This is a genomic window from Vreelandella janggokensis (assembly GCF_031451615.1).
GTDB lineage: Bacteria > Pseudomonadota > Gammaproteobacteria > Pseudomonadales > Halomonadaceae > Vreelandella > Vreelandella janggokensis.
Genome location: NZ_JARWAJ010000007.1, coordinates 52738 through 167221 on the forward strand (window position 1 = coordinate 52738; position 114484 = coordinate 167221).

General features: G+C 58.7%; 109 protein-coding genes and 1 tRNA gene (2 of these 110 running past the window's edge). 72 read left to right on the plus strand and 38 right to left on the minus strand.

Features of this window, described 5'->3' with window-relative positions:
• On the plus strand, window positions 1–244 hold the 3' portion of the coding sequence (locus tag QC816_RS16535) for a hypothetical protein (protein WP_309783480.1). Its footprint begins 92 nt before the window's first position; 244 of the gene's 336 nt are visible here — the last part of the coding sequence; the start codon falls outside the window, past its left edge; it ends in the stop codon at window positions 242–244.
• On the opposite strand, the gene QC816_RS16540 is transcribed toward QC816_RS16535, so the two are convergent.
• From QC816_RS16540 to QC816_RS16560, 5 genes are all read right to left on the minus strand, one after another.
• Window positions 231–428, minus strand: coding sequence for a hypothetical protein (locus QC816_RS16540; protein ID WP_309783482.1), 198 nt, complete (start codon window positions 426–428; stop codon window positions 231–233). The two genes, QC816_RS16535 and QC816_RS16540, sit on opposite strands and share 14 nt — an antisense overlap.
• 314 nt (window positions 429–742) lie before the next feature.
• Window positions 743–973, minus strand: coding sequence for a DUF1654 domain-containing protein (locus QC816_RS16545; RefSeq protein ID WP_309783484.1), 231 nt, complete (start codon window positions 971–973; stop codon window positions 743–745).
• Between the two features lie 432 nt (window positions 974–1405).
• A complete protein-coding gene (locus tag QC816_RS16550) occupies window positions 1406–2542 on the minus strand; it encodes a lipocalin-like domain-containing protein (protein WP_309783486.1) in 1137 nt (378 codons plus the stop codon).
• On the minus strand, window positions 2539–5076 hold the full coding sequence (locus QC816_RS16555; RefSeq protein ID WP_309783487.1) for an ABC transporter permease: 2538 nt from the start codon (window positions 5074–5076) through the stop codon (window positions 2539–2541). The genes QC816_RS16550 and QC816_RS16555 overlap by 4 nt, the downstream gene beginning before the upstream one ends.
• Window positions 5073–5738, minus strand: a complete 666-nt coding sequence (locus tag QC816_RS16560) for an ABC transporter ATP-binding protein (RefSeq protein WP_085919055.1) — start codon at window positions 5736–5738, stop codon at window positions 5073–5075. The genes QC816_RS16555 and QC816_RS16560 overlap by 4 nt, the downstream gene beginning before the upstream one ends.
• 333 nt (window positions 5739–6071) lie before the next feature.
• Here QC816_RS16560 and thpD point away from each other — a divergent pair, with 333 nt between their 5' ends.
• A complete protein-coding gene (gene thpD / locus QC816_RS16565) occupies window positions 6072–7067 on the plus strand; it encodes an ectoine hydroxylase (protein WP_309783488.1) in 996 nt (331 codons plus the stop codon).
• A gap of 96 nt (window positions 7068–7163) precedes the next feature.
• Window positions 7164–7829, plus strand: coding sequence for a fumarylacetoacetate hydrolase family protein (locus tag QC816_RS16570; RefSeq protein ID WP_085919053.1), 666 nt, complete (start codon window positions 7164–7166; stop codon window positions 7827–7829).
• 69 nt (window positions 7830–7898) lie between these two features.
• On the opposite strand, the gene speA is transcribed toward QC816_RS16570, so the two are convergent.
• A complete protein-coding gene (gene speA, locus QC816_RS16575; protein ID WP_085919052.1) occupies window positions 7899–9815 on the minus strand; it encodes a biosynthetic arginine decarboxylase in 1917 nt (638 codons plus the stop codon).
• Window positions 9812–10771: a homoserine kinase gene (locus tag QC816_RS16580; protein ID WP_199284554.1), complete on the minus strand. Its 960-nt coding sequence runs from the start codon at window positions 10769–10771 to the stop codon at window positions 9812–9814. Before QC816_RS16580 ends, speA begins: the two co-directional genes overlap by 4 nt.
• A 172-nt stretch (window positions 10772–10943) precedes the next feature.
• Between QC816_RS16580 and polA the strand changes: the two genes are divergently transcribed.
• Window positions 10944–13712, plus strand: coding sequence for a DNA polymerase I (gene polA / locus QC816_RS16585; protein WP_309783491.1), 2769 nt, complete (start codon window positions 10944–10946; stop codon window positions 13710–13712).
• 39 nt (window positions 13713–13751) lie between these two features.
• Here polA and QC816_RS16590 read toward each other — a convergent pair whose 3' ends face one another.
• Window positions 13752–14633 (minus strand): LysR family transcriptional regulator, encoded by an 882-nt coding sequence (locus tag QC816_RS16590; RefSeq protein WP_309783493.1) that lies wholly within the window; start codon window positions 14631–14633, stop codon window positions 13752–13754.
• 109 nt (window positions 14634–14742) lie between these two features.
• Between QC816_RS16590 and QC816_RS16595 the strand changes: the two genes are divergently transcribed.
• Both QC816_RS16595 and QC816_RS16600 read left to right on the plus strand, forming a co-directional pair.
• Window positions 14743–15624, plus strand: a complete 882-nt coding sequence (locus QC816_RS16595) for a HalD/BesD family halogenase (RefSeq protein ID WP_309783496.1) — start codon at window positions 14743–14745, stop codon at window positions 15622–15624.
• Window positions 15625–15676: 52 nt separating this feature from the next.
• Entirely contained in the window at window positions 15677–16960 is a 1284-nt protein-coding gene (locus QC816_RS16600) for a M24 family metallopeptidase (RefSeq protein ID WP_199284570.1), read from the plus strand.
• A gap of 36 nt (window positions 16961–16996) precedes the next feature.
• Here the strand turns inward: QC816_RS16600 and QC816_RS16605 are convergent, their stop codons facing one another.
• The 6 genes from QC816_RS16605 to QC816_RS16630 form a co-directional block, all read right to left on the minus strand.
• Window positions 16997–17839: a nitrilase-related carbon-nitrogen hydrolase gene (locus QC816_RS16605; protein ID WP_309783498.1), complete on the minus strand. Its 843-nt coding sequence runs from the start codon at window positions 17837–17839 to the stop codon at window positions 16997–16999.
• Between the two features lie 86 nt (window positions 17840–17925).
• The gene (locus QC816_RS16610; RefSeq protein ID WP_085919025.1) at window positions 17926–18807 is read right to left on the minus strand and encodes a glycine betaine ABC transporter substrate-binding protein; all 882 of its coding nucleotides are present in this window, start codon (window positions 18805–18807) and stop codon (window positions 17926–17928) included.
• A gap of 45 nt (window positions 18808–18852) precedes the next feature.
• Window positions 18853–19584: an ABC transporter permease gene (locus QC816_RS16615; RefSeq protein ID WP_085919024.1), complete on the minus strand. Its 732-nt coding sequence runs from the start codon at window positions 19582–19584 to the stop codon at window positions 18853–18855.
• A 2-nt stretch (window positions 19585–19586) separates the two neighbouring features.
• Window positions 19587–20747, minus strand: coding sequence for an ABC transporter ATP-binding protein (locus QC816_RS16620; RefSeq protein WP_085919023.1), 1161 nt, complete (start codon window positions 20745–20747; stop codon window positions 19587–19589).
• A gap of 42 nt (window positions 20748–20789) precedes the next feature.
• A complete protein-coding gene (locus tag QC816_RS16625) occupies window positions 20790–21455 on the minus strand; it encodes an ABC transporter permease (protein ID WP_085919022.1) in 666 nt (221 codons plus the stop codon).
• A gap of 466 nt (window positions 21456–21921) precedes the next feature.
• Window positions 21922–21998: transfer RNA gene (locus tag QC816_RS16630), tRNA-Met, on the minus strand.
• Window positions 21999–22271: 273 nt separating this feature from the next.
• On the opposite strand from QC816_RS16630, the gene phbB reads away from it, so the two are divergent.
• Complete coding sequence (gene phbB, locus QC816_RS16635; RefSeq protein ID WP_085918288.1) at window positions 22272–23018, plus strand: acetoacetyl-CoA reductase; 747 nt, start codon at window positions 22272–22274, stop codon at window positions 23016–23018.
• 67 nt (window positions 23019–23085) lie between these two features.
• Here phbB and QC816_RS16640 read toward each other — a convergent pair whose 3' ends face one another.
• The gene (locus QC816_RS16640) at window positions 23086–25890 is read right to left on the minus strand and encodes a DUF349 domain-containing protein (protein WP_309783502.1); all 2805 of its coding nucleotides are present in this window, start codon (window positions 25888–25890) and stop codon (window positions 23086–23088) included.
• Between the two features lie 189 nt (window positions 25891–26079).
• Here QC816_RS16640 and minC point away from each other — a divergent pair, with 189 nt between their 5' ends.
• From minC to sbcB, 4 genes are all read left to right on the plus strand, one after another.
• Complete coding sequence (gene minC, locus QC816_RS16645) at window positions 26080–26853, plus strand: septum site-determining protein MinC (RefSeq protein ID WP_085918290.1); 774 nt, start codon at window positions 26080–26082, stop codon at window positions 26851–26853.
• 134 nt (window positions 26854–26987) lie between these two features.
• Window positions 26988–27806 carry a septum site-determining protein MinD gene (minD, locus tag QC816_RS16650; protein WP_066319322.1) on the plus strand — a complete coding sequence of 273 codons (819 nt, stop codon included), beginning with the start codon at window positions 26988–26990 and terminating at the stop codon, window positions 27804–27806.
• On the plus strand, window positions 27803–28054 hold the full coding sequence (minE, locus tag QC816_RS16655; protein WP_027337743.1) for a cell division topological specificity factor MinE: 252 nt from the start codon (window positions 27803–27805) through the stop codon (window positions 28052–28054). Before minD ends, minE begins: the two co-directional genes overlap by 4 nt.
• Window positions 28055–28162: 108 nt before the next feature.
• The gene (sbcB, locus tag QC816_RS16660; RefSeq protein ID WP_309783505.1) at window positions 28163–29656 is read left to right on the plus strand and encodes an exodeoxyribonuclease I; all 1494 of its coding nucleotides are present in this window, start codon (window positions 28163–28165) and stop codon (window positions 29654–29656) included.
• 31 nt (window positions 29657–29687) lie between these two features.
• Here sbcB and QC816_RS16665 read toward each other — a convergent pair whose 3' ends face one another.
• Both QC816_RS16665 and QC816_RS16670 read right to left on the minus strand, forming a co-directional pair.
• A complete protein-coding gene (locus tag QC816_RS16665; RefSeq protein WP_422823752.1) occupies window positions 29688–32480 on the minus strand; it encodes an insulinase family protein in 2793 nt (930 codons plus the stop codon).
• Between the two features lie 80 nt (window positions 32481–32560).
• Complete coding sequence (locus tag QC816_RS16670) at window positions 32561–33238, minus strand: SOS response-associated peptidase (protein WP_085918292.1); 678 nt, start codon at window positions 33236–33238, stop codon at window positions 32561–32563.
• A gap of 178 nt (window positions 33239–33416) precedes the next feature.
• Between QC816_RS16670 and QC816_RS16675 the strand changes: the two genes are divergently transcribed.
• Window positions 33417–34031 carry a TetR/AcrR family transcriptional regulator gene (locus QC816_RS16675; protein WP_085918293.1) on the plus strand — a complete coding sequence of 205 codons (615 nt, stop codon included), beginning with the start codon at window positions 33417–33419 and terminating at the stop codon, window positions 34029–34031.
• Window positions 34031–34693, plus strand: a complete 663-nt coding sequence (locus QC816_RS16680; protein ID WP_199284576.1) for a 1-acyl-sn-glycerol-3-phosphate acyltransferase — start codon at window positions 34031–34033, stop codon at window positions 34691–34693. The genes QC816_RS16675 and QC816_RS16680 overlap by 1 nt, the downstream gene beginning before the upstream one ends.
• A gap of 17 nt (window positions 34694–34710) precedes the next feature.
• On the opposite strand, the gene QC816_RS16685 is transcribed toward QC816_RS16680, so the two are convergent.
• Together QC816_RS16685 and QC816_RS16690 are read right to left on the minus strand one after the other, a co-directional pair.
• Window positions 34711–35988, minus strand: coding sequence for an HlyC/CorC family transporter (locus tag QC816_RS16685; protein ID WP_085918295.1), 1278 nt, complete (start codon window positions 35986–35988; stop codon window positions 34711–34713).
• Between the two features lie 82 nt (window positions 35989–36070).
• On the minus strand, window positions 36071–36868 hold the full coding sequence (locus tag QC816_RS16690; RefSeq protein WP_085918296.1) for a cytochrome C assembly family protein: 798 nt from the start codon (window positions 36866–36868) through the stop codon (window positions 36071–36073).
• Between the two features lie 204 nt (window positions 36869–37072).
• On the opposite strand from QC816_RS16690, the gene ffh reads away from it, so the two are divergent.
• The 11 genes from ffh (at window position 37073) to QC816_RS16745 (ending at window position 47909) form a co-directional block, all read left to right on the plus strand.
• Window positions 37073–38494 (plus strand): signal recognition particle protein, encoded by a 1422-nt coding sequence (gene ffh / locus QC816_RS16695; protein WP_309783512.1) that lies wholly within the window; start codon window positions 37073–37075, stop codon window positions 38492–38494.
• 215 nt (window positions 38495–38709) lie between these two features.
• Window positions 38710–38958 carry a 30S ribosomal protein S16 gene (rpsP, locus tag QC816_RS16700; RefSeq protein ID WP_007111767.1) on the plus strand — a complete coding sequence of 83 codons (249 nt, stop codon included), beginning with the start codon at window positions 38710–38712 and terminating at the stop codon, window positions 38956–38958.
• A gap of 45 nt (window positions 38959–39003) precedes the next feature.
• The gene (gene rimM / locus QC816_RS16705; protein WP_027337752.1) at window positions 39004–39549 is read left to right on the plus strand and encodes a ribosome maturation factor RimM; all 546 of its coding nucleotides are present in this window, start codon (window positions 39004–39006) and stop codon (window positions 39547–39549) included.
• 47 nt (window positions 39550–39596) lie between these two features.
• Window positions 39597–40394, plus strand: coding sequence for a tRNA (guanosine(37)-N1)-methyltransferase TrmD (gene trmD / locus QC816_RS16710; RefSeq protein WP_309783660.1), 798 nt, complete (start codon window positions 39597–39599; stop codon window positions 40392–40394).
• Between the two features lie 118 nt (window positions 40395–40512).
• A complete protein-coding gene (rplS, locus tag QC816_RS16715) occupies window positions 40513–40869 on the plus strand; it encodes a 50S ribosomal protein L19 (RefSeq protein ID WP_027337753.1) in 357 nt (118 codons plus the stop codon).
• A gap of 112 nt (window positions 40870–40981) precedes the next feature.
• The gene (xerD, locus tag QC816_RS16720) at window positions 40982–41863 is read left to right on the plus strand and encodes a site-specific tyrosine recombinase XerD (RefSeq protein ID WP_309783517.1); all 882 of its coding nucleotides are present in this window, start codon (window positions 40982–40984) and stop codon (window positions 41861–41863) included.
• A gap of 5 nt (window positions 41864–41868) precedes the next feature.
• Complete coding sequence (locus tag QC816_RS16725) at window positions 41869–42645, plus strand: DsbC family protein (RefSeq protein WP_309783519.1); 777 nt, start codon at window positions 41869–41871, stop codon at window positions 42643–42645.
• Between the two features lie 61 nt (window positions 42646–42706).
• Window positions 42707–44023, plus strand: coding sequence for a homoserine dehydrogenase (locus QC816_RS16730; protein WP_230447249.1), 1317 nt, complete (start codon window positions 42707–42709; stop codon window positions 44021–44023).
• A gap of 8 nt (window positions 44024–44031) precedes the next feature.
• Window positions 44032–45420 carry a threonine synthase gene (gene thrC, locus QC816_RS16735; RefSeq protein WP_085918302.1) on the plus strand — a complete coding sequence of 463 codons (1389 nt, stop codon included), beginning with the start codon at window positions 44032–44034 and terminating at the stop codon, window positions 45418–45420.
• A gap of 5 nt (window positions 45421–45425) precedes the next feature.
• Window positions 45426–47249, plus strand: a complete 1824-nt coding sequence (locus QC816_RS16740) for a single-stranded-DNA-specific exonuclease RecJ (RefSeq protein WP_309783521.1) — start codon at window positions 45426–45428, stop codon at window positions 47247–47249.
• 42 nt (window positions 47250–47291) lie between these two features.
• Complete coding sequence (locus QC816_RS16745; RefSeq protein WP_268902278.1) at window positions 47292–47909, plus strand: YitT family protein; 618 nt, start codon at window positions 47292–47294, stop codon at window positions 47907–47909.
• A 74-nt stretch (window positions 47910–47983) separates the two neighbouring features.
• Here the strand turns inward: QC816_RS16745 and QC816_RS16750 are convergent, their stop codons facing one another.
• On the minus strand, window positions 47984–50500 hold the full coding sequence (locus QC816_RS16750; RefSeq protein WP_309783524.1) for a heavy metal translocating P-type ATPase: 2517 nt from the start codon (window positions 50498–50500) through the stop codon (window positions 47984–47986).
• Window positions 50497–50916, minus strand: a complete 420-nt coding sequence (locus QC816_RS16755; RefSeq protein ID WP_264824592.1) for a MerR family transcriptional regulator — start codon at window positions 50914–50916, stop codon at window positions 50497–50499. Before QC816_RS16755 ends, QC816_RS16750 begins: the two co-directional genes overlap by 4 nt.
• 266 nt (window positions 50917–51182) lie before the next feature.
• On the opposite strand from QC816_RS16755, the gene QC816_RS16760 reads away from it, so the two are divergent.
• The 8 genes from QC816_RS16760 to rimI all read left to right on the plus strand — a co-directional run bounded on the left by QC816_RS16760 (window position 51183) and on the right by rimI (window position 58897).
• Window positions 51183–52502 (plus strand): OmpP1/FadL family transporter, encoded by a 1320-nt coding sequence (locus QC816_RS16760; protein ID WP_309783527.1) that lies wholly within the window; start codon window positions 51183–51185, stop codon window positions 52500–52502.
• Between the two features lie 166 nt (window positions 52503–52668).
• Window positions 52669–53767, plus strand: a protein-coding gene (gene prfB / locus QC816_RS16765; RefSeq protein ID WP_139839357.1) for a peptide chain release factor 2 whose coding sequence is annotated in 2 segments (ribosomal slippage) — window positions 52669–52743 and window positions 52745–53767 — 1098 coding nt in all. Because the reading frame shifts where the segments join, the coding sequence is not laid out codon by codon here.
• Between the two features lie 32 nt (window positions 53768–53799).
• Window positions 53800–55311: a lysine--tRNA ligase gene (lysS, locus tag QC816_RS16770; protein ID WP_085918308.1), complete on the plus strand. Its 1512-nt coding sequence runs from the start codon at window positions 53800–53802 to the stop codon at window positions 55309–55311.
• Between the two features lie 91 nt (window positions 55312–55402).
• Window positions 55403–55789, plus strand: coding sequence for a hypothetical protein (locus QC816_RS16775; RefSeq protein ID WP_085918309.1), 387 nt, complete (start codon window positions 55403–55405; stop codon window positions 55787–55789).
• 88 nt (window positions 55790–55877) lie between these two features.
• Window positions 55878–57281, plus strand: a complete 1404-nt coding sequence (locus tag QC816_RS16780) for an MFS transporter (protein WP_309783531.1) — start codon at window positions 55878–55880, stop codon at window positions 57279–57281.
• 41 nt (window positions 57282–57322) lie between these two features.
• Window positions 57323–57631 carry a BolA family protein gene (locus QC816_RS16785; RefSeq protein WP_085918311.1) on the plus strand — a complete coding sequence of 103 codons (309 nt, stop codon included), beginning with the start codon at window positions 57323–57325 and terminating at the stop codon, window positions 57629–57631.
• A complete protein-coding gene (locus QC816_RS16790) occupies window positions 57628–58458 on the plus strand; it encodes a hypothetical protein (protein WP_085918312.1) in 831 nt (276 codons plus the stop codon). Before QC816_RS16785 ends, QC816_RS16790 begins: the two co-directional genes overlap by 4 nt.
• A complete protein-coding gene (gene rimI, locus QC816_RS16795) occupies window positions 58448–58897 on the plus strand; it encodes a ribosomal protein S18-alanine N-acetyltransferase (protein ID WP_309783534.1) in 450 nt (149 codons plus the stop codon). Before QC816_RS16790 ends, rimI begins: the two co-directional genes overlap by 11 nt.
• Window positions 58898–58904: 7 nt before the next feature.
• On the opposite strand, the gene zapB is transcribed toward rimI, so the two are convergent.
• Both zapB and rsmD read right to left on the minus strand, forming a co-directional pair.
• Window positions 58905–59087: a cell division protein ZapB gene (gene zapB / locus QC816_RS16800; protein WP_085918314.1), complete on the minus strand. Its 183-nt coding sequence runs from the start codon at window positions 59085–59087 to the stop codon at window positions 58905–58907.
• A gap of 103 nt (window positions 59088–59190) precedes the next feature.
• Window positions 59191–59799 (minus strand): 16S rRNA (guanine(966)-N(2))-methyltransferase RsmD, encoded by a 609-nt coding sequence (gene rsmD / locus QC816_RS16805; protein ID WP_309783535.1) that lies wholly within the window; start codon window positions 59797–59799, stop codon window positions 59191–59193.
• A gap of 91 nt (window positions 59800–59890) precedes the next feature.
• Here rsmD and ftsY point away from each other — a divergent pair, with 91 nt between their 5' ends.
• The 4 genes from ftsY to rpoH all read left to right on the plus strand — a co-directional run bounded on the left by ftsY (window position 59891) and on the right by rpoH (window position 63839).
• On the plus strand, window positions 59891–61165 hold the full coding sequence (gene ftsY, locus QC816_RS16810) for a signal recognition particle-docking protein FtsY (protein ID WP_309783537.1): 1275 nt from the start codon (window positions 59891–59893) through the stop codon (window positions 61163–61165).
• The gene (gene ftsE, locus QC816_RS16815) at window positions 61162–61830 is read left to right on the plus strand and encodes a cell division ATP-binding protein FtsE (protein ID WP_085918316.1); all 669 of its coding nucleotides are present in this window, start codon (window positions 61162–61164) and stop codon (window positions 61828–61830) included. The genes ftsY and ftsE overlap by 4 nt, the downstream gene beginning before the upstream one ends.
• Window positions 61827–62867 carry a permease-like cell division protein FtsX gene (gene ftsX, locus QC816_RS16820; RefSeq protein ID WP_085918317.1) on the plus strand — a complete coding sequence of 347 codons (1041 nt, stop codon included), beginning with the start codon at window positions 61827–61829 and terminating at the stop codon, window positions 62865–62867. The genes ftsE and ftsX overlap by 4 nt, the downstream gene beginning before the upstream one ends.
• Before the next feature lie 105 nt (window positions 62868–62972).
• Window positions 62973–63839 (plus strand): RNA polymerase sigma factor RpoH, encoded by an 867-nt coding sequence (gene rpoH, locus QC816_RS16825; RefSeq protein WP_085918318.1) that lies wholly within the window; start codon window positions 62973–62975, stop codon window positions 63837–63839.
• A gap of 91 nt (window positions 63840–63930) precedes the next feature.
• On the opposite strand, the gene slmA is transcribed toward rpoH, so the two are convergent.
• The 5 genes from slmA to coaBC form a co-directional block, all read right to left on the minus strand.
• A complete protein-coding gene (gene slmA / locus QC816_RS16830; protein WP_085918319.1) occupies window positions 63931–64539 on the minus strand; it encodes a nucleoid occlusion factor SlmA in 609 nt (202 codons plus the stop codon).
• Window positions 64540–64559: 20 nt separating this feature from the next.
• The gene (gene argB, locus QC816_RS16835; RefSeq protein ID WP_085918320.1) at window positions 64560–65459 is read right to left on the minus strand and encodes an acetylglutamate kinase; all 900 of its coding nucleotides are present in this window, start codon (window positions 65457–65459) and stop codon (window positions 64560–64562) included.
• A 115-nt stretch (window positions 65460–65574) separates the two neighbouring features.
• Complete coding sequence (locus QC816_RS16840) at window positions 65575–66963, minus strand: phosphomannomutase/phosphoglucomutase (RefSeq protein ID WP_253024379.1); 1389 nt, start codon at window positions 66961–66963, stop codon at window positions 65575–65577.
• A gap of 32 nt (window positions 66964–66995) precedes the next feature.
• Window positions 66996–67454 (minus strand): dUTP diphosphatase, encoded by a 459-nt coding sequence (dut, locus tag QC816_RS16845; protein ID WP_085918322.1) that lies wholly within the window; start codon window positions 67452–67454, stop codon window positions 66996–66998.
• Window positions 67451–68728, minus strand: a complete 1278-nt coding sequence (gene coaBC, locus QC816_RS16850) for a bifunctional phosphopantothenoylcysteine decarboxylase/phosphopantothenate--cysteine ligase CoaBC (RefSeq protein WP_309783542.1) — start codon at window positions 68726–68728, stop codon at window positions 67451–67453. The genes dut and coaBC overlap by 4 nt, the downstream gene beginning before the upstream one ends.
• A 116-nt stretch (window positions 68729–68844) precedes the next feature.
• On the opposite strand from coaBC, the gene radC reads away from it, so the two are divergent.
• From radC to ald, 7 genes are all read left to right on the plus strand, one after another.
• Window positions 68845–69519, plus strand: coding sequence for a RadC family protein (radC, locus tag QC816_RS16855; protein ID WP_085918324.1), 675 nt, complete (start codon window positions 68845–68847; stop codon window positions 69517–69519).
• Between the two features lie 252 nt (window positions 69520–69771).
• The gene (gene rpmB, locus QC816_RS16860) at window positions 69772–70008 is read left to right on the plus strand and encodes a 50S ribosomal protein L28 (protein ID WP_066319413.1); all 237 of its coding nucleotides are present in this window, start codon (window positions 69772–69774) and stop codon (window positions 70006–70008) included.
• 50 nt (window positions 70009–70058) lie between these two features.
• On the plus strand, window positions 70059–70214 hold the full coding sequence (gene rpmG / locus QC816_RS16865; protein ID WP_027337782.1) for a 50S ribosomal protein L33: 156 nt from the start codon (window positions 70059–70061) through the stop codon (window positions 70212–70214).
• Window positions 70215–70369: 155 nt separating this feature from the next.
• Window positions 70370–71197, plus strand: coding sequence for a bifunctional DNA-formamidopyrimidine glycosylase/DNA-(apurinic or apyrimidinic site) lyase (gene mutM, locus QC816_RS16870; protein ID WP_309783545.1), 828 nt, complete (start codon window positions 70370–70372; stop codon window positions 71195–71197).
• 130 nt (window positions 71198–71327) lie between these two features.
• Window positions 71328–72518: a class I SAM-dependent rRNA methyltransferase gene (locus QC816_RS16875; protein ID WP_309783547.1), complete on the plus strand. Its 1191-nt coding sequence runs from the start codon at window positions 71328–71330 to the stop codon at window positions 72516–72518.
• Window positions 72519–72550: 32 nt separating this feature from the next.
• On the plus strand, window positions 72551–72985 hold the full coding sequence (locus QC816_RS16880; RefSeq protein ID WP_309783549.1) for an acyl-CoA thioesterase: 435 nt from the start codon (window positions 72551–72553) through the stop codon (window positions 72983–72985).
• A gap of 166 nt (window positions 72986–73151) precedes the next feature.
• Complete coding sequence (gene ald, locus QC816_RS16885) at window positions 73152–74270, plus strand: alanine dehydrogenase (RefSeq protein WP_309783551.1); 1119 nt, start codon at window positions 73152–73154, stop codon at window positions 74268–74270.
• Window positions 74271–74295: 25 nt separating this feature from the next.
• On the opposite strand, the gene QC816_RS16890 is transcribed toward ald, so the two are convergent.
• Window positions 74296–74544 carry a SlyX family protein gene (locus QC816_RS16890; protein WP_264824577.1) on the minus strand — a complete coding sequence of 83 codons (249 nt, stop codon included), beginning with the start codon at window positions 74542–74544 and terminating at the stop codon, window positions 74296–74298.
• Between the two features lie 111 nt (window positions 74545–74655).
• Between QC816_RS16890 and QC816_RS16895 the strand changes: the two genes are divergently transcribed.
• Complete coding sequence (locus tag QC816_RS16895; protein ID WP_085918330.1) at window positions 74656–75192, plus strand: cold-shock protein; 537 nt, start codon at window positions 74656–74658, stop codon at window positions 75190–75192.
• A 77-nt stretch (window positions 75193–75269) separates the two neighbouring features.
• On the opposite strand, the gene QC816_RS16900 is transcribed toward QC816_RS16895, so the two are convergent.
• From QC816_RS16900 to map, 7 genes are all read right to left on the minus strand, one after another.
• Window positions 75270–75656 carry a hypothetical protein gene (locus tag QC816_RS16900; RefSeq protein ID WP_309783553.1) on the minus strand — a complete coding sequence of 129 codons (387 nt, stop codon included), beginning with the start codon at window positions 75654–75656 and terminating at the stop codon, window positions 75270–75272.
• Window positions 75656–76828 carry a succinyl-diaminopimelate desuccinylase gene (gene dapE, locus QC816_RS16905; protein WP_085918332.1) on the minus strand — a complete coding sequence of 391 codons (1173 nt, stop codon included), beginning with the start codon at window positions 76826–76828 and terminating at the stop codon, window positions 75656–75658. Before dapE ends, QC816_RS16900 begins: the two co-directional genes overlap by 1 nt.
• Window positions 76815–77840 (minus strand): 2,3,4,5-tetrahydropyridine-2,6-dicarboxylate N-succinyltransferase, encoded by a 1026-nt coding sequence (dapD, locus tag QC816_RS16910; protein ID WP_085918333.1) that lies wholly within the window; start codon window positions 77838–77840, stop codon window positions 76815–76817. Before dapD ends, dapE begins: the two co-directional genes overlap by 14 nt.
• A gap of 30 nt (window positions 77841–77870) precedes the next feature.
• A complete protein-coding gene (locus tag QC816_RS16915; protein WP_085918334.1) occupies window positions 77871–78209 on the minus strand; it encodes a Spx/MgsR family RNA polymerase-binding regulatory protein in 339 nt (112 codons plus the stop codon).
• Window positions 78210–78250: 41 nt separating this feature from the next.
• Window positions 78251–79447: a succinyldiaminopimelate transaminase gene (gene dapC / locus QC816_RS16920; RefSeq protein ID WP_309783662.1), complete on the minus strand. Its 1197-nt coding sequence runs from the start codon at window positions 79445–79447 to the stop codon at window positions 78251–78253.
• 112 nt (window positions 79448–79559) lie between these two features.
• Window positions 79560–82235 (minus strand): [protein-PII] uridylyltransferase, encoded by a 2676-nt coding sequence (locus QC816_RS16925; protein WP_309783556.1) that lies wholly within the window; start codon window positions 82233–82235, stop codon window positions 79560–79562.
• Entirely contained in the window at window positions 82235–83026 is a 792-nt protein-coding gene (map, locus tag QC816_RS16930; RefSeq protein ID WP_309783558.1) for a type I methionyl aminopeptidase, read from the minus strand. The genes QC816_RS16925 and map overlap by 1 nt, the downstream gene beginning before the upstream one ends.
• 351 nt (window positions 83027–83377) lie before the next feature.
• Between map and rpsB the strand changes: the two genes are divergently transcribed.
• From rpsB to tilS, 18 genes are all read left to right on the plus strand, one after another.
• Complete coding sequence (gene rpsB / locus QC816_RS16935) at window positions 83378–84133, plus strand: 30S ribosomal protein S2 (RefSeq protein WP_085918338.1); 756 nt, start codon at window positions 83378–83380, stop codon at window positions 84131–84133.
• Window positions 84134–84356: 223 nt separating this feature from the next.
• Window positions 84357–85226, plus strand: a complete 870-nt coding sequence (gene tsf / locus QC816_RS16940; RefSeq protein WP_085918339.1) for a translation elongation factor Ts — start codon at window positions 84357–84359, stop codon at window positions 85224–85226.
• Between the two features lie 123 nt (window positions 85227–85349).
• A complete protein-coding gene (pyrH, locus tag QC816_RS16945; protein WP_085918340.1) occupies window positions 85350–86138 on the plus strand; it encodes a UMP kinase in 789 nt (262 codons plus the stop codon).
• Window positions 86131–86688 (plus strand): ribosome recycling factor, encoded by a 558-nt coding sequence (frr, locus tag QC816_RS16950; protein ID WP_085918341.1) that lies wholly within the window; start codon window positions 86131–86133, stop codon window positions 86686–86688. Before pyrH ends, frr begins: the two co-directional genes overlap by 8 nt.
• 90 nt (window positions 86689–86778) lie before the next feature.
• On the plus strand, window positions 86779–87570 hold the full coding sequence (uppS, locus tag QC816_RS16955; protein WP_085918342.1) for a polyprenyl diphosphate synthase: 792 nt from the start codon (window positions 86779–86781) through the stop codon (window positions 87568–87570).
• The gene (locus tag QC816_RS16960) at window positions 87563–88369 is read left to right on the plus strand and encodes a phosphatidate cytidylyltransferase (RefSeq protein ID WP_085918343.1); all 807 of its coding nucleotides are present in this window, start codon (window positions 87563–87565) and stop codon (window positions 88367–88369) included. The genes uppS and QC816_RS16960 overlap by 8 nt, the downstream gene beginning before the upstream one ends.
• Complete coding sequence (gene ispC, locus QC816_RS16965) at window positions 88366–89562, plus strand: 1-deoxy-D-xylulose-5-phosphate reductoisomerase (RefSeq protein ID WP_309783566.1); 1197 nt, start codon at window positions 88366–88368, stop codon at window positions 89560–89562. Before QC816_RS16960 ends, ispC begins: the two co-directional genes overlap by 4 nt.
• Before the next feature lie 37 nt (window positions 89563–89599).
• On the plus strand, window positions 89600–90958 hold the full coding sequence (gene rseP / locus QC816_RS16970; RefSeq protein WP_309783567.1) for a sigma E protease regulator RseP: 1359 nt from the start codon (window positions 89600–89602) through the stop codon (window positions 90956–90958).
• Between the two features lie 100 nt (window positions 90959–91058).
• The gene (gene bamA / locus QC816_RS16975; protein ID WP_422823751.1) at window positions 91059–93401 is read left to right on the plus strand and encodes an outer membrane protein assembly factor BamA; all 2343 of its coding nucleotides are present in this window, start codon (window positions 91059–91061) and stop codon (window positions 93399–93401) included.
• A 53-nt stretch (window positions 93402–93454) separates the two neighbouring features.
• Window positions 93455–93961 carry an OmpH/Skp family outer membrane protein gene (locus QC816_RS16980; RefSeq protein WP_085918346.1) on the plus strand — a complete coding sequence of 169 codons (507 nt, stop codon included), beginning with the start codon at window positions 93455–93457 and terminating at the stop codon, window positions 93959–93961.
• A gap of 54 nt (window positions 93962–94015) precedes the next feature.
• Window positions 94016–95056 (plus strand): UDP-3-O-(3-hydroxymyristoyl)glucosamine N-acyltransferase, encoded by a 1041-nt coding sequence (lpxD, locus tag QC816_RS16985; RefSeq protein WP_085918347.1) that lies wholly within the window; start codon window positions 94016–94018, stop codon window positions 95054–95056.
• Window positions 95057–95186: 130 nt separating this feature from the next.
• A complete protein-coding gene (gene fabZ, locus QC816_RS16990) occupies window positions 95187–95630 on the plus strand; it encodes a 3-hydroxyacyl-ACP dehydratase FabZ (RefSeq protein ID WP_085918348.1) in 444 nt (147 codons plus the stop codon).
• Window positions 95627–96394, plus strand: coding sequence for an acyl-ACP--UDP-N-acetylglucosamine O-acyltransferase (gene lpxA, locus QC816_RS16995; RefSeq protein WP_199284595.1), 768 nt, complete (start codon window positions 95627–95629; stop codon window positions 96392–96394). Before fabZ ends, lpxA begins: the two co-directional genes overlap by 4 nt.
• A gap of 12 nt (window positions 96395–96406) precedes the next feature.
• Window positions 96407–97591: a lipid-A-disaccharide synthase gene (lpxB, locus tag QC816_RS17000; protein ID WP_264824573.1), complete on the plus strand. Its 1185-nt coding sequence runs from the start codon at window positions 96407–96409 to the stop codon at window positions 97589–97591.
• On the plus strand, window positions 97581–98198 hold the full coding sequence (rnhB, locus tag QC816_RS17005) for a ribonuclease HII (RefSeq protein ID WP_309783571.1): 618 nt from the start codon (window positions 97581–97583) through the stop codon (window positions 98196–98198). Before lpxB ends, rnhB begins: the two co-directional genes overlap by 11 nt.
• A 36-nt stretch (window positions 98199–98234) precedes the next feature.
• Window positions 98235–101738 (plus strand): DNA polymerase III subunit alpha, encoded by a 3504-nt coding sequence (gene dnaE / locus QC816_RS17010; protein ID WP_085918352.1) that lies wholly within the window; start codon window positions 98235–98237, stop codon window positions 101736–101738.
• A gap of 99 nt (window positions 101739–101837) precedes the next feature.
• Window positions 101838–102794: an acetyl-CoA carboxylase carboxyl transferase subunit alpha gene (accA, locus tag QC816_RS17015; RefSeq protein ID WP_085918353.1), complete on the plus strand. Its 957-nt coding sequence runs from the start codon at window positions 101838–101840 to the stop codon at window positions 102792–102794.
• Window positions 102775–104040: a tRNA lysidine(34) synthetase TilS gene (tilS, locus tag QC816_RS17020; RefSeq protein WP_309783573.1), complete on the plus strand. Its 1266-nt coding sequence runs from the start codon at window positions 102775–102777 to the stop codon at window positions 104038–104040. The genes accA and tilS overlap by 20 nt, the downstream gene beginning before the upstream one ends.
• Here the strand turns inward: tilS and ppx are convergent.
• Window positions 104027–105583, minus strand: coding sequence for an exopolyphosphatase (gene ppx / locus QC816_RS17025; protein WP_264824570.1), 1557 nt, complete (start codon window positions 105581–105583; stop codon window positions 104027–104029). The two genes, tilS and ppx, sit on opposite strands and share 14 nt — an antisense overlap.
• A gap of 483 nt (window positions 105584–106066) precedes the next feature.
• Between ppx and rho the strand changes: the two genes are divergently transcribed.
• The 8 genes from rho to QC816_RS17065 all read left to right on the plus strand — a co-directional run bounded on the left by rho (window position 106067) and on the right by QC816_RS17065 (window position 112615).
• Window positions 106067–107326, plus strand: coding sequence for a transcription termination factor Rho (rho, locus tag QC816_RS17030; protein WP_066322024.1), 1260 nt, complete (start codon window positions 106067–106069; stop codon window positions 107324–107326).
• A gap of 50 nt (window positions 107327–107376) precedes the next feature.
• Window positions 107377–108879, plus strand: coding sequence for a 4-hydroxy-3-polyprenylbenzoate decarboxylase (ubiD, locus tag QC816_RS17035; RefSeq protein WP_085918356.1), 1503 nt, complete (start codon window positions 107377–107379; stop codon window positions 108877–108879).
• Between the two features lie 37 nt (window positions 108880–108916).
• Complete coding sequence (locus QC816_RS17040; protein WP_309783575.1) at window positions 108917–109657, plus strand: FAD-binding oxidoreductase; 741 nt, start codon at window positions 108917–108919, stop codon at window positions 109655–109657.
• A gap of 102 nt (window positions 109658–109759) precedes the next feature.
• The gene (locus tag QC816_RS17045; RefSeq protein ID WP_267905860.1) at window positions 109760–109885 is read left to right on the plus strand and encodes a hypothetical protein; all 126 of its coding nucleotides are present in this window, start codon (window positions 109760–109762) and stop codon (window positions 109883–109885) included.
• A gap of 132 nt (window positions 109886–110017) precedes the next feature.
• Window positions 110018–110191 (plus strand): hypothetical protein, encoded by a 174-nt coding sequence (locus tag QC816_RS17050; RefSeq protein WP_176243656.1) that lies wholly within the window; start codon window positions 110018–110020, stop codon window positions 110189–110191.
• 4 nt (window positions 110192–110195) lie between these two features.
• Window positions 110196–111263, plus strand: a complete 1068-nt coding sequence (locus QC816_RS17055) for a 3-deoxy-7-phosphoheptulonate synthase (RefSeq protein ID WP_309783580.1) — start codon at window positions 110196–110198, stop codon at window positions 111261–111263.
• Between the two features lie 83 nt (window positions 111264–111346).
• Window positions 111347–111847 carry a DUF3087 family protein gene (locus tag QC816_RS17060; RefSeq protein ID WP_085918359.1) on the plus strand — a complete coding sequence of 167 codons (501 nt, stop codon included), beginning with the start codon at window positions 111347–111349 and terminating at the stop codon, window positions 111845–111847.
• 33 nt (window positions 111848–111880) lie between these two features.
• Entirely contained in the window at window positions 111881–112615 is a 735-nt protein-coding gene (locus QC816_RS17065; RefSeq protein ID WP_085918360.1) for an MliC family protein, read from the plus strand.
• Here the strand turns inward: QC816_RS17065 and QC816_RS17070 are convergent.
• On the minus strand, window positions 112612–113700 hold the full coding sequence (locus tag QC816_RS17070) for a metal-dependent hydrolase (protein WP_309783583.1): 1089 nt from the start codon (window positions 113698–113700) through the stop codon (window positions 112612–112614). The genes QC816_RS17065 and QC816_RS17070 overlap by 4 nt on opposite strands.
• Window positions 113701–113895: 195 nt before the next feature.
• Between QC816_RS17070 and gloA the strand changes: the two genes are divergently transcribed.
• Window positions 113896–114336: a lactoylglutathione lyase gene (gene gloA, locus QC816_RS17075; protein WP_085918362.1), complete on the plus strand. Its 441-nt coding sequence runs from the start codon at window positions 113896–113898 to the stop codon at window positions 114334–114336.
• A gap of 23 nt (window positions 114337–114359) precedes the next feature.
• Window positions 114360–114484 carry the beginning of an META domain-containing protein gene (locus QC816_RS17080; RefSeq protein ID WP_309783585.1) on the plus strand. It continues 337 nt past the right edge of the window, so 125 of the gene's 462 nt are visible here — the first part of the coding sequence; the start codon lies at window positions 114360–114362; the stop codon falls past the right edge of the window.

A 114484-nucleotide genomic window follows, 5' to 3' on the forward strand; every position in this document is an offset into this window, starting at 1 on the left:
TTGCGACAACATCGCCAGATTCGGGGGTGATTTCAGCAATATTACTTATAATGGCTGTATAGATATGGAGCAGTCTGCCTACAACAACTTAAAAAACCGTTGGGGTGACGTCCCGACTGGCATCCGCAGTGAGTGTATGAACATTGCCACTTTTGGCGGCACTGGGGACTACATGACGCTTCAGGGCTGCATTGATATGGAAACCAGTGCTGCGAACAACCAGAGCGAGTTTAGCTTCGATTGATATGCGTGCCCGGTTTGCTCAGCCGGGCATCAACCCGCCAGCCTTCGTGATCGATCTCTACCAGGTCGCCGCATCCCTCACAAAGCTCCCAGAATGTCTCTCCTGGCTTACAGCCTCCTGCCGTGTGCTCGGCTTCAATCTCGCCTAAATATTTCAGTGCGCACTGCCTGCAGAACTCTGCCATAACGCTTCCTTTGTATCGTTAATCTTGATTCCAGGGGCGGCAAATGAAGCCCATCTGACCACCAGGATGTTTGGCTGGTCGCCATACGCCCTCGCTGATCAAGTCAGTTCGACCCAGTATGTAGGTCAGTGAGCCAGGTGTCAGCATGTCTCGGCTATCAAGCTCTGAGTGGTGGCATCGGCCAGAGTAAAGCTTGCCTTTGTAGATTACATGAAACTCAAAGACGCATGCTGGAGGCGATCGACGCCTCAGGCTAATCCAGCCCTGCTGCTCGAGGCGCTTCCGCCACTTCGTTGCTTTATAGCACCGGCTCATCACATAGCTTCGGCAGGGTTCCAGCGAACGCGCACATGCTCCGCTGTGTCATCGAGCGGGGTGATGTCGGCATTCTCGATGGTCCCCAGGTCGTCAAGCATCCGCGCCCAGTCGTCAGCGTTATCGTCCTCTTGCCGTTGGATTTCAGCGCAGTTTTCTGCCTGGGCCTTTGGGCTATTGATGACGCGCTTCACTCGCTCGACCAATTGCTGATAGCTCTTATCAGACATGGTGACTCCTTTAATTAACTGATTATATGTACAGTAATTTAGGGCGAGTATAGGCAGGGCGAAGGCGGGGTGTCTACCCGTGCTTTCATTGCTTCTAGCTGGTCAAAAAATGATCAGAAAGGCCGATAACAATGCGTACCAACAAGTGCTAAATAGTTGATTAGGCAGGGTATAAGGTTGGCGATATGCGTAACAGGATTTTAGATAAGCGTATGATAATACTACCCGAGCTTACCTGACTTGTAATCAGTAGGTCCCGGGTTCGACTCCTGGTGTCGGCACCACTAAAAGTGGTTTAGAAACAGCACGTTAAAGAATTTTAAAAGGCCGCCTTCCAGGGCGGCTTTTTTGTGGGTGTCTACAAAGTGTCCACAGCGTAGACATTGCCAATGGGGTGGCTTGGCGGCTTGTTTCATCCGCCCGTTGGTTTGATCAATACCCGGTCATCTCCAAATAGCCGACACCAACATTTTCCTGCGTTTCTGCCTGGCGAACCACGACATCGCCTTCCCAGTAGGGTACCGAAGTGGGCATCCAGCGATTGGGGTGGCGTGCCTCTACGATAAGTTGTAACCCAGCATCGGGCAGCGTGAGCGACCAGCGCGTAGGGATGTCTCGGTTGGCTACGGTCTGGGTTTCCAGCGGCGTCAGCGTGACGCGGTCGGCGCCGATGAGCTGGGTCTGCCCATCCACCGAGATTAAATGGGCAAAGACATAGTCGCCCCCGGCTTCGCCGCCGCCTCTTAACCGATAGGCCATCAGCTTACGCCCATCGTCCAGATGCAGCGAAAACCAGTCCCAGCCGGTTTGTTCCGGGGTGAGCAGTTGGCTGCTCCATTCGCGGTCCAGCCAGCCTTGGCCGCTGACCTGGCGGGTTTCACCGTTGAGCGTGACACGGCCGGTGATGCTTAGGAACGGCTGGCTGTAGTAGCGCGACCCCTGGCCCTCGACGGTTTTCGCATTAAACCCATTCTCTCCGTGCCAGATCAATGGGCCTTGAGCGCTGAGGTTAAGCGTGTAACCAGAACGCTCAGCACCCTCACCGCTGTAGGCCTGTAGGGTAAAATCCTCAAAGTTGGCGTCTGACGGGCTTTCGAGTGACCAGTCATCAATCCAGGCCTGAAACGGCGCCGCTTGGACGCCCGCTTGCCCATTGGTGTGTTCACTGTGGCTGCGCGCAAAGCGCTCGGCGGCAACGTGCGTTTCTCCCCGGGAAATCCCCAGGTGCGCCATCCACACCTGGTCGGCTGCCCATGGCGACGGCTCAGGGCGCTCGTCAGGGGGTGTCAGCGCCTGGCGAAAAAGCGTCCATTGAAGACCGAGCGGCTCGCCCTTGTCGTCTTCAAGGTTGGCGGTCAGGTACCACCATTCGATGCGGTAGTCGGGGTGCGACCCGTGATCCTGGGGGAAGCTCAATGGCGTGGACGCATCCGCCTGAGCAAATTCCTCCGCGTTTTCACCCAGACCCGCAAACCCCTGGGGCGCCGCATCGGAAGGGGATTCCTGGCAGCCGATGAGGGTGGCACATGCCATCGCCACGAGCGCAGTCGATAACCGGAAATAATTCATGTGGCCCCCTGGTTTAGCATCGCCTGGGGAGAGGTACGCCACAGCTGAATTGATGGCAGGGCGGCGGCGGCCAAGGCCACGCCCAACGCGGTGATCAGCGTGATGAGTATGTCCCATGGGAAAAGGTAGAGCGGTAGCCGCCAGCCAAATGCCGCAACGTTGATGATTGCCACGAGCGTCCAGGTGATGGCAATGCCCAGCGGAATCGCCACCACCCCGGTAAACAGTGCCAGCCCGCCGAGTTGAAAAAGCGGCAGGAAGGTCAGCGTTTTGCGCGGCACGCCGAGTGCCCATAGCGAAGCCAGCTGGCGCCGTCGTTCTCGCGCCTGGGCCAGCAACGTGGCGAGCAGCGCTAATGCCGCCACGCCCAGGGTGAGACCGTTCAATGCGCGGGTGATGGTAAAGGTGCGTTCGAAAATTTGCGTCGCCAGCCGTTTGATTTCCTGTTGATCGACCATCGCCTCCGTGGATACGTCAAAGCGATCAGTCATTGCCTGTCGCAATGCCTGGCGGTCGGCGCGGTCGTTGACCACCAGCCCTATCGAGGCAACTTCGCCGCCGAAGCGCTGAATCAGCACTTCGGTGGGTACCAGGATCTGCTGGCGTGGGTTGCCGTAGTCAGGGTAAACCGCGGCAATCTCAAATGGCCTCGCCCCTTGCGGGGTATCCAGCGTGACCGCGTCACCCGGTACGAGTTGTTGTGCCACGGCCATCTGCTCGTTGATAAACACGCTATTCGCCGATAACGCTGCCCATGCAGTGGGTCTTCCTTCGGTTGTATCAAGCAGCGGCCAGCGGTCGGTGATGGTGGGTGCAGGGGTAATGCCGAACAGCGCAATGCGCTTGCGGGTACCCTGTTCTTGTGCGTCGTCCATCGCCAGCAGGTCGACGCTGCCGCGAGCGGTGGGCAGTGTTTCAGCAACGTCAGGTCGCGCATCGAGCCAATCCAGCATGGGTGCCAAGGTCGATGGCGAGGCATTGACATATAACGGGGCGGCCAACCGTTGGTCCAGCCAGTCCAGGAAGGTAAGGCGAAAGCCACCGACCATGCTGCTGACGCCCAGGTTGGTGGCAAGCGCAATCAGCAACGCCATCATGGCCAGGGAAAGTCGCGGCAGCTGTAGCTGAATATCGGCGACCGCCCAGTGGGCAAGCGGGTGACGGCGGAGCCATCGCTGCAGGAGATGGAGCACCCCATTTATCAGCGGCGGCAGGCATAGCGCGCTGCTCAGCAGTAGCGCGGCAACAAACCCAAAGCTTATCTGCACACCCTGGCCGGGCGGCAGTAGACTAAGCCACAGTACTAACCCCAAGGCGAGAACGGCCACCGCGGCGGCACCCAGTGTCATGCGTTTTAGCTGGCGCTGGTAGGCTAGTCGCCATGCCTGGGATTGGCCCAGTGCCAACACATTGAGGCGAGCCGCCCGCCAAAGCACACCGCTGCCCGCCAGCAGCAGGCCGCCGAAGGTAATCGCCAGGCTGCCCACCCAGTAGTGCCACGGCAGCACCAGGCTGCGATTGACGTCGGCTTGATAAAGTGACGACAGCGTCGTGGCGACATCAGGGAGTAGCTGGCCTGCCAGCCAAATGCCGCTGGCGAGCCCAAGCGCTGCGCCCAGGACGCCGAATACCAGCAATTCAAGCAGAATGGCCATGACGAGCGTGGCGGCGGGGACGCCCAGGGCGCGCAGCGTTCTTAGTGTGGTGAGGCGCTGTTCCATGGCAAGCCCCAGTGCGGCCTGGACGATAAACAGGCCGACGACTAATGACAGCAGTGCCAGGGCGGTGAGGTTGAGATGGAAGCTTTCGGTGAGCTGCTCTGGGGATGCCAGTGTAGCGGCGCGGGTGAGCCGATAGCCTTCGGGCGCTGTGGATAGGGCACCCGGGGCGGTGACCAGTTGGCTCAAGGTGTTATCGCGGTCCAGCAAGAGGGCGGCTGCGGCGATCTCCATCACCAGGGTGTTCGGCGGAAGGTCGGTGCGCAGCGCCAGTGGCGGAAGGCGCTGGCCGCTATCTTCAATACTATCTCCAGCTCTGTCTCCAGCTCTGTCTCCAGCACTATCGACAGCAGGTGTCATGCCTGGCGCCTGCTGTCGAGAAAGCCCCAGCAAGTCGAGCGTGTCGGGAGCGAGCCGGGTTTGCCAGGGTGGCGTGATAAAGGCCGTTAACGCGGCACCGCTGGCGCCCAGCGTGTTGCTGCTTGGCAAGGTGAGCGGCTCAATGCCGACGATGGTCAGGCGTTCCCCATCGATTTCCAGGGTGCCTTCCAGCATCGGAGAGACGGGGAAGCCTTCTCGACGCAGTCTCAGGTAGTCCTCGCGGGTGAGTGGTTGGCCATCGCGCCGCGACAGCTCGTCAAGGTTGGCACTGAACAGTGCATTGGCACGGGCATAGCTGTCCTTGGCGGTGGCGTTAACGGCCTGGACGCTGCTCCACAGGGCGCTTGCGACCCACAGACCCAGCAATAGCATGGCTAGCTGCCCTGGATGGCGCCGGTAGTGGGCCAGTAATGTCGCCAGCACGCGCAGGATCATGAAGCGTTATCCTCCAGGCGCCCCAGGTGGAGGTGTACCAGGCGGTCGAGCGGTGCCGCGACGCGAGCGCTGTGCGTCACCATCAATAACGCACAGTGCGTCTCTTTCACCAGATCGAGCAATAGCCCGAGGACCGTATCCGCGCTTTGCTCGTCCAGGTTGCCGGTGGGCTCATCCGCTAGCAACAGGCGGGGACGAGCGGCCAGCGCGCGACCAATCGCCAGACGCTGCTGTTGGCCACCCGACAGCTGCTCGGGATAGTAGGTCTCGCGACCGGAAAGCCCCAGACGCGCCATCAGGTGGGCAGTCCATTCTGCGTCCTCGCGGCCCGCCAGGCGCGCCTGGAGTCGCAGGTTATCGATGACGCTCAGGCTGGGCACCAGATGGAACTGCTGAAACACGAGCCCCAGCGACTGGCGACGCAGTCTGGCGCGAGCAGGCTCATCCAGGGAGGAGAGCGCATGACCGTCAATGCAGATCTCGCCGTCACTGGGCAGATCCAGGCCTGCCGCCAAATGCAGCAGCGTGGATTTGCCACTGCCCGATTCGCCCATCAAGGCCAGGCTATCGCCCTGTTGGAGCGTCAGGTTGATACCGTTGAGGACTGGCAATGTCCCCTGCGGGGTGCTGAAGGTTTTGTGTACCTGATGCAGGACCAGCATGGGGTCTCCTGTTGCCCGCAAAACGATGGGTTATAAAGTATACAGATATTTTACTTGTAGTTTATATGGTATCGATTTTGTAATGGATAGGCTGAAAACTACCGGTGCGTGTGGGGGTGGTAGGTACTGTCTTGAATGGGCTGAATCGGACTGTATACACTGTAAGACCTTCCCTGGATGTACAGGCGCAAAAGAGTGAATTTTTTTCACGTAACCCATGTTATGGGGTGCGCATGTACGACTTGCAGGGAAGCTGAGGTTGTCTACCTTGTGCACTGCAAGATGAGTTACCTGAAACTGATCTGAAATTTAATCATACAAGGAGTGGATTAGATGACAGTCAGCAACACACCTCTCAATGTTGTTAACACACACAAGCAATATAGCGAAATGACAGACATGCCGTCTGCTCAGTTTTCGATGGTCAAGGATCCCTATCCATCGCGGCTGGCTAACGCCCCAGCGTCACTCTGGCAACCGCGCCAGGAGTCAGTGGTGAAAGGTCGGCACTTGTCTGGCCCTCTCAGCCAGGCGCAACTCGACGAGTTCGAACGCAAAGGGTTTCTGTTTATCCCTGACCTGATCGTCGGTTCAGAGCTTGATGAGCTGCGTCGGGAGTTGCGGGCACTAATGAATCATGATGCCTATCGGGATAAACCGTATAGCGTTACCGAGCCGGAAAGTCAGGAGATCCGTTCGCTGTTTGCCGTGCATCTTCTCTCGCAGCGCATGGGTGAGCTCGCCCAGGATGAGCGCCTGGCGGGGGCTGCGCGGCAACTGATCGGCGCCGAGCCCTATGTGCATCAGTCGCGCATCAATTATAAGCCTGGGTTTGCCGGCAAAGGTTTCAACTGGCACTCCGACTTTGAAACCTGGCACGCTGAAGACGGGATGCCCAACATGCATGCCGTGAGCGCCTCACTGATTCTGACAGAAAACCACGAATTTAATGGCCCTTTGATGTTGATCCCAGGGTCGCACAAGAAATTCGTGCCGTGTCTGGGGGAAACGCCAGGAGACAACTACAAAAGCTCACTTAAAGCGCAGGAAGTTGGCGTGCCAAGCAAAGAAGCACTGACGGAACTGGTCGCCGAGCATGGTATTGAGGCGCCCAAGGGTCAGGCAGGTGGCCTGTTGCTGTTTGACTGCAACACGCTGCATGCTTCCAATGCCAACCTGTCGCCAGATCCGCGCAGCAACGTTTTTTTTGTGTTTAACCGTCCGGATAACCGTTGCCGCGAGCCTTATGCAGCACCAGCATCGCGTCCTGGCTTTCTTGCCCACGAACCTGATGACGACGTCCAGTCGTTAACAGCGCCATCCCGGTAAATTAACCCGGTAACCACTCAGGTGTGGAACAATCGCATGGCTGGGGTAGACTGGTGCGCTTGCTACTGTGCGTGCATCATAAGGAGTCACCCCATCATGCGTTTTGTTCCCCAATTTACCGATGGTCAAGCGTTTCCCTACGAGCTGGGCAAGGTTGTGTGTGTTGGGCGCAACTATGCTGACCACGCTAAAGAGCTGGATAATCCGGTTCCCACCCAGCCACTGCTGTTTATCAAACCGGCGACCAGCGTCGTGGATATTCAGCAGCCGTTGTCACCTCCCTTTCAACGTGGCGATGTTCACTACGAGACTGAACTGGCCCTGTTAGTCGGCAAAACCATCAGTGATGCGACGCCGGATGAAGCCAGTGCAGCGATTGTCGGGCTGGGGCTGGCGCTTGATTTAACGCTGCGCGATGTTCAAACCGAACTGAAAGACAAAGGACATCCCTGGGAGGTTGCCAAGGCATTTGACGGTGCCTGCCCGCTGTCGCCGTTTCTACCATTGAGCCGCGAACCAAATTGGAACGCGCTGTCCTTCAAGCTGGAGATTGACGGTGAAGAACGCCAGCACGGTGAGGGGGCGGACATGATTTTCACCATCCCTACCCTGGTCGCAGAGATGAGCCGTCATTTCACCCTGGAAGCAGGAGACGTCATTTTAACCGGGACGCCCTCGGGAGTGGGTGAGCTGCCACGTGGCGCCACGCTGCACATGACGCTGACCGGTGGTTTGGATATTACCACCAGCGTGGTTGAGTGAGCCGCTGACAGTAAAAGGCCACCGACAGCGTCGGTGGCCTTAGTTTTGACAAAGGCGGGTAAGCCAACGCTATTCCAGGTAGGTGTAGCCTTCCAATCCGTCGCTCAAGCTGGCGGCAAAACGTGCCTGCTCGCTGGCGGAAAAACCACTGGTAGCCAACTGTTCAGTGAGCTTTTGCTTCAATACCCGGGCATCGAAGTTCACGTAGGCGAGCACCTCCGCCACCGTATCCCCGGCCTGAGCATTGGACAGCTGCCACTCACCGTCGGGGCCCAGAGCCGCATCCACTGAGTCGGTATCGCCGAAAAGGTTGTGCAAGTCACCGAGAATTTCCTGATAAGCCCCCACCAGGAAAAAGCCCAGCCAGCGCTCATCCTCGGTTGCCCACTCAGGAATCGGCAAGGTGCTTTCAACGCCCTGGCCGTCCACATAGCTATCGATGCGGCCATCGGAGTCGCAGGTGATGTCCTGGATAATCGCTCGACGCGTCGGAGGTTGATCCAGCCCGCTTAACGGCAGTACCGGGAAAATCTGCTCGATGCCCCAGACATCGGGCACTGACTGGAACAGCGAGAAGTTGACGAAGAGCTTGTCGGCCAGCTTCTCCGCGAGCTCATCCATGATGTCGCGATGCGCCCGGTTGCGCGTATCCAGTTGGCTGCGCAGTCTTGCGCACGCGGCCATATACAGGCGCTCGCCTTCGGCGCGGGCATTGATATCGCTGAGCCCCAGCACGAAGCGGTCCTGTAATTCGCTGACCGCCTGGAACAAATCATGCCACGCCTCGACCAGCACGCGAGGTTCCTGGGGTTCTGCCAACTGCTCAAAGACGCGCCATAACGCGGCTACTTGCAGATCATCCTGTTGGGAACGCTCGGGCGGCGTGTCGTCGATACGCTCATCGCCAATCACATTGGTAATCAGCACGGCATGATGGGCGGTTAGTGCCCGGCCGGACTCGCTGATCAGGTGCGGCTGGGGCAGCTTGGCATCCTGGCAGAGCTGGGCAAAGGCACTGACCACGTTGCGGGCATACTCGCGCATTGAATAGTTGGCCGAGCAGTCGCTGCGCGACCGGGTGCCTTCATAATCGATACCCAGGCCACCGCCCACATCGACGGTATCAATCGGGGCACCCAGGGTAATCAGGTTTTGATAGAAGCGGGCACACTCACGCAGACCACGCTGAATATCGCGGATATTGGCAATCTGAGAACCCAGATGGAAGTGCACAAGCTGCAGGCTATCGAGGGCTTTCTGAGTACGCAGAGTCTCCACGACGGACAGAATCTGGCTGGCGGTAAGGCCAAACTTGGATTTTTCGCCGCCGGTATTTTGCCACTTGCCTTTGCCGACGGAAGCAAGCCGAGCGCGCAAGCCGATACGCGGCGTCACGTCCAGCTCACGAGCCTCTTCAAGAATGACGTCGAGCTCTGAGAGTTTTTCGACTACCAGGTAAACCCGGTGGCCGAGTTTCTCGCCCAGCAATGCCAGTCGGATGTACTCACGATCTTTATAGCCGTTACACACGATCAGCGAAGAGCCGCCCTCCGAGAGGGCAAGCACTGCCAGCAATTCGGGCTTGCTGCCGGCTTCCAGGCCGACACGACCGCGGCCGCGTTCGGCGGTGGCCAGGATTTCCTCCACCACGCGTCGTTGCTGGTTGACCTTGATAGGGTAAACCGCCGTATAGCCGCCCGCATAGTCGAGCTCTTGCATGGCGACGTCAAAAGCGCCGCAAAGTTGCTCAACGCGATCGTGAAGGATGTCGCTGAAACGCACCAGTACCGGTAGGCGTAACCCGGTTTTCTGAAGTTGGCGCACGAGGCTGCTCAGCGGCAGTGCCGGCCCCTCGGCCGCGTTGCCTAATGGCCTCACCAGTGCCTGGCCCTGGTCATCCACATCGAAGTAGCCACTCCCCCACTGGTCAATGTTCCAGGTGCGACGAGCACGCTGGGCTGAACGGGTGGTGGACGCTTCGCTCATGAAGATGCCTCGGGTAGTGGTAATGCACCATGGGTGATGCGCGCTTTCAGGATGGTTCGGAAACGGTCGGGGTCATGGGGGGTCAAGTCGTGGGCGGGTGGGTCCACGTAAACCACCAGCAGGCGCGAGAGCCAGTAGCGCAGCGCTGTCATGCGCAGCATGGTCGGCCACAGTGCTTGCTCATCCGCCGTTAATGGACGGCGGGCCTGATACGCACTAAGGATGGCCGCATAGCGTTCGCTGTTCAGCGTACCGTCCCCATTGGAAGCCCAGTCGTTAATGACAATGGCGAGGTCAAACAGCAAGTCACCGGTGCAGCCATTGTAAAAGTCGATAATGCCGCCAAGCTCGTCGCCTTCAAACAGCGTGTTGTCGCGGAAAAGGTCGCCATGAAGCGCGCCCTGGGGCAACTCATCGTGTTGGGCGAAGGCACTTTCGAAGTCATCGACCTCGTCTTTCATCAGCGTCTGGTCATCAGGACTCAGGTAAGTCAGCACCCTGTGATGCATGGCATGTAGCCAATGCAGGTCCCGCGGATTGGGGCGATGCCCGGGAAAGTGCTTGGACACCACGTGCATTCGCCCAAGGGTATCGCCCAGCGCATGGCATTGGGCCAGATTGGGTGCCTCTGGGTGACGACCCCGCAAGCGCGGAAACATTAGCGCGGGCTTGCCGGCCAAGCTGTGAAGCGCAACGCCATCGCGGTCGTGAACGGTGCCGGGGACGGGCAGACGGTGCTCATCCAGGTAGTCCAATAACTCGACAAAAAACGGCAGCTCGGCATGCTCGCCCTGTTCGAACAGGGTCAATACCAGTTCGCGATGGTCGGTGGTCACAAAGAACGTCGAATTTTCTGTGCCCGCCGCGACGCCCTGAAGGGAAACGAAGCTGCCAACATCAAATTTTTCTAAAAACGTAGCGACCTGTGCGTCGCTAAGCGGAGTGAATACAGCCATGAGAATCTCGCCCAGGTTGCTAAGCCCATTATTGTAGCGGCTTGATGCATCAGTTGGCAGCGTTGTGTCATGTTGAATAACACATACCATCATCTTGGGTCTGCAGTGTTGGCGCCGAACGCGTATCATGGAAAGTCGATGTCTTACTGTTTGCCAACAATGGAATTTGGTTATGGCCCGTGCTCCGATCGTGCTTGTCGATGGCTCCTCTTACCTGTACCGCGCGTTTCATGCGCTGCCGCCGCTAACCACCTCCAATGGCCAGCCTACGGGCGCCGTGAAGGGGGTGCTGAACATGCTCAAACGGCTGATCAAGGATTATCCCGAAAGCCCCATGGCCGTCGTTTTTGACGCGCCGGGTAAGACCTTTCGCGATGACCTGTACAGCGACTACAAGGCCCATCGGCCGCCGATGCCCGACGACCTGCGGAGTCAGGTCAAGCCACTGCACGAGTGCGTGAAAGCTCTCGGCCTGCCGCTGCTGTGTATTGAAGGTGTTGAAGCTGACGACGTGATTGGCACCCTGGCCCACCATGCCACTCAGGCAGGGCGCGACGCGGTGATCTCTACTGGCGATAAGGACATGGCGCAACTGGTCAATGCCCATATCACGCTGGTCAATACCATGAAGGATGAGACGCTGGATGAGGCAGGCGTTGAGCAGAAATTCGGTCTGCCGCCCGCATTGGTCATCGATTTTCTCGCCTTGATGGGCGACAAGGTCGATAACATTCCCGGCGTGCCAGGGGTCGGGGAAAAAACTGCCATTGGCTTGCTTCAGGGCATGGGCGGGGGGTTGGATACCATTTATGGAGATCTGGACCGGGTTAAAACCTTGTCATTCCGGGGTGCCAAAACGTTGCCCAAAAAACTGGAAGAACACCGTGAGCAGGCGTTTCTTTCTTATCAACTTGCTACCATCAAGATCGATTGTGAGTTGCCCGTGGGGCTGGACGACCTGGACATCGCACACCCAGATCGTGAAGCGCTGGTAGAGCTCTACAAAGAGATGGAGTTCAAGCAGTGGCTGGGTGAGCTTCTTGAAGGCCAGGACGAAGGCGTTGATGACGTCAAGAGCGGCGAGCCCGCGCCCGCCAGCGCCACCGCCGATGATAGCGTTGCCGCCCCCAGCGAGCGACGCGATCATGTGATCGTAGAGCAAAGTGAGCTGGATACGTGGCTGGAACGCTTGCATAACGCTGAGCGCTTCTGCTTCGACCTGGAAACCACCAGCCTCAACTACATGGACGCCGAAATCGTTGGCATTGGGCTGGCGCTGGAAGCGGGTGAAGCCGCCTATATTCCGGTGGCCCATGACTACCTGGATGCCCCGGCGCAGCTTGACCGCAAAGCGGTATTGTCCGCGCTGAAACCGCTGCTGGAAGACGTCCAGAAAACCAAAATTGGCCAGAACCTCAAGTACGATATTTCCGTGCTGGCCAACTATGATATTGCCGTGGCGGGACCGCTGGCTGACACCATGCTGGCCTCCTACGTGCTGAATTCTACCGCCACGCGACACGACATGGACTCCCTGGCGCTGAAGTATCTGGGTGAAAGCACCATTTCGTTTGAAGACATCGCTGGTAAAGGCGCCAAACAGTTGACCTTCAATCAGGTCGCTCTGGAGCAGGCGGCCCCGTACGCCTGTGAAGACGTGGATATTACCCTGCGGTTGCAGGAAACCCTGCGCCCTCAGGTCGAGCGCGAAGGCCGCCTTGCTGAGGTACTGGATCATCTGGAGCTACCGCTGGTGAGCGTGCTATCGCGCATCGAGCGCAATGGCGTGGCGTTGGATGCAGAACGCCTTCATGAGCACAGCCAGCAGTTGGAAACCCGCATCCGTGAGCTGGAAAGCCAGGCGTATGAACTGGCTGGGCGCGAATTCAATCTGGGTTCACCCAAGCAGTTGGGGCAGATTCTGTTTGAAGAACAGAAAATTCCGGTCCTCAAAAAGACCCCCAAAGGTGCTCCTTCGACCGCAGAAGCGGTGCTGGAAGAGCTGGCGCTGGATTACCCGCTGCCCAAGGTGATTATGCAGCACCGTGGGCTTGCCAAGCTGAAGTCCACTTACACCGACAAGCTACCGCGTCTTTTGAACAAAGCCACCGGACGCGTTCACACTAGCTACCATCAGGCGGTCACGGCTACGGGTCGGCTGTCATCGTCCGACCCCAACCTGCAGAACATCCCCATCCGCACCGAAGAAGGCCGCAAGATTCGCCAGGCGTTTGTGGCTCGTCCCGGTTACCGTATTGTGGCGGCCGACTACTCACAGATCGAGCTGCGCATCATGGCGCACCTGTCGGAAGACAAGGGCCTGCTTGAAGCCTTTGCCGAAGGGCGCGATATCCACACGGCCACCGCGGCGGAGGTGTTTGGTACGTCGCTTGAGAACGTCTCCGGCGATCAGCGGCGTAGTGCCAAGGCCATCAACTTTGGCTTGATCTACGGCATGAGCGCCTGGGGCCTGTCGCGCCAGCTGCACATCGAGCGTAACCAGGCGCAAACCTATATCGACCGCTACTTTGATCGCTACCCAGGGGTGGCGCGCTACATGGATCGTATTCGCAGTCAGGCGGCAGAGGACGGCTATGTGGAAACCGTAAGAGGGCGCCGTCTCTACTTACCGGAAATCCACTCGCAAAACCGTAACCGTCGGCAGGGGGCCGAGCGTATCGCGATCAACGCGCCCATGCAGGGCACCGCGGCGGATATCATCAAGCAGGCGATGATCGATGTGGATGCCTGGCTCGCAGAGGGCGAGTTTGACGCGCTAATGGTCATGCAGGTGCACGACGAGCTGGTGTTTGAAGTCGCCGAGGACCAGGTGAAGGCCTTCATTGAAGAGGTGCAGACGCGCATGCAGGGCGCCGTCAAACTGAGTGTGCCCCTCATTGTGGAAGCCGAAAGCGGTAACAACTGGGATGAGGCTCATTAAAGTAGATTAATTTGCAAATGAGCTAGCTCATTTGCCGGGTTATGTCTCTTCCCTGCCCCCAAGGCAGGCAATCGACTCGTGCTCGGCGACCACGCTTTCAAGGGATTTGCATAGCGCCTGAAACGCTTCGCTGGAGTGTCCGGGGCGTTGGTGGAGTTCAATTTCGACATGTCCCAGGTTGGGGAGGCCTTCTTCTTCGGTCACTATCCGGCAGCCCGGCGGCACGCTACGCGGGGTTTTAACGGTTATTGCCAGTCCGTTTTGCACCGGCACGTTGATACCTGTCGGGGATTGGCTGACGTAGCGAAGCTCCCAGCGGGTCTCATCGCGGCCCAGCGCAGATAACGCATGCGCCCTGAAAATGCAGCCCTCGGGATTCAGGGCCAACGGCAGTGTTTGCCATTGCGAAAGTGAGACGTGGTCGGCCATGACCCACACCATCGGCTCCCAGCCAAGCAAGTGACCGGATTGAGTGGGCTTGTGCCTTACCGAGAGCACCACGTCTAACAGCCCTTCCTGAAACCGCTTGACCAGGGTGTCGCTGATATCGCAATGCACTTCTAACTGAATTTGCGGAAACTGGGCCGCAAAGCGTGGCAGCAAGTCGGGCAGGTAGGTAGCGGCCTGTTCTTCCGAAGTGCCCAGCCGAATAAGCTCGCCATGCATTCCGCCCTTCAAAAGATCCTTGGCCTCATCTTCGAGCTTGAGCATATGGCGCGCATAGGGAAGCAGGTGTTCCCCGGCGGCCGTCAACAGAACGCTGCGGCTGGTGCGCTCAAAAAGCGCTTGATGCATCTGGTCTTCAAGCCGCTTGATTTGCAGGCTCATCGCCGATTGAGTTCGATGCAGCACCTTCCCTGCTGCGCTAAACCCTTGGCATTCGGCGACGGTGACAAACGCACGTAGTAAGTCTGTGTCCATGATGAATGAGCCATTTAAATGGGTGTTATCTTAACTATTCATTTCTATTATGGAAGAGCCTTCACTAGCCTGTCCAGATAAGCTTCCAACGCGACAGGAGCGTGACCCCATGACAATAACCGCCGCTAAACAACCCGTGAATGCCCTCGAAGGGCTGATCGACCTTGAGCGCTACCCGCTCAATGAGTTGTCATCGTCGGCAGGAAAAACGTTTATCGCCGATTGCCGTCGCCAACTCGAAGAAGATGGCTGTGTGGTGCTTAAAAACTTTGTTCCTGAAGCCGCATTAGCTCGGCTTGAGCGTGAAACTGAACGACTATCGCCAGACGCCCACTACAACCAGACCGAGACCAATCCGTACAACAGCGACGGTGACGCATCGCTACCCGCCACACACCCCAAAAACCGCTTTGATGATCGGACTAACGGCTTTGTCGCCGGCGACCGCATCGACCATGACACCATTATCCGCCAGGTGTACGAGAATCCCGAATTTCAGCGGTTTATTGGTGCGGTTGTGGGTATCGATGAGATCCACCAATACGCCGATCCCCTGGCCGATCTGGTGGTGAACGTGTTGCGCGAAGGCTGTCAGCACCCCTGGCACTACGACACCAACGAGTTCATCGTCACCATGATGACGCGGCAGTCCCACAGCGGTGGGCGCTTTGAATATGCGCCGGGGATTCGCAACCCCGAGGGTGAAAACTTTGCTGAGGTGGAAAAGGTGATCGATGGTGATCGCTCACGCTTGAAAGCGCTGGATCTTCAGCCTGGCGATTTGCAGATTTTCTTTGGCCGCTATTCGCTCCACCGCGTGACGCCCGTGGTGGGTGACAAAGAGCGCCATACGGTGATTTTCGCCTATGCCAAGGAGCCTGGTTTCGTGGGTCGTCCCGAACGTGCACAGCGCATCTTCGGCCGCATGGCGCCGGTCCATGAACAGATTCTTAAAGACGGCATGCAGCGCAGCGATAGCCTGGCGGATTAAGGCCGCCCGGCGCTCATTCCGTTCCTGATACCACTCCCAACGCGAGATATTCATGAGCATTGTCGAAAGCGAAAGCCTGACTGATAACGAGCCGGACCACATTCCCGTCGTGCCTTCGGCGCCCATGGCCAACGGCGACAGTATCCCCACGGCGTTTGACCCCAAGCAGCTGCGCGCCGGACGTCTTGAGCGCCTGCGCGCCATGATGGCGGAAGAAGGGTATGCCGCGCTGGTACTGTTTGACCCGAACAACCAGCGCTATGCGACAGGGTCGCGCAATATGTTTGGTTACTTTTTGCGCAACTCCACGCGTTACGTCTACGTGCCGCTGGAAGGGCCCATTATTCTGTTCGAATATCCTGGCAGCGCGCATGTATCCACCTGGCTTGAAACCATCGATGAGGCGCGAACCTCCAAGGTAGTATGGTCGGCGGTGAACCAGCGTGATGGTATGTCATCCGACCCCTTTGGGGTGGAGATTGCTGAGCTGATTGAAGAGCATGGCAAAGGCAACAAAAAGGTCGGTCTGGATCGCTGTGCATTGAATCTGGCGCGGGCATTGGAAGCCCAAGGGCTCGATGTGTATGACTGTATGCAGGACACACTGCACTGTCGACGCATCAAAACGCCCGAGGAAATCGCCTGCCTGGCGCAGTCGATGGCCGCCAGTGAAGCCGCTGTCGCCGAAGTCGAAGCGGCGATTAAACCGGGGGTTACCGAAAACGAGCTGTTCGCGATCATGTACGGCGAGGTGATCAGAGGCGGCGGTGAGTTTATCGAGACCCGTCTGCTTTCCTCAGGGCCGCGCACGAACCCCTGGTTTAACGAAGCCAGCGACCGCAAGATTCGCCCGGGTGAATTGGTGGCGCTGGATACGGACACCATCGGTTGCCATGGCTACTACTCGGATTTTTCGCGCACTTTCCATGTCGGGCCCGGCAAGCCGACGGCCTATCAGCGCGAGCTTTATGGTATGGCCTACGACCAGGTGCAACATAATATGGGCTTGCTCAAGCCGGGTATCAGCTACCGGGAAATTGCCGAGCAGGCATGGAAAATCCCCGAGCGCTTTATCGACCGCCGTTACCCGTCGATCATTCACGGGGTAGGCATGCACGGCGAGACGCCGCTGGTCGCCCACCACATGGATTTCGACCGTTTCTCCAAGGACGGTATCCTGGAGCCTGGCATGGTGGTGTCGGTAGAAAGCTATATTGGCGAAGTCGGGGCAGCCGACGGCGTCAAGCTGGAAGAAGAGGTGCTGATCACCGAGACCGGCATTGAGCGGCTTTCCCGCTATCCGTTTAACGACGTGTTGTTGAACCGAGAAGTGTAGTCGCTTGATCCAGCCGCTGGCGACGCCTCAACGTCGCTAGCGGTATCCCGCCATCAACTCTCTCACCAGCGGTGTGTCGGCGTCGCGGTGGGTGGGCAGTTCAAAGCGCGCCTTGGCAATCGCGGTGCGTGATAGATCCGCGACAATCAGCGCTTCTTCATCATCGGCCTGTACCAGTGTCTCGCCACTTGGCCCGAGAATGCGCGAGCCGCCCCAGAAGTGGCTGTCGCCTTCCGGCCCGAAGCGGTTCGCCATGATCACGGGCGTGCCGTACGTCATGGCATAAAAGCGTGTATTCAGCGCCCAGTTTTCTTCGTTGGAAAAGTCGTCGCTGACGATGCCGCTGGCGGAGTTGATCGGCGCACAAAGCACCGTGGGGCGGGCGAGCAGGGCTGCATGCACAAGCGCCGGGTTCCATAAGTCGGCGCAAATCAGCTGGGTGGCTGACCAACCCGGGCAGATATCCGTGTGAGTGAGTTCACTCCCATGGGTGAACCATTTGCCTTCCTCAAGTCCGCCATAGGTGGGCAGGTTCAGTTTGCGGTGCACGGCGATAAGCTGGCCATGCTGAAAGATGGCCAGCGCGTTGTAATATTCACCGGGGCTTGCCTCTTCCACGAAACCGACGACGACCTGCATCGGGCCGCAGGCGCGGGCCAGTGTTTGCAGGCGCGGGTCTTCCAGCGGCATTGCCACCTGCATCACGTGGTTTGCCAGGCGATAGCCCGTCAGTGAAAGCTCGGGAAACACCAGCAGTTCGACATCGTCGTGCTGGGCGTCGGCAATCAGTGCCAAATGGCGCTCAAGGTTGTCATTCACCTCGCCAAGCGTGGTATTGATCTGGGCGGCGCCGACGCGAAGGGTGTTTTGAAAATGCATTGGGCTTCCCCATTGAAAAAGCCGCTCCATAGGAGCGGCTTTGCTGTGATGGCAATCGGCATTATGCCAATGCTACCCACGAGCGACTAGAGCAGATCATTCTCTTCGAGAAAGCTTTCTGCCACGTCTTCAATCGACACGCGCTCGACATCGACACGGGCGTTCAGCTCGGCCATGGTGGCGTCGTTTAACAGCGCCGACAGGCGGTTCATCTGGTCGGCTAGTTCAGGGTTCGCTTCAAGGGTTTCGGTGCGTACCACCGGGGCGAGGGCGTAGGCCGGGAAGAAGCCCTGGTCGTCTTTGAGGACGTGAAAGTTAAAGGCGGGGATACGCCCGTCGGTGGCGAATACGAGGCCGACGTCGACTTCTTCATCGCGCAGCGCTTGATAGACCAAACCGGTATCCATGCGGCTCACGTCGCTGCGACCCACGCGAAAGTCATAGGCTTCCATGAGCGGCCGCCAGCCGTCTTCACGGGCGTAGAACTCGGCGTTAAGCGCAAAGGTCAGGCCTTCTTCATTGTTGACGGCGTCGGCCAGGTCGGAGAGCGTTTCGATGCCGCGTTCTTCGGCGTCATCCTCGCGCATAGCGAGCGCATAGGTGTTATTGGCATCCGACGGTTCAAGCCAGGTCAGGCCTTTTTCGGCATCGAGTTCTTTCACCCGCTGGTAGGTATCTTCAGGGCTCAGGCTTTCGGTGATGTCGTTATAGTTGATCAGGGACGTGCCGGTGTATTCCCAGTAAAGATCGATCTGGCCGTTTTCCTGTGCTTGACGCAAAACGGCGGAGCCCATGCCGGAGCGGTTATCGACGTCGTAGCCCAGGTTATCCAGGTACTGGGTCGTCATGGTGGAGAGAATCTGCTGCTCGGTAAAGTTCTTGCCGCCAACGCTGATTTCGTTGGCATTAGCCAGCGAGATGCCGCTGGCAAGGGCAATACTGGTCAGTGCGGTAGTTAATGTTTTCATCATCGATTCCTTCTTTTGTTAGTGAAGCGTCAGTCACGGTGATCATCAAGCGCGGCCGGGGTTGACCCCGCGGGGGACAACGAGGAAGGCAATGATCGCAATCAGCGCATCGACCACGATCGCCAATAGCGCGGTCGGAATGGCGCCCGACAGCATCATGACCGGGTCGTACAGATCAATGCCGGTAAAGATCAGCTCGCCAAGGCCGCCCGCGCCAATCAGGAACGCCAGTGGCACCGTGCCCACATTGATGGTGAGTGCGGTGCGCATGCCGGCAAAAATGACGTAGAGAGCATTGGGTAGTTCGACTTTGAAAAGCCGTTGCATGGGGGACATGCCAATGCCTGCCGCCGCTTCCATCAGTGCCGGGTTAACGCCCTTTAAGCCGGCATAAGTATTCCGGGTTATCGGCAGCAGCGTGGCCACAAACAGACCGAAAACGGCTGGCACCGTGCCAATGCCCAGAAAGCTCATCGATAGCGCAAGGACGGCCAGGGTGGGGATCGTGGTGCCCACGTTGAGTATCTGCATCAATGATTCGGCCACTCGGGCCATACTCGGGCGAGAGAGCACAATACCGAGCGGGATGGCAACGAGAATGGCCAGACTGCCTGACATGGCCGTCAGCCAGATGTGCTGAACCGCCAGATACTGAACATCGGGCAGATACCAGATAAAGTCATCGATGACGCCACTGGACTGACTCCATACACCGGCGAAAAAAATAGCCACCAGCACCAGTGCCTTAAGCGCCCCTTTCATGGATCGAATCGGCATGGTTACTCCTTGATGGCCGGCGATGGCGTGCGGTCATCCCCCTGGCGAGCGCGATATCTCGCGCCTAAGTGGCTGGTCATGGCGCGCTGGGTAATTTGCCCGCACACCGTCCCTTCGTCGTTGACACAGGGGAGCCAGGTCTGGTCGTGGGCAAACATCAGGGATGCGGCTTTACGCAGGTCGTCGTCGAGACCCACAACGGCCGGGACGGCCTGGAAATGATCACGGCAGTAGCCCTTTGTGGTGCGCGCGACGGAGCGGCTGACAATCCCGGCGGGCTGCTTGCGGTCATTGACCATCAGAATGGCGTTTTGGTAGCCATAGTTGTCGATTTTGGCCAGCGCGGCTTCCAGCGTATCACCGGGCGATACCGTGCCGATTTCGTCGGTGACAATCTCGCGCACTTTAACCAGGTTCAAACGCTTGAGCGCCCGGTCTTCGCCCAGGAACGATTCCACAAAGGTGTTTTTGGGCGCTGCCAGCAAATCATCGGGCGTGGAGTACTGAACCAGCTTCCCTTCCCGGAAGACCGCCACGCGGTCACCCATTTTGATGGCTTCATCAATATCGTGACTAACGAACATGATGGTCTTGTTGAGTTCTTGTTGCATCTTCAGGAACTCGTCTTGAATGACGGCCCGGTTGATCGGGTCGATGGCCCCAAACGGCTCGTCCATCAACATGACCGGCGGGTCAGCGGCCAGCGCGCGGGCGACACCAATGCGTTGCTGCTGGCCACCCGACAACTCACTTGGGAAGCGTTTCAGAAAGGCATCCGGTTCCAGCGCGATCATTGCCATCATCTCGCGGGCACGCGCCTTGTATTTGGCCTTGTCCCAGCCCAGCAGCTTGGGCACGATGGTGATGTTTTCCTCAATGGTCATGTTGGGAAACAGGCCGATCTGCTGGATCACGTAGCCGATATTGCGTCGCAGTGTCTGGGTATCGAGGCCGGTCGTATCGTCGCCATTGATAAACACTTTGCCAGAAGTGGGTTTTACGATCCGGTTGATCATTTTCAGTGTCGTGGTCTTGCCGCAGCCCGATGGCCCCAACAGGACGCATATTTCGCCCTCAGGCACTTCCATATCGATATGGTCAGCGGCCACCACCGCGCCTTTTGGCGTATCGAACACCTTGGTCAGGCTGTCAAGTCGAATCATAGGGGTGTCTCTTATAGTAGAAATGACATCAGAAAAGCGGCCTCAGGTCGCGTCGGCCTGGCGGCTCATTCCCTTGGGCGTCAGGCGCTTTTGGACATACAACAGTGAATAGTCAACGATAATCGCCAGTACGCTGACGGCAACCGCGCCGACGATCAGCTGACGGGGGTCTGACTGTGAAATGCCACGGCTGATGAAGGTGCCCAAGCCACCTGCGCCAATATAGGCCGCAATCGCCATCACGCCGATATTGAGCACCACTGCCGTACGAACCCCGGCCATGATGACCGGTATGGCGAGCGGGATCTCGACTAAACGGAGGCGTTGATTGGGGCTCATGCCGATGCCTCTGGCCGCTTCCCGCAACGCGGGGTTCACGTTGTTTATCGCTGTGTAGGTATTACGAATGATGGGCAACTGGGAATAGAGCAGTACCGCAATAACGGCAGGTACGTAGCCGATGCCGTGCCCAATCAGCGATAGCACCGGAATCATGATGCCAAACAGTGCGATTGAAGGGATGGTGACGATAATCGAGGCCAGATACAGCACCCCTTGAGCCAAGCGCTCGTTTTTGGTGATCGCGATGCCGATCGGCACGCCCGTCAATGTCGCTATGCCCACGGCAACACCGACAAGGGCAATGTGCTCTAACGTTCGCGACAGCAGCAGGCCCGCACTGCCCAGGGCATATTGAAGTATTTCCAAGCGCAGCCTCCTTATTATAAAAATGAATAATGGCCAGGGCATGGTCCGTCAGGAGGCATCGCTCCTGCTTGCCTGTATGTAGGGGTTCAGCTTATCAAAAGGATGGCGTGATTATCGGGAATTGGCATGACGATGCGAAATAGGCTGAATTTGCGGTTTTTATATAACCCGGCACGATCCAGGTTCAATCACGCCTCAGACTGCTTGCTCAGCCGCTGTTCGAATTCATGGGCGGGGATCGCGTGGCTGAACCAGAATCCCTGGCCCCAGCAGTTGCCGTCTGACATCTCTAGTACGCGTTGAAGTCGCTGAGTCGATGAAAGGCGTGTCTGGAGCCTAACAATAACTTGTGTTTTGGGGGGAAAGCAGAAATGCAGTTTGCGCCCAGCCTGGGCCCAAGGCTATTGTGAACGGTAAGCACAAAAAAAGGCAGACCAGTAAGTAACTGATCTGCCTCTCGAAATATTGGTAGCGGGGACCGGATTTGAACCGATGACCTTCGGGTTATGAGCCCGACGAGCTACCAGACTGCTCCACCCCGCATCAACGTGTGGCGTATTCTACGCTTTTTTTACGTTTCGTCAATAGGCGTTTTAAAACGTTTTCCCTATAGCCGTTGGTGGGCTTCGTGCTGCAACATGAGCCGAGTAGCGCTATGCTGAGGTTAGTGCAACAAGAACAATGCTGACTCTCGGTAAGTCGCGCATCTGTATTGCGATTTGCCGTTGGTACTTAAGCGCCAAGGCGCTTTTCACAATGGCTTGCGGTGTCAATTCTGCAACGCCCAAGCCATTCGTCATATCAGGGAGGTAGTCAATGGCCAATCAAGCCCCCGTCGCCTGGGTAACTGGTGGAACTGGTGGTATCGGCACGGCGATTTGTCGTTCGCTGGCGGATGCGGGTTATCTGGTCGTAGCGGGTTATCACAACCCCGAAAAGGCCAAAACCTGGCTGGCATCGCAGCAAGCCGATGGCTATAACAACATTGCGCTGTCCGGTGTCGACCTTGCCGACCATCAGGCCTGCCTACAAGGTGCCCAGCAAATTCAGGAGCAGCATGGTCCCATCAGTGTGTTGGTGAACTGTGCAGGGATCACCCGTGACGGCACCATGAAGAAAATGTCATACGAGCAATGGTATGAGGTGATCGATACCAACCTGAATAGTGTCTTCAATACCTGCCGCAGTGTGATTGAAATGATGCTTGAACACGGTTATGGGCGGATTATCAATATTTCATCCATCAACGGTCGCAAAGGGCAGTTCGGCCAAGCGAACTACGCGGCGGCAAAAGCGGGGATGCACGGGTTGACCATGTCGCTTGCCCAGGAAACCGCCACGAAGGGCATTACCGTGAACACTGTGTCGCCCGGCTACATTGCCACCGACATGATCATGAACATTCCAGAAAAGGTGCGCGAGGCGATCCGTGAGACGATCCCCGTCAAGCGCTATGGTACGCCAGAGGAAATTGGCCGGCTCGTGACCTTCATCGCCGATGAGGAGTCCGGGTTCATTACTGGGGCGAACTTCGACATCAATGGTGGTCAGTTCATGGGCTGATCTCGTCGTTCATTTTGCTCATTGATCAAAAAGCCAGCGAGTATCCCTCGCTGGCTTTTGTGATGGCTCAAGGCGTAGGTGTTTGAGCGAGCCGGGTAAGCAGTTCATCCAGCTCGTCGACTTCTTGATCCCACAGCGATCTGGGCATGGGCCCAAGGGCAATGAGATCTGCAAGCACCTCGCTAACCTCCTGCGCGCGGCTACGCTCTTTTTGAAGCCCCTCGTTGAGGCGTTCCACCTGGATGGCCAGCCGCAGGGGTTCATCTTGCTGATGTACACGCCCCATGGCCAGCAGTGATAAGTGAACGCGAAGCCGGGCAAGCTGATCCTTCAGGTTGGCTTCGTGGGCGTTGGGGAGCCCCTCCATGCGTCGTTGATTGCGCTGATGGTGGGCCTGCTCAAAAGGCGCTTTCAAGCTCGTTTCGCCCAGCACCGCTTGTGCGTCTACCGTGTCTGCCTGTTCGTCGACAAGCCTGCGTTGGTCTGCGCGCAAGTGAGCTTCGATAAGCGGCGTCAGCTGCTGCCAGGCGGTGACCGTGCCCGCGACTTCAAGGCGGTTAAGACGCTCACGCCGGGCACGAATAATGCCGCTTAGACGCCGCTGCATACCTTCGCTTCGGCGGCTACGTGGCAGGGGTTCCAAACGCGTTGCCTGTTCAATGAAGGCGTCCAGCTTGGCGTGGTCGCTGGCATCTTGAGGTTGCCAGCTGTCCATTTCGTCGACCAGTGCTTGCAGGCTGTCGAGCTGGCGTTGCTGCTGGGCAAGCTGCTCTTGTTTATGCGCGTCGCGTCTGGCGAACAACTGGTCGCATTCGTGGCGGAAGGCCTTCCAGAGCGTTTGTTCTTCCCCTTTAGGCGCCCGCCCCAATTGACGCCACTGCTGCTGTAGCTGCTTGGCATCTTCAATGCGCTCGGCGAGCGGACGTTCGTCCTGGTGAAGCGCCTGAACACTGCTGATCAGGGCTTTCTTCTGGTCGGCAATATGCTCGGCACGGGTATCGATCAAGCTTTGTAGCTGATGGCGAGCGCGGCCAAACCGGCGACCAATGGCTTCTGCCTGTTCGCGCGGTACGGGAGAGTGGTGGCGCCACTGTTGGCGTGCTTTATCGCGAATTTCGCGCAGTACATCCGGGTCGGCGTCCTGTGCTGGCTGGGCCAGCAGGGTCTCGAGCTGCTCACAGAGTGCTTCGCGGGCACGCAAGTTAGCCTCCCGCTGTTGAGTTAGCCGCTCTCGCCAGGGGGCGAGGCGCTCGTGGATACGGTCCGAAGCAGCACGAAAGCGTGCGGACAACTCTCGATCAGCCGCTGCATCCCCAAGGGATTTCCATTCTTTGACGAGCTGGCGGTGGTGCCGGTCGAGTGCCGGTTCTGTCATGTGCTGATCGTCGGCAAGCACCTCAATGGAAGCGCACAGTTGTTCACGTTTGGGGCCTGCGACAAACCCTCGCCAGTCGCGTAGTTCGGCGAGTTGCGCGCCAAGCTGTTTCAGCCTTGCTTTGAGCGGTCGGGCATCGTCATCCTTGAGCGCCTCAATGCGCGGCTTCAGCCGTTGGTGAAGGCGGCTGGCGCTTTTGAAAGCACCACGTTCAAGCAACTGTTCGAAGGTGTCCAGGTCGTTGCTGTAAGCGCTGAGGGATTGGGCATCGGTCTGCGTATCGGCGGTTTCATGGGTGGCATCAAGCGCCTCCTGTGCTTGGCGAGCAAGCGTGGGCATGGTCAGAGTATCAGGCCAGCGGCATTGGTCGAGCAGTGATGAAATGGCGGAGTGGTCGGCGTCGGCCAGTGCTTGCTCAAGCTCAGCGCTAACGCGTTGCCAGCGCTGCCAGGCTTCGATACAGGCCTCGTACTCTTTCAGGGCCTGGGTGTAGCGTTGGCGTATCGAGTCGCTGGGCGGGTGCACATCGGACAGTTGCTGCCAGCGCTGGCCAAGCAACTGACGCTGGGCGCGAAGGCTGTCGATATCCTGAGACGTCAATCCACTGCCAAGCCGCAGGCCTTCCAGAGTTTCTTCCAGGCCTTCCAGTAACTGTTCTCGGGTCTGGTCGGTGGCTTCGCGTTGCTGGTTGTTCTGCTGACGCGCCTGTTCGTGAGTTTCATGATCGTGCAGCGTTTTGCGGCAAGCGAGAACGGCTTGATGGTAACGTGCCTCCTGGTCGGGGTCAGGCGATTGGCTGAGTTGATCCCATTCACGCTGCAGATGACGCAGCCGGCCGCCGTAGAGGGGTTCCCAGGTGGATTGGGCGTGACGTTCCAACTGCTGCAGAAGCGTCTCGCGCTTTTGCTGTTGGGCTTCTTTCCACTCGGCATCGGCACGCCGTTCTTGTAGCCGATCTTTGGCCATGCGTACGACCTGGCGGTCCCGGCGGGCTTGCTTCAACAGCTGCTTCAGGCCCTCTTGACTGACGATGCGATCCGCTGCCTGGTGACGAACGGCGGCGACGCCGTTATGGCAGGCGTGTTCGATCAAGTCGCGTTCATCAGTCAAACGGGCGAGCGCAGTAAGCCGTAAATTGAGGTTGTCACCCTTATGCACAAGAGCGTTGAGTATCTTGGTATCGTCGATACGCTCGGCAAGTGCCTCACGCTGGCCAAGCCCCGTTTGCCCTTGCTGGCCGCTGAGCCGCTGGCATAGCGCCTCTTGCCAAGCCATGTCGTTCTGGTGGGCCGGGTAAGCCGCCATGAGCCCTTCAAGGTCATCAAGAGCAATTAATGCGGCAAGCTGTATGTCGCTATCCGGATCCTGCGCAAGCGAAGCGAGCGCCTGGCGCTGTTCGCGATGGTCAGGATCAAGGCGGTGGAGAGCCTGGCGGCGTACCTCGGCATTGGGGTGTTGCCAGCGAGGTGCGAACAGGCGTCTTAACAGTCCGTGCATGGATCATCCTGCTGTGAGGCGCTTTGCGTGAAAAAAATCAGACGTCGACCCTAAGAAGGTTGCAGTTGTCGGCGCTGTCGCTTAGCGTTGACTTATAATGTGGGTTCGATGAGGGTTAATTCTCACCGCCCAAAAGCGCTCAAATGCGCTACCTTAATATCTTACCTGAACATGACATGGAGTTCGGCCATGAGCCTCAATGTGGATAGTGCCGACGTGGCCTTTACCTTTAAAGGCGGCATGCTGCCGATGACCGTCATGGAGTTAAGCAGCGCTGACCCAGAGCATATCCGACGTCAACTGGCAGGCAAACTGTCTCAATCACCTGCGTTCTTTCAGCATACACCGGTTGTGCTTAGCGTGGAAAAGCTTGATGAGCCCCATCTTTCGCTGGAGCGCATTTGCGCTGTCTGCAGGGACCACAAGCTGCTCCCGGTGGCAGTGAGGGGGGGCACTGAGCCGGTGCGTCAATCGGCGTGGGCGCTCGGCCTTGGCTGGTTCGCGCCGGTCGACGAAAGCCGTGCGCAAATGCTCAAGAGTGTCGGCAGTGATAGCGAAAGTGCAGCCCCCGTTGCCGTGGCGGATGCAAACACCGAAAAAGAGGCAGCCGATGCGCAGGAAAGCAACGGTACGGAAACCACTCGTCTCTACCGCGGTACGGTGCGTTCCGGGCAGCAGGTGAGCGCTTCGGGAGGTGATCTGGTCGTCATCGGTGCGGTCAATGCGGGAGCGGAAGTTCTGGCCGCCGGCAGTATTCATGTTTATGGCGCATTGCGCGGACGGGCATTAGCAGGTATTCATGGCAATACCCAGGCGGGTATCTATTGTCGCGAGCTGGCCGCTGAATTACTGTCAGTGGCGGGTAATTACAAGCGTCTGGAAGATATCGATTCTCAACTATTGGGTGCCCCCGCTGAGGTGCACTTTACGCAACAACAATTGGAAATTAAGCCGCTTAATTAGCGCCGAGCGCGTAAATCGTTGAGAATGCCAGCCACGCGGAGTCACCGCGTGGTTTAGATGACATAGACGTTCCCGTTGTACGTAGTGCGCTAACGGCGCACTTGCGATGAACGACTTCAAGAAGGAAGTAACTCTTGGCCAAAATTATTGTAGTGACCTCGGGTAAAGGGGGGGTCGGTAAAACCACCAGTGCCGCCGCTATTTCGACAGGCTTAGCGCTACGCGGAAAGAAAACGGTGGTGATCGATTTCGATGTGGGCTTGCGCAACCTTGACCTGATCATGGGCTGCGAGCGCCGCGTGGTGTACGACCTGGTAAACGTGATTCAAGGTGAGGCGGGGCTCAATCAAGCACTGATCCGCGACAAGCGGGTTGAGAACCTGTTTATTCTGCCGGCCTCACAAACCCGCGACAAGGACGCCTTGACACAGGAAGGCGTTGCCGAAGTGCTCGACAAGTTGAAAGAGGACTTCGACTTCATCATGTGTGATTCGCCTGCCGGTATCGAACGTGGCGCTCAGTTGGCCATGTACTTTGCCGATGAGGCGATCGTGGTGACGAACCCGGAAGTATCCTCTGTGCGCGATTCTGATCGGATTCTTGGCCTGCTGGCATCCAAGACACGTCGTGCCGAGGAGAGTAGCGACCCGATTAAAGAGCACCTGCTGGTCACGCGCTACAACCCTGAGCGCGTCACGTCGGGCGACATGCTGACGCTGGACGATATCCGTGAAATTTTGGCGATTAATCTGCTTGGCCTGATTCCCGAGTCCGAAGCAGTGCTGCGGGCCTCTAACCAGGGCGTGCCGGTTACCCACGATATTTCAAGCGACGCGGGCCAAGCTTATAGCGATACCGTCTCGCGTCTGCTCGGTGAAGACATGCCTCTGCGCTTTCACGAAATGCAGCGTAAAGGCTTGCTCAGCCGCATGTTTGGTGGAGGTCGGCGATGAAACTGCTGGAGTTCTTGAAGCGTGAGCGCAAGAAGTCTGCCTCGGTGGCCAAAGAACGCCTGCAAATTATCGTGGCGCATCAACGAAGCCAACGGGGGCAACCCGATTACATGCCGATGCTGGAACGCGAGTTGCTGGAGGTCATTCGCCGCTACGTTCACGTGGACGACGATGCGATCCAGATCTCACTGGATAGCGAGGATAACTGCTCGGTATTGGAGTTGAACGTGACGCTCCCTAAAAGTTGACCCGCGCTTTTTTGAAACCAGGGTTGCTGAGGTTTTCTGAATACGCGGCGAAACCTGATGTGGATATGCTAGGCTTGGGCTTTTCATTGCCCAGCGGAGTGCTTGTCCATGGCGTCACCCAATGCTGCCCCCGCCAGCTTTTTATGGCATGACTATGAAACCTTTGGGGCTGATCCGCGTCGTGATCGGCCCGCTCAGTTCGCCGCTCTGCGCACCGATGCGGAGTTAAACGAAATCGGCGAACCGATCGAGCTGTTCTGTCGCCCTGCTGACGATTATCTGCCCCATCCCGCTGCCTGCTTGATTACCGGTATTACCCCCCAAAAGGCACAACGCCACGGTCTCCCCGAAGCCGAATTCGCCGCTGAAGTGCAGCGCCATATGAGTGAGCCGGGCACCTGCGTGGTCGGGTATAACAGCCTGCGCTTCGATGACGAAGTGTCGCGCCACCTGTTCTACCGTAATCTTCTCGATCCTTACGCCCGTGAGTGGCAAAACGGCAATTCGCGCTGGGATCTTATCGATGTGGTCAGAGCCTTTTACGCCTTGAGGCCCGAGGGCATCGAATGGCCACTGCGCGACGATGGTGCGCCGAGCTTCAAGCTGGAAGACCTGACGGCGGCCAATGGTATCGCCCATGAAGGGGCCCACGATGCGGTGGCCGACGTGCGTGCGACGATTGCGCTGGCGCGCTTGCTGAAGTCGCGCAATGCCAAGCTGTTTGACTATTTGCTCGGCCTGCGTGGCAAGCGGCAGGTGGCCAACCAGGTCGACCTGCCCAGCGCCAAACCGATTTTGCATATTTCGCGTCGCTACCCGGCAAGTCGGGCGTGTAGTGCGCTTGTGATGCCGCTGGCCGAGCATCCGAGCAACCCCAACGGGGTCATCGTCTATGACCTGAGCGTTGACCCCAGCGAGTTACTGACCATGTCGGCATCGCAAATTCGTGAGCGGGTCTTTGTCAGTCAGCAGGATCTGACGGAGGGCGAAACCCGCATTCCGCTCAAGGTCATTCACATCAATCGCTGCCCTGTGGTCTTTCCCACCACTGTGTTGAAAGACGTGGAGGGCCCGCAGAAAGGCGAGTATGGCGATATCGTGGCCCGGTTGGGGCTGGATATGAACGCCTGTCGCCGTCATTGGAAAATGCTCCGCGAGGCGTCTGGGGTGTCCCAGAAAGTTGCTGAGGTCTTCAGCGCAGGCTACGACGATGCGCCGCAGGATCCCGACCTGATGCTCTATGCCGGTGCCTTTTTCTCGGCCGCCGACCGCAAGCAGATGGAGCGAGTCAGGGCCATGGACCCTTGGGATCTGGTGGGCGAGCGGTTTGCCTTTCAGGACCCGCGACTCGAAGAAATGCTGTTCCGCTTTCGTGCGCGAAGCTACCCGGAAACACTCGAGGGAGACGAACTTGAGCAGTGGGAGGCGTTTCGCTGGACACGTCTGAACGATGCCACGCTGTCAGGTTTCACCTTGAAAGCTTTCGCCCGGGAGATCGAAAACTACAACCAGCAGACGCTGACTGACCACCAGCGCCAGATTCTTGAGGAGCTCGTGCTCTATGTTGAAGCCATGTTACCGGCACAGGCGTTTGACGCCTGAGCCGGTATGGCTGAGACCACTGGTCTGTCAGTTACTTGCTCGCCTGTTCTGGTAGTGGCGTGAGCTGCTGGCGGATCTCCGCTACATTGCTGGGTTCGTCGCCTGGGTTGAAGCGCACGTCCAGTTGGCGTTCACGCAGCGCTGGCCACAGAGCTTGCAGGTCGTCTAGCGACACTTCCATGGCCAGCTCGGCGAGCTGCTCACGACGGTCGAAACGCACCTCCTCCCGCGCGGTTGCCTGCCAGTAGCGGTTGGTCATCTGCGCCAGACGCGTGTCGCGTTGGCTCAAGCGGCTGTTCACTGCTTGGCGGTAAGCATCCAGTTCATCGTCGTCCAGCTGCTCAAGTCGCTCGCCGGCCTCCTTCAGGAACGCCTCCATGCGCCTGGCGATTGTGTCGCTATCGGCGTCGGGTGACTGCACAACCATGGCAATACCGGGGGCGTCCAGCAGCGGAGAGTAACCCGCATTGACGATGTAACCAAGCTGCTCCTCAGTGCGTAGTTGCTGGTAGAAAGGCGTTTCCAGCCACTGAGCGAGAACCTGGGTCGCGGCTTGCTCGCGCAGTGTTTGATCACGCCCTTGCAGATAGCGCAGTACGATGGATTCTTCACGCTGGCTATTGGGGTGCAGGACCGTATCGTCGCCGTTGACGGCGAGCGGCGTGAGATTGCGTATATCGTCGCGCGTCAGCCGGGGAGTGAGCTTGCCGCGCATCAGGTTTGCCTGCTCTCTGGCACGTTCAGGCCCCAGGTTGCCGACCGCCATGGCATCCACGTAGAGGTCGTCAAGGAAACGTTGGCGGAAGTCGATCAGGTGACCATGCGCCAGACGCTGGCTGGCCTCAAGCAGCGCTTGGGTCGACCATTGGGGGGTTAGCAGGGCTTCGCCCAGGGTGCCGCTGGCTTGGGCGTACAGGGAGGCTTGGGGGGCGTTGCGCCATTCACGCTGTAAACGGTTGAGCACCCGCTCGAAGTCACGCTGACGGATGTCGGCGTTGCTGAGTTGGTCGAGTGCTTGCTCGATCAGTGGGGTCTGACCGTCCCGCCAGCCGGAAAACGACAGCGTCATACCCCGTGAATGGGCATAGGCGCTGAACGACTGGCCTGCCAACCAGGCAGGATAAAGCGCTTCGTTGAGGCTGTCGTTCAGCCAGTTGGCCAGCAGCCGGGTGAGCACTGCTTCCTCGGCGGAATAGCTGGTACTGGGGTGTTGCAAGCTTAGCCGCCACTCCACCTTGGGGGTGTTGAACTGGGCGTCCTGCATATGCCAGGCAGTAAACGAGGGCGTGTCGATCAGCGTGGTGGGGCGTTCGTCCTGGCCTTCCAGTAGGCTAAGGTCGCTGGCGATAAAAGGGTTGGGTGCCGGTAATGTCAGCCCGCTCAAGGCTTGGCCACTTTCACTGGGCGTCTGTTCCCGCCAGGCGGTGTCGAACCAGGGCGTCACCTTGTCGCTCTCGATGTCGGGAGCTGAGTAAATACGCAGCATGTTGTCCTGGGTCAGCGCATCCAGGTAGCGCCGATGTTGCTCGGCATCGAACTCATCCATCCGGTACGCGGCATACTGGACGTCCTCCACCGGGTAGCGAGACAGATTCATCGAGAGCCGTATCGCTTCCTGCTGGGGTTCGCCCTGCTGTTGAAAGCGGAAGGCCTGTTCGTTGAGGTCGGCTTGCTCGGTGTAGCGCCACTCTTCAAGACCGCCCTGGCGAATACGCTCGATAGCGGCAAACAATGTGGCTTCAATATCGTCCAGGCGCTGCGCGCCGTCCTCGGTAAGGCTGATGGAGACAGTGAAAAGCGCATGCTGACCATCGGCGCGACTGATCCCTGTCGACAACGCGTCGGCAAGTCCGCTGTCCTTGAGGACAGCGAACAGGCTTCCATCGCTTTCATCGCCCAACAGGTGGGAAATCAGTTGAGTGGGTTTCTGGCGATAAGCATCGGTGGGGTCGGCAATGGGAAAGTAAAAACGTAGTTGATGGCGATCTTCAATTGAATGACGTGCTACATAACGGGGTAACGTGTCGCGATCCACGAGGGGGGTGTCGATGCTGGGGGCTTCCCGATCGTTGTCGGGAATCTCGGCAAAGCGCTCGACCACCCAGTCTTCCAGGGTATCCAGCGACTGAGGTGCCACGACGGCCAGGTTCATCACATTGGCGTCGTAGTGGCGCTGATAAAACGCCATCACCCGTTCGCGAAGGGTGGCTTCACCTTCCGGGGGATTGGCCAGCGTCTCGCGGTTACCCACGGCAAACTGGGTGGTTGGGTTCTCCGGGTTCAGCAACTGGTTGAGTACCGCGTTTTCGCGCCTTCCTTCATCCCGACGGCGTGAAACGTACTCTGAATGCACCACATTACGTTCACTTTCAAGCTTGTCGGCATTAAACAGCGGTGAAACAAAAAAAGCGCTGAATCTGTCCAGTGCGCCCTCGAAGGCTGAAGGCTCAATGCTGAAAAAGTAATTGGTATCCTGAGAGGCGGTAAAGGCGTTGTGCGAGCCTGCGTTGCGCGATAGGTAGCGCTGATAGGCGTCAGCCTCTGGGTAAGCTTCGGTGCCCAAAAACAGCATGTGCTCGAGGAAGTGGGCGAGTCCCTGTAAGTCATCAGGGTCCTGGGCGCTGCCGACCCGTACGTTCATCGACGCCGCCGCTTTATCTGCCTCGTCATCGCTGACGAGTAGCACATTCAATCCGTTTTCCAGTTCGAGCACGCGGTAGTCGCGCTCGTCATACGGGCTGACGTGAGGTGTGATGACGTCCTTGATGTCCTCTTCGTCGGCAGCCAGTGCCGTGGGCGCAAACCAAAGGCTGCCCATGGCCATGCCCAGCAGAGCGCCTCCAGGCAACGCCATATTCCAACGTGCAAAGCGTTTTAAACCAATAAGTTGACGCATGTAAGCTCCTATGACGTGGTCCAGCGTATCATCGGCCCGATGGGGTGAGCGCAGGCCGGCGACTGGTAGGTAGGAAAGTTAATCTGTTTTGATACCGGAAAAGCGCCCAACAGTTCCAGTGGTGCGGGCGTCAATAAACGGTCAAGGCGAGTGTGGGCCGTGTCGGGGTTTAACCATTCGTCCGCGTCCCGCGGGTCGATCACCGCAGGCAGCCGGTCAGTCAGGTGCGACAAACAAGCGTTTGCGGGGACGGTTACCAGAGCGGTGGAGTCGTTGTAGGTAGTGAGTGTGGTGTGGTAACGACACCACAGTCCAGCTAATAATAGCGGTCCGCGATTGACCTGCGTGACCAGGTAGGGTTGCTTGGCACGGGGTAGTCGTTTCCAGATGTAAAAGCCGCTAACCGGTACCAGGCAGCGGCGCGAGCGATAGGCTTCCTGAAACATTCCCCGTTGGTTCAGGGTTTCCGCTCGAGCGCAGTGGGGCGCATTATCCAGGACTTTTAACCACGGCGGTGTCAGCCCCCAGAATAACGACTGTAAACAGAGTTGGCCCTCAACCTTGCGGATAGCCGATACCGGCTGTCGCGGTGCCACATTGGGTGATTCAATTAAGGGTTCGGCCATCTTCAGGCTTGGGAGTAGGCGGGCAAGAGGCAGTTGCTGCACGTGTAAGCGCCCGGCCATGCAGGTCTCCTTTTACGCTAACGCGTTGTCAGTACCCGTTTAGAGGGTATTAAGCATGAAATGTCGAGGTTTGGAGTCGAAAACAGTGTTCGATGTGGGGTATCCTATAGCATCCCTTGTTCACGCTAAAGCGCGATAAGGCATTCTTCCTGTTTGCCGTTCACCTTAAGAGATCGCCATGGCTCGCCCCAGACAGCACGCGCCCGATGCACTACACGCGCAGGTTATGCACGCTTGCGATGAATGGTTGGCTCAACAGTCCATTCATGGTTTATCGCTGCGTGCCCTGGCCAGAGAGGTCGGCTGCGCCCCCAGTACATTGCTCAAGCTGTATGGCAGCTTTAATGTTCTGTTGCAGTACGTCAACGTCGAAACCCTGGCGCGTTTGCAGTCCACTATTACCAGCCTTTCGTCGGATGAGCCCGAACCCTGGCTGCGTGCGCTGGCCAATGCCTATTGGCGATTTGCCGAAAAGGATTGTTACCGATGGCAACTGTTGTTTGACCATCCGTTGGCGCAGGAAGGGGAGTTGGACCAGCGTCAGAGCCAGTTGATCGAGGCGTTGTTTACCCAGGTTGAAACATCGCTCAAACAGTATCAGCCCCTGCTGGATGATGCCGAGGCGCGACGCCTGGGACGCACCTTATGGGGCAGTGTGCACGGGCTGGTTCAACTGGGGTTGAATGAACGCCTCGGTTATTGGCAGGGGCATCAGCTCAAGGTGGATGAACTGCTTGATCAGCTGTTGAGTACCGTTCTTGCCGGGCTGCGCAACCGAGAGCAATCCGAGTAATGGGATTGGTTAAGCCAGTGCGCCACTTGCTGCGCGGCGGTATCTTTCTGGCCATGCGGCTTTGCTATCGCCTGCATGTTCGGGGGCGTTGCCATATTCCCAAGCAGGGGCCAGCGCTGGTGGTGTGTAACCACGTCAGCTTTATGGATGCGTTGGTGCTGGGCGGCGGCAGCCCCCGCCCGTTGCGTTTTGTCATGGATCAGCCAATCTTTGACTCCCCCTGGCTTAGATGGTGGTTTCAACTGGTCGGCGCCATTCCCATCGAGTCCGAGCGTCGCAGTCCAGGCGCGTTGCGTCGCGCACTGGAGGAAGTCAGCCAGGCATTGCGCCAGGGGGAAGTGGTGATGGTGTTTCCCGAAGGGCGACTAACGCCCGACGGCGACATTCACCCCTTTCGTCGCGGGCTTGAGGCGATTGTAATGCGAGATTGTGTGCCGGTGGTGCCCGCCGCACTTGCGGGACTCTGGGGGTCGTGGACATCTCACTACGACGGTAAGGCGTTAAAGAAATGGCCCAGGCGTTTTCGGGCGCCGGTGAGCCTCCACTTTGGCGACCCTGTTGATCCGAGCAATACAGGGGAGCTGGCGCTACGCCGCTACCTTGAGCAGCAGGTGAGGCAGCTGAAAGTCGAGGCGGACCAGGATATCGTGCCACGCCAGTGACATGGTGCCAGTCAGTTCTATTGACCGAGCCCGCTTCGCGTCGCCTTCCAGCAGCGGGCTGAGGTGATCAGGTTGTCTCGAATCGCCAGAATTTCCATCCGTGTTGCCCCGACCTGCAGGCAGGCAGGTCCTTCAGGAAATCCTTCCAAGTGCTCGAGAATTAACCCGTTGAGGGTTTTGGGCCCGTCGGTGGGTAACTGCCAGCCAAGCATCTTGTTGATGTCTCGTATGGTCGCGGTGCCTTCAATGACATGGCTGCCGTCATCCTGTTGATGTATCTCATCGTCTTCCGAGACGTCGGTGGTGAATTCACCGACAATCTCTTCAAGGATGTCCTCAAGGGTGACAAGTCCTTCAACATCGCCGTACTCGTCGACCACGATGCCGATACGGCGCTTCTGTTTCTGGAAGTTGAGCAACTGGGTGTGGAGCGGCGTGGATTCCGGAATGAAGTAGGGCTCGCGGGCTTCCTGCACAATCGCTGCCTTGGTGACTTCGCTGCGCGATAAAAAGCGTGCCGCATTGCGTAAGTGCAGCATGCCGATAATGTTATTGATATCGCCTTTGTAAACCGGCAGCCGCGTGTGCTGGCTGGTGCGGATCTGCGCCAGGATGTCGTCGAGCGAGTCGTCCAGATCAATGCCCAGCACTTCATGACGGGGCACCATGATGTCATTGACGGTGACGTTTTCCAGATCGAGAATCGATAGCAGCATGGCGCGGTGTCGATAGGGAATCAGCGTGCCGGCTTCGTGAACCACGGTGCGCAATTCATCCCGCGTGAGGTTGTCGCCACCGTTTTCGACGCTCTTGACGCCGATCAGGCGTAGCAGTCCGTTGGAAACGGCGTTAACCAGCCATACCAGTGGGTAGAGAAGTTTGAGTAGCGGTTCAAGCGCGTACGAGCTTGGATAGGCAATGCGCTCGGGCTTGATGGCCGCATAGGTCTTGGGCGTCACCTCGGAAAAAATCAGAATGGTGATGGTCAGCAGGGCAGTAGAAATGGCGGGGCCTGACACATCGCCGAAAAAGTGGATGGCAATAATCGTGGCAATGGAGGCGGCAAGGTTATTGACGAAGTTATTGCCGATCAGGATAACGCCAATCAGCCGGTCGGGGCGCGCCAGCAGACGCATGACGCGCTTGGCGCGACGGTCGCCGCTATTGGCGTTGTGGCTGAGCCGATAGCGGTTGATCGACATCATGCCGGTTTCAGAGCTTGAGAAAAAAGCGGAGAGGGCAATGAGAAGGGCCAGCAAGCCAAAGAGTAATCCCAGCGGGAAGTCATCACTCAAGTCAGAATTTCCTTTATGCCGTGTTCAGCTCGATTTGTAAGAGGTTGCAACAGAGGTGTCAATACACACAGTGCTTGCAAGGTTAGCGGTTAAGTACCACTTCCAGCACGAACTTGCTGCCAAAATAGGCTAATACCAGAATCGCGCAGCCGCCGAGCGTCCAGCGCACCGCACGCATACCGCGCCAACCAAACCGGTAACGGCCAATCAAGAGCGCGGTGAAAATCACCCAGGCCAGAAGCGATAGTACCGTCTTGTGGGCAAGGTGCTGGGCAAAGAAGTTATCCAGAAACAGCAAGCCGCTGATAATTGATAGCGTCAGCAATATAATGCCGACCCACACTAGCTCGAAGAGCACCCGCTCCATTGTGGTAAGCGGAGGGAGTGACTGGACAATGCCGCGGATGTGATGGTGGCGCAACGCCTGATTCTGCAAGCCTACCAGCACCGCTTGTGCGGCGGCAATCGCCAGCACCGCAAAGGCCAGCGCGGAGCTGATGGCGTGCATCAAAATACCCGGCGTCAGCCCACTGTGGCCGCTCTGACTGGGTAGCCAGGTGGCGGCCATCAGTGCGATGCCGGCTAGCGGGAAGAGCGCAATACCGGCGTTGAGCACGGGCTTGAACAGGCTTGCTATCAGGACCACGTTCACGGCGACCGCCATCAGCAGGGTGGCGCTGGTGGTGAAGCCGGGCAGCAAACCTGGCGTTTGCCCGACTAGCTGAACCACCACCGGGATATGTAGCAACAGGCCTAACGCGGCTAAAAGTCGCACGATGACCTGGCGAGGGGGGACGCGCCGGAACAGCGCCATACCCTGCCAGATGGCAGCGGCTATATAGAGAATAAAGGCGATGGTGGCGAAAGGGAGCGCCTGCATGATGCTATCCGTGCGCCTTGCAGCGCGTCGTAATGAAACAAATCGAATCGAATTGATAAGTCACTACTATAACGAATCCTTACAGTGACGCACAGCCATCTATATCTTGCGCCCATGGAGACTCACGCTGCGAGCGCGTATAATCCCTTCCATTAGCCTAGGGCCGGTCAAGCCCGGCGACAGCGACGGAGGCAGAGAGGCCCCATGTTTTCGACTCTTAGTGAGCGTCTTTCCCAGACGTTAAAATCGATCAAAGGTCAGGCACGCCTGACCGAAGACAATATTAAAGATACCCTGCGAGAAGTTCGTCGTGCGCTGCTTGAGGCAGACGTGGCGCTGCCCGTGGTCAAGGACTTCGTCGAGCGGGTGCGCGAACGAGCCGTGGGGCAAGAGGTATCCAAAAGTCTTTCGCCCGGTCAGCAGTTCATCAAGATTGTCCAGCAAGAGCTGGAAGCCACCATGGGCGAAGCGAACGAGGGACTGACATTAAAGAGCTCCCCGTCCGTAGTGCTGATGGCGGGTTTGCAGGGCGCGGGTAAAACCACCTCGGTGGCGAAACTTGCGCGTTACCTGCGGGAACGTGAAAAGAAAAAGGTCCTGGTGGTTTCGGCCGATGTCTACCGCCCCGCGGCGATTGACCAGTTGGAAACCCTGGCCAAAGAGGTGGAAGTCGACTTCTTTCCCTCCCGCTCGGATCAGGCGCCAGTGGCGATTGCCGAAGCGGCCATCAAGCACGCCAAAATCCAGTTTCACGACGTCGTATTGATCGATACCGCAGGCCGCTTGGCTATCGATGAAGCCATGATGGCGGAAATTCAGGCGTTGCATAAAGCCGTCACGCCGGATGAAACCCTGTTTGTCGTCGATGCCATGACCGGCCAGGATGCGGTCAATACCGCAAAAGCGTTCCACGACGCTCTGCCGCTCACCGGGGTGGTGCTGACCAAAGCCGACGGTGACGCGCGGGGCGGTGCTGCGCTCTCTGTGCGCCATGTCACCGGCAAGCCGATCAAGTTCATGGGCGTGGGTGAAAAAGTCGACGCCTTGGAACCCTTCCACCCTGACCGGGTCGCCTCGCGGATTCTGGGCATGGGGGACATGCTCTCGCTGATCGAGGAAGCCGAGCGCACGGTTGATAAATCCAAAGCCGACCAATTGGCCAAAAAGGTCAAGAAAGGCGACGGCTTCGACTTGGAAGACTTCCGCGAGCAACTGCAGCAACTCAAGAAAATGGGGGGCATGGGTGGTTTGCTCGGCAAATTGCCGGGTATGGGGCAGATGGCGGATATGGCCCAAGGGCCTGGTCCCGAAAAAGAGCTCGGCAAGCTGGAGGCGTTGATCAACTCCATGACCCCCAAAGAGCGCCACAAGCCTGAAATCATCAACGGCTCACGCAAGCGCCGTATTGCAGCGGGTGCGGGACTTCAGGTGCCGGACTTGAACCGTCTGCTCAAGCAGCATAAGCAGATGCAGAAGATGATGAAGAAAGCCGGCAAAAAAGGCGGCATGGAAAAAATGATGCGTGGCATGTCCGGCATGATGGGCGGCGGCGGTGGTCCCGGCGGCCCGGGTGGCCCAGGCGGTATGGGGGGCATGGGCGGCCCCGGCGGCATGCCCTGGCGTTGAACGGCACTTGGCGAGCTTGACGGCCTGACAGTTTTCTGGCGGCCAGGCTTTCCAAGCCGCGCGCATTTGCGTAGAATGCGGCCTCTTCGTGCGTGGGTGTTGGCTATGAAGCGTCAAATACCTGCCATGGAGACCTTAATAAAGTATGAAGAGTGTCTCCGGTAGCGAAATCGCTAACCCCGCTCTCGTAACCTCAACCGAAGGATAGTTATCGTATGGTTACCATTCGTTTGGCACGTGGTGGCGCCAAGAAGCGTCCCTTTTACCACCTGACCGTGACCGACTCGCGCAATGCCCGCGACGGCCGTTTCATTGAGCGTATCGGTTTCTTCAACCCGGTCGCCCGTGGTCAGGAAGAGCGTCTGCGCGTTGATCTGGATCGCGTCGTACACTGGCAGAGCCAGGGTGCCCAGCTGTCGGGTCGCGTTGCTGAGCTGGTAAAAGAAGCGCGTAAACAGGCCTGAGCCCGTTCGCGATGAAGCAAGTGCTGTTGTACGTTGGGGTCGTCGATGACGCGTTTTGAAACAAGCCAAACTGACGACACACATGTGGTGCTAGGCAAGCTGACAAGCCCTCACGGGGTGAAAGGCTGGCTAAAGGTATATTCCTATACCAGTCCCATGGACAGCATTCTGGAATACCCCGAATGGTGGGTGCGCCAAGGCGAAAGCCTGACGCAAATGGCCATTGTTCAGGGCCGTCGGCAAGGTAAAGGCCTTGTGGTGCAGCTGAAAGGCGTTGACGACCGTGACGCGGCCGAAGCGTTGGCCCAGGCGGATATCCTGATGCCCAAAGCCGCCCTGCCGGAGCTTTCCGACGACGAATACTATTGGCATGAGCTTGAAGGCCTGGCGGTTTTCACTCAGGCCGGCGAGCGGTTGGGACAGGTCAGTTATCTGTTCGAAACCGGCGCCAACGATGTCATGGTGGTGCGCGGCGATGTCGAGTCGATCGACAAGCGCGAGCGACTGCTGCCGTTTCTGCCGGACGACGTCATTGTCGAAGTCAGCCTCGAAGATGGCCGTATGGTCGTTGACTGGGATCCTGAATTTTGAACGGTGAAGACGTGCCGGAGAGCGGAAGCGAAGGCGCCCACCCCGCGATGTGGATCGGTGTGGTATCGCTGTTTCCCGAGATGTTCGATGCCCTGACTCAGCAAGGGGTTGTGGGTCGAGCCATCGAAAAGCAGCGCATTGCACTGGCGTTCTGGAATCCGCGGGATTACGCCACCGACCGCCATCGCAGCGTTGATGACCGCCCTTATGGCGGAGGCCCCGGCATGTTGATGAAAGTCGACACGCTACGCGCCGCGATTCATGATGCCCGCCGCGAGGCGCATCACGCGACCGGCCAGGTGCCTACCGTGATCTATCTGTCGCCCCAGGGGCGCAAGCTGGATCAGCAGGGCGTCCGGACGCTGGCCTCCAAAGGCCCTCTGGTCGTTGTGGCCGGGCGCTATGAAGGCATTGATGAGCGAGTAGTGGAAAGTGACATCGATGAAGAATGGTCGATTGGCGACTATGTGCTAAGCGGTGGTGAGCTGCCGGCCATGGTGTTGATCGATGCGGCGGCAAGGCTGGTTCCCGGTGTGCTCGGGCATCAGGACTCCGCCATCGAAGACTCGTTTAACGATGGGTTGCTGGACTGCCCGCACTACACCCGTCCCGAAGTAATTGACGGGCGTCAGGTGCCGGAGGTGCTGCTGAGCGGCAACCATGCCGCCATCGAGCGCTGGCGGTTGAAGCAATCATTGGGCCGAACGTGGCAACGGCGTCCCGACCTGTTGGAAGGACGCACGCTAGAAGCCGGGCAGCAACGGCTGCTGAACGAGTTTATCGAGGAATACGCCCTGACCAATCGGCAGGCCGGGGCGGCGGTGCAGGGCGACAAAGGCGACTAGCCTGCGCACCTGTGTCACCCATAACGACTCCCGCGCCGCTCGTGTTGAGCGCCGGGATCACGGCGACCGCCTTCCATGACTGAGCGGTTTAGCCACCACGTTATTCAGGAGCAAGACGATGAGCAGTAAAAACAAAGTGATCCAGGCGCTCGAGACCGAGCAAATGTCCAAAGAGGTGCCGAACTTTGCACCGGGCGACACCATCGTCGTTCAGGTCAAAGTGAAAGAAGGCAACCGTGAGCGTCTGCAGGCATTTGAAGGTGTGGTGATCGGCAAGCGTAACCGCGGTCTGAACTCCGCTTTCACCGTGCGTAAGATTTCCCACGGTGTCGGCGTCGAGCGTACGTTCCAGACCTACAGCCCGCTGGTTGACTCGATCGAAGTCAAGCGTCGTGGTGACGTGCGCCAGGCCAAGCTGTACTACCTGCGCGAGCGCAGCGGCAAGTCCGCACGTATCAAGGAAAAGCTGGCCTAAGGCGAGTCGCTTCCGCAGGCGCTTGCGCCTGGGTACCAAAACCCCGTCACCGCTCAGCGGGGCGGGGTTTTGTTTATCTACGAGATGAATAATCCTAACGGGCGGCTTGCGTATGCGTGTCATTGATGCTTTTTTGGATGCCCTGTGGCTGGAGCGCGGGGCCAGTGAGCATACGCTAGCGGCTTACCGGCGCGATCTGGTCGCTTGGCAGCAACACCTGGAAGCGCACGACGAATCACTGCTGTCGCCTTCATCGGGGCGACTGGATGCCTGGTTTACCAGCCGTCGCGAAGCGGGTTATCGGGTGCGCAGCAATGCACGGGTGCTGTCGAGTCTGCGCAGCTTTTACCGCTGGGCGCGAATGCAGGGGCATATTGCCAGTGATCCGCTCGCCGATGTGCGTCTGCCGCGCGTGCAGCCCGGCTTGCCGAACACCCTCGAGGAGGATGAGGTAGAGCGGTTGCTGCAGGCCCCGGCGCTGGATACCCCGCTTGGGGTGCGCGACCGCACCATGCTGGAGCTGCTCTACGCCTGCGGGTTGCGGGTGTCCGAGTTGGTGGGGCTCTCCGGCGATGCGGTGAACCTGCGTCAGGGCGTGGTTCGGGTGCGCGGGAAAGGCGACAAGGATCGTCTGGTGCCCATGGGCGAGGAGGCGGCCGATTGGCTGGCTCACTACATGAAAACGGCGCGCCCCCAGCTGATGCAGGATCCTACGCGCCCGGCCCTGTTTCCAGGCCGTGGCGATAAAACGATGACGCGGCAGACCTTCTGGCATCGCATCAAGGTGCACGCCATCACGGCGGGTATAACGCGCCCCCTGTCGCCACATACGCTTCGCCATGCGTTTGCGACCCATTTATTGAATCATGGGGCGAATTTACGGGTCGTACAGCTGTTGCTAGGTCATAGCGATCTATCCACCACGCAAATTTATACGCATGTGGCCCAGGCCCGCCTGGAAAGCCTGCATGCTGAACATCACCCAAGAGGTTGAATTGCATGATGCGCCGAAGTACAGAACTCACGACGTCACAAGGCAAGCCGCGTAGGCTGATAGGCTGGCTGATGGTGGGAGCGTTGTTACCCATGACAGCGCAGGCGAATAGCGCGACCGATGCGCTCCGCGACACCTTGAGTGTCAACGGACAGGCAATGCCGGTCGACGAGGTGCGTGAAACGCCGATGGAAGGCATTTATCATGTTCGCCTGGAAAACGGCGAAACGTTTTACTCAAATGCCGACGGCAGCCATTTTCTGGTTGGCGACCTGTACGAAAACGCCGATAGTGGGCTGGTCAACCTGACCGAGCAGTCGCGGAACCAGGCGCGCGCAGAGGCCATCGCGGCGATTCCGGAAAGCGAACGGGTGGTATTTCGCGGGGAAGACACGCCCAAAGCGACGATCGTGGTATTTACCGATCCAACCTGCCCTTACTGCGTGCGGCTGCATGACACCGTGCCCGAGCTCAACGAGCGGGGCATTGCGGTACACTATCTGGCGTTTCCGCGCAGCGGCATGAACGGCAATGCCGCCAAGACGCTGGAGCGGGTCTGGTGTGCGGATAACCCCAGCGAGGCCATGTCACGGGCCAAGCAGGGCGAAACGCTGTCCACGACCGCCAGCTGCGACAACCCGGTCGCCGAGCAGTATGAACTGGGCCGCCAGCTTGGCGTCCAGGGCACCCCGGCGATTATCCTGCCCGACGGGCAGATGGTGCCGGGGTTTGTACCGCCGGGCCGTATGATGGACATGCTGGAACTTGATGACGCCGATTGATCCAATAACATCACGCTGAGACACTGCACCGACGGGTGCACAACATGAAAGGGGAAGTATTTTGAAACCGGTAAGAGTAGGCATTTGTGGGCTGGGTACCGTCGGTGGCGGTACGTTCAACGTGCTGACGCGCAACGCAGAGGATATTGCACGCCGTGCAGGTCGTCCGATTGTGATTGAGCAGGTGGCCCACCGCAGTATTCACCCCGATTGCGACATTACCGGTATCAACGCCACCACGGATGTATTCGAGGTGGCCACCAACCCCAATGTCGACGTGCTGGTCGAGCTGGTGGGCGGCTACGACACGGCCCGCGAGCTGGTGCTCACGGCGATTGCCAACGGCAAGCACGTGGTCACTGCCAACAAGGCGCTGATTGCGGTGCACGGCAACGAAATCTTCAAGGCCGCGCACGAGAAAGGCGTGATCGTGGCGTTCGAAGCCGCCGTAGCCGGAGGGATTCCGGTGATCAAGTCGCTGCGCGAGGGCCTTGGGGCCAACCGTATCGAATGGGTCGCGGGCATCATCAACGGCACCGGCAACTACATCCTGACCCACATGCGCGACGAAGGCCGCGCCTTCGAAGACGTGCTCGCCGAAGCCCAGGCGCTGGGCTACGCCGAATCCGATCCGACCTTTGACGTGGAAGGCATCGACGCCGCGCACAAGCTGACGATCCTTGCCTCGATCGCCTATGGCGTCCCGCTGCAGTTCGAGAAGGCCTTCACCGAAGGCATCTCGCGGATTACCGCCGAAGACGTCGAACAGGCGGATAACCTGGGCTATGTCATCAAGCACCTGGGGATTTCCAAGCGCACCGAAAATGGCCTGGAGCTGCGGGTCCACCCGACGCTGATTCCCAAGGAGCGCCTGCTGGCCAACGTCCACGGCGTCAAGAATGCCATCGCCGTGATGGGCGATGCCGTCGGCCCGACGCTCTACTACGGCGCTGGCGCCGGCGCTGAGCCGACCGCCTCTGCGGTGGTGGCGGATATCCTCGATGTGGCGCGGGATATCGCCACCGATCACCACTATCGGGTGCCTTACCTGGCCTTCAGCGGTATCGACGAAGACGTCAGCCAACTGCCGATCATGCCCATGGAAGACATTACCACGGCGTATTACCTGCGCCTGCTGGCGGTGGATCGCCCGGGCGTGCTGGCCCGCGTGGCGACCATCCTTGCCGAGCAGGGCATGTCGATCGAGGCGCTGATCCAGAAAGAGGCGACCGAAGGCGAACTGGTGCCCATCATCCTGCTGACCCATCGCACCAAAGAGAAGCAGATGAACGAAGCGATCCGTGAAATCGAAGCCATGGCGGATATTGCGGGCCCTGTCACTCGTATCCGCGTGGAAAGCCTGGACGAAGGGGAGTAACCCACTACATGCGTTATATCAGCACGCGCGGGCAAGCGCCCGCGCTCTCCTTTGAAGAGGTGGTGTTGACCGGCATGGCCAGCGACGGCGGGCTTTACGTGCCGGAAACGCTGCCGTCGTTCTCACAGGACGACCTGGAAGCGATGGCTGGCTTGTCTTACGCGGAGATCGCGTTTCGTGTCATGAAGCCGTTCGTCAACGGTGAGATCGACGATGACACCTTCCGCCAGATCGTGACGGATGCCTACGCGACGTTCAATCACGATGCAGTGCTGCCGCTCAAGCAGCTGGATGCCAGTCACTTCCTGCTCGAACAGTTCCATGGCCCGACTCTGGCGTTCAAGGACGTCGCCCTGCAGCTTCTGGGCCGCCTGCTCGACCACTTCCTGCAGAAGCGCGGTGAACGCGCCGTGATCATGGGCGCCACCTCCGGTGATACCGGATCGGCGGCCATTGAGGGCTGCCGTCACTGTGACAACCTGGATATCTTTATCCTGCACCCTCACAACCGGGTCTCGGAAGTGCAGCGTCGTCAGATGACATCGGTGCTGGCCAATAACGTGTTCAACATTGCCATCGAAGGCAACTTTGATGACGCCCAGGCAATGGTCAAGGCCAGCTTCGCCAATCAGGACTTCCTGAACGGCACACGACTGGTGGCGGTGAATTCGATCAATTGGGCGCGCATCATGGCCCAGATCGTCTATTACGTTGCCGCGGGCGTGGCATTGGGGGCACCCAAGCGCGAAGTGAGTTTCTGCGTCCCCTCGGCCAACTTTGGAAATGTCTTTGCCGGGTATATGGCCTACAAGATGGGCCTGCCGGTGAAGCAGTTCATCATCGCCACCAACGCCAACGACATCCTGCACCGCACACTTGCCGCCAATGATTTCTCCAAGAAAGAACTGGCCGCAACCCTCGCCCCGTCAATGGATATCGTGGTGTCGTCGAACTTCGAGCGTCTGCTGTTTGATGCCTACGACCAGGATGGTGCTGCGGTGGCGGCGCTGCTGGAACGTTTTCAGCAGGAGCCCACGGCGCTGGCCGATGCACCGCTGGCCAAGCTGCGTGAAAAGTTCGCAAGCCACAGCGTCGACGACGCGACAATCCTGGAAGTCATCCGCGAAGCGCATCATCGCACCGGCGAGCTTCTCGATCCGCATACGGCCACTGGCTACCGGGCGGCCGAGCGGGCCCGCGCCGACAAGACCACACCGGTGATTACCCTGGCCACGGCGCATCCGGCCAAGTTTGCCGAAGCGGTGGTGAAAGCGGGGTTTCAGGGAGTACCGCTACCTACCCACATGGATGACCTGCTGGAGCGTGAAGAGCGCTATACCGTGTTGCCCGCCGAACTTAGCGTGGTTCAGCAGTTCGTCGCTGACAACCGGCGCTAGCGCTTATGGCCGATGTGATCGACGCGTCGCCTCTCGCACAGCGTGGTGAGCGGCTGCAGCTTGCCAGCCGTCCCCGCCTTGAGCCTCGTCCGCTGGACGAGGCCGTTTACGCACGTGCTCAGGCGGAAGGCCTGAATGAGCTGCAGGCGCGCCTGCTAGCGTCACGGCTGCCGGGCTATCAAGGCGAGCTGGCCCCGCTGGTATCGCCCAGTCTGCGCTATCTGGCGCACCCTGAGAAACTTGCTGATGGTCGCCGAGCCGCCGAGCGCATTGCTCAGGCGGTTGCCGAAGGCGAACCGATCGGGATCCTCACCGACTACGATGTGGACGGCATCACCTCCCACGTGGTGATCCGTCGTACGTTGGTCGAGTTATTTGGCGTGCCGGAACATAAGCTGCATAGCCTGATTGGCCACCGTATTCACGACGGTTACGGGATCAGCCTCCCCCTGGTGGAGCGCACTCTGGCGCTCGAGCCGCTGCCGACCCTGGTGATCACCGCCGACTGCGGCAGCTCGGACGAGCCGCGTATTGCCCGTCTGAAAGCCGCGGGTATCGACGTGGTGGTCAGCGACCATCATGCGTTACCGCTGGAAGGCCCGCCCCCTTCGGCCTACGCCTGCGTCAATCCTACCCGTGATGACTGCGACTACCCGGATAAAACCATCGCCGGTTGCATGGTGGCGTGGCTGACGATGTCGCTTGCGCGCGGTGTGCTGATCGAGTGGGGTGCCTTGTCAGCCTCCACCCCTAAGCTGTCGCCCTGGCTCTCTTACGTAGCGCTGGGCACGGTAGCGGATTGCGTGTCGCTGGGCGGAAGCCCCGCCAACCGGGCGGTGGTCAGCCATGGCCTGACGTTGATCAACCGCATGGAGGCCGCCTGCTGGCGGGCCATGGCCACACGCTTGGGTGCCGATAGTGTACCGTTCAATGCCGAAACACTTGCCTTCCAGATGGGGCCGCGCATCAATGCCCGCTCGCGGCTGGACGATCCTTACGCGGCGCTGCACTTCATGCTCGCGGAAACTGAAGGCGTGGCCAATCGCCAGCTTGAGGTGCTTGACCAGGATAACCAGTCGCGCAAGGCCATTGAGGCCGACATGGCGGAAGAGGCCCGTGCCTTGGCCATGTCCGCGTTGGAGGCGAACGAGCCGGCGGTTGTCGTGTTGCTGGAAGATGGTCACCCAGGCGTGCAGGGCATTGTCGCCTCGCGGCTGGTGCAGGCCTATGGGCGTCCGGCGCTGGTACTTACCCGAGCGGCCGCCCCCGATATGCTCACCGGTTCCGGCCGCTCGATTGACGGCCTGCACCTGCGCGACGCTTTGCAACGCACCTTTGAACTAGCCCCTGAGGCGCTGCCGCGCTTTGGTGGCCATAGCGGAGCAGCAGGCGTGGGTGTTCCTCGAGGTCAGTTGGAGGCCTTTAAAGCCGCGTTTCTACAGGCGGTGGAAGAGCAGTTGGCAGGCCAGGAACTTTATCCGCGTCTGTGGACCGACGGCGAGCTATCCACGACGCAGCTCTCACTGGCAACGCTTGGCGATATCGAGGCACTGGGCCCCTACGGACGCGAGTTCGACCCGCCACTGTTTGAAGGGCGCTTTATTGTCGAAGCGCTGCGCCCGGTGGGTTCGGAAGGCGCGCACCTGATGATGGAGCTTTCCATGGGCCCCGTGACCTGCAAGGCCATCTGGTTTCGTGCGCTGACCCCCGGGGAGCTGCCCGCATTCAGCGTCGGCGATACGCTCCATTGTGCTTACAAGCTTAACCGTAACCGCTGGCGTGGGCGTGAGATGCTGCAGTTGATGGTCGAGCACGCCAGCCCTGTCTAAGCTCATTACTCTCTAACCCACGGCCTCAATAAGGACGCTTCCATGCGTGTTGAAGACCTTCCCAAGGACCCGCATCGCCCCTATGAAGATGTCATGGCGATGCTGTTGGGCACCTTCTTTGTGGCGCTTGGGGTGACGTTTTATACCCATGCGGTGTTGTTGACGGGCAGCACTGCTGGGTTGGCGCTGCTGTTAAATTACATCACCGGTTGGGGGTTCGGGGTGTGGTTTTTTGCCATTAACCTGCCGTTCTATTATCTGGCCATCAAACGCATGGGCTGGAGCTTTACACTACGCACCTTCCTGGCTATCGGCCTGGTGTCGCTGTTTTCGGAGCTCACCCAGGGCTGGGTCCAGTTTGCTGCCGTGCCGTCGATTTATGCCGCTCTGATGGGCGGTGCGCTGATGGGCATCGGCATGCTGATGCTGTTTCGCCACCGCACCAGCCTTGGTGGCATCAATATCCTGGCGCTTTACCTCCAGGAGAAACACGGCCTGCGCGCAGGCTACGTGCAACTGGGTATCGACGGGGTGATCCTGCTGGTAGCACTCACCCAACTGCCGCTGGACCGCGTGGCCTACTCGGTGCTGGGTGCGCTGACGCTCAACTTGATCATCGCCCTGAACCACAAGCCAGGGCGTTATATTGGGGTGAGCTAGAAACGTCTAGCTGAGCCAGAACCACCAAACAATCAGCGCGATCAGGCCGACCCCGGCAAGGTTGATCAGTAGGCTCATGCAGTGTCTCCTTTGGATTGAGTGGCGCTGGTTTTCCATAGCCGCAGACGGTTGGCGTTACTGACCACGGTGATGGACGAAAGCGACATGGCCGCGCCCGCGATCATCGGTGAAAGCAGCGTACCGGTCAGCGGGTAAAGCACCCCGGCAGCAATCGGAATACACAGCACGTTGTAGCCAAAGGCACCGATCAGGTTCTGTTTGATGTTGCGCAGGGTGGCGCGGCTGATTTCGATGGCGTCGGCGACACCATGCAGCGAGCCTCGCATCAGCGTCATGCCGGCGCTTTCGATGGCGACATCGGTGCCCTGGCCAATCGCGAAGCCGACATGGGCACGCGCAAGCGCCGGAGCGTCGTTAATTCCGTCGCCGACCATGCCGACCACTTCACCTGCCTTTTGGCGCCGCTCGATGTCGGCGTGCTTGTCTTCGGGCAGCAACCCGGCGCGATAATCGTCGATGCCGACCTGGCGGGCAATGGCGGCAGCCGTGTGGGGATTGTCGCCGGTCAGCATGACCACGTTCAAACCGTCATCCTGCAGCCGTTTGACGGCGGCAACGGCATCGTCACGCAGCGGGTCGCTGATGCCGAAGAGCGCTGTCAATTGCCCGTCCAGAGCAAAATACACCAGCGTGCGAGCTTTCTCTTCCAGCTCGCGGGCGTTTTCCTGACGTGCGGAAAGGTCGACCCCGGCATTTTCCATCAGGCGTGCGTTGCCGAGCAGCAGTGATTTCTCGTCGGAGGTTTGCGCTTTGACACCGCCCCCGGTGACGCTGTCGAAGTCCTGAATCCCGGCAGCTTCAGCGTCATGCTCGTCGGCATAGGCCATCAATGCCGCTGCCAGTGGATGCTCGGAGCCGCGTTCCAGAGCAGCGATATAGCCAAGCGTTTTGGCCGTCTCTTCGCCCAGCAATTCCGCCTCTGTGACACGGGGCTTGCCTTCGGTGAGCGTGCCGGTCTTGTCCACGACCAGCGTGGTCAGTTTGCTGGCGGTCTGCAGGGCGTCGCCGTTTCTCACCAGCACGCCGTGTTCAGCAGCCTTGCCCACGCCAATCATGGTAGAAATCGGCGTGGCCAGGCCCAATGCGCAGGGGCAGGCGATAATCAGCACGGTGGTGGCCGTCACCAGCATGTGAATGACCCGCGGCTCGGCGCCGACATTGAACCATACCAGTGCGGTAAGCACGGCGATGATCATCACCGAGGGGACGAAAATACTCGACACTTTATCGGCCAGCTCGCCGATCGGCGGGCGCGAGTTCTGTGCGCTGGCGACCTGTTCGGTGATCTGGCCCAAACGGGTGTCGGCGCCCACTCTTGTGGCGCGGTACACCAAGCCTCCTTTGCCATTGACCGTCCCGGCGCTGACCTCATCTCCCTGGCCCTTTTTCACCGGTTCGGGTTCGCCGGTGAGCATGGATTCGTCGATGTGGCTGGCGCCTTCCACGACGTCGCCATCCACCGGCAGCCGCTCGCCGGGGCGAACGCGGATATGATCGCCTTCGCGTACCGCATCGATGTCCACCTCACGTTCTTCGCCGTCCCGGATCACCCTTGCGGTGCGGCTTTGCAGGTCGAGCAGCCGTTTTAGCGCATCGCTGGTTCGCCCGCGTGCTTTAAGCTCCATGGCGTTGCCCAGCAGAATCAGGCCGATCACCATGGCAGAGGCTTCAAAATAGATGCCGCGGGCGACCTCGGGTAGCCACGGGGCAAACAGCACGACCACCATCGAGTAGAGCCAGGCGGTACCGGTGCCCATGGCCACCAGCGTGTCCATGTTGGCTTGATGGTGCTTGAGGTTTTTCCAGGCGTTGACAAAAAAGTGACGACCTGGAAACGCGAGTATAGCCAGTGTCAGCAGCCCGACCACCAGCCAGAACAGCCGCCCGGTGTCCATTGGATGCGGGTGATAGACGAACATGCTGAGCATCAGCGGAACGGCAAGCGCCAGCGACCAGGCGCTGCCTTTCAAGCGGCGCTTGTAGTCATGGGCTTCCTGTTCTGAGCGTGTTCTTTCCGCTTCACGCATATCGACAATGGGCTCAGCGCCGTAACCCACCGATTCCACGGCCGCTATCAGGGACTGCTGATCGGCAGCGCCAAAAATCTGCGCGGTATGCGTGCCAAAGTTCACGCTTGCGTTGTCGACACCCTCGGTACGCTCCAGCGCTTTCTGAACGCTTTTCACGCAGCTGGCACAGGTCATGCCGCTGATCGACAGGCGGGTTTGATGCTGGCTGCCCTGAGGCGCACTTTTGGCGGGCATGGCGTCAGTCGTCTGGTCTCGTTGCTCGTCCGGCGTCTCGGCCGTGCCGGGCGGGTAGCCTGCTTGGCGCAGCGTCTGGTCGAGGCGGGTGTCGTCCAGCGTGGTGGTGACCTCAAGGCGTTTATCACCTGGTGCGCCTACCACGTCAGCATCGCTATCCTGTTGCTGAATCGCCTCGCGCATGCGCGACACGCATCCCTGGCAGTTCATGCCGGGCACTGTGCGTATCAGGATGTGCTGGCTCATTTTACCTCCTGCTTCTCAGGGAAGCTTTCGATCAAGCGGCAAAGGCTGTGGCCGTCCGGCGTTCCGTCGGGCATGTGCTGCCAGCTTTCCAGGGCTTGCTCCATGCGCTGGGCAAGCGCTTCAAGCTCCTGGATTTGCGCACGAATTTGCGGCAGCCGGTTGGCCAGCAGGTCGCGCACCAATGGGCAGGGGGAGTCGCCCTGGTCGGCGTGAGCGAGGATGTCGCGAATTTCAGCCACGCTGAACCCGAGCTTGCGCGCCCGCTGAATAAACTGCAGCCGTTCGAGATCCGTCGCGGAGTAAAGCTGATAGCCGTTATCGGGATGTCGCTTGGGTGCAAGCAATTGCTCCCGTGTGTAATGGCGCACCGTTTCGGCGGTGACGCCACCGCGTTTTGCCAGCTCGCTGACCTTCATTGTGCGCTCCCGTGGAAAGTGTTGATGACTAGTGATAAGTCTAAAACCTGTGGGTAACACAAAGGTCAAGGCCAGGCGAGAAAATAGCCTGAAACGGTTAAAACAATGATTTAAAACGTACGTGCGACTAATGTATAAGGCAAAAATAAAATAAAACGCTCGTTTGCCCTTGAACCAACCGGGCTTTTGGGCCAAAACTGACGTGTACAAAAAAAGTATGACGGATGAGCAACATCGCGTCGGATCATTGGGAAAAGAGGCCCTCTATGCACAATAAATTTAACAAGCTCACCCTGGCAGTCGCCGTTGCCACTGCCGCCTTTGCCAGCCAAGCCCAGGCGGGTGGTTTTCAACTAAATGAGCAAAGCACAAGCGGTCAGGGCTATAGCCACGCTGGCCGAAGCTCTAACGTAAACGACGCCACTATCGTGTTCGGTAACCCGGCAGGGATGTCGTTTTTAGATCGCGCGCAAATTTCGGTGGGTGCCACGTATTTAGATGTGAGCACTGATATCGACAACACCGCAGCTGAGTTTACGTCTCCAGTACCTGGCATTAGTGGTCCGGTTGAGGGGACTAGTAATGGTGATATGGTGCCAGGATCAACCATTCCCTTTGGTTTCTATGCACAGCCGATCAATGACCGTTGGAGCTTTGGCTTTGGCGTTTACGCGCCATTCGGGTCGGAAACCGAGTACGAGGACAGCTTTGAAGGCCGCTATCACGGTAACCACACACGTGTGGAAGTGGTGAGCGCGCAGCCAACGTTATCCTACAAGTTTAGTGAGAAGCTTTCCGTTGGCGCAGGCTTGACCTATAACCAGATTGACGGTGAGTTGGCGTCTCGCATTCCTCAAGAATTACTAACAATAGCAGGACTACCAAATCCAGGCTCAGATGGTGAGACTCGGGTTAAAGGTGACGATGAAGCGTGGGGCTATAATCTAGGTGTGATTTATCGTCCAGTTCCCGAAACAACACTGGGTCTCACCTATCGTTCCAAGGTGGATTACACCCTCAATGGTACTTCGCGAAGCAGTGAGGGCTATGAGGGTATAAGGGCTAATCAAGATGCTACGCTTGATATTACCACGCCTGAAACGGTCAACTTCTCACTGACTCAGGAAATGACCGACAGGCTAACGCTGATGTTTGGTGCTTCTTGGACACGCTGGAGCCGTTTTGATCAGATTCTGGTTCAGGGAAGCGTGAATGATCAGATCATCAATGAACAACAAAATTACTCTAATGCCTGGGCGTTTGCCACGGGTGCGGAATACCAGTTAAACCCTGAATGGGTACTGCGAGCAGGTTTGGCGATTGATAATACACCCACAAATGACGATACCCGTAGCGTACGGATTCCGTCTGATGACCGCCGTATCTTCTCGCTGGGTGCTGGCTGGACGCCGATTGAGGATATGACTATCGATGTTGCTTACTCTTACTTAACTGAGCGTGGTACACAAGTTGAGCAATCTCGTAGTTATGAAAATGGTGGCACCACTATTGGCACAGCTAATTATTCCGCCGACTACAAAAACGAAGCCCACGGCTTCGGTGCTCAGCTGACCTACCGCTTCTAATGCGTTAGTCAAAAGCAGCGACCTAAACCCGGCCTCGGCCGGGTTTTTTGTGTAGGGTCGATGTCGGGGATGGATGCGGTAAACGCTGGGTTTCGTTACAATGCGCTTCTTTCTTGTGAACCTTTTCACTGACCTGATCTTTTACTGACCAATACCAAGGTATTCCATGTTGGAAACTAACCCGATTCACCTCCAGATCAAGGACCTGTCTGAACGGACAGAGGTTCTTAGGGGGTATCTTTGACTACGCCGAGAAGCAGGATCGGCTAGAAGAGGTCACCCGCGAGCTGGAGGACCCCAATGTCTGGAGCGACCCGGACTACGCGCAGAAGCTCGGTAAAGAGCGAGCGTCCCTCGAGGCGATCGTGGCCACCATTGACGACCTTGAGCAGGGGCTGGGCGATAGCCGGGACCTGCTCGAGCTTGCCGAAATGGAAGATGACGAAGGCACCGTCGACGAGGTGCGCAAAGAGCTGGATAACCTGCAGGCCAGCCTTGAAAAGCTCGAGTTTCGCCGTATGTTTTCCGGCGAAATGGACGAGAACAACGCCTACCTGGATATTCAGTCGGGGTCGGGTGGTACGGAAGCCCAAGATTGGGCGAATATCCTGCTCCGCATGTACCTGCGTTGGGCAGAAAGCCACGGTTTCAAGACGGATATCATCGAGATTTCAGCCGGCGATGTGGCCGGCATAAAATCGGCGTCGCTGCATATCCAGGGGGAGTACGCCTTCGGCTGGCTGCGTACCGAAACCGGCGTTCATCGCCTGGTGCGCAAAAGCCCGTTTGACTCTGGCGGTCGCCGCCATACCTCCTTTGCGTCAGTGTTTCTGTCCCCGGAAATTGATGACAGCTTCGAAGTGGATATCAACCCGTCGGATATTCGCGTGGATACCTACCGTTCAAGCGGTGCGGGCGGTCAGCACGTTAACACCACCGACTCAGCGGTGCGCATCACCCACGAGCCCAGCGGCATTGTGGTGGCATGCCAGAGCCAGCGTAGCCAGCACGCCAACCGCGACTTCGCCATGAAACAGTTGAAGGCGAAGCTGTGGGAACACGAGATGCAGCGGCGTAATGAGGCCAAGCAGCAGGCGGAAGACGCCAAATCCGACATTGGCTGGGGCAGTCAGATTCGCTCCTATGTGCTTGACGACCAGCGCATCAAGGATTTGCGTACCAACGTCCAGTCCAGCAACTGTGAAAAAGTGCTCGATGGCGATTTGGACCAGTTTATCGTCGCCAGTCTCAAGCAGGGTTTGTAATTTTCAGGGTTTGATCATTAATAGGGTGCCCGATGGCTAATCAAGACGCGTCTTCTCTCGATAACGAAAACCACCTGATTGCGGAGCGCCGGGCCAAGCTCGCGGCCCGCCGTGAGCAGGCGGCTGAGCAGGGCAAGAGCGCTTTCCCGAACGATTTCCGCCGCGATAGCTTAACCGTTGAGCTGCAAAACGCCTTTGGCGATAAAGACAAGGCCGAGCTTGAACAGCTGGATCACCACGCGTCAGTAGCGGGTCGCGTAATGCGCCAACGAGGCCCCTTCATTGTTATTCAGGACGTGGCCGGGCAGATCCAGCTCTACGTTGATAAAAAAGGCCTGCCTGCCGAGGTGCTGGAAGACGTTAAAAGCTGGGACATCGGTGACATCGTCGCTGGCCACGGCCCCGTGCACAAGTCCGGCAAGGGCGATCTGTACGTGATGATGAAAGAAGCGCAGCTGCTCACCAAAAGCCTGCGTCCGTTGCCGGATAAATTCCACGGCCTGACCGACCAGGAAGCCCGCTACCGCCAGCGCTATGTCGATCTGATCATGAACCCGCAATCGCGCAAGGTATTCGAGACTCGCGCGGCGGTCATCAGTTCCATGCGTCGTTTCTTTGAAGCCCGCGGCTTTATGGAAGTCGAAACGCCGATGCTACAGCCGATTCCTGGCGGTGCGGCGGCGCGTCCGTTTATTACCCACCATAATGCGTTGGATATCGACATGTATCTGCGTATTGCCCCGGAGCTTTATCTCAAGCGCCTGGTGGTGGGCGGCTTTGAGAAAGTCTTCGAAATCAACCGTAATTTCCGCAACGAAGGGCTTTCGACACGGCATAATCCAGAGTTCACCATGGTCGAGTTCTACTGGGCCTATGCGGATTACCACGACCTGCTGGATATGACCGAAGCCATGCTGCGCACGGCGGCTCAGGAAGTGCTGGGTACCACCACCATTGACTACCAGGGTGCCCGTTACGACTTCGGCAAGCCCTTTGCCCGCTTGACGCTGCGCCAGGCAATTCTTGACCACGGTGATGGCATCAGCGATGCGGACCTGGATACACTGGACGCTGCCCGTGCCTTAGCCGAAAAACTGGGCATCAAGGTCAAGGAGAGCTGGGGGCTGGGTAAGGTCCAGACGGAAATCTTTGAAGAAGTGGCCGAACACAAGCTCGACCAGCCGACCTTTATCACCGAATATCCGGCCGAGGTCAGCCCCTTGGCGCGGCGTAACGATGCCAACCCGTTTGTGACGGATCGCTTTGAGTTCTTTGTGGGGGGGCGCGAGATCGCCAACGGTTTCTCGGAGCTTAATGACGCCGAAGACCAGGCTGAGCGCTTCCGCGAGCAGTCAGCGGAAAAAGACGCCGGCGACCTTGAGGCCATGTACTACGACGCGGATTACGTGCGTGCGCTGGAGTATGGCCTGCCGCCAACGGCTGGTGAAGGCATCGGCATCGACCGTCTGGTGATGCTGTTTACTGACAGTCCTTCGATTCGCGACGTTCTGCTATTCCCGGCGATGCGCCCAGAGGCGGATTAACGCCAGCTAACTGTGCGATTGTGGACGAAAAGTTGGTAAGGGCGCGATTAAGCGCCCATAATGACCACGTTTCGACGGCGAGGAGAATCCCATGAAACTGCTAAATCGCTCCGCTCTGAGCGTCAGGCCGACCCAGCCCTTTGTGGACTGGATCAATGCGCTCGAACCCACCATGGGAGACGACGACCTGACCCTGGACGACGTCGAACGTGAAAGCACGGTGTATCTGATCCCCGAGATGGATACGCCCGAGGCGCTCGAAGCCTTTGTTCGTGAACGCTACTCGGAAATTCTGGAAACCGAACTGCGTGCCTGGGAAGAGGACGAACGCCAGTGGCCCGAGACGCTTGACTGGTCGCTGTTTCAAACCTTCCTGCGCATCGAGCATAGCTACCTCGCCATCGATCTTGACGACGACACGGCCCTGGAAATATCCGATGTTGATGACGCCTTGCTGCTTGATAACGAACTTGATTAGTGCGCTGTGATTGTTATTCAAGTTTCTTGTAAAACCGGCTTTTGGCCGGTTTTGTTGTTTCCAAAGGGCTGTTCAGGAACGGAACACCATGCGACTGTTTGAAACCCGACCCGGTGACGATGGCCTGCCAGGGGGCGAGCGCGCCTTGGCTGTCCTGGCATTGGTGACCGGTACCTTGATGGCGGTTGTCGATACCACCATGATCAACCTGGCCCTGCCGACCATTGCGGCAGACCTTGATGTGTCAGCCTCCCGATCGGTGTGGATCACCAATGTGTTCCAGGTGGTCTGTGCGGCTTTTCTGCTGGTATTTGCCGGTATCAGCGAACTGGTGACGCGTCGGCGGCTGTACCTGTTTGGCTTGACAACCTTTGTCATCGCCGCGCTGGGGGCCGCCCTGTCGCGGAGCCTGGAAACGCTGCTGGTGTTTCGTGCGCTGCAGGGCCTGGGAGCGGCGGCGACGCTGTCCATTGGCCCATCGCTGTATCGGGCGATTTTTCCGTCGCGGTTACTGGGAAGTGCGCTTGGATTGAGCGCCCTGGTGGTGGCCGGTGGCTATGCCGCGGGCCCCACCCTAAGCGGTGTGATCTTGTCGTTTGCCGACTGGCCCTGGCTGTTTGCGCTGAATGTGCCACTTGGGGTGTGTTCACTATGGCTGGCAAGCCGAGCGCTGCCCAGGGAAACACCGCGCCAGGGGAGTTTCGATATCCTGGGCGCGCTGCTCTCGATGTTGATGCTGGCGAGCTTTTTCCTGGCCATGGATGCCGTGGGTCACGCGGCTCCTCTGTGGCAGAGTGCGGGTTGGGGCCTGCTAGCGGTGATCGCCGGTGGCTTGTTTATTGCCCGCCAGCGGCGCGCTCCCTATCCGTTATTACCGCTAAGCGTGTTTGCAGAAAAGCGCTTCACGCTGGCCGTTTCGGCCTCGGGGCTGGCATTTATCGGTCAGGGGCTGACATTCGTCGCGCTTTCGTTTTTCTACCAGGAGCAGATGGGCTTTTCACCGCTGGAAACGGCCTGGCTATTCACCCCCTGGCCGCTGGCCATCATGGTCGTCGGGCCACTAGCCGGGCGGCTGGCCGACCGAATTAACCCCAGCGTGCTTTCCAGCACGGGGCTGGTGCTGTTGATTGTCGGCCTGATTGCCCTGGCATTCGTCGATGAATCGACCGGTGTGACGGGCAGTTTATGGCGTACAGCGCTGTGCGGCATCGGGTTTGGCCTCTTCCAGCCGCCCAATAACCGCGAAATGATGAGTAGCCTGCCGCCCGAACGCAGCGCCAATGTATCGGGTGTGATGAGTACCACGCGAACGGTGGGGCAGTCGGTGGGGGTTGCGCTGGTGGGCGCTGCGCTGGCACTGGGTGCTCCCGTGCAGGTCACGTTATGGCTGGGGGCTGCCACCACATTGTTGGCGCTGCTGGCGAGCCTTTCGCGGGTGTCGCTGGCGCGGCGAGCGCTGGTTGCGCGTCGGGCATCGTCTGGCGGCCAGTAAGCGCGTACAATGGAAGGGTTTCCGACCTAAGGAGAGCCTCCATGACGCTGCAGGCACAGATAGAGCAGAAGTTAGCGGCGCTAGCGCCCGACGTGCTGCAGGTAGAAAATGAAAGCCATATGCACAACGTCCCCGCGAATTCTGAAACGCATTTCAAGGTGACCTTGGTGAGCGACACCTTCGACGGCCTGATGCCCGTCAAGCGCCACCAGAAAATCTATGCGCTGCTGGCCGACGAGCTATCCGGCCCGGTGCACGCGCTAGCCCTTCACCTGTATACTCCTCATGAATGGGAAGTGCGCGGCGGTCAGCGCCCTGACTCGCCCAACTGCCGAGGGGGCGGGCAGTGACCCCAGAGGTTGTCCGCCGACATTACCTCGAGGCGATGGGGATTACCGCTTGGGCATCGCGCTATCAGTTGCCTAACGCGCGGCCCACGGAAACCTGTGAGTGGGATGACACCCCTGCAACGCCCACGCCGCCGCGCGAGCGTCTTCAGGCCCTTTTGGATGATGTGCCCGCGCCTCGCTCGGCGCCTGCGGAAGCGCAGACCGCCTCAGACGAAGTGACGGCATCGCCGGCGGCCGTGCGTGCCCTGTTGGAAGAGCACCAGGCCCCCCTCAGTAAGCCAGAAGCAGCAGCCCCCGCCGCCGTACCCACGCCCAGCGAAGCGCCGGTGGCCAAGGAACCGCTGCAGTTTGGCGTGTCGTGTGTGTGTATCGGCAGGCGCTGGCTAAGCATCCATGCGGGTGAGATCGATGCTTCTGAGCAGCGCCTGCTCGCCAATATATGCCAGGCGGTGGGGCTTGCCGGTGGGTCGCTGCCGGAGGTGATGTTCTTCAAGTGGCCGCCCATGGCCAACGCCTTTGAACCAGAAGACCCCCTCGAAGAAGCGCGCGAGGGGGTGAATGCGTTTATCAGCGGGGCGGCCATCCGCCAACAATGGCAACTGGAAAAAATTCTTTTGTGGGGGGCTGACGCCACCGACCCGGATAGCGCCTCGCTTGCCAAGGTGCTCGACGTTGATAACCAGCAAAGCCGCACGCTGGAGCTGCCGGTATGGCAGGCACCGTCGTTGGCAACGCTGCTGCACAGTGCCGATGCCAAGCGCAACTTATGGCCTGCGTTGCATGCTCTGGCGCAAGATTGGCCGGTACCGGATCGAGATGATCACTGAGCTGAGTCAACGTGACTTCCAGTTACTGGCAGCGCTTGAAACGCGCGCCCTGAGTGGCGTCAGTATCGCGTTGCTTAGGGAGGCCTTGGTGGCGGACACGGCCTGCGTGCTGGGCGACTGGCAGGAAAGCCAGTTGACAGGCTACGCGCTGCTGGCCCGATTACCCTTCGACGCCGAACTGCAAGCCATTGGTGTGCTGCCGGAGCAGCGTGGGCACGGCATCGGCGGTCAGTTGCTCAAGGCCGTATTCGCCGTCGCCGCTCGCTGGCAAAGTGAGCGGGTGCTGCTGGAAGTGCGTGAAAGCAACGCAGCGGCGATTCGGCTGTATCAAGGCGCTGGCTTTCAGCAGGACGGCTATCGGCGAGACTACTACCCGGCAGCTGAAGGGGCTGCCGGGCGTGAGAGTGCGCTGTTGATGTCACGCTCTGCTCAGGACTGATATTGCCTCAGGATGGGTCGTCATCAAATTTAGTCAGCAGGGCGCTCAGGCGACGCTCCCATTCTTCGTGTTCCTGCTTGAGCTGGGTGTTTTCATTACGTAGTGTCTCGTTTTCCAGCTTCATCATTTCCAGCGCCTCGACGGTATCGGTAACGCGCTGCTCAAGCTGATTGAATAACTCTAGGCTCATGCCCACCTCCAGATCAAAACAAGCGACATGCTTGCCTGTAAAACAAACGGTTAAAAATAATGGGGCGAGCGTAACGCCCGAACTGCAAAGCCGCAAGCGCTGATTATGGGGCGCGGCGTTGATATAGCCTGGCGGTGCTTTCCCCCGCCTGGGTCTCGCGGTGCAGCACCCAGTGCGTGGGTACGTCCGGTGTCAGGTCGCGCTCGGTCTCCAGATAAACCATGGCCTCCGGTGCGAGCCAATGGCCAGCTTCAAGGGTAGCGCAGCACTCGGCTACCCAGCCCTGATAAAACGGTGGATCCAGAAAGACGATATCGAAATACTGGGCCGGTTGCATGAGAAAGGCCTGGGCATCCCTAACAACGACATCACCTTGGTGGGTTTTGAGTGTTTCAAGGTTGCGGGTAATGTGGGCGGCCACCTGGCGGTCACTTTCGACGAAGGTGACCTGGGCCGCCCCGCGTGAGATGGCTTCAATCCCAAGCGCGCCGGTGCCGGCGAAAAGGTCGAGTACCTTTTTTCCGTAAAGCGCCTGGCCAAGCCAGTTGAACAGCGTTTCACGCACGCGGTCCGGGGTGGGCCGCAGGCCTGGCTTGTCGAGGACCGGCAGTTGGCGGCGGCGGAAATCACCGCCGATAATGCGTAGCTTACCCAGCGGCTTGGCAGCCGAACGGCGCGACGAGGGTGGGCGAGTGGAGCGGTTTCGAGTCATAACGCGGATTGTAGCGGGCTAGTTATCCAAAGTCTTGGTTGGCGGTGGTAGGATAATCCCATTCTTTACCTTTTTCAGTCGGATGACATCCATGTTTGGTTTTTTTAAGCGTAAACAAAAGCAGGATTCCCAGCAGGAAGCGCAGGACGAGTCTCAGGTCGACCCCTCCCAGGAGCAGGCGACTGATGAGCCGAAAGACGATGATCAGGCACCCGAACATGCCCGCCGCGAGGAAGTCGACGTTGACGAGCGTCCGTCTGCGCCTGACGCTGTGCCAGAGCCAGAGCCAGAGCCAGAGCCAGAGCCAGAGCCAGAGCCAGAGCCAGAGCCAGAGCCAGAGCCAGAGCCAGAGCCAGAGCCAGAGCCTGCGTCAGTTGATAAACCGGCGCTGCAGGAGAAACCGTCTGCTGACAAAGGCGGGAAAAAAGGCTGGCTGTCGCGTATCAAGTCAGGCCTCGGCAAAACCCGCGCGAACCTGACCGACGGCATTGCCGATCTGTTCCTGGGCAAAAAGCAGATCGACGACGAGCTGCTAGAAGATCTTGAAACCCAGTTGCTGATGGCCGACGTGGGTATTGAAGCGACCAGCGAGATTATCGAGCGGCTTGAAGCCCGGGTCTCGCGCAAAGAGCTGAAGGATCCCGAGGCCCTTTACCGTGGTCTGCAGGAAGAGCTGGCGACCATGCTTGAGCCTGTCACCATACCGCTGAGCTTTGACAAAGCCAGCGACGGTCCCTTCGTGATATTGGTCGTTGGCGTCAACGGTGTGGGCAAGACCACCACGATCGGTAAACTTACCCAGCGTTTTCAGCGTGAAGGCAAAAGCGTCATGCTGGCAGCGGGGGACACCTTCCGTGCCGCCGCCGTGGAGCAGCTCAAGGTATGGGGAGAGCGCAATAGCGTACCGGTCATTGCCCAGCACACAGGGGCCGACAGTGCCTCGGTGATTTATGACGCGGTGGCAGCGGCCAAGTCGCGCGGTGTGGATGTGTTGATCGCGGATACGGCAGGTCGTCTGCACAACAAGGGCCACCTGATGGAAGAGCTGAAAAAAGTCCACCGGGTGATGAAAAAGATCGATGAGTCTGCGCCTCACGAAGTGATGCTGGTGCTGGATGCGGGCACCGGGCAGAACGCCATTTCCCAGGCCAGTACCTTCAACGAGGCCGTGCCGGTCAGCGGTATTACGCTGACCAAGCTGGACGGCACCGCCAAGGGCGGGATTATTTTCGCCCTGGCGAAGCAGCTCAATACGCCGATCCGCTTTATCGGTGTCGGCGAAGGGCTGGATGATCTGCGGCCCTTCGAATCGAAAGACTTTGTCAACGCGCTGTTTGACCGCCAGGGAGACGATGCCAACCCATGATCGCCTTTGAGCATGTGGGTAAACGCTACGGAGGGCGCTTCGAGGCGCTATCGCACCTTAACTTTCGCGTAGCGCGGGGCGAGATGGTGTTTCTTACCGGCCACTCCGGCGCGGGCAAGAGTTCGCTGTTGCGCTTGGTCATGCGCCTAGAGAAGCCGAGTCGGGGGCGCGTGGTGGTGGCTGGGCACGATATTGCCCAGTTGCATGCCAGCCAGGTGCCGTTTTACCGGCGCCAGATTGGTGTGGTCTTCCAGGATCACCAGTTACTGTTTGACCGCAGCGTGTTTCACAACGTCTCGCTACCCCTGGATATCCAGGGCATCGAACCCCGCGAGTCGGCCCGTCGCGTGCGTGCAGCCCTGGATAAAGTCGGGCTGTTGCACCGTGAGAAAGCGTTACCCATTGAGCTTTCCGGCGGTGAGCAGCAGCGCGTGGGTATTGCCCGCGCCGTCGTCAACAAGCCGGCCCTGCTGCTCGCCGATGAGCCGACGGGCAACCTGGACCCCCAACTGTCCGCTGACATCATGGGATTGTTTGAAGACTTTAACCGGATTGGTACGACCGTCATGATTGCCAGTCACGATCTGGCGTTGATCGCGGGATTGCAGCATCGGATCATACGCCTGCGCGATGGCCGTCTGGTAGCGGACGAGGGGGCCGCATGAAACGACCCACCGGTATCAAACCCAAAGGCGCCGCGCCTCGCTCGGGGCGTCCCCGTGCGGCGACCAAGGAAGCCCAGCGCCCTCAAAAACAGGGCGCGCGATCTCAGCAGCCGCGCCGTTCTAGCCGCCTGCGCGCCTGGGGTAGGCACCACCGGGCAATGGCGCTCGACAGCCTCCAGCGACTGATTCGCTACCCGCTGGGCAATTTACTGACCATGCTGGCAATCGCCATCGCGCTGGTGCTCCCCGCCGCGCTGTGGTTAACCCTGGACAGTGCCCGGCTGCTGGATGCTGAGCTGGACGAAAGCGCCACCCTCACCGTTTACCTTGAAACCGGCGTTGAGACGCCAGAGGCCGAACGCATCGAGCAGGCCGTCAGCGCTGATGACGATGTGCATAGCACTCGGTATGTCAGTGCTGAGCAGGGCATGGCTGATTTTCAGCAATCGCTGGGCGTTGAGGATGCGCTATCGGGGCTTGATGATAACCCTCTGCCGCACAGTATCGTGGTGCGCCCGGGTAGCGTTGATCCTGAACTTATGCAGACACTGGCTGAGCGGTTAGGCGACATGACGGGTGTCGACGAAGTGCGCCTCGATCTGGCCTGGGTAGAGCGCCTGCGCCACTTGGCGGCGTTGGGAACGCGCGTTGCGCTCGCACTGGGGGTCCTGTTTGGCCTCGGGGTGTTGTTGGTAGTGGGCAATACCATCCGGCTATCGGTGGAGAGCCGGCGCCGTGAAATTGAAGTGGTGATGCTGATAGGCGCGACCCATGCGTTTGTCAGGCGTCCCTTCCTTTACAGCGGCGCCTGGTACGGCGTTGGTGGCGGTGTACTGGCACTGGGGCTTCTGTCGTTGGGTAACCACTGGTTATCAATGCCGGTGGCCGCCTTGGCGGAAAGTTACGGCGCCAGCTTTTCGTTGCCCCGATTGGACTTCACAGGCTCCACAATTTTGCTATCTTGCAGTACACTACTTGGCTGGCTGGGCGCATGGCTTGCCGTGTCCCGGCATCTTGCCAGTATCCGTCCGCGCTGAACGGCCCGCGTTGCTCATCAGGCGACGGCGAGGGAACCTTGTCTACACGGCAAGGTCATAGAGACACACTAACCACGTAAGGGTTACAAGGGAGACCACCTGCACATGAGCACTAGTCTTCTACCGGTGGGACAGCTATCACCAGGCAATGACCTGGGCGGCTATATCAAAGCGGTCAACGGCATTGCGGTTTTGAGTGCCGAAGAAGAGCGTGAGCTTGCGTTCCGCCTGCACGATGAAGGCGATCTGGAAGCAGCGCGACGCTTGGTACTATCGCATTTGCGCTTTGTTGTGCACATCGCCCGTAGTTATTCGGGGTATGGCCTGGCGCAAGCCGACCTGATTCAGGAAGGCAACGTGGGTCTGATGAAAGCCGTCAAGCGCTTTGACCCCAATCAGGGCGTTCGCCTGGTTTCATTTGCGGTGCACTGGATCAAGGCCGAGATCCACGAGTTTGTGCTGCGTAACTGGCGTATTGTCAAAATTGCGACCACCAAGGCGCAACGCAAGCTGTTTTTCAACCTGCGCAGCGCGAAGAAACGCCTGGCCTGGCTCAATAATGATGAAGTCGATGCCATCGCCAAAGACCTTAACGTCAAACCTGGCGTTGTGCGTGATATGGAAGGACGGCTGTCGTCCTACGATGCCGGTTTCGATGCCTCGCCAAGCGACGATGAAGACAGCGCCTACCAGGCGCCGGTCAACTTCCTGGATGACATGGCGGCTGATCCGGCAACGCAGCTTGAAGACAGCGATTTCGAGGAAGACTCGACGCGCCGTCTACAGCTGGCGCTTGAAGAGCTGGATGAGCGCTCTCGGGATATTCTCCAGCGTCGCTGGCTGGCCGAGGACAAGGCGACATTACACGACCTGGCCGACGTGTACGGCGTTAGCGCCGAACGTATTCGCCAGCTCGAAAAAAATGCCATGAAGAAGTTGCGCCAGAAAATGGGCGATGCCATCGCGGCTTAAGTAAGCGAGCAGGTTAGACCTAATAAAAACGGCACCCCAAGGGGTGCCGTTTTTTTATGGAGGATTGAACTGTAGCCTGCCCGATTTGCCGCTAAGCGGGCTGCACCGCTTCGCGCAGCAGCTGGCCCGACAGCAGGATCCACTGATCATCCCAGTAGTCCGTGGGCAGACGTTTGAAATCGCTGCGCACATACTGGGAGATACGCCCCTCGGCGTGGGCGATCAGCAGGTTCGCCGCCGCCGAGGCGGGGATGCTCGGGCGACGCCCTTCACGCAATTCGGCTTCGCGAAGGATTTGCTTGAACTGGGCTTCCAGCCGTTCGAACAGCTGGTGGATCCGATGCCGTAGGCGCGCGGTTTCGCCGGTCAATACATCGCCACCCATGACGCGTGCAAGGCCCGGGTTCTTCTCGGCAAAACCGAGTACCAGTGACAAGATAGTGCCACAGCGGTTAGTGGCGTCGGGGACCTCGTCCATGATCCGGGTAATGCGGGCAAAGATGCTTTCTTCGATAAAATCGATCAGCCCTTCGAACATGCGCGCCTTGCTCGGGAAGTGGCGATACAGAGCGGCTTCCGAGACGCCTACCTGGCGGGCTAGTGCCGCAGTGGTGATCCGCTTGCCACTGTCTTCTTCAAGCATCAGGGCAAGGGCCTGAAGGATCTGCTCGCGGCGGCGAGGCTTGCGTTCATCGCTCATGATGTTGCTCTCCGTCGCGGTTAGTGAGTGTCGGTGATCAGCGTGCCGACCCCGGCGTTGGTGAAGATCTCCAACAGCACGGCATGCGGTACGCGGCCATCGATGATGTGAGCACTGTTGACGCCGCCTTTCACTGCATCCAATGCGCACTGAATTTTAGGCAGCATGCCACCATGAATAGTCCCATCGGCAATCAGGGCGTCAACTTGAGCCGTGGTCAAGCCGGTGAGTACCTCGCTCTTGGCATTCATCAGGCCTGCCACGTTGGTCAGCAGCATGAGCTTTTCGGCGTTGAGAGCCTCGGCAATCTTGCCGGCCACCAGATCCGCGTTGATGTTGTAGCTGTGACCTTCGCCGTCTACGCCAATCGGCGCTATCACAGGGATGAAGTCGCGCTTTGCGAGCATTTCAATCAAGTCGGTGGAGATCGACTCGACTTCGCCCACATGGCCAATATCGATGATTTCCGGGGCGGTCATTTCAGGACTTTGATGCTCGACCTTCAACTGGCGGGCACGAATCTGCGCACCGTCCTTGCCGGTCAGGCCAATGGCTTTGCCACCACTCTGGTTGATGAGGTTGACGATGCTCTTGTTGACGAGCCCGCCGAGCACCATTTCCACCACGTCCATGGTCTGCGAGTCGGTGACGCGCATGCCGTTGACGAAGCGCGATTCGATATTGAGTTTGGCCAGCAAGTCGCCAATCTGGGGGCCGCCGCCATGAACGACCACCGGATTGATGCCCACTTCCTTCATTAACACGATGTTGCGGGCAAAGGAGTCGATCAGGGTGGTTTCCGTCATTGCGTTGCCGCCATATTTGACGACAACCGTTTTGCCGGAAAACTGCTGAATATACGGGAGGGCTTCGGAAAGCACCTCCACAACGACCTGGGGGTCGCGACTGGCTGAACTCATGACGTTGTCCCTTGAAAATGATGTGGCTAACTTATGGGTATTCAGCGCACTGTGACGCTCATGTCGGGCCGTGCCTTCTATTGGGCTCGGTCCCGCAGCATGATGGCGTTCCAGGTCAAGCCTGGGGTAGCGTCAAGGCGGGGTCGACGCCTTTCAGTGCGTTGGCAAACTGCGCTTTAATACGCGTCAAGGCTGCCTCGTTTTTTCCTTCAAAACGTAGTACTAACACGGGCGTGGTGTTTGAGGCACGGCAAAGACCCCAGCCGTCCGGGTAGTCGACCCGAATGCCATCCAGCGTGGTCTTAATACCATCGCCGAAGTCGCCCTCCCGAGCAAGTTTATCCACCAGGGTGAATTTGTTGCTGTCGGTGACGGCAATGTTGATTTCCGGTGTGCCGATGTCCTGGGGGAAGCTATCAAAATAGGCATCGGCATCGCCTGGGTAGTTGGCCAGAATCTCGACAAGTCGTGCGGCGGCATAAATACCGTCGTCAAAGCCGTACCAACGCTCCTTGAAGAAAATATGACCGCTCATTTCGCCGGCCAGCTGGGCGCCGGTTTCTTTCATGCGTGCCTTGATCAGCGAGTGGCCTGTACGCCACATTTCCGGTTCGCCGCCTGCGTCACTGATCACCTGGGTCAGGTTGCCAGTGCATTTGACGTCAAAAATCACCTTGGCACCAGGGTTGCGGCTTAGCATGTCAGTGGCGAACGCCATTAGCAGATGGTCCGGGTAGATCAACCGGCCGCTTGGGGTAATCACGCCAAGCCGGTCGCCATCGCCGTCGAAGGCCAGACCGATATCGGCGTTCGTTTCCTGGACCGTGCGAATCAGGTCCTTGAGGTTTTCGGGCTTGCCGGGGTCAGGGTGGTGGTTCGGGAAGGTGCCATCTATCTCGTCAAACAGTGGTATCGTTTCAACGCCCAGGCGCTCGATCAATTGCGGGCCAAGCTCGCCCGCCACGCCGTTGCCGCAGTCGACCACTGCCTTGAGGGGGCGGCTGACGCTGACATCATCGAGGATGCGCTGCATATAAATGTCGCGCACGTCCTCTTGGCGGATGCTGCCGCTCCCACTTTCCAGTGCGCCCGACTCGAGACGCTCATAAAGCGCGGTGATGGCGTCGCCGGAGAGCGTCTCGCCGTCGAGCACGATTTTAAAGCCATTGTAATCGGGTGGGTTATGGCTGCCGGTGACCATGACGCCCGAGCGGGTGCCGTCGAGAATATGGGTGGCGAAATACAGGACCGGGGTGGGCACCATGCCGATATCAATCACGTCACGCCCGGCCGCGTTCAGGCCGCGCATTAACGCGGTCTGTAGACGAGGGCCCGAGAGCCTGCCATCGCGGGCCACTACCACGGTGGACTCGCCCCGTGCGGCGGCTTCAGAGCCGATAGCGCGGCCAATCCATTCCACCGTGTCTTCGGTAAGGGTGTCGTCGACAATGCCGCGGATGTCGTAAGCGCGAAAAATCGAAGCAGGAATTGCGGGTGTCGTCATGGGAATATCCTTACGAAAATGGCCAGTGCCGATTAATGACGGCCAGTGCTGCCGAAGCCGCCGCTGCCGCGGGTGGAATCGCTAAATTGATCGACCAGATCAAGTTCAGCCTGTACCACCGGAACAAGCACGTACTGTGCCAATCGCTCAAAGGGGGCGATCGTGAAAGCGCTTTGCCCTCGATTCCAAACGGAAATCATCAACTCGCCCTGGTAGTCGGCATCGATCAACCCCACCAGATTGCCCAGCACGATGCCGTGCTTATGCCCCAAACCGGAGCGCGGCAAAATCATGCCGGCAAGGCCGGGGTCTTCAATATAGATCGCCAGGCCCGTTCGTACGAGCTGGGTGTCGCCGGGGTTCAGGGTAAGCGGCTCGTCAAGCAGCGCACGTAGATCCATGCCCGCTGACCCGTTGGTCGCATAATGGGGTAAATAGTCACGCAGTCGTTCATCCAGCATTTTGCACTGCAGGCGAGGACGGGGGCTCATAAGGTTGCTCCGTTAGGCGAGGGGAGTAGCGTCAGGGCTTGTTGGATCACGCGCTCCGCTAACTGTGTTTTGGGCTGGGGGACTTCCATCCGACGCTCGATACCCTGGGGGGAGCGCCATAGCAGAAGCGCCGCGTTGTCGTCGCTGCCAAAGCCCATGCCTTGCTGGCTAACGTCGTTGGCGACGATCATGTCGAGGCGCTTGCGGGTCAGCTTGTCCGCTGCATAGCGTTCAACGTCCTGGGTTTCGGCGGCAAAGCCGACCACCACAGGGCGACTGGCAGGTGGAAGTGCCGCCACCGAGGCAATAATGTCGGGGTTTTTGATCAGGGTCAGCGTCAAAGTGTCGCTGTCATCGGTCTTTTTCAGCTTATGCTCGGCGGCACTTGCCGCGCGGTAATCAGCGACGGCGGCACAGCCGATAAACAGCGCTGCCTGAGGGGCCAGTTGCAGCGATTCCTGGTGCATCTGCTCGGCGGTTTCAACGTCAATGCGTGTGACGCCTGCAGGCGTTGCCAGCGTCACCGGGCCGCTGATCAACGTGACCCTGGCGCCCTGGGCGGCGGCCGCGGCGGCAAGGGCGTAGCCCATCTTTCCCGAGCTGTGATTGGAGAGGTAGCGCACCGGGTCGAGGGCTTCCCGGGTGGGGCCTGCGGTAATCACGACATGCGGCGCTGACGCTTTCGGCGTCGCGCTGCTCAGGGGCGAAAACTGGCGCAATAGCGCGTCAACAACCGTTTCGGGTTCGCTCATGCGGCCTGGGCCAACGTCGCCGCAGGCCTGGTCGCCAGCGGCAGGGCCTATCAACTGCCAGCCATCGCAAGCGAGCCGTTCCACGTTGCGCTGGGTGGCGGGGTGGCGCCACATGGCCTGGTTCATGGCCGGAGCGATCAACCTGGGCGCCTCCGAGGCCAGGCAGAGCGTGGTCAGCAGGTCATCGGCCATGCCATGGACCAGACGAGCAATAAGGTCAGCGGTCGCCGGGGCAATCAACAAGACATCGGCCCAACGGGCAAGCTCAATGTGGCCCATGCCCGCCTCGGCTTCAGGGTCGAGCAGCGAGGTTCTTACCGGTTCACCCGACAGCGCCTGTAGCGTCAGCGGGGTGATGAATGCCTGGGCACCATCGGTCATGACGACGCGAACCTCGCAGCCCGCCTGTTTCAACAGTCGCACGATCAGCGCGCTTTTATACGCGGCGATACCGGCACTGATGCCCAGCAGCACGCGCTTACCGTTAGCAATTGGCATTGTGGTCGAAGTCACGGACGTCATGGTAGAGGATCCATATTGAGCGTTCTTTAGGAGGCTTACCATACCATTCGTCCGCACAATTTGGCATGCTGCATTCACGCATAGGGACAGGTGAAACACCGCGCAGGGAGGCGATGATGGGCATTAACCACTGGCCGGAAGGCGAGCGGCCAAGAGAAAAGCTATTGAATCTGGGCGCGCAAGCGCTATCCGATGCCGAACTGCTGGCTATTTTTCTGCGTGTCGGCGTTCAGGGGCGTTCAGCGGTCGACCTGGCGCGAGATCTGCTTGCTAGTTTTGGTGGCCTGCGTCAACTGCTGGAGGCCGACCAGGATAGCTTTTGTAACGCGCGCGGGCTGGGTAGTGCCAAGTTCGCTCAGTTGCAAGCGACGCTTGAGCTTTCAAGGCGGCATCTGGCTTCCCAGCTTGCCCGCGGTGAAGCGCTGACATCGCCCACCCTGGTGCGCCATTATTTGAGTGCACAGCTGCGTCATTTGGGCCACGAAGAATTTGCGGTGCTTTTTTTGGATACACAGCACCGAATTATTCGCTATGAATCCCTGTTTCGCGGTACCCTAGACAGCGCATCCGTTTATCCCCGCGAAGTTGCCAAGCGTGCCCTGGTGCACAACGCTGGCGCTGTTATCCTGGCCCACAACCATCCTTCGGGGGTTGCTGAGCCCAGCGATGCTGATCGACGCATTACAGATCGCCTGAAAGAAGCGCTCGCCCTGTTTGACGTGCGGGTGCTGGATCATTTCGTGGTGGGGGACGGAGACGTGGTGTCATTTGCCGAGCGCGGCTGGCTATAGCGGTGCTGGCCCGGTAATCAGTGATTAACGTAAGTAAAATGAGCAAAAAGCGGTTTTTTCGCCCTTCTGCAACGGTTTTTCTTGCTGATCGCCAGGTGCTCTGGTATAAAGTGCCACCTTTAAACTTGGGTTGAATAACGGATTTGGTTAAAGCTTGGCGGTTAAATACGTCGACTCCTTCCCTGCTCCGGTTTGCCCGACAGTTTTGAACACTCAGGTTATTATATCCTGGCCAAGCGGTTGGAGGCTCTCATGTCCAAAGTATGTCAGGTTACCGGCAAGCGTCCGGTAACTGGTAACAACGTTTCACACTCCCAGCGCAAGACACGTCGTCGTTTCTTGCCGAACCTGCACACCCATCGTTTTTGGGTTGAAGCTGAAAGCCGCTTCGTCAAGCTGCGCGTTTCCTCCAAGGGTATGCGCATCATTGACAAGAAAGGCATCGAGACGGTTCTGGCCGATATCCGCAAGCGCGGCGACGCCATCTAAGCTATTTGTTTGGCTAACCATTCTTGGCCAAAAATTGGGAGAGTTAAACCATGCGCGATAAGATCAAGCTGGTGTCCAGTGCCGGTACAGGCCACTTCTACACCACTGATAAAAACAAGCGGAATACCCCGGACAAGTTCGAATTCAAGAAATACGACCCGGTGGTCCGTAAGCACGTCATGTACAAGGAAGCCAAAATCAAGTAACTACGGTTACGATGACTGGCTTTCACCGCAGGCGAGCGCCTGTCAAAAACCCGGCCCCAAGCCGGGTTTTTGCATGCCTGGGTGTTCAGTGCTTGCAAGCGTGAACACCGCAAGCGTCAACGATCGTCACCACTCTGTCATCAAAGGCTCTCATCATGCCCGAGCTGCCCGAAGTTGAAACCACTCGGCGGGGTATTGCACCTTACCTGGAAGGTCAGGAAATCACCGAGGTATTGGTGCGCCAGCCCCGTTTGCGCGTGCCGGTACCGGACGATTTCGCCGAACGGCTCGTGGGGTCTCGTATCGGTGAGTTGGCACGCCGAGCCAAGTACCTCCAGGTTCCACTGGCTACCGCTGAGGGAGAGGCGACGCTGCTGTGGCATTTGGGGATGTCGGGCAGCTTGCGGATTGCGCGTGTGGGTGACTTGCCTAAAAAGCATGATCACGTGGATGTGGAGACCCAAAGCGGCGATGTGTTGCGCTACCATGATCCGCGGCGGTTTGGCTTTGTCGATTGGCAGCAGGGAGACGGCAGCGCTGACAGGCGCCTGATGCATCTGGGCCCCGAGCCTCTGGATGATGCCTTTAACGGGCGATGGCTGTATCGCATCTCACGCAATAAGCGGGTATCCGTAAAGCCCTTTTTGATGGATAACCGTGTGGTCGTCGGTGCTGGCAACATCTACGCTGCTGAAGCGTTATTCATGGCGGGGATTGATCCCCGGCGGGCGGCAGGGCGTATTTCTCTGGCCCGTTACGAGAAGTTGGCGGCTGCCGTGAAGGAAGTGCTGGCGGCTGCCATTATCCAGGGCGGTACCACGCTGCGTGATTTCGTCAGCGGCCAGGGCGAGCCTGGCTATTTTGCTCAGCGGCTGAATGTTTATGGTCGGCACGGTCAACCCTGCATGCGCTGTGGGGTGGAGCTGCGTCGTATTACGCTTGGCCAGCGAGCCAGCGTGTTCTGCCCTCGCTGCCAGCGCTAATCGGGGCGCCACACTTTTTTGTTTTTCTAAATTTTTAAGCCTAGGTTTGAGCCCACGTTTTAAGCCCTGCTGCCTGAATACTGGTGTTAGAAACCGAGCTTTTGAAGCCAAAGCTGTTTTGGAGATTGTTGTGACCCAACGCCTGCGCCTGAATAAAAACGCTGACCGCCGCCTCAAAGCGGGTCATCTGTGGATCTATTCCAACGAAGTCGATATCAAGGAAACCCCGCTGAAGAACTTTACCGCGGGTGAAGCTGCCCTGGTCGAGGCATCCAACGGTAGAACCCTCGGGGTCGCCTATGTGAACCCGCATTCGCTGATTGCGGCGCGGGTGATGTCACGTGATCCCGAGATGCGCCTGGATCGTTCGTTGTTCGTGCATCGCTTTAACCAGGCGCTTGCCTTGCGTCAGCGCCTGTTTGAACAACCGTTTTACCGTCTGATTCACGGGGAAGGTGACCTGTTGCCGGGGCTGGTGATCGACCGCTTCGGCGATGTGGTGGTGGTGCAATTGAACACTGCGGGTATGCAGACGCTGGCCGAAGAAATCGTCGATGCCCTGGAGAAAGTCCTCAAGCCCAGCGCGATTGTGTTCCGCAATGACACCGGCGGGCGTCGCCAGGAAGGCCTGGATGCCCAGGTGGAAGTGGTCAAGGGCACATTGCCCGATGAAGTCGTGCTGGAAGAGAACGGCGTGCGTTTTGTGGTGCCGGTCATCGATGGTCAGAAAACCGGCTGGTTCTTCGATCATCGGGTCAACCGTTCCTGGCTCAATACTCAGGTTGCCGGTAAGCGGGTGCTGGACGTATTCAGCTATGTCGGCGGTTGGGGGGTGCAGGCTGCCGCCAGCGGTGCCTCTGAGGTATTGTGTGTCGATTCATCTGGCCCTGCGCTTGAGCAAGTGGCCCGCAACGCCGAACTCAACGGCTTACAGGAACAGGTCGCCACTGGTGAAGGCGATGCGTTCGAGGCGCTGGCGGCGCTTAAAGCCGACGGCGAACAATTCGACGTGGTAATTCTGGATCCGCCCGCGTTTATCAAGAAACGCAAGGATATCCCCAATGGCGAACGTGCCTACAACCGTCTGAACCGCGAAGCAATGCGCTTGCTGGGGCGTGACGGCTTGCTGATGTCGGCGTCTTGCTCCATGCACCTGGCGCCGGAGCGTCTGGTAGATGTGGTACGCGGCGCGGCGCGCCATCAGGACCGCCACGCTCAGGTGATCTTCCAGGGTCACCAGGGGCCGGACCACCCGGTACATCCGGCGATCCCCGAGACGTCCTACCTGAAGGCGCTGGGCGTGCGCGTGTTCCGCGACTAGGTCGTCAAGCAACCGGTGAAGGAGCCAAGACAATGGAGTGGGCGCTACCCGAGCCTTTTGTGATGGAGATCGACGTGACGGATGAGGCCATCGACGCCTACCGGCACGTCAACAACAGTGAATACCTGCGCTGGGTTGAGCAAATCAGCTGGGCGCATTCAGAAGCGCTGGGGCTTACGCTCGAGCGCTACCGAGAGCTTGACCGCGCCATGGTCGTGCACCGCCACGAGTTGGACTACCTGGCGCCAAGCTATGAGGGTGACCGGCTTCAGTTGGCGACCTGGATCGTGGCCTGTGACGGACGCTTTAGCTTGACCCGTCGCTTCCAGTTGAAGCGCAAGCACGACGCTAAAACCTTGCTCAGGGCCCGTACCCGCTTTGCCTGCGTGGCGCTATCCAGCGGGCGGCCCATGCGTCTGCCCGACGAGTATCGGCGACTTTACGGTGATGCGGTGGTTGTTGAATAACGATGATTTTTTTGCCAAAAGCCGCTAGCCGCTAGATTTTTCTCCTGATAAACGCCTTAACCGGCGTTTTTTTTGTTTTATATGCCGGGGGATGGAGGCGAGTAAAAGCTGTGCTGTAATGGCATCAATATTGACGAATTTCTCGCTCAATCACGAGGAGCCAACTATGCGCATCGCTGTCCCTAAAGAGATCAAAAACCATGAATACCGGGTGGCCTTGACGCCCACTGGCGCGCGCGAATTGACCGGGCGGGGTCATCAGGTAACGGTTCAAGCGGGCGCGGGTGAAGGTGCCGGTTTTCATGACCGCGACTACGAAGCAGCGGGGGCAAGCGTCGAGGCGGATGTCGCGATGCTTTGGCAAAACGCCGAGCTGATTTTGAAAGTGAAGGAGCCTCAGGCAGAAGAAGTCGCACGGCTGACGCCACAGCATACCCTGTTTACCTACCTGCATCTGGCTGCCGAGAAGACCCTCACCCAGGGGTTGATGGAAAGCGGCGCGACCTGCATCGCTTATGAAACGGTTACCGACGCCAAGGGCGGCTTGCCGTTGCTCGCGCCGATGAGCACGGTGGCGGGACGCATGGCCGTGCAGGCGGGCGCCCATAGTCTTGAAAAAGCCCAGGGGGGTGCGGGCGTGCTGTTGCCGGGCGTGCCGGGAGTGGCGCCAGGGAAAGTGACCGTCATCGGTGGCGGTGTGGTCGGTGAAAACGCCGCGCGTATGGCCCTGGGGTTAGGCGCAGACGTCACCATTCTGGACAAATCCATTGATCGCCTGGAAGTGCTGGACGACCGCTATCAAGGCCGGATCAAAACCGTCTACTCAACGGCGGATGCGCTCGATGAAGCCGCCAAAACGGCTGATATGATCATCGGTGCGGTACTCATCCCGGGGGCAGCGGCACCTAAGCTGATTACCCGTGCCATGCTGGCGGATATGCAGCCCGGTAGCGTGCTGGTGGATGTGGCGATCGATCAGGGCGGTTGTTTCGAAACCAGCCGACCCACTACCCATGCCGAGCCGACCTATATCGTCGATGGCATTGTCCATTACTGCGTTGCCAACATGCCGGGGGCGGTGGCGCGGACCTCCACGCTGGGGCTGACCAATGCCACGCTGCCATTCGTGCTGGCGTTGGCCGATAAAGGATGGCAACAGGCGTTGCGCGATAACCCGCACTTCTTGCCGGGGCTTAACGTCCACAATGGACAGGTGACCTACGCGGCGGTGGCTGAGGCGTTTGATCTGGAAAGTGTTGACCCCGCAGACGCGGTGAATCGATAGGTCGCTGTTGGGGCATTATCATTCATCAGTAGTGGGGCGGTATGTCGTCCTCGGGTCGGCTGGCATCGGGGGCGTCATCCATATGGCGTGCCTGGTGCTGTTCGCGAAGCCGTTCGCGCATCAGCGCACTGAGTTGCTCCAGTGTCGCTAGTCGGCGTTCCTGTTGGGCGACGGCTTGATCCAGGGTATCGAGCCAGTGTTCTTGATAGGCCAGACGGCTTTCTAAAGATTCAAGCTGTTGAGTGAGCTCAGCGGGCGATAACGTAGATGTCATGGTAACATTGCAACCTTGTGTAGTAGCTCGATACATTGGGTCGTCAAAACCCGTTGAATTGAGTATTGTCCTTCTTCTGTTACCCATACAACAAGAGAGCTTTTTTTATCCATGAACCCAAAAGTTGTGTTTCGCAGTATCTTGATCAGTATTTTACTTGCCGCCCCCACGCCGCTATTGCTGGCGGGGATTGTTCATTTGACCGACGCACCCCTGGCTGAGCAGTGGCTGGCCGAGCTTGCCGTGACAGGCGCTGGCGGCATCTATATTGCCGTTGCCATCGGAAGTTTCATTGTGCTTTGCATTGCCACCTTGGCAACCGCTGCGCTCGCACCGCCTGTCGTGGTGTCGCCTGATGTGGCCGTTCGTTCCAAGCCAGCACCGCGTCAGTCTCAAGCCCCGGCGGCGGACGATGATGAGGATCTCATCGACCCTAACGACGGCCGCGAAGAGGGTGAGGTGAAATGGTTTAATACCAATAAAGGTTACGGCTTTATTACCCGCGATAACGGCGACGATGTGTTTGTCCATTTTCGGGCAATTCGTGGTCGTGGTCCGCGCATGCTCGCGGAAGGCCAGATTGTGCGCTACCACGTGATTAAAAATGAGCGTGGTTTGCAGGCTGACGATGTGAGTATTATCGAGTAGTCATCAGCCAGGGTGTTATTGGCTAGCATGATCTCTTGACCCCGCCTCGGCGGGGTCAAGTTCTTTAGGTTGATCGGTTAGCGACCTGAATCGGGCCATTGTATGGGCCCTTCACGGCCGTCGGGTAGCACCTGCCAAAAACGATCGGGGTCATCACCGGGATGCCAGCCGCCCAGCGAGCAGCGAATTTCGGTCTGCAAGGCTTCAGCCGCGTGCTGTGCGGCTTCCTGGTCGGTCTGCCAGGGGCTATGGCGGCTGTCCAGCCATAGGCTGGCAAAGCCGTCGGCGGCTTTTTCCACCAATAACACGGGGACGACGTGCCCCTGGTAGCTGCCCTGAGTGCGCCATTTGCCTTTACCTGCCGATGCAAGCGGCGGTGCCTCCAGAGCGTCGGCGAGCCATTCGTTTAGCGCCGGATGGACGACATCGGCAAGGTAAATCTCAATATCCGGGTAAGATTCCATTATGCGCGTACCTTGTCGGCGATGAACAGCGCTTGCAGGGTGGCTTCGTAGATCCGGCTTAAGTCGTCCAGGTCGTTTGCACGCACGCGTTCATCGATCTTGTGGATCGTGTCGTTGAGCGGCCCCAGTTCGACCACCTGGGCGCCCAGGGTGGCGATAAAACGTCCATCCGAGGTGCCCCCGCTGGTGGATAGCGCGGGACGCTCGCCAGTGATGGCTTCAACGCCGCGCATGGTGGCATCGACCAGCTCGCCTTCGGCGGTCAAGAACGGCTCGCCGTTGAGCATCCAGTCAATGTGGTACTCAAGGCCGTGCTGATCCAGGATCGCTTCGCTGCGTGCCTTGAGGGTTTCATGGGTGACTTCCGTTGAGTAGCGGAAGTTGAAGACGACTTCGACCTCACCGGGAATCACGTTGGTGGCGCCCGTCCCCGCACGAAAGTTGGAAACCTGAAAGCTGGTAGCCGGGAAAAAATCATTGCCCGCATCCCAGTGTTCGTTGACGAGTGCATCCAGCGCAGGCATTGCCTGGTGGATCGGGTTGCACGCCAGGTGCGGGTAAGCCACGTGGCCCTGCACCCCTTTTATATGCAGCACGCCTCCCAGAGAGCCGCGTCGGCCGTTTTTGATCGCATCCCCCAGGCGTGACGTGGAGGAAGGCTCACCGACGATGCAGTAGTCGAGGCGTTCATTGCGCTCGCGCAAATGCTCGACCACCGCGCGAGTACCGTCGACGGCGGGGCCCTCTTCATCGGAGGTGATCAGAAAAGCAATACGGCCATCGTGATCGGGGTGCGCGGTCACAAACCGCTCGACAGCCGTGAGCATTGCCGCGAGGCTGCCTTTCATGTCGGAAGCACCACGCCCGCACAGCATGCCCTCGTCGTTGATGCAGGGAGTGAAGGGGGGATACTCCCAATTGGTATGAGGCCCACTGGGCACCACATCGGTGTGGCCAGCAAAAGCCAGCACCGGGCCATGATGGCCGCGCACGGCCCAGAAATTCTTTACATCGCCAAACGGCAGTTGCTCGATATGAAAGCCGAGCGCCACGAGGCGCTCGATCATCAGGTCCTGGCAGCCCTCGTCATCTGGCGTCACCGATGCCCGGCTGAGCAGGTCAAACGCCAGCTGCAGCGTCGGTGATAAACCTTCTGGCTCAGTTATGGGCATGCAGCGCCTCGTTGAGTGCGATGGCGCTTTTATTGGTCAGGCACTCAATACGGCCGCTTTGTGAGTGACGGCGCAGCAACAGATCGTCCTGGCCTGCCAGCTCGCGTGCGGCGACGGTGTTGACCTCCTGGCCCTGATCATCCAGCAGCGTCACTTTCGCCCCTGCGGTAATGTACAGGCCCGCTTCGACAGTGCAGCGGTCGCCAAGCGGAATGCCGATGCCCGCGTTGGCGCCGATCAGGCAGCCCTCGCCAACTTTGATTACCATATTGCCGCCGCCGGAAAGCGTGCCCATGGTGGAGCAACCGCCGCCCAGGTCGGAGCCCTTGCCCACCATGACCCCTGCCGCAATACGTCCCTCGACCATGCCGGGACCTTCGGTGCCCGCGTTGAAGTTGACGAAGCCTTCGTGCATGACCGTTGTGCCTTCGCCCAGATAGGCGCCCAGACGGACCCGAGCGGTGTCGCCAATGCGGATGCCTTGGGGAACGACGTAGTCGGTCATCTTGGGGAATTTGTCGACGCAGTCCACCGACAGTGCACGGCCTGCCAGGCGTGCCTTGAGGCGGCGGGCGGCAAGCTCTTCAATGTCGATCGGGCCTTCGTTGGTCCAGGCAATGTTGCGCAGCAGACCGAACATGCCGGTCAGATCCAGTCCGTGGGGTTTTACCAGGCGATGGGAGAGCAGGTGCAGCTTGAGGTAGACCTCAGGTGCGGTTTGCGGCGGCTGGTCGGTTTCCAGGAACATGGCGACCAGGGGGCGCTGGCTGGACGCGAAAGATTCAGCAAGCTCCGCCTGTTCGGGATGGCCCGCTTCCTGAAGGGCCTTGGCCAGGCGCGTGCAGTCTTCCGGCAGGAAGCTGATGGCCGCATTACCCTGGGGCGCGTCGACAACGTCCTTGGCAGCACTCACCAGGCTTTCCGGTGGGTTGATCAGCGGTGCCGGGTAGTAGATTTCCAGCCAGTCGCCCTGGGTATTTTGGGTGCCGATTCCAAGCGCAAAGCTCAGCATAACTGCGTTCCTTTAGGTCAGTGTTTCGTCTTAAAGTTTGTCGTAGTCGCCATCTTTGTAGCCGACCAGGATGGTTTCGTCGTCGACTTCCAGTAGAGGGCGCTTTAACAATGTGGGGTGTTTCAAGAGCAGCTCGCGGCCCGAGTTGGCATCAAAATCTTTTTCTTCATCCGATAGCTCGCGCCAGGTTTTGCTTTGCTTGTTGATCGCCTTGACCAACGGGACGCGGTGCAGGATATGCTCCAGCAGTGGTGCTGACAGACCGTCCTTGCGCAGGTCGTAGGTTTTAAAGGGAATGCCCTTTTCGTCCAGTGCCTTGGCCGCTTTGCGGCAGGTGTCGCAGTTGCTGATGATATAAAGCGTTAGCATGTATGACCTCCTACAATGTCGTCATGCCGTCAACGTTTGCGTTAGCCGCGCTCGATAAGTTGGCGTAGCCGCTCGGCGGCTTCAAGCGTGGGGGCAAGCTCTGCCACCAATGCCAAGCGTAGTCGACCACTTCCTGGATTACGGCCTTCGCGCCCGGGACGGCCCATCAAACTACCGGGCAGCACGCTGACATGCTGCTCGACAAATAGCCGCTGGGTAAAAGCGATATCGTCGCCACCAGGCACGGCGGGCCACAGGTAAAAACTCGCCTCGGGCGTGGGGAAATCCATTACCGGGGCGAGTAGCTCTGTCACGGCGCCAAACTTTTCACGATAAGCCTCGCGATTGGCGAATACGTGGTTTTCATCCTGCCAGGCGGCAATGGAAGCGTGCTGCATGGGCAGTGACATGGCGCAGCCGTGGTAGGTGCGATAGCGCTTGAAGGGCATTATCAGGTCAGCATCGCCTGCGATAAACCCTGAACGTAGCCCTGGCAAATTGGAGCGCTTGGAGAGCGAGTGAAACACCACGCAGCGCCGATAATCATCGCGGCCCAGCTCGGCGCAGGCTTGCAGGAGCCCAGGCGGCGGTGCAGCTTCGTCGAGGTAGAGCTCCGAGTAACACTCATCGGAGGCAATGATGAAATCGTGTTCATCAGCGAGCGCAATCAGTTGCTTGAAGTCGGCGAGGGGCGTGACCGCGCCGGTGGGGTTACCCGGCGAGCAGATAAAGACGATTTGCACATCACGCCAGGTGTCGGCGCTTACGGCGGAGAAATCCGGACGAAAGCCGTTGTCGGCGGTGCAGTCGAGATACAGTGGTTCCCCGCCGGCAAGCAGAGCGGCGCCTTCATAGATCTGGTAGAAGGGATTGGGCACCGCCACTTTGGACGGGCAGCTCCGGTCAAGGGCGGCTTGAACGAAGGCAAAAATGGCTTCGCGCGTGCCGTTGACCGGCAGGACCTGACGCTCGATATCGAGGTCTGCTAGCGCGAAACGCTGGCAGGCCCAGGCGGCAATAGTCTCGCGCAGGGCGGGCAGCCCGTTGGTGGCTGGGTAACGGGCCATCTCAGCCTGATGCGCCACCAGTGCGGCCAGTGCCCCAGGGTAGGGCGCATGCTGGGGTTCGCCGATAGTCAGCGGGATGTGCGCAAGCGATTCGGGCGGGGTCAGGTCCGCCTTGAGCGCCGCGAGCTTTTCGAACGGATACGGATGCAGGGCGTCGAGATCAGGGTTCATGAGTATCCAGAACGCCGTGCTGGCGTCGTTGTAGGCGTCGTGTCGCGAAAAGTAGCCGACGATTATAGGCAAGCCCCGCTGTCGGCTCAAATCCACCGGGGCGATAAGACAATTAAACCCCCAGCACCTCAATCAGGCGTTCACGCAGCTGTTGTTGGCGGTCCGGATCGGTCAGCGGCTCGCCAGCCTTGGTGGTGATAAAGAACACGTCTTCAACGCGTTCACCCAGGGTGGCGATTTTCGCCGCGGAGAGCGCAATGTCCTGCTCCATGAAGATGCGCCCGACGCGGGCCAGAAGCCCCGGCCGGTCAGGGGCGCTGAGCTCCAGCAGTGTGCGGTCGTTGGCGGGATCCTGTTCGATCAGCACCTCGGTGGCGACCCGGAAGTGCTTGAGCTGGCGCGGCGTGTGCCGCGTGACGATGTCGGGATAGTCGTCGGGATCGTCGAGTTCTTCCACCAGGTGCTGGCGCATTTCTTCGATACGCGCTGAGTCGCGGATTGGCTGGCCCTGATTGTCCAGCACGATGAAGGTATTGAGTGTCCAGTCGTTGTTGGACGTCGCGATACGTGCGTCGTGGATCGACAGTCCCAGCTGTTCCATGGCGGCGGCAGTGGCGGCGAACAGGTCGTCCACCGAGCGGGTGTGGATGAACACCTTGGTGCCCCCTTCGGCCATGTCAGCCGTGGGCGCGCTGATTAATACCAGCGGCAACGGCGATGGTTGATGGGCAAGAATTCCCTGGGTCTGCCAGACGATTTCGCTGGGCGCGTACTGCAGGAAATAGTCTTCGCCCAGCGATTCCCATAACCGGTCGATATCGGTTTCATCAACGCCAATCGTTTGCAGTAGTGAACGGGCTTCGGTGCGCGTTTCGCGTACCCAGTCGTCGCGGTCGGGCGGGTTGTTCAGCCCGCGCCGCAGGGCGCGCTTGGTTTCGGCATGCAACTGGCGCAACAGCGACGCCCGCCAGCCGTTCCATAGCGTCGGATTGGTCGCATTGATGTCCGAAACGGTCAGCACATAAAGATAGTCCAGCCGCGTCTCGTTGCGCACTTCCATGGCAAAATCGCGAATCACATCCGGGTCGCTGATGTCGCGCTTTTGCGCGGTCATGGACATCAGTAGATGGTGCTCGACCAACCAGCTGACCAGGTTGGTGTCGTGTTGTGGCACATGATGGCGCTGGCAGAACTGTTCGACGTCCCGGGCGCCGATTTCCGAGTGATCACCACCGCGTCCCTTGCCGATATCGTGAAACAGGCCAGCGATCCAGAGCAGGTCCAGCTTGGGTAACTGCTGCATCAGGGTGGCGGCGACCGGGAAATCGTCCTTGGCCTCCGGCTTGCGGAAGCCGTGCAGGAACTTGAGTAGCCGCAGCGTGTGAGCATCCACGGTATAAATATGAAACAGGTCATGCTGCATCAGACCCACCGCGCGGCCAAATTCGGGCAGGTACTTGCCCAGAATGCCGTAGCGGTTCATGCGCCGCAGTTGGCGTGGAACATTGCCAGGCGCGCGCATGATGGCCATGAAAAGCCGTTGGTGGCGAGGGTCTTCGCGGTAGTGATCGTCGATCTGGTGGCGATGGTCGCGGATCAGGCGGATGGTGTCGGCGCGGACGCCTTCTATTTCAGGGTGCTTGGCCATCAGCAAAAACAGCTCCAGCATGGCCGAAGGCTGTTCCCGGAACAGGTTGCGCGAACGCACCTGAATATAACCGCCCTTGGTTTCAAAACGTTCGTTGAGCTTGACCGTCTCCAGTGCTTCCTTGCCGCGCAGGATGACTTCATCGAAGTGCTGCAGCAGCATGTCGTTAAGCCCGGCCAGGGCGGTTACGTGCCGATAATAGCGTTTCATGAACTGCTCGACCGCCAGGCCTTCGGGGGTGTCGCGAAAGCCGAACATCTCGGCAATGGTGCGCTGATGGTCAAACAGCAGGCGGTCTTCGGCACGGTCGGTGAGCATGTGCAGGGCGTAGCGGACCTGCCACAGAAACGCCTGCCCCTGGCTCAAGATGCGCAGTTCGGCATCGTTCATGAAGCCGTTGGCGACGATATCAGCGTACTGCTCGGTTCCGAAATGGCGCTTGGCGACCCAGCCGATCATCTGGATATCGCGCAGCCCACCGGGCGAGCTTTTGAGGTTCGGTTCGAGATGGTACTCGGAGTTGTTGTAACGGTAGTGACGGGCAATCTGCTCCTGCCACTTGGCTTCGAAAAAGCGGTCGGCCGGCCATACATGCTCGGCGCTGAGCCGTTCGCGCATCTTGTGGCGTAGCGACTCAGGGCCGGCAACCAGGCGGGACTCAAGCAGGTTGGTGATCACCGTGACATCGGCGGCCGCTTCGCGCTCGCAGTCGTTGAGCGAGCGCACGCTATGGCCGATTTCCAGACCGATGTCCCACAAGAAAGTGATGAAGGCGGTCAGCGGCTCCCGGTAGGGACTGTCGTCGTCGTGTTCCAGCAACAACAGCAGGTCGATGTCCGAATGCGGGTGCAGTTCACCGCGCCCGTAGCCGCCCACGGCCACAAGGGCAACGCCGTCGTCGGGCCAGGCATGCTGTTCCCAGGCGATAGCCAGCAGTTGATCCAGATACCACGCGCGGCCCCGGACCAGATCGCGGATATCGGCGCCGGCGCGAAAGCGTTCGTCCAGGCGCGTCTGGATTTCACCAAGCGCTGCCTTGAACGGCGCGATGGGGGAGCGTGACCCCGCAAGCTCGGTGCGGAACAACTCAAGATCGAACAGCGTGGTGTCGGGTTCGAACCGGTAGTGGTGTAAAAGCATCAATGATTCAAGAAGCTGAAGTCTTCGTCGCCGCGTGCGGTCAGCACGTCAACGCCGGTGTCGGTGACCAGCAGGGTGTGCTCCCATTGCGCCGACAGGCTGCGGTCCTTGGTGATCGCCGTCCAGCCATCGCGCAGCACCTTGGTCTTGTAGCCGCCAACGTTGATCATGGGCTCGATGGTGAAGCACATGCCGGCTTCAAGGCGGATGTCCGCTCCCGGGGCGTAGCCGTCGTAGTGCAGGAACTGGGGGTCTTCGTGAAATTCAGCGCCGATGCCGTGACCGCAAAAGTCGCGAACAACCGAGTAGCCATTGGCTTCAGCGTGTTTCTGAATCACGCGGGCGAGTTCAGAAAGGCGCACACCGGGTTTGACCTGCTCAATACTTTTATACAGGCATTCCTGGGTAATGCGGCACAGGCGCTCGCCCTGGATGGTCTCGCCGACCACGAACATCACGCTGGAATCGCCGTGGTAGCCAGCGGCTGTGCGCACGGTGATATCCAGGTTCATGATGTCGCCGTTCTTGAGCTTTTTGGCGTCGTCGGGAATCCCGTGGCAGACCACATGGTTGATCGAGGTGCAGGTCGCCTTGGGGAAGCCGTGGTAATTGAGTGGCGCAGGCGTCGACCCCAGCTCGTTGACGATGTACTCGTGGCACAGGCGGTCGATTTCACCGGTGCTGATGCCCGCCTGGACGTGAGGGGTGATCATCTCGATGACGCTGGCGGCCTGGCGGCCCGCGTCGCGCATCTTGTCGATTTCAGAAGGCGTTTTAATGGGAACGTTCATGGATTCTCGATGTTGACTCAGAATGGCAAGTTGAGCGGCAATAAAAAGCCCGCTGAACGGATGACGGCTTCATCTTAACGATGATCTATGGTATAAAGCCGCGCGCTTTCCTGCAATCGTCATCCGCTGCAAACTTTCTGCTGTCGGGGACGATGGAGCATCAAAGCGTTATCACGGCATCGCAGGTTTCGTCGCTTACGGGCGGTTGAACGATGCGGTATTGAACAGCAAGCCTTGAAAACACACATGCACCGGCACATGGTCCCGGGTGCCGCTGGCAGCGTCTGACGATGCCAATGGTCGGATCCATGGGGTGCGTGGAGGCCTAACCCGAGTTTCAGGAGTTTTACCATGTCTCACGTCAATATGCGTGACCTGCTTAAAGCAGGCGCTCACTTCGGTCACCAGACCAAGTACTGGAATCCGAAGATGAGCAAATTTATCTTCGGCGCGCGCAACAAGATTCACATCATCAACCTCGAGCATACACTGCCGGCGCTGAACGAAGCGATCGACGTGGTCGAGAAGATGGCGGCATCCAACAACAAGATTTTGTTTGTTGGCACCAAGCGCAGCGCTAGCAAGATCATTAAGGAAGAAGCCAACCGCGTAAGCCAGCCGTTCGTCAACCATCGCTGGTTGGGCGGCATGCTGACCAACTTCAAGACCATTCGCGTGTCCATCAAGCGTCTGCGCGAACTTGAAGCGATGCACGAAGACGGCACCTTCGAGAAGTTGACCAAGAAAGAAGTTCTGATGGCAACCCGCGAGCAGGACAAGCTCGAGCGCTCCGTAGGCGGTATCAAGAACATGGGCGGCCTTCCGGACGCACTGTTCGTGATTGACGTTGACCACGAGCGTATCGCGATCAATGAAGCCAATAAGCTGGGCATCCCGGTCATCGGCGTGGTGGATACCAACTCCAACCCCGATGGTGTGGACTACGTGATTCCGGGCAACGATGATTCCATCCGCGCTATCCAGATTTACGTAAAAGCGATTGCCGATGCCTGCGCGCGTTCCAAGGAAGGTCGCCCCGACGAGTTCGTCGAAGTGACTGACACCGAAGAAGCCGCTGACGCCGACAGCAGCGCCGCCGCCGAGTAAACCGGTGGTCGATGCGGCGTCGTCACGGGTGCCGCATCATGTTAAGAGGGGGCCTGAGCCCCCTTTTTCCCGCTTTGGGTTAAGGCTTGGAGTGGGCAGTCTTGGGCCGACATCAATGTTGGCAGCGCCATGCAGAGTGAGATCATTCGGTCATGAACCGTTGCGACACTCGGCAAGGCGTTTAACTAACTCTCAGCTAGAACCATTTCAGAGGTGAAATCTCATGGCCGCTATCAGCGCCTCTCAGGTTAAAGATCTTCGCGAACGCACCGGCTTGGGCATGATGGAGTGTAAAAAAGCACTCACCGAAGCGGGTGGCGACATCGACGTTGCCATCGAGAACCTGCGTAAAAGCTCCGGCTTGAAAGCCGCGAAAAAAGCCGGCCGCACCGCTGCGGAAGGCGCCGTTGTAACCCGCGTTGCCGACGATGGCAGCTACGGCGTTATGGTGGAAATCAACTCCGAAACCGATTTTGTGGCTCGCGATGACAACTTCATCGACTTCACCAACAAAATTGCTGACGCCTTCTTTGCCGCGAAAAGCGAAGACGTTGCCGCCGTGATGGACGGTGAGCTGGAAACCGCTCGTGAGCAGTTGGTGCAGAAAATCGGCGAAAACATTGGCGTGCGCCGTGCCGTTGTTGTCGACGCTGTTGACGGTGGCGTGGTCGGTGAATACGTTCACGGTGGCCGTATTGGTGTGCTGACCGTCCTTAAAGGCGGCAATGCCCAGGTGGCGAAAGACGTGGCGATGCACGTTGCCGCCATCAACCCGTCGGTTGCGCATCCGGAGAACATGCCTCAGGAAGAGCTGGACGCCGAAAAAGCGATTATCCTTGCTCAGCCTGATATGGCCGGTAAACCGGAACAGATCGCTGAAAAAATGGTGCAAGGTCGCTTGAAGAAGTACCTGGCAGAAAACAGCCTGACCGAGCAGCCGTTTGTGAAAGACCAGAACCAGACGGTGGCTGAGTATGTCAAAGCGGCAGGCGGTGAAGTGATTGGCTTTACCCGCTTTGGCGTAGGCGAAGGCATCGAGAAAGAAGAAGTCGACTTCGCGAAAGAAGTTATGGAACAGGCTGGCCGTCGCTAAGGTCTGATGTTCCAGCTGTAGGTTGGCGTGCGCGCGAGCGCACGCCTTCGCGTATCCGGCCCCTGCATAATACAAGGGGTGATGCCGCTTGTCGGCGCCAAGGTCTGCCCTAGGAGAATTGCCATGTCGCGTGATGTTCAAGAACCGCTTACCTCCCTGTCTAGCAAATCGAAAACCGACGGTTCCAAGTCGAAATACAAACGTATTTTGCTCAAGCTGTCGGGTGAAGCGCTGATGGGAGAGCATGATTTTGGCATTGACCCGAAGGTGCTGGATCGAATGGCACTGGAAATTGGCCAGCTAGTGGGTATTGGCGTTCAAGTGGGTATCGTCATCGGTGGTGGCAATTTGTTTCGCGGTGCGGCGCTGAATGAAGCCGGTATGGATCGCGTCACCGGTGATCATATGGGCATGCTGGCAACGGTGATGAATGCCCTGGCGATGCGTGATGCGCTGGAACGTTCCAATATTCGCTCGCGAGTGATGTCGGCGATCCCCATGAGCGGGGTGGTCGAGCACTATGATCGGCGTACGGCGATTCGCTATTTGACGTCCGGTGACGTGGTGTTGTTTTCAGCCGGGACCGGCAACCCTTTCTTTACCACTGACTCGGCTGCTTGCCTGCGGGGTATTGAGGTCGATGTCGATGTGGTGATCAAAGCGACCAAGGTCGACGGTGTCTACGATAAAGACCCGGTGAAGCACCCCGACGCCGTCAAATATGAACAACTCACCTACGATGATGCGCTTGATCAAAAGCTCGGCGTCATGGATTTGACCGCTATCTGCCTGGTACGTGACCATGACATGCCAGTGCGGGTGTTTGATATGAACAAGCCTGGTGCCCTGCTAAATTTAGTAGTTGGGGGCAGGGAAGGTACGCTGATAGACAGAGGTTATCCACGTGATTAATGACATTCAGAAAGATGCCGCGGCGCGCATGAAAAAAAGTGTCGAGGCACTGCACAGCAACTTTAACAAGATTCGTACCGGGCGTGCCCATCCGAGCATTCTGGATGCGGTGACCGTGGAATACTACGGTAGTCAGGTGCCGCTGAACCAAGTGGCCTCGGTCAACGTTGAAGACGCGCGTACACTGACGATCTCCCCCTGGGAGCAGAGCATGGTGCAGAAAATCGAAAAGGCCATCATGACCGCCGATCTGGGTCTCAACCCGGCCAGTGCGGGCAACGTGATTCGCGTGCCGATGCCGATGCTCACCGAAGAGACGCGCAAGGGCTATATCAAGCAGGCTCGCAGCGAGGCGGAGCACGCCCGTGTTGCGGTGCGCAACGTACGCCGCGATGCCAACGGTGATTTCAAGTCATTGCTAAAAGATAAAGAAATTACCGAAGACGATCAACGTGAAGGCGAAGATGCGATTCAAAAGCTGACCGACAAGTATATCGCTGAGATCGACCAGGCACTTGCTGCGAAAGAGCACGACCTGATGCAGGTGTAAGAAGCGGATGTTCACGCCGCGGGCAGCAGGGCTGCCCGCTCAGCCATCTTTGAGTGGCTTTTCTATGATTGATCTTTGGTGCAAGCATTCATGACGTCACCGCAGCTCCCCGGACAACGACCGGACGATGCCAACGCGATGGAGGTGGAGCAGGATTCGTTGCCGTCCCATGTGGCGATTATTATGGACGGTAATAATCGCTGGGCGCGTGCGCGAGGTCTGTCAGGCGCGCGCGGGCATCGCGCAGGCGTAGAGGCCGTCAGGGCGGTTATTCAGCGTGCCGCCGAGCGTGGGGTGCAAACGCTTAGCCTGTTCGCTTTCTCGAGCGAGAACTGGAAGCGGCCAGCAACGGAAGTCAATGCGCTGATGGAGCTTTTTCTGATGGCCCTCAAGCGAGAGGTCAAGAAGCTGCATGAGCGTAATATCCGCCTGTCGATTATCGGCGAGCAGCGTGGTTTTTCCCATGCGATTCAGAAGCATATTCAGCGTGCCGAATCGTTGACCGCCAACAATACCGGTATGCATCTGGTGATTGCCGCGAATTATGGCGGCCAATGGGATATTGCTCAGGCGGCCCGCCGACTGGCTGAACAGGCGGTTGCAGGGGAGATTTCCCCATCCGCTATCGACGAAGTCCAGGTGGATCAGGCGATGGGTGAGGGTGCTTATGTTCCACCTATCGACTTGTGTATTCGAACCAGCGGTGAACAACGGCTTTCGAATTTCATGCTCTGGCAACTGGCTTACGCCGAGCTGCACTTTTCGCCGTTACTCTGGCCCGATTTCCATGCCCAGGCCTTTGATGATGCCCTGGCTGATTTCTGTCGCCGGCAGCGTCGCTTCGGCATGACCGACGAGCAGTTAGAGGCCCAGGGTGCTTAAGCAACGAGTGATAACCGCGGTCTGGCTAGCACCTGTGGTGCTGGTCGGCCTGTTCGGTCTGCAGGGTGAGAGCTATGCCCTTTTCACGGCCTTCGTCATGCTGCTGGGTGCATGGGAGTGGACCAATCTCGCCGGCGTGATTCAACCGTTGAGGCGTGCCGCACTGGTCGCCGGTTGTGCCGTCCTGATGCTGGTGATGTGGACCAGTGGCGCTACCCATGCCCAATGGCCGCTATGGCTTGCCGCGGCAGGCTGGCTTCTCAATCTGGTATGGGTCACCCGCTACCCAGGCCTGGCGGCACAGTGGCATTCTACTCCAGGCCGTCTATTGATGGGGCTTTGGGTGCTGTTGCCGTGTTGGGTAGGGTTCAATATTCTGCGCGAGACCGGGGCCGTGTGGCTGCTGTTCGTACTGCTGCTTGTCTGGTCGGCGGATATTGGCGCTTACTTCGCGGGGCGCCGATGGGGAAAGCGCAAGCTGGCACCCCGGGTCAGCCCCGGTAAATCGTGGGAAGGCGTGATGGGGGGTATGGCGGCCACGGCCCTTTTGGCGATTGGATTCGCGTTCACGCTGTCGCTGGGATTGGCCGAAGGTGTGGCCCTGGTGGCGGTTACGCTGCTGGTCACGTTAATCTCTGTGTTGGGCGATTTACTGGAGAGCATGCTCAAGCGCTACCGCGACGTGAAAGATTCAAGCCAGCTGCTGCCGGGACATGGCGGCGTGCTGGACCGCATTGACAGCCTGACGGCGGCGATTCCGCTGTTTGCGCTGCTCTATCTACAGGTGCTGGGCCTATGACCTCGATAACCACACGGCGTGTAACGGTGCTGGGCTCCACCGGCTCCATCGGAACCAGTACGCTTGATGTCATCGCCCGTCACCCTGGTCGCTATCAGGTGCATGCGTTAACCGCACATACCTCAAAAGAAACGCTGCTCAGCCAGTGCCTTCGCTTTCGCCCTGCCGTTGCGGTACTTGCCAATGAGGCGGATGCTCGTTGGCTGCGCGCTGAGTTGCGCCGGGCAAGCCAATCCACCGAGGTCATGGTGGGGCCGGAAGCGCTATGCGATGTGGCTCGTGATGCCAGTGTCGATATTGTCATGGCAGCGATTGTTGGTGCGGCAGGCTTGTTGCCCTCGCTTGCGGCGGCAGAAGCGGGTAAGCGGGTGCTACTGGCCAATAAGGAAGCGTTGGTGATGAGTGGAGCGCTCTTCATGAAGGCGGTCGCTCGCTCCGGGGCCACGCTATTACCCATTGATTCCGAACATAATGCGATCTATCAGTGTCTACCTCCAGAGCATCGTGGAGGCCTTTCGCGCCACGGTGTATCGCAATTGCTGCTGACGGCCTCAGGTGGACCTTTCCGGACCTGGAGTGAGGCGGCAATTGCTCAGGTCACGCCCGAACAGGCCTGTGCGCATCCCAACTGGTCGATGGGGCGTAAGATATCGGTGGACAGCGCCACCTTGATGAATAAAGGGCTGGAGCTGATTGAGGCCTGCTGGCTGTTTGATGCCCGCCCTGACCAAATTCAGGTTGTCGTGCACCCGCAAAGTGTCATTCATTCGATGGCGGCTTATCAGGACGGCTCCGTGCTTGCGCAGTTGGGCAATCCCGATATGCGTACCCCCATCGCGTATGGACTGGCGTGGCCAGACAGAATCGAGGCGGGCGTTGAAGCGCTGGACCTTTTTCAGGTGGCGCGGCTCGATTTTGAAACAGCGGATGAAGCGCGCTTTCCGTGCCTGCCACTGGCCCGCGAAGCGATGCGCAGTGGTGGTTTGGCGCCTGTCGTGCTTAATGCCGCCAATGAAGTGGCGGTCGAAGCTTTCTTGAATCACCGATTGGGTTTTCTGGGCATCGGTCAGCTGGTCGAAGAGGCGTTGTCCTCGCCTATCGATGGGTCTGCCGATTGCCTTGAGAGTATTTTATGGGCCGATCAACGCGCACGTCAGCGTGCAGCTGGATGGCTGGCACGTTGGTCCGCCTAGTCTTAGCCCGGCTGAGGCGCATATCGAGGAGTACCCTGTGGGCCTGATACAAAACATTTTAGCGGTGATCGTGGTATTGGGGCTGCTGGTGACCTTCCACGAATTTGGTCACTTTTGGGTGGCGCGTCGCTGCGGGGTCAAAGTACTGCGCTTTTCGGTTGGGTTTGGCAAGCCTCTGTGGTCGCGGGTTGACCGCCACGGTACCGAGTTTGCGATTGCCGCCATCCCGCTTGGCGGGTACGTCAAAATGCTCGACGAACGCGAGGCACCGGTACCTGACGAACAGCTCGATCAGGCATTTAACCGTAAAAGTGTCTGGCAGCGTATTGCAGTAGTGGCGGCGGGGCCTGTTGCCAACTTCCTGCTGGCGATTGTCGCCTATTGGGCGTTGTTTGTGGCGGGCACAACCGCCGTTGTGCCGATGGTCGGGGAAACCGTGCCGAACTCCCCTGCCGCCGAAGCGGGGCTGGCCCACGGGGACGAGATTACCGCGATTCAGGGTGAAGCCGTCAGCAACTGGGAGGCGGTCAACCTGAAACTGGTGTCGATGATCGGCTTCACTGGAGAGCTAACCATTGAAGCTCGGCCTCAGGGTGAGAGCAACGCGGTGGCTTACCAACTTTCGCTACGCGATTACATGACCCGTCAGGATCCGCCGCAACCACTGGAAACACTGGGTTTGACCCCCTGGCAGCCCGATGTCCCGGCCACGCTTGGCCAGGTAATTGAGGGCGAGGCGGCCGCCGAGGCAGGTTTACAGGTGGGTGACCGCATTATCGCGGTGGATGAACAGCCCATTGCGGACTGGATGGATTTCGTCAACGTCATCCGTGGTAGCCCCGATGAGGAATTGACGGTTGCCGTTGAACGAGACGGCCAACGGCTAACCACCACTTTGACCCCCAGTCGCAACAGTCTGGAGACCGGCGTTGAAATTGGGTACATTGGTGCGGGTGCCGAGCCTGTCGAATGGCCTGAAGAGTATCAGCGCGAGATACGCTATGGCCCATTGGAAGCTGTAGGGCAGTCACTGTCGCGCACAGCAGACATGACATTGTTGACCGTTGATGCCATTCGCAAGATGCTGGTAGGGCTGATATCGCCGTCCAATCTGTCTGGTCCTGTGACAATTGCCCAGATTTCAGGGGATTCCGCACGGGCGGGGCTGGAAGCATTTGTCAGCTTTCTGGCGTATCTTTCCATCAGCCTCGGGGTATTGAACTTGCTGCCTATCCCTGTGCTGGATGGGGGGCATCTGCTTTATTATTTTCTGGAGATCGTGCGCGGGCGGCCGGTCTCCGAGCAAACCCAAGCCATCGGCTTACGTATCGGGCTTGCCATGGTGGGCACCCTGATGCTGATGGCTCTGTACTTTGATCTGATGCGCCTTTGGTAACGACGCGTGTAGTGCCTAGGATGCCTTGTCATCTGCCTGCACAAATGTATATGGTGCCTGTTTGAATGCATAGGCAGACCAACGCGAGCGAAATGACTGCATGAAAATCAAGACCTTTGGAATGGCGGTACTCTTGCTGGCGGGCGCCAGCGGTGCCCAGGCACAATCCTTTGATGTTTCGGACATTCGTGTGGAAGGACTGCAGCGGGTTTCCGCCGCCTCGGTCTTTAATGCGTTTCCTGTCAGCGCCAATGACCAGGTGAGCGAAAGCGAACTGGCAGCGGCGGCGCGGCAACTTTTCGAAACCGGGTTGTTTGAAGACGTATCGCTCGCCCGGGAAGGCGATGTGCTCGTGATACAGGTTGTCGAGCGCCCCACCATTACCCAGTTGAACATCAGCGGTAACGAGCAAATCTCGGAAGATGACCTGCGGCGTGGGCTGACGGAAGCAGGCCTGGCGGAAGGCGAGGTGCTTCAACTCTCGACGCTCGAGGAAATGGAGCGTGAGCTGGAAGGTGTTTACCAATCCCAGGGCCGTTATAGTGCAGGTATCGACACTGAGGTCGAGGAAATCGATGAAGGGCGCGTGCGTGTCAATATCAACATCAACGAAGGCGAAGTCGCCAAGATCCGCCAGATAAACATCGTCGGCAACGAGGCTTTCGACGATGAAACGCTGCTGGATCTTTTCGAGCTCGAAGATCGCCCTGGCTTCTGGTTTGGCTGGTTTTCCAGCGATGAGTACTCCCGTGAAGCGTTGTCAGGCGATATCGAACGTCTGCGGTCTTATTACCTGGATCGCGGCTATGTCAACTTCGACGTGACCTCTACACAAGTATCGATCGGGGCCGACAAGTCAGAGATATTCATAACGCTCAATGTCAACGAAGGCCAACAGTACCGCGTCGGCGATGTGCGTTTCAGAGGTGACCTGGAAATCAGTGAGCAGGAGGCCCGGGACCTACTCACCATTGAGCGTGGTGAGATATTCTCGCGTCAGGACCTCAATGCCTCGACCGAGGCGCTACGTCAACGCCTTGGCGCAGAAGGTTTTGCCTTTGCTGATGTTCAGGGCGTGCCTGAGGTGGCCGGTGACGGTGAGACGGTCGATCTGGTGATTAACGTCGATCCGGGGCAGCGTGCCTATGTACGACGTATCGAGTTTGTCGGTAATACGACCACCGATGATGAAGTGCTGCGCCGGGAAATGATCCAGATGGAAGGCGCTCCTGCTTCCACGGAGTCGATTACCCAGTCACGTCAACGCCTCGAGCGATTAGGCTTTTTCAGTCAGGTTGAAGTCGATACCGAGCGGGTCCCGGGCGAGCCCGACAAGCTGGACGTCACCTACAACGTTGAAGAGCAACCGTCGGGCTCTGTGTCAGCCAGCGTCGGCTTTTCGCAAAGCGCTGGGGTGATATACGGGGCGTCGCTGTCGCAGAATAATTTCCTGGGTACCGGTAACCGAGTCAACATTGGCGCTCAGCGGAGTGACACCTTCACCAGCGTGAACTTCGGTTTCACCGACCCTTACTGGACGCTTGACGGTATTTCACGAGGCTATAACGTCTTCTACCGTGAAACCGACTACGAAGATTCCGATATCTCGACCTACTCCACGGATGCGTATGGTGCCGGTATCAACTTCGGCTATCCGGTCAGTGAGCTATCGCGGCTGAACTTTGGCGCCAGCGCCGAAGACTTAACGGTAAAAACCTACTTTGATACCGCCTCTGAAATTCGTCGTTATGTTCAGGACGAGGGAAAGGATGCGCAAACCCTGAAGCTGAACGCCAACTGGACGCGCAATAACCTTAATCGCGGTATCATGCCCACGGCGGGAAGCTACCAGCGTGTCGCCATCGAAACCGGTGCACCTGGCAGCGACACGCAATACTATAAAGCCAGTGCCCGAGCACAGCAGTTATTCGCGCTCAACGATGCATGGTCGTTGAAATTTACCGGTGATCTTGGCTACGCCGATACGGTAGGCGATGACCCGTATCCGTTCTACGAAAACTTCTACGCCGGGGGGCTGGGGTCCGTGCGCGGGTTTACCTCCAACACCCTCGGGCAGCGGACGACGCCGGCGCGAGAAGGTGGGCGAGATCGTACCCTGGGCGGTAACGTGCTCGTCGAAGGTAGCGCCGAAATTATTTTCCCGCTTCCGTTTGTGGAAAATCAGAACTCTTTGCAGACATCGCTGTTCTTAGATGCGGGTAATACGTTTCTGTCATCCTGCTATGACGTGCTCGATGAAGATGCCAGCCGCCAACGCTGTAATTCAGGGGTTGATCTTGGCGATCTACGCTACAGCGCCGGGGTGGGGCTATCCTGGCTGACGCCGGTAGGTCCGTTGACCTTTGCGGTGGCTGAGCCTCTCAATGAAGAGAGTGGCGATGACACCCAGTTCTTCCAGTTCTCGTTAGGCCAGTCATTCTAACGTGTTGAGATGCGCCGTCAGGCGCATCCGTTTTACAAAAAGGAGTTATGACCATGCTTAAGCTCACTAGGGTCGTTTGTCTATTGGGTGCCATGGTGTTATCTGCTCAGGCTCAGGCAGACGAAGTGGCTGTTCTTGACTGGCGTGCGGCATTGATGAACAGCGATTCCGCTCAATCATCGATCAGCCGACTGGAAAGCGAGATTGGTAACCAGCAGCGTGAAGCTGAAAGCCTGGGCAGCGAATTGCAGGGCTTACAGGAACGCTTGCAGACCGAGGGCGAGACGATGTCCGAGGCACAACGCGAGTCGCTGATTGCTGAATTGCAGGAAAAAGGTCGTCGATTTGAGCAGTTACGCCAGCAAATTGGTCAGGCGCAGCAACGCTCAGAGCAACAGTTTCTTGAGGGCGCCGAAGCCAAACTGGAACAGGCGGTTGAACAAGTGATTGATCGACATGGTATTGAAGTCTTGGTTGAGCCCCAAGGCGTGCTGCATTCATCCAGAGATTTACCCAACGTGACGGATGAAGTCACGCAGATTTTTAACTCGCTCAACTAAAATACCCATAATGCTCGGTGCGGCTCAGCCGCACCAAAGGTTCCTTGGCCGCCCATGACCCACGCTTCTCACGACCTGACCCTTGCGGATATTGCCCGCCATTTGAATGTTACCTTCGAGGGTGACGGGAGCCAGCCCATCAGAGGCTTGGCGACGCTTAAAGACGCCCAGGCAGATCAGGTGGCTTTTCTGGCTAATCGCGCCTACCTGAAAGATCTGGCCATGACGCAGGCAGGGGCGGTTCTGCTCCACCCTGAGCATGGCAAAAGCTGCCCGGTGCCACGCCTGGAAATCGATAATCCATATTTGGGTTATGCCACACTCTCCCAGCTTTTTGACCCGTTACCTGCCCGTGATGTGCCGGGAATACACCCAAGTGCGGTTGTTGCTGAAAGCGTTTCGCTCGGGGATGGCGTCAGTGTGCAGGCCAATGCGGTCATCGAGGAAGGGGTGGTGCTGGGTGACGACGTGGTCATTGGCGCGGGCAGTCTGGTGGGCGCCGACAGTATTATCGGCGAGGGGACGCGTTTACATGCCAACGTCACCGTGTGTCATGGCGTCGTGATAGGCAAGCGTGTCATCCTGCAGAGCGGCTGTGTGATTGGCGGAGATGGGTTTGGCTTTGCCCACGATGGCGGCAAGTGGCACAAGATTGCTCAATTGGGCGGTGTGGTGCTCGGCGATGACGTCGAGGTCGGTAGTTGCTCAAGCATTGACCGGGGGGCGCTGGGCAATACCGTGATCGGTAATGATGTGAAGATCGACAGCCAAGTGCAGATTGCCCATAACGTCACGGTCGGCGATCACAGCGCACTAGCTGGCTGCGTGGGTATCGCCGGTTCAACCCATGTGGGGCGGCACTGCATGCTGGGTGGAGGCGTTGGCCTTTCAGGCCACCTGACGATCTGCGATGGTGTCCAGGTGACCGGAATGAGTCTGGTGACCAACTCTATCCACGAACCCGGCGTTTATTCTTCCGGCACCGGCGCCATGGGCAATGCCCAATGGCGAAAAAATGCCGTGCGTTTCAAACAGCTTGATGAGATTGCCAAGCGTTTGTCTCGTTTGGAAAAAAATCATCGCGGCCAATCGTGACTGTGTGAATATGGCAGTGGGCCGGTTGAGGCTCATCCGCAGCGCGTTATAATCCACTGCCTTTTGATCGGCCTGTGTGCCGATGTTTGCCTGATGTACCAGGTGTTTTGTCTTTTTAGAGGTCGCTACGATGGTTATGGATATTAACGAAATTCGCGAGTACTTGCCGCACCGCTACCCGTTTTTGCTGGTTGACCGGGTAACGCAGTTGACCAAGGGCGAATCCATCGTTGCGTATAAAAACGTCAGCATTAACGAGCCGTTTTTTAACGGTCATTTTCCCCACCATCCCATCATGCCGGGTGTCCTGGTGATAGAAGCGTTGGCTCAGGCCTGCGGTATTCTAGGGTTTAAAACGGTTAACAAACTTCCCGCCGATGGCTATGTGTATTACCTGGTGGGTAGTGATAAAGTACGTTTCAAGCGCCCGGTAATGCCTGGCGACCAGATGATGCTCGAAGCCGATGTTATCCGTGGCAAACGGGGCATCTGGAAATTCGCCTGCCGTGCAACGGTGGATGGTGAACTGGCCTGCGAAGCAGAGATTATTTGTGCTGAGAGGAAAGTAGCTTGATACATCCTACCGCCCTTGTTGATCCCGCCGCGCAGCTTGCTGACGACGTTGAGGTTGGCCCTTTTAGTGTGATTGGCCCGGATGTCACCATTGGTGCGGGGTCGGTTGTCGGTCCCCATGTGGTGATCAAGGGACCGACTAGCCTCGGTGAGCGCACGCGCATTTTCCAGTTTGCCTCTGTGGGCGAGGATTGTCAGGATAAAAAGTACGCAGGCGAGCCAACGCGCCTGGTGATGGGTGATGATAACGTCATTCGCGAAGGTGCCACGCTGCACCGCGGCACGATTCAGGACCGTGGTGAAACTACCATCGGGTCGCGCAACCTGATCATGGCGTATGTGCATGTGGGCCACGATTGCGTGATTGGCGATGACTGTATTCTGGCCAACCAGGTCACATTGGCCGGTCACGTGACAGTCGGCAATTTTGCCATTCTGGGCGGATTGGCGGCGATCCATCAGTTTTGCTATTTCGGCGACCATGCCATGGCAGGCGGGGGCTCAATCATCACCAAGGATACGCCCGCGTATGTGATGATCAACGGCAATCCTGCTGAAGCCCGCGGTCTCAACCTTGTGGGTTTGAAACGACGTGGTTTCAGCAGCGAAGCCATCAACGCCCTGAGTGCTTCCTACAAATTGGTGTACCGGCAAGGCTTGACCGTTGAGCAGGCACTTGCCGAAATGCGTAGCCGCTTCCCAATTCCTGAAGTGTCCCACTTCGCTGATTCCATTGAGCGTTCAACACGCGGCATTACCCGCTAACCGGCGGTTTTCATGCAACCACAGCGCATTTACCTGGTAGCAGGCGAGCTTTCCGGCGATATCCTCGGCGCGGGGCTGATGCGCGAACTCAATGCACGCCACCCGGGTGTTGAGTTTCGCGGCATCGGCGGCCCGCGCATGGAGGCTCAGGGACTCACTAGTCGCTTCCCCCTCGAAACCCTGTCAGTGATGGGGCTGGTGGAAGTCATCAAGCACTTGCCTGAGCTTCTTCGCGTACGCCGGACGCTACGTGAAGAAGCCATCGCCTGGCAGCCCGATATCATGATCGGCATCGACGCCCCCGACTTCAATATCGGCCTTGAGAAGCAGCTTCGCGAAACGGGCATAACGACGGCGCATTATGTCAGTCCGTCGGTATGGGCGTGGCGGCAAGGCCGGGTAAAAAAGATTGCCAAAGCCGTGGACGGCATGCTGACGCTGTTGCCCTTTGAAGCGGCTTTCTATCGCCGTCATCAGGTGCCGGTTGCTTTCGTGGGTCACCCGCTAGCCGATGAACTGCCGCTCGAGAACGATCGGTCAAGCATCCGTCAATCACTTGGTCTGGACGAGCAGGCGCCGGTACTGGCGCTGCTACCCGGGTCAAGGGGCAATGAGATACGCTTTTTAGGCGCGACCTTCTTGCAAGCGGCCGAGACGCTCTGCCAACAGCATCGCACACTCCAGGTGGTGATTCCGGCGGCCAGCGCACAGCGACGTGACGAAATTGATCAGCTCTTGGACGTCTATCCAGCGCTTGGCGAACGCGTGGTGTTACTCGATGGTCAGGCCCGCGAGGCGATGGTAGCAAGCGATGCCGTACTGTTGGCGTCAGGCACCGCTGCGCTGGAGGCCATGCTGTGCCACCGCGCCATGGTGGTGGCCTACAAAATGGCTCCGGTGACGCACTGGCTGGCCAAGCGGCTGGTCAAGACATCCTGGGTGTCATTACCCAACCTGATTGCTCAGCAGTCGATTGTGCCTGAACTGATACAGGACGATGCCTCACCCGAGGCGATTGCCGAGCAGCTCAGCGCGTTATTGACCGACGATGCGGGTCGGCACGCATTGGAAGCCCGCTTTGCCTCAATGCATCAGGCGCTTCAGCGGAATGCCAGCCGCCGAGCGGCAGATGCTATCGACGCGCTGGTCGCCGGTCAGCCATTAGCCGTACAGGATGACAGCATCGATGGGTGTTAAAGCAACCGACTTTCCACCCCTGCAGATTGACTATGCCGGTGAGCGCCTGGCAGGGGTCGATGAAGTGGGCAGGGGGCCGCTGGTAGGCAGTGTGGTAGCCGCCGCCGTGATCCTTGATCCTGCCAGGCCCATCGATGGTCTGACCGACTCCAAAAAGCTGACGGCGCGCAGGCGGGAAGCACTGGATAACTTGATTCGCGAGCATGCACTGGCGTTCACGGTGGCCGAGGCCAGCGCCGCCGAGGTGGACCAGCTCAATATTTATCATGCCACGCACCTGGCCATGCGACGGGCCATCGATGGTCTCGCTCCGGCGGCTGAGTACTTGCTGGTGGACGGAAATCGGCTGCCGGGTCATGTGCTACCCGGTCAGGCGGTCGTCAAAGGCGATGCCCGGCATCCGGCAATAGCGGCGGCGTCTATTTTGGCCAAGGTTGCCCGGGATGCCCAGATGGTTGCCCTGGATATGCGCTATCCTGAGTATGGGTTTGCGCGCCACAAGGGCTATCCAACCCGAGAGCATCTATCAGCGCTTGCGGTTCATGGACCATTAGCCGACCATCGACGAAGCTTTGCGCCGGTGCAGCGCCAGTTAGCACTGCTGTAGCCTTTCTATTTACTCAGCGTTTTTACCGAGAGTCTCATGACGGTTCCGTTCGTTCATCTACGTTTGCACAGTGAATATTCCCTGGTCGATGGCTTGGTCAAGCTCAAGTCCCTGGTCAGCACGACCGCTGAGCGCGAGATGCCAGCGCTGGCGCTGACCGACGAAGCCAACCTGTTTGGTCTGGTAAAGTTTTATAAGGCTGCCCAGGGCGCTGGTCTGAAGCCTATTATCGGCAGCGACTTGTGGCTGCATAATCCCCACGACGAGGCGCACCCCTACCGGCTGACGCTGCTGGCGATGAACGATATCGGTTATCGCAATTTGACCGAACTGATTTCCAGAGGCTGGACCGACGGCCAGCGGCAGGGCCGCGCCATTCTGGATAAACAGTGGGTGCTTTCACAAAGTGAAGGACTGATTGCGCTGTCTGGGGCGCGCGATGGTGAAATAGGCCGCCACCTGCTTTCCGACCACGAGCGCGAAGCACGTGGGTTGCTGGAGGAGTGGCAGCAGGCGTTCCCCGACCGTTTCTACCTTGAGCTCATCCGCACCGGGCGGCCCCTGGAAGAAGACTGTGTGCATGCCAGCGTGAAACTGGCGATTGACACCCAGACACCGGTGGTGGCGACCAACGATGTGCGTTTCCTGGAGCGCGATGACTATTGGGCCCATGAAACACGCGTGGCGATCGGTGAAGGCAAGGCGCTTGATGACCCGCGGCGCGAGCGTCGCTATACCGAAGAGCAGTATCTCAAAAGCCCTGCCGAGATGGCCGAGCTGTTTGCCGACATTCCCGAGGCGCTGGAAAACAGCGTGATGATCGCCGAGCGCTGCAGCGTCGACGTGCGGCTCGGTGAGATATTCCTGCCCGAGTTCGAAATTCCCGAGGGCATGACCCAGGACGAGTTTTTCCGCAAGATTTCCCACGATGGTCTCACGGACCGGCTGGATTTTTTGTACCCCGCCGAGCGTTACCCGCGCGACGGTGATGAGTACAAGGCAATCGACCAGCGCTATCGTGAGCGGCTCGATTTCGAGTTGAACATCATCATCCAGATGGGCTTTCCCGGTTACTTCCTGATCGTGATGGACTTTATCCAGTGGGCCAAGGACAACAATGTTCCGGTAGGGCCCGGTCGCGGTTCCGGTGCGGGTTCACTGGTGGCCTACGCGCAGAAGATCACCGACCTTGATCCCATCGGTTACGATCTGCTTTTCGAGCGGTTCCTGAACCCCGAGCGGGTTTCCATGCCCGACTTTGACGTCGACTTCTGCATGGAGAAGCGCGACCGCGTCATCGAGTACGTGGCCGACCGCTATGGGCGTGATGCGGTATCGCAGATTGTCACCTTTGGCACCATGGCCGCCAAGGCGGTGGTGCGCGACGTCGCTCGCGCCCAGGGCAAGCCCTATTCGCTGGGCGACAAACTCTCCAAGCTGATTCCCTTTGAAGTGGGCATGACGCTCGATAAGGCGATCGAGCAGGAAGCGGCGCTGAAAGAATTTATCGACAGCGATGAAGAAGCTGAAGAAATCTGGGAAATGGCCCTCAAGCTGGAGGGCACCACCCGGGGCACCGGCAAGCACGCCGGGGGCGTGGTGATCGCGCCTACCAAGCTCACCGACTTTTCGCCGTTGCTCTGCGATGAGGACGGTTCGGGCCTGATGGTGCAGTTCGATAAAAACGATATCGAAGACGCAGGGCTGGTGAAGTTCGACTTTCTGGGGCTGCGCACGCTGACCATTATCGACTGGGCGCTGGAAATGGTCGACAAGGTGCGCGAAGCCAACGACCAGGGGCCGCTCAATATCGACGCCATTCCCCTGGACGATGGCAAGACCTTCGAGATGCTCAAGCGTGCCGAGACCACGGCGGTGTTCCAGCTGGAATCCCGCGGCATGAAGGAACTGATCAAGCGCCTGTTGCCCGATTCACTCGACGACATGATCGCCCTGGTGGCGCTGTTCCGCCCCGGCCCGCTGCAGTCGGGTATGGTGGACGACTTTATCAACCGCAAGCACGGCCGCGCGGAAGTATCTTATCCACACCCTGATTACCAGCACGAGCTGTTGAAAACGGTGCTGGCTCCCACTTATGGCATCATCCTGTACCAGGAACAGGTCATGCAGATCGCCCAGGTGATGGCGGGCTACACGCTCGGCCAGGCCGACATGCTGCGCCGGGCGATGGGCAAGAAAAAGCCCGAGGAAATGGCCAAGCAGCGCGCCGGCTTCATGGAAGGCTGCGCCGCCAACGGCATTGATAAAGACCTGGCGGGCAATATCTTTGATCTGGTAGAGAAGTTTGCTGGTTACGGCTTCAACAAGTCGCACTCGGCCGCCTACGCACTGGTCTCGTACCAGACCGCCTGGCTCAAGGCGCACTACCCGGGGCCCTTCATGGCGGCGGTGATGTCCACGGAAATGGACAATCTGGATAAGGTTGTGCCGCTGATTGAAGAGTGCCGAAACCTCAAGCTGACAGTGACCCCACCGGACGTCAATGTGGGCGGCTACAAGTTCACCGTCGACATTGAGGGCCGCGTGGTATACGGACTGGGGGCGATTCGTGGCGTTGGTGAGGGTCCGATTGGCGCCATCGTTGATGCTCGTGAGGCAGGCGGCGCATTCAGCGACCTCTTCGATTTCTGCAAGCGTATTGACCCCAAACGCATGAACAAGCGCACGCTGGAAGCGCTGATCCGCTCCGGCGCGCTGGATAATCTGGGACCGAATCGCGCCGTGCTAGCCGCTGCCATGGAAGACGCTCTCAAGGCCGCCGCGCAAAATCACACCAACCAGAATCTGGGTATGCTGGATATGTTCGGCGAGGCGTTTGCCGCTGAAGAAGAGGCGGTAGATGTCTACGCCGAATACCGCCACGTCCGTGAATGGACCGACCGCGAACGGCTGTCCGGTGAGAAAGATACCCTCGGCCTTTATCTGACAGGCCACCCGATTGACGAGTACGAGCGTGAATTAAAGCGCTTTGTATCGACGCGGATCAGCGATTTAAAAGCGTCCTGGGAGCCCCAGCGTATCGCTGGTTTGGTGGTGGCCATGCGCACCATGAAATCAAAGCGCGGCGATACCATGGCGTTTATCACCCTGGATGACCGCACCGGGCGCATTGAGGCCTCGCTATTTGGCGAGCTGTTCGAACAATTGCGTGGGCAAATCGCCGCCGATGAAGTGGTGATTATCGAAGGTGAGGTGTCCAACGATGACTTTTCCGGTGGGCTCAAGCTGCGCGGCAAGGATGTCACGCCCATGGTGGCGGCTCGCGCCCGCTTTGGTCAGGCAGTGGAGTTGGCACTGGATGCCCAGCAGCTCAACGGCCGTCTGGTCGAGAGCTTGCGCGCCAGCCTGTCACCATTTCGCGACGAGGCCGGGTTGCCTGTTCGCCTACAGTATCGACACCCCGATGCCGTGGGCTGGCTGGAACTGGCGGATGAATGGAAGGTCGCCCCCAGCGATGATTTGCTGCTCACCCTGCGCGATGTCCAGGGGCAGGTGGGTGTCCAGCTACGGTACAAGTAATGCGCGTTCTTCGTGGTGCCTTGCGTGATAGGGTCAGGGTGCGATAATGGCATCATACATGCGCGTTTCGACAAGGCTTATTTTTAACAGGCAGAGCCGATGAATCCTAATTATCTCGATTTTGAACAGCCCATTGCCGAGCTTCAGGCAAAAATTGAAGAGCTGCGTCTGGTCAGTTCCGATAGCCAGGTCAATCTTTCCGACGAAATCGCCCGGCTGGAAGAGAAAAGCCGCAAGCTGACGGAGTCGATTTTCAAGGATTTGACCCCTTGGCAGGTGTCCCAGCTGTCGCGCCACCCCCAGCGCCCCTACACGCTCGATTACCTTGAGCATATCTTCAGCGACTTTGACGAGCTGCACGGCGATCGCAATTTCGGCGATGATGCCGCCCTCGTCGGCGGTGTGGCGCGCCTGGATGATAAGCCTGTCATGGTGATCGGCCACCAGAAGGGCCGCGACGTGAAGGAAAAGGTGCGGCGCAATTTTGGTATGCCGCGTCCCGAAGGCTACCGCAAGGCCTGCCGACTGATGGAAATGGCCGAGCGTTTCAAGATGCCGGTGCTGACCTTTATCGACACGCCGGGGGCCTACCCGGGGATCGACGCCGAAGAGCGCGGTCAGTCCGAGGCGATTGCCTACAACCTGGCGGTCATGTCGCGCCTGAAGACGCCAATTATCTCCACGGTGGTCGGTGAGGGCGGTTCCGGCGGCGCACTGGCGATTGGTGTGTGCGATGAACTGCAGATGCTGCAGTACTCGACCTATTCGGTGATCTCGCCGGAAGGCTGCGCGTCGATTCTGTGGAAGAGCGCCGACAAGGCTTCAGACGCTGCTCAGGCGATGGGCATCACCGCCGAGCGCTTGAAAGAGCTGGGTTTTGTCGACTCGCTGATCAAGGAGCCATTGGGTGGCGCGCACCGGCATCCGGTGACGACGTCCGAACGCATCAAGGAAGCATTGACGGCGAGCATTGACCGGCTGCAACAGATGGATACCGAGGCGCTACTGGCGCGTCGCTATGACCGCCTGATGAGTTATGGCGCCCCAGCCGCCTGAATCGCTGGTTGGCCTGCTCAATGACGCCCTGGTGGAAACCCCACCGGGGCGATCTATTTGGGTGGCCGTCTCCGGCGGACTGGATTCGTCGCTACTTTTGACACTGGCCGCGGACGCCTGCCGAAAGGCCCGACGTCGCCTACGAGCGCTGCACGTCAATCATGCGTTGCAACCCGCCGCCGACGCGTTTGAAGCGCACTGCCAGGCGTTGTGTGCCAGGCTCGGCGTGCCCCTCACGGTGGCCAGGGTAACGGTCGAACGCCAGGGCGAAGGGCTTGAAGGTGCTGCTCGCCGGGCGCGCCTGGCCGCCTTTCGACAGCATATCCCGCCTGGCGATACACTCTGGCTGGCCCAGCATCAGGACGATCAGGCTGAAACGCTGCTGCTGGCCGCGATGCGTGGTAGCGGGGTTCGCGGACTCGCCGCTATGCCCTATCGCCGTGACTGGCAGGGCATCACCCTGTTGCGTCCCTGGCTTGATATAGGTCGTGATCAGCTCGCCGAAACGGCCAGGGCCATGCAGCTAGCCTGGTGCGACGACCCGACCAACGACGACGTTGCCCTGGACCGCAACCTGCTGCGCCACCAGGTAGTGCCGCGACTTGAAGCGCGCTGGCCTGCAGCACGCCGGGCGCTATCGCAAAGCGCCCGCCTCGCGGGAGAAGCCGACGCCTTGTTGGCCGCCTACGCCGGTGAAGAACTGCAAACCCTGCAAGAGGGTGATGGTCTGAACGTGACCGCGTTGCGCTCACGCGACCGCCCTCGCCAGCGCCTGCTGGTGCGCACATTGTGTCAGCAGGCGGGCTTGCCCACGCCGCCGCGAGAGCGTCTGGAAACCCTGCTTGATCAACTGATGGCCGGGCGCGACGCTCAGGTGCGCGTCACTTGGCCGGGGGCCGAAGCCCGGGTGTGGCGAGAGCGATTGTTTGTGATGCCGCCGTTAGAGAGCCCGCTACCCTGGCAAATCACCTGGAACGGTCAGCCGGGCATCGATACGCCGCTGGGTCCGCTTGCGCTGACGCTCGATACCGACCAGCCGGTGACGCTGCGCTGGCGCCAGGGAGGCGAGGTGATTCGACTGCCAAAGCGAGGCCGCCGGGCGGTAAAGCGGCTGTTGCAAGAAGCCCACTTGCCGCCCTGGCAGCGCGAGTGGATAGTCATGGTGATGCAAGAAGATGAATGTCTGGGCGTGATTCAGCCGCCCGCCACCATCTTGTGGCGGGCGGACGGCGTCAGGTTGGGCTAATGGGTTGCTCAACAAGATGCAGGCTGAACCCCGCCGTCTCCATGTAGCCTTGTTCCTGTTCCAGATCTGTGCTCAACAGTGTTGGCTCGTCGCTTTCAGGCAGCGTGATCGTCAATTGATCACCGTTGGCGCTTACCTCGGGGAGCGGCGGGGCGTGTTCAGGCCGTGAATGGTTGAACAACACCGCCAGCCGCAGTAGGCGCGCCAGCTTGGCGCTTTGTGCCTGCTGGCTTTTAGGCATCGCCTGCCACTCTTTTAGGGGGAATTTGCGCCGGTGGGCGCGGACTAAAAACGCCAGCAGTTGCTGTTCCGGGCGGGAAAAGCCGGCCAGATCCGAATGTTCAATCAGGTAAGCGCCGTGGCGGTGAAACTGGCTGTGGGAAATGGCCAGGCCAATTTCGTGTACGTGACTCGCCCAGCGTAAATAACGTCTGAGTGAGTCGTTCAGCGACCAGTCACCTTGGAGGGCATCAAATAATCGACTGGCGGTATCCGCCACGTTGTCTGCCTGCCGGTTATCCACGTCATAGGTGCGCTTTAGCACGTCGAGGCTTTTCGAGCGGGTATCTTCGGCGCTATTACGCCCCGCCATGTCATACAGCACTCCCTCGCGCAGGGCGCCGTCGGCAAAGCGCATCTGCTCAAGGTCGAAGGCTTCGAAAATAGCGCTCAATATGGCGATCCCGGCAGGAAACACCTTGGCGCGGTCAGACTTCAAACCGTCGAGCTCGACCTTATCGAGCCGCTTGCACTTGATAAGCCGTTCGCGCAGCTTTTTCAGGCCGCTGCGGGTAATCAGGCCCTCCTGAGTCGTGTCGCCATAGGCGAAGAGCACGCTGGCCGCTGCCTTGATCGTGCCGCTGGAGCCCACCGGGTCGTCCCAGCCCAGGCGCTGATAAGGTCGCTGAATATTGGCCAGCTCCGAAAGTGCCGCCAGCTCGGCACGGCGCATGCGCTTTTCGCTGAGCTCGCCTTCGGGGAAAAAGCGCCGCGAAAAGGTCACGCAGCCCATGCGCAGACTCTCCAGCGCTCTGGGCTCAAAGGCCTCGCCGATGATGAACTCGGTGGACCCACCGCCGATATCGACAATCAAGCGACGACCGTTTTCCGCCAGGGCATGGGCAGCACCCAGGTAGATCAGGCGGGCTTCTTCGCGGCCGGCAATTATCTCGATGGGGTGACCAAGCTGGGCCTCGGCGCGTTCGATAAAGGCCTGGCTGTTATGCGCATCGCGCAGCGCATTGGTTCCCACAATACGCAAATGTTGCTGGGTAATACCGGTAAGGAACGGTGCAAACCGTCCCAAACAATCCAACGCCCGTTGAATGGCGGCCTCACTGAGCTGGCCCTCCTCATCCAAACCGGCGGCAAGCTGGACCTTTTCGCCGAGGCGTGCCACGACTTGAAGGCGCTCATTCTGGTAGTTGGCCACCAGCAGATGAAAGCTGTTCGACCCCATGTCGATGGCCGCTAAACGTTGTGGTGCCCCGTTGTCGGCCGCTGCGTCAGCGGCATCAGTGGGGAGCGAAATGTCCTTGGGCATGAGCTATCCTTCGTGTTGACTGACCCAAGGTTGCGGTGGGCTTTATTTATTGTCAATTGCCAAAAGCTTGCGTTTGACGCGGGGGTTGACTAACATCGAGCTACTGGCTTGATACGACCGGATTTACCCATATATTACCCAGGTCGCCCCAGGCATCATTTAGCGCTGTAACTGGCGCAATTGCGCGGTGAAGCTTTTGACTATCGCGTCCAATGATGTCGGCCAGATGTCCAAGTCGTCAGATAGCCCGCTGGCCCAGCCGTTCCTGTGCTGACCAGACTTATCAGCACTAGCACCCTCGAACTGAGCCACCATTGATCATGTGGTTAACAAGTCTCAGTCTAGCCCCTTTATTCGAGTGAGTGCCTTCTTCGGGGTCTGAACGCATCACACGGCGCCTAGCCATATAATCAAGAGCTACGCCTCCTGTCCTATTTAGGCGCTTAGCGCCCAGCTTTCATGAGCAACTTTCTAATCACACCGATGAATCTCACTGAACTCAAGCAAAAAACCGTTCCCGAGCTGCTCGATATCGCCCGTGAAATGGGTATCGATAACTTGGCCCGTTCGCGCAAGCAGGACATCATCTTCGCCATCCTCAAGAAGCACGCCAAAAGCGGCGAGGATATCTACGGCGATGGGGTGCTGGAAATTCTTCAGGATGGCTTTGGCTTTTTGCGCAGCGCCGACAGCTCTTATCTCGCCGGGCCGGACGATATCTATGTCTCGCCCTCGCAAATCCGTCGCTTTAATCTGCGTAAAGGCGACTCCATCTCGGGCAAGATCCGGCCGCCCAAAGAGGGCGAGCGTTATTTTGCGCTGCTCAAGGTCAGCCAGATCAACTTTGACCGCCCGGAAAACGCCAAGCACAAGATTCTCTTCGAGAACCTGACGCCGCTGTTTCCGGACGATCGCCTGCGCATGGAAATCGGTAATGGTTCCACCGAGGATCTGACCTCGCGGATCATCGACCTGACAGCGCCGATCGGCAAAGGTCAGCGTGGCCTGCTGGTGTCACCGCCCAAAGCGGGTAAGACACTGATGTTGCAGAACATCGCCACCTCGATCACGCGCAATAACCCCGAATGTCATTTGATCGTCCTGTTGATCGATGAGCGCCCCGAGGAAGTGACCGAGATGTCGCGCACCGTGCGTGGCGAAGTGGTCGCCTCAACCTTCGATGAGCCGCCCGCCCGACATGTGCAGGTGGCCGAGATGGTCATCGAGAAAGCCAAGCGGCTGGTCGAGCACAAAAAGGACGTGGTGATTCTGCTTGATTCCATCACCCGCCTGGCGCGTGCTTACAACACCGTGGTGCCAAGCTCGGGTAAAGTGCTGACCGGCGGTGTGGATGCTCACGCGCTCGAGAAGCCCAAACGCTTCTTCGGTGCGGCGCGTAATATCGAAGAGGGCGGCAGCCTGACGATTATTGCCACGGCCCTGGTAGATACCGGTTCGAAAATGGACGAAGTCATTTTCGAGGAGTTCAAGGGCACCGGTAACATGGAAGCGCACCTGGACCGTAAACTGGCTGAAAAACGCGTCTTCCCGGCGATCAATATCCGTCGCAGCGGCACGCGTCGTGAAGACCTGCTGGCCTCCGAAGAAGAGATGCAGCGCATGTGGATATTGCGCAAGCTGTTGAATCCTATGGAGGACACCGCTGCCACCGAGTTCCTGATTGACCGCTTGAAAGATACCAAGACCAATCTGGAGTTTTTTGACGCGATGAAGCGCCGCTAAGGTTTCCTCAAACAGGCCTAGCGGCATGATGGCCAGCCAGGGAGTGTGCATTGAAGTACCATGATTTGCGCGAGTTCATCACGGCTCTTGAGGCCCAAGGCGAACTGAAGCGAATTACCGCTGAAGTTGATCCCTATCTGGAAATTACCGAAATCTGCGACCGCACGCTGCGTGCCGGTGGCCCGGCGCTGCTGTTCGAAAACGTCAAGGGTCACGACATGCCGCTGCTGGGCAACTTGTTCGGCACGCCCAAACGGGTAGCGCTGGGCATGGGGCAGGAGTCGGTCGAGGCGCTGCGCGAAGTTGGCAAGCTGCTGGCCTTTTTGAAAGAGCCCGACCCACCCAAGGGACTTAAAGACGCCTGGAGCAAGCTGCCCATCTTCAAGCAGGTGCTCAGCATGGGCCCCAAGCAGGTCAAGCGCGCGCCGGTGCAGGAGATTGTGTTCGAGGGAGATGAGGTCGACCTGGGTCGTCTGCCCATCCAGCACTGCTGGCCTGGCGACGCAGCGCCGCTGGTGACCTGGCCGTTGGTGATCACCCAGGGGCCGCATAAAAAGCGCCAGAACCTGGGGATCTACCGCCAGCAGAAGATCGCCAAAAATCGCCTGATCATGCGCTGGCTATCCCATCGCGGCGGAGCGCTGGATTTTCAGGAATTTCAAAAGGCGCACCCGGGCGAGCCGTTCCCTGTGGCGGTCGCCCTCGGCGCCGACCCGGCGACCATCCTGGGCGCAGTGACCCCGGTACCCGATACACTGTCCGAGTATGCCTTTGCCGGGTTGTTGCGTGGTTCGCGTACCGAGCTGGTGAAATGTGGTCACGCCGAACTGGACGTGCCTGCCTCGGCGGAAATTATCCTCGAAGGCTTCATCTATCCCGACGATATGGCGCCCGAAGGCCCCTACGGGGATCACACCGGGTATTATAACGAGGTCGACCACTTCCCGGTGTTTACCGTGACGCGCATGACCATGCGCCGTGACGCAATCTATCATTCGACCTACACCGGCAGGCCACCGGACGAGCCCGCCATCCTGGGCGTGGCGCTCAACGAAGTGTTTGTGCCCATTCTGCACAAGCAATTCCCTGAAATTATCGACTTCTACCTGCCCCCTGAAGGCTGTTCCTATCGCATGGCGGTGGTCACCATGAAGAAACAGTACCCCGGCCACGCCAAGCGCGTGATGATGGGGGTATGGAGTTTTTTACGCCAGTTCATGTACACCAAGTTTGTTATCGTGCTGGATGATGATGTGGACGCGCGTAATTGGGAAGATGTCATGTGGGCCATCACCACGCGTATGGATCCGGCCCGTGATACCGTCATGGTGGAAAACACCCCGATCGATTATCTCGATTTTGCGTCTCCCGTGTCGGGGCTGGGGTCGAAAATGGGCCTGGACGCCACCAACAAGTGGCCGGGGGAAACCGATCGTGAGTGGGGCACGCCCATCGTGATGGATGAAGATATCAAGGCCCGGGTCGATGCGCGTTGGGAAAGCCTGGGTATCGATATTCCCTTGCCGTCACCGCGCAAAGGCAGCGGCGCTTAGCCAGTATCCCGACTGATTTTTAACCAAAGAGGCTTTCATGAGTGCAAGGATGTTGACTTGCCAGGTCACGGCCGTCGAGGACCTCAATCCCGACGTATTCGGTGTCACCCTTGAAGGGCGCGCCGAGGCCATGCAGCACGCGCCAGGACAATATTTAGAGCTCAAGCTCGATGAGTCGACCTGGGTACCCTTTTCGATCGCCAGCGCCGAGCGTGGCGACGGTATCCTGGAGTTGCACATTCAGCACTGGCCTGAGCGAGAAAACTCGGCGCGTCTGCGGGAGCTTTTGCAGGTCGCCAATCAACTGACCGTGCGGCTCCCCGGTGGGGATTGCGTTCTGGATGCCCAAAGCACACGCCCGCTATGGTTGATTGCGGCAGGTACCGGCTTCGCGCAAATGAAGGCAATCATTGAAGCATCGCTGAAAACCCAGCCTGAGCGCCGGATCTCGCTGTGGTGGGCGGTGCGTGAGCATCGCGATCTGTACGCCGAGGTGCTGGCCTGCGACTGGGCACAGCGTTATCCCAATGTCGACTTTCAGGCCGTCACCGAGTTTCCGCTGACGGAACCGATGGCCGCCGGCGAGCGCATTAGCCACCATCAGGGGCGTATAGACCTGGCGCTAGAACAGGCATCCATGACGCCCAGCGAATGGGACGTCTATATTTCCGGCTCGCCCGGTATGGTTTATGCCTGCATGGACGTGCTGGAGCGCAAGGGACTCGCTGAGGACCGGGTGTTCTCAGACGTGTTCTCCTACGCACCGCGCAACCAATAGCCCTTGGCGACGAGTTGCTATTCGCGGCGCATGCAGGCAAGATAAGTTCATAGATTGCAACATTCGGCCCGCATCCGGCCAATATTTTCATCGGGACGCTTTATGTCATCATCACGCGCTACATTAACGACTGATCGCCTGCCAGGAATGGCGGGTGGAAGCTGCGTGCAAGGCGTCCTTGGTTATGGCTATTGGTTTAGCGACGGTGTGCCGATGGCCGACGCCTAACGTCGCGCCTGCAGGCACACCCCAAGGGTTGCCTGCCGACTGCAAAGAAGCCCCGGCTGGTAACCCCACCGGGGCTTCTTGCGTTTCGAGCGTTCTTTCTTGTTCACAGGTATTTCATTAAGGAGCTGACCCATGACCTATCGCGATTTTGTCCACACCATGGTGAACCGCTATCCCGGCTACCGCTATGGCTGGCGATTTAGCGACGCGCGGTCGGTGACAGCTGCCACCTCCGACTGTGCCCTGGCAGGTGGCGCGCTGGATACACGATGTCATGGTCGATGTCAGACCCCTACGGAGAGTTAACCCAATGAATGCCACTGCAAGCTCGATGCTCAATACTGCTGCTACCTCTACTGCCATAAGCGAGTCCGCCGCGATGCTGCCGACGCCTCTCGAATTACGTCGCGACCTGCCACTCGATGGCGCCCTTGACGAACAAATTGCCGACCAGCGCCGCGCTGTGCAGCGTATTCTTACCGGTCAGGACGACCGTCTGCTGGTGGTTGTCGGCCCCTGCTCGGTGCATGACCCCGCTGCCGCGCTCGAGTACGCTGACCGCCTGGCCGCCTTGAGTGACGAGGTAAGCGACTACCTCCTGCCGGTAATGCGGGTGTACGTCGAAAAACCGCGTACTACCGTCGGCTGGAAAGGGCTGGCGTACGACCCGCATCTGGATGGCCGAGGCGATATGGCACAGGGGCTAGCGCTTTCCCGTGAGCTGATGCAGGGAGTGGCAAGGCGAGGCTTACCCGTCGCGACGGAACTGCTCCAGCCCATGCTGGCACCTTATCTACAGGATGTCCTCAGTTGGGTTGCCATCGGCGCGCGTACCACGGAATCGCAGCTGCACCGTGAGCTTGCCAGTGACCTGACAGCGGCAGTCGGCTTCAAGAACGCCACGAGTGGTGATGTCCAGGTAGCGATCGACGCCATGCAGGCGGCAGCGCATTCGCATCAGCGGTTTGCCCTGGATGACGAGGGCCGTCCGGTCATGCAGCAAACGGCAGGCAACCCGCATACCCATGTGGTGCTGCGTGGCGGCCATGGCGAACCCAATTACCAGGCCCACCATGTACGTAAGGCGGTTAACACACTGCGTGAAGCCGGGCAGAACCCGCGTTTGATGGTTGACTGCAGCCACGCCAATGCGCGTAAGGACCACCGTCGCCAAAGCGAAGTCATGCTTGATGTGCTCGCCCAGCGCCAAGCGGGTGAGGCCAATCTGGTCGCGCTCATGCTGGAAAGCCATCTGTTTGAAGGCAAGCAGCCGTTAAAGCCTGGTGCCATGCGTTACGGCGTATCGGTTACCGATGCCTGTGTGGGCTGGGAAACCACCGAGCACCTGCTGAAAACCGCCGCGGAGCGGTTGGCATAGGTCCCTAACACAATGACTTGTTTGCCCTGGCCAGCCCCGTATCATGGGTGGATGTCACTCTTTTCCCGTTTGTGAGGTTGGCCATGGTGTTTACCCTAGAGCCCTACGATTCCCATACCTATCGCCGCAAGGCGCGTATGATCACTTTCATCATGGTCGGGCAACTGCTGATTTTTGGCCTGCTGTTTGCCATGCTGCTGACCGCCACCTTTGGTCAGAGTTTAGGGCTGAACGTATTAGGCGGCATACTGGGGCTGCTGGCCACCAGTGCCATGTTTGCAGCGCTGCGCGACCGGCCGTGGATGCAGGAAGTAGGCTATGTATGGCAGCTCAAGCAGCACCTGTCGCGGATCAACAGCCATCTGCCGGCACTACGTCAGGCGATGCAGGAAGATAACCGCACGGCGCTGGATATTCTGGCGTTTTATCATCAAGGGTTGGCGCAACTGGCCGAGTTCAATGGTCGTGCGCCCAGTGATGACGACGAACGCCAGCGAGTTAACGAGCGGCGCGAGGCACTTGCCTTGCCACTCCAGGTCGAGCAGTTTGATCCTCAGGATTTACATGCCTTTAAACGCGGCTAATTTATCTATCCGTTACGTCAGGAGTGTACCGTCATGATGACACCGTCACGGTTTTTTGTATTAGGTTGTGCTTTTGTAGCGATCAGCGGTTGTGCTGCCATGGAGTCGCCTACGAGCGCCGAAAGGACGAAAGACAATGCTGGCGGGGATGCCAAAGCCCCCTTGTTCCCGTCAGCCCTGTTTTCCGGTCAGGCCGAACAGTTCGACGCCTGGCACTGTCGCCCGGCGAATCAGCATTTAATCACGGCGGTCGATGGTGACGTGCTACGGCTCTGGTCCTTGCACGGGGCCTGGCGCTTGCCGCAAGCGGTTGTCGCCAGTGGCGCCCGCTACCAGGATGGCGAGATCAGCTTCTGGAACCGCGGTGAACAGGCGCTGGTAGAAACGCCGCGCGGTCAACTCAAGTGTGACCTGGCCGCCCGACGGGAGGCTTCGACCCGTAGGGACCATCCCGGTGTCATGTTCCGTGGTCAGGGCAACGAGCCCGGCTGGACGGTAGAACTTGCCCATGACGCGCCCAAACTTACACTATCGACCGACTACGGCGAGAACGTTGAAACGCTGCCCTACATGGTCAGCGTGATGGATAACGACGCTGGGCGTGTAGTGCTTGAGAATGCCAATGCCGACGATTTTTTCCGGGTGCGTATTGAAGCCGGTGCCTGCTTCGACGGCATGAGCGGTCATCCTTTCCCGGCGCGGGTAACGCTCACCATGGATGGTGAGCAGTACAGTGGGTGTGGTCAGGGGATCGCACCGTCAGCCTAAGGGTTGTTGGATGACGCGCAAGGCAGTGCAAGAGGCTCGGGCTGCCATTTGGGCATGACAAAGGTAGTGGCGCAGAGCGCATCGCGATTGCCCGCTGCGCGAGCTGCCAGGCGTGACAGCGTTGTGGCGTCTAGGTCTCGCTCGCTGGCAATTTCCACGCTGATGGCGACCGGCTGCCAGGCATTGTTCTGGCGGGTGGCGAGGCTGAAGTTGAACGGATGATACCCGGGAAAACCCAACCGAAGATCGGTGGCCAGCAGGGTGAGCTGACCATCGATGGAGCGCATCTCGTAGCGTAAAAACGGTCCGGCAAACCACGCCAGGCGCTGACCCGCCCGGCTATCAAGCGCAACGCTTTCCAGCGTCGCGCCCCGGCGCAGCGGTTCAAGTGTCGGGGGCGCGGCGCGATCAAAAACGCTCACCAGACTTTCATGGTAGCGATCACCGTCAACCACAGTGGCACGCCACAACAGAATATTGAACGGTGTCGGCTGTACCAGGATCGGCGCGTCCTCAAGCCCCTGCTCAGCGAGTACGGGGGCAAGCCGATGCTCAACGGTCAGCTTTGCGCTGAAAGCCAGTAACAGGTAAACGCAGGATATTCCCAGTCCCCAGGCGCACCAGTGCCGTACCCGGCGGGTAAGCAGGGCGATGACAAGGCAGGCGAGCAGAGTGAGCGAGTAAAAGGGGTCAATAATGAAGACAATCGGCCAGGCCACCGGTGGGGACTCAAGTGGCCAAAAAAGCTGCGTACCATAGGTGGTCAAGGCATCCAGAAGCGGGTGAGTGATCAGGACCAGACCGAAGAAAGCGCTCCATCGAGCAAGCGGTATATCGCTAGCGGGCGCAACGCGAGCACTGACGAGTGCCAGTAAACCGGCAAGTCCAGTGAGCACAAAAAGCGAATGACTGAAGCCGCGGTGCTCGGTGACGTTGGCGACTGCATCGCCGTAGTCGATCATCACATCGAGGTCGGGCAGGGTGCCTAGCAGAGCGCCGAGGATAACCGCTTTGCAGCCTAGCCGACGCCCTAAAACGGCGCCCCCAACGGTTGCACCCAGCGCTGCCTGTGTGACTGAATCCAAGGGTGTTTCTCCGTTATCATGTTGGTGTTACAAGCGTACTGTTAAAAGCAATATCTGTATAGATATTGTATAATTCATGGCGCTGATTCGTGGATTATGCCTAGCGCACATTGGCAGCCGCAAAAATGCGGTTGGAATGCTAAGCTGGGTGCGTTTGCATTAATTTCGTCACACGACGCAACAAGGAGAGATGGCATGCAATACCTGCACACAATGGTACGCGTCAGTGATCTTGACGCATCGCTGCACTTCTACTGTGAGCTGCTGGGACTCAAGGAAGTCCGTCGTAAAGAAAACGATAAGGGCCGTTTTACGCTGGTGTTTCTTGCCGCGCCGGAGGATGAAGCACGCTCTTCACGCCTCACCGCGCCGGAAATTGAACTGACTTACAACTGGGACCCCGAAGAATATACCGGCGGCCGCAACTTTGGTCACCTGGCCTACCGTGTGGACGATATCTATGCGCTTTGTCAGAAGCTCCAGGACAATGGGGTGACCATCAATCGCCCGCCCCGCGATGGCCACATGGCGTTCGTCAAGTCGCCGGACGGTATCTCGGTTGAGCTGTTGCAAAAAGGCGATGCGCTGGCACCGCAAGAGCCTTGGGCCTCCATGGAAAATACCGGCAGCTGGTAATTGAGCGATAAGGACAGATCATCATGACCATCAAAAACTGGCGGTTACTGCCATGGCTTGCTTCGGCAGCGCTATTGCTGAGTGCCTGTAGCAGCGCGCCGGGGCCAAGTTCCGCGCCAGACCCGGAACCAGGCGGAGACTCACTTTC

Coding starts and splice junctions, on each gene's coding strand:
- QC816_RS16540 (WP_309783482.1), bottom strand. CDS start 428: ATGGCAGAGTTCTGCAGGCAGTGCGCACTGAAATATTTAGGCGAGATT.
- QC816_RS16545 (WP_309783484.1), bottom strand. CDS start 973: ATGTCTGATAAGAGCTATCAGCAATTGGTCGAGCGAGTGAAGCGCGTC.
- QC816_RS16550 (WP_309783486.1), bottom strand. CDS start 2,542: ATGAATTATTTCCGGTTATCGACTGCGCTCGTGGCGATGGCATGTGCC.
- QC816_RS16555 (WP_309783487.1), bottom strand. CDS start 5,076: ATGATCCTGCGCGTGCTGGCGACATTACTGGCCCACTACCGGCGCCAT.
- QC816_RS16560 (WP_085919055.1), bottom strand. CDS start 5,738: ATGCTGGTCCTGCATCAGGTACACAAAACCTTCAGCACCCCGCAGGGG.
- thpD (WP_309783488.1), top strand. CDS start 6,072: ATGACAGTCAGCAACACACCTCTCAATGTTGTTAACACACACAAGCAA.
- QC816_RS16570 (WP_085919053.1), top strand. CDS start 7,164: ATGCGTTTTGTTCCCCAATTTACCGATGGTCAAGCGTTTCCCTACGAG.
- speA (WP_085919052.1), bottom strand. CDS start 9,815: ATGAGCGAAGCGTCCACCACCCGTTCAGCCCAGCGTGCTCGTCGCACC.
- QC816_RS16580 (WP_199284554.1), bottom strand. CDS start 10,771: ATGGCTGTATTCACTCCGCTTAGCGACGCACAGGTCGCTACGTTTTTA.
- polA (WP_309783491.1), top strand. CDS start 10,944: ATGGCCCGTGCTCCGATCGTGCTTGTCGATGGCTCCTCTTACCTGTAC.
- QC816_RS16590 (WP_309783493.1), bottom strand. CDS start 14,633: ATGGACACAGACTTACTACGTGCGTTTGTCACCGTCGCCGAATGCCAA.
- QC816_RS16595 (WP_309783496.1), top strand. CDS start 14,743: ATGACAATAACCGCCGCTAAACAACCCGTGAATGCCCTCGAAGGGCTG.
- QC816_RS16600 (WP_199284570.1), top strand. CDS start 15,677: ATGAGCATTGTCGAAAGCGAAAGCCTGACTGATAACGAGCCGGACCAC.
- QC816_RS16605 (WP_309783498.1), bottom strand. CDS start 17,839: ATGCATTTTCAAAACACCCTTCGCGTCGGCGCCGCCCAGATCAATACC.
- QC816_RS16610 (WP_085919025.1), bottom strand. CDS start 18,807: ATGAAAACATTAACTACCGCACTGACCAGTATTGCCCTTGCCAGCGGC.
- QC816_RS16615 (WP_085919024.1), bottom strand. CDS start 19,584: ATGCCGATTCGATCCATGAAAGGGGCGCTTAAGGCACTGGTGCTGGTG.
- QC816_RS16620 (WP_085919023.1), bottom strand. CDS start 20,747: ATGATTCGACTTGACAGCCTGACCAAGGTGTTCGATACGCCAAAAGGC.
- phbB (WP_085918288.1), top strand. CDS start 22,272: ATGGCCAATCAAGCCCCCGTCGCCTGGGTAACTGGTGGAACTGGTGGT.
- QC816_RS16640 (WP_309783502.1), bottom strand. CDS start 25,890: ATGCACGGACTGTTAAGACGCCTGTTCGCACCTCGCTGGCAACACCCC.
- minC (WP_085918290.1), top strand. CDS start 26,080: ATGAGCCTCAATGTGGATAGTGCCGACGTGGCCTTTACCTTTAAAGGC.
- minE (WP_027337743.1), top strand. CDS start 27,803: ATGAAACTGCTGGAGTTCTTGAAGCGTGAGCGCAAGAAGTCTGCCTCG.
- sbcB (WP_309783505.1), top strand. CDS start 28,163: ATGGCGTCACCCAATGCTGCCCCCGCCAGCTTTTTATGGCATGACTAT.
- QC816_RS16665 (WP_422823752.1), bottom strand. CDS start 32,480: ATGGCCATGGGCAGCCTTTGGTTTGCGCCCACGGCACTGGCTGCCGAC.
- QC816_RS16670 (WP_085918292.1), bottom strand. CDS start 33,238: ATGGCCGGGCGCTTACACGTGCAGCAACTGCCTCTTGCCCGCCTACTC.
- QC816_RS16675 (WP_085918293.1), top strand. CDS start 33,417: ATGGCTCGCCCCAGACAGCACGCGCCCGATGCACTACACGCGCAGGTT.
- QC816_RS16680 (WP_199284576.1), top strand. CDS start 34,031: ATGGGATTGGTTAAGCCAGTGCGCCACTTGCTGCGCGGCGGTATCTTT.
- QC816_RS16690 (WP_085918296.1), bottom strand. CDS start 36,868: ATGCAGGCGCTCCCTTTCGCCACCATCGCCTTTATTCTCTATATAGCC.
- ffh (WP_309783512.1), top strand. CDS start 37,073: ATGTTTTCGACTCTTAGTGAGCGTCTTTCCCAGACGTTAAAATCGATC.
- rpsP (WP_007111767.1), top strand. CDS start 38,710: ATGGTTACCATTCGTTTGGCACGTGGTGGCGCCAAGAAGCGTCCCTTT.
- rimM (WP_027337752.1), top strand. CDS start 39,004: ATGACGCGTTTTGAAACAAGCCAAACTGACGACACACATGTGGTGCTA.
- trmD (WP_309783660.1), top strand. CDS start 39,597: ATGTGGATCGGTGTGGTATCGCTGTTTCCCGAGATGTTCGATGCCCTG.
- rplS (WP_027337753.1), top strand. CDS start 40,513: ATGAGCAGTAAAAACAAAGTGATCCAGGCGCTCGAGACCGAGCAAATG.
- xerD (WP_309783517.1), top strand. CDS start 40,982: ATGCGTGTCATTGATGCTTTTTTGGATGCCCTGTGGCTGGAGCGCGGG.
- QC816_RS16725 (WP_309783519.1), top strand. CDS start 41,869: ATGATGCGCCGAAGTACAGAACTCACGACGTCACAAGGCAAGCCGCGT.
- thrC (WP_085918302.1), top strand. CDS start 44,032: ATGCGTTATATCAGCACGCGCGGGCAAGCGCCCGCGCTCTCCTTTGAA.
- QC816_RS16740 (WP_309783521.1), top strand. CDS start 45,426: ATGGCCGATGTGATCGACGCGTCGCCTCTCGCACAGCGTGGTGAGCGG.
- QC816_RS16745 (WP_268902278.1), top strand. CDS start 47,292: ATGCGTGTTGAAGACCTTCCCAAGGACCCGCATCGCCCCTATGAAGAT.
- QC816_RS16750 (WP_309783524.1), bottom strand. CDS start 50,500: ATGAGCCAGCACATCCTGATACGCACAGTGCCCGGCATGAACTGCCAG.
- QC816_RS16755 (WP_264824592.1), bottom strand. CDS start 50,916: ATGAAGGTCAGCGAGCTGGCAAAACGCGGTGGCGTCACCGCCGAAACG.
- QC816_RS16760 (WP_309783527.1), top strand. CDS start 51,183: ATGCACAATAAATTTAACAAGCTCACCCTGGCAGTCGCCGTTGCCACT.
- lysS (WP_085918308.1), top strand. CDS start 53,800: ATGGCTAATCAAGACGCGTCTTCTCTCGATAACGAAAACCACCTGATT.
- QC816_RS16775 (WP_085918309.1), top strand. CDS start 55,403: ATGAAACTGCTAAATCGCTCCGCTCTGAGCGTCAGGCCGACCCAGCCC.
- QC816_RS16780 (WP_309783531.1), top strand. CDS start 55,878: ATGCGACTGTTTGAAACCCGACCCGGTGACGATGGCCTGCCAGGGGGC.
- QC816_RS16785 (WP_085918311.1), top strand. CDS start 57,323: ATGACGCTGCAGGCACAGATAGAGCAGAAGTTAGCGGCGCTAGCGCCC.
- rimI (WP_309783534.1), top strand. CDS start 58,448: ATGATCACTGAGCTGAGTCAACGTGACTTCCAGTTACTGGCAGCGCTT.
- zapB (WP_085918314.1), bottom strand. CDS start 59,087: ATGAGCCTAGAGTTATTCAATCAGCTTGAGCAGCGCGTTACCGATACC.
- rsmD (WP_309783535.1), bottom strand. CDS start 59,799: ATGACTCGAAACCGCTCCACTCGCCCACCCTCGTCGCGCCGTTCGGCT.
- ftsY (WP_309783537.1), top strand. CDS start 59,891: ATGTTTGGTTTTTTTAAGCGTAAACAAAAGCAGGATTCCCAGCAGGAA.
- ftsE (WP_085918316.1), top strand. CDS start 61,162: ATGATCGCCTTTGAGCATGTGGGTAAACGCTACGGAGGGCGCTTCGAG.
- ftsX (WP_085918317.1), top strand. CDS start 61,827: ATGAAACGACCCACCGGTATCAAACCCAAAGGCGCCGCGCCTCGCTCG.
- rpoH (WP_085918318.1), top strand. CDS start 62,973: ATGAGCACTAGTCTTCTACCGGTGGGACAGCTATCACCAGGCAATGAC.
- slmA (WP_085918319.1), bottom strand. CDS start 64,539: ATGAGCGATGAACGCAAGCCTCGCCGCCGCGAGCAGATCCTTCAGGCC.
- argB (WP_085918320.1), bottom strand. CDS start 65,459: ATGAGTTCAGCCAGTCGCGACCCCCAGGTCGTTGTGGAGGTGCTTTCC.
- QC816_RS16840 (WP_253024379.1), bottom strand. CDS start 66,963: ATGACGACACCCGCAATTCCTGCTTCGATTTTTCGCGCTTACGACATC.
- dut (WP_085918322.1), bottom strand. CDS start 67,454: ATGAGCCCCCGTCCTCGCCTGCAGTGCAAAATGCTGGATGAACGACTG.
- coaBC (WP_309783542.1), bottom strand. CDS start 68,728: ATGACGTCCGTGACTTCGACCACAATGCCAATTGCTAACGGTAAGCGC.
- radC (WP_085918324.1), top strand. CDS start 68,845: ATGGGCATTAACCACTGGCCGGAAGGCGAGCGGCCAAGAGAAAAGCTA.
- rpmB (WP_066319413.1), top strand. CDS start 69,772: ATGTCCAAAGTATGTCAGGTTACCGGCAAGCGTCCGGTAACTGGTAAC.
- rpmG (WP_027337782.1), top strand. CDS start 70,059: ATGCGCGATAAGATCAAGCTGGTGTCCAGTGCCGGTACAGGCCACTTC.
- mutM (WP_309783545.1), top strand. CDS start 70,370: ATGCCCGAGCTGCCCGAAGTTGAAACCACTCGGCGGGGTATTGCACCT.
- QC816_RS16880 (WP_309783549.1), top strand. CDS start 72,551: ATGGAGTGGGCGCTACCCGAGCCTTTTGTGATGGAGATCGACGTGACG.
- ald (WP_309783551.1), top strand. CDS start 73,152: ATGCGCATCGCTGTCCCTAAAGAGATCAAAAACCATGAATACCGGGTG.
- QC816_RS16890 (WP_264824577.1), bottom strand. CDS start 74,544: ATGACATCTACGTTATCGCCCGCTGAGCTCACTCAACAGCTTGAATCT.
- QC816_RS16895 (WP_085918330.1), top strand. CDS start 74,656: ATGAACCCAAAAGTTGTGTTTCGCAGTATCTTGATCAGTATTTTACTT.
- QC816_RS16900 (WP_309783553.1), bottom strand. CDS start 75,656: ATGGAATCTTACCCGGATATTGAGATTTACCTTGCCGATGTCGTCCAT.
- dapE (WP_085918332.1), bottom strand. CDS start 76,828: ATGCCCATAACTGAGCCAGAAGGTTTATCACCGACGCTGCAGCTGGCG.
- dapD (WP_085918333.1), bottom strand. CDS start 77,840: ATGCTGAGCTTTGCGCTTGGAATCGGCACCCAAAATACCCAGGGCGAC.
- QC816_RS16915 (WP_085918334.1), bottom strand. CDS start 78,209: ATGCTAACGCTTTATATCATCAGCAACTGCGACACCTGCCGCAAAGCG.
- dapC (WP_309783662.1), bottom strand. CDS start 79,447: ATGAACCCTGATCTCGACGCCCTGCATCCGTATCCGTTCGAAAAGCTC.
- QC816_RS16925 (WP_309783556.1), bottom strand. CDS start 82,235: ATGCTTTTACACCACTACCGGTTCGAACCCGACACCACGCTGTTCGAT.
- map (WP_309783558.1), bottom strand. CDS start 83,026: ATGAACGTTCCCATTAAAACGCCTTCTGAAATCGACAAGATGCGCGAC.
- rpsB (WP_085918338.1), top strand. CDS start 83,378: ATGTCTCACGTCAATATGCGTGACCTGCTTAAAGCAGGCGCTCACTTC.
- tsf (WP_085918339.1), top strand. CDS start 84,357: ATGGCCGCTATCAGCGCCTCTCAGGTTAAAGATCTTCGCGAACGCACC.
- pyrH (WP_085918340.1), top strand. CDS start 85,350: ATGTCGCGTGATGTTCAAGAACCGCTTACCTCCCTGTCTAGCAAATCG.
- uppS (WP_085918342.1), top strand. CDS start 86,779: ATGACGTCACCGCAGCTCCCCGGACAACGACCGGACGATGCCAACGCG.
- ispC (WP_309783566.1), top strand. CDS start 88,366: ATGACCTCGATAACCACACGGCGTGTAACGGTGCTGGGCTCCACCGGC.
- bamA (WP_422823751.1), top strand. CDS start 91,059: ATGAAAATCAAGACCTTTGGAATGGCGGTACTCTTGCTGGCGGGCGCC.
- QC816_RS16980 (WP_085918346.1), top strand. CDS start 93,455: ATGCTTAAGCTCACTAGGGTCGTTTGTCTATTGGGTGCCATGGTGTTA.
- lpxD (WP_085918347.1), top strand. CDS start 94,016: ATGACCCACGCTTCTCACGACCTGACCCTTGCGGATATTGCCCGCCAT.
- fabZ (WP_085918348.1), top strand. CDS start 95,187: ATGGTTATGGATATTAACGAAATTCGCGAGTACTTGCCGCACCGCTAC.
- lpxB (WP_264824573.1), top strand. CDS start 96,407: ATGCAACCACAGCGCATTTACCTGGTAGCAGGCGAGCTTTCCGGCGAT.
- rnhB (WP_309783571.1), top strand. CDS start 97,581: ATGGGTGTTAAAGCAACCGACTTTCCACCCCTGCAGATTGACTATGCC.
- dnaE (WP_085918352.1), top strand. CDS start 98,235: ATGACGGTTCCGTTCGTTCATCTACGTTTGCACAGTGAATATTCCCTG.
- accA (WP_085918353.1), top strand. CDS start 101,838: ATGAATCCTAATTATCTCGATTTTGAACAGCCCATTGCCGAGCTTCAG.
- tilS (WP_309783573.1), top strand. CDS start 102,775: ATGGCGCCCCAGCCGCCTGAATCGCTGGTTGGCCTGCTCAATGACGCC.
- ppx (WP_264824570.1), bottom strand. CDS start 105,583: ATGCCCAAGGACATTTCGCTCCCCACTGATGCCGCTGACGCAGCGGCC.
- rho (WP_066322024.1), top strand. CDS start 106,067: ATGAATCTCACTGAACTCAAGCAAAAAACCGTTCCCGAGCTGCTCGAT.
- QC816_RS17040 (WP_309783575.1), top strand. CDS start 108,917: ATGAGTGCAAGGATGTTGACTTGCCAGGTCACGGCCGTCGAGGACCTC.
- QC816_RS17045 (WP_267905860.1), top strand. CDS start 109,760: ATGTCATCATCACGCGCTACATTAACGACTGATCGCCTGCCAGGAATG.
- QC816_RS17050 (WP_176243656.1), top strand. CDS start 110,018: ATGACCTATCGCGATTTTGTCCACACCATGGTGAACCGCTATCCCGGC.
- QC816_RS17055 (WP_309783580.1), top strand. CDS start 110,196: ATGAATGCCACTGCAAGCTCGATGCTCAATACTGCTGCTACCTCTACT.
- QC816_RS17060 (WP_085918359.1), top strand. CDS start 111,347: ATGGTGTTTACCCTAGAGCCCTACGATTCCCATACCTATCGCCGCAAG.
- QC816_RS17065 (WP_085918360.1), top strand. CDS start 111,881: ATGATGACACCGTCACGGTTTTTTGTATTAGGTTGTGCTTTTGTAGCG.
- gloA (WP_085918362.1), top strand. CDS start 113,896: ATGCAATACCTGCACACAATGGTACGCGTCAGTGATCTTGACGCATCG.